Genomic DNA, 115343 nt, shown 5'->3' on the forward strand with positions numbered 1-115343 from the left:
CGCAGCAATGGACATGCCGCCAAAACAACCGACGCTGCCCGCCACCACGCCGATCACTGGCTGGTACTGGCGCAGGTCGACAATCGCCGCATGAATTTCGGCAATCGCCGCCAGGCCAAGGTTGGCTTCCTGCAAGCGCACACCGCCGGTTTCCAGCAACAAAATGGCGGCAGTCGGGATTCCATTGCGGTTGTCTTCAGCAGCCAGTTCCAGTGCACCGGCCATTTTCGCGCCGCCCACTTCGCCCATGCTGCCGCCTTGGAACGCACCTTCGATGGCGGCTATAACCACGGGTAAACCACCGACCGTACCTTTGGCGACAATCACCCCGTCGTCCGCCTGGGCGACGATGCCTTGCTTAATCAGCCAAGGCGACATGATGCGGTCAAACGGGTCGATCAACTCACGAAAACTGCCTTCGTCGAGCAGCGCTTTTGCCCGTTGCCGAGCACCCAATTCGACGAAGCTGTGTTGCTGAAGCAAACGGGCGGTATCAGTCATGGCCAATCTCCTCGAAGCCTTGCTCCAGACGCAAACGGACCACGCCTGGTGTGGCGCCGAAATCGTGAATATCGATGGCCAGCGCAGGCGGTGTCTGGCCGTCGAACATGCGCTCGAACAAATGCTGCCAGCGGGCAGACGCGCCATTCACCGACGTCACCACGTTGATCGACAACTTGCCGGGTACACCCGGTTCGAGCAGCACTTCCAGATCACCGGAACCGACACAACCCACCAGCGCACGGCCTAGCGGCGGCTGCCCGGCGGGGAATTCAAAAGACAGGGTTTCCATGGTCAGACACTCCTCGATTCAGAGCCGAGCACAGGCTCAAGGCTATCGATGAACAGGCATGCGGCGAGCAAATCGGCAGCGCCACCGGGTGACGCATTGAGCTGCAACAACTGCTGATCCAGCGCGTGCAATTGGCGACGACCGGCCAGGCTCGCACTGCCGCCCGCATCCAGCACCCGCTGCGCGCCTTGCTGCATGGCGTGCAAACCTTCAAGGCCGGAGCGATACAGCACACAGGTGTCCGCCAACGTGGTCATGATCGCCAGCAAGGCATCGAGTCGCGCGTTCTGCTCGCCGCTGCCGGACGCCCGACTGTGTTGCAGTTGCGGCAGGCCTTTTTGCATGACGGCGGGGAAGCCCAGTTGCGCCTGTTCTTTGGCACCCATGGCGCCATAACGCTGGGCCACCTGTGCGCCGTGGCTAAGTTGCGGGACCACGTTGCGGTCTTCAATCAAGGCCAGCTTTGCGGCGCGCAAGGTCAACTGCGCTGCGCTGCAGTTATTGGGTTCAAGCGCGGCAGCGGTGACCAACAGGCCCAACGCCCAGATCGCACCGCGGTGGGTGTTCACGCCGTTCGTGGTGCGCAGCATCGCGGCTTCGCCTTCACGACCAATGCGGCCCAAGGCCTCGCGCAAAGGCTGGCCGATTTCTGCGAACTGCTGGGCCGCTTCAGCCATGCCTTTGAACATTGGCCATAGCGACAACGCCGAGGCGTGCATCAGGCCCAGATGCAGATCGCTGTGCGCGCCACTGCCGCGCCGATCCACCAGTGCTGGTTTAGGTGACAGGTCCGCTTCATCAATCAGCGCGTCGACGGCAAGGTCAGCCAACTGTTCGGCGAACAACGGGCTGTCAGATTTGGCTTTGTGTGCAAGTGCGCTCATCACCAACTCCTGAATTTTGCAGGTGGGTTGTACAAGCCGCCTGACCACTGAACCAGATCACCAATGCTCTTGGCGGCGAGCAATTCGCGGCTGGCATCGGTGCGGCGGATACCCAGATCTTCCGGCAGCGCAATCAAGCCTTCACGACGCATGCGCGCGGTGTCTTTGGGGTTATGGCGCATGCCGATGACAGTCACGCCTGCCACCGCTGCGATCATCGCCTGACGCTCTTCCAGGCTGCGTGCCTTGTACAGATAGGCAATGCCTTCTTCGGTGAGCAAATGGGTGACGTCATCGCCGTAGATCATGATCGGCGCGAGGGGCATGCCGCTTTTCTTCGCCACTTCGACCGCATCAAGGGTTTCCACGAAAGTGGGTTTACCACCTTCCTGGAAAGTCTCGACCATTTGCACCACAAGCTTTTTGCCGCGCTCAAGATAAGCATCCGGGCCGTCGCCGCTCTGTTGGCGCATGTCCAGCCAGGCGGGGGTTGGATGGCGACGCCCATGAGGGTCGTGGCCCATGTTCGGCGCGCCACCAAAACCGGCGAGGCGACCACGGGTGACGGTTGAGGAGTGACCATCACCATCCACTTGCAAGGTCGCGCCGATGAACAGATCCACCGCGTACTGTCCGGCCAGTTGGCAGACCATGCGGTTGGAACGCATCGAGCCATCGCGCCCGGTAAAGAACACGTCTGGCCGGGCAGCAATGTAGTTTTCCATACCCAGCTCAGTGCCGAAGCAGTGCACGCTCTCCACCCAGCCGCTTTCGATGGCGGGGATCAACGTCGGGTGCGGATTGAGCGTCCAGTTGCGGCAGATCTTGCCCTTCAGACCGAGTGATTCACCGTAGGTCGGCAGGATCAATTCGATGGCGGCGGTGTTGAAGCCGATGCCGTGGTTGAGCGACTGCACATTGTGTTTTTCGTAGATGCCACGAATCGCCATCATCGCCATCAACACGTGTACTGGCTTGATGTGGCGCGGGTCGCGGGTGAACAACGGTTCGATGTAAAACGGCTTGTCGGCGACCACAACAAAGTCGACCCACGACGCAGGGATATCAACGCGAGGCAGATCGCTGACGTCGTCCACCAATTGGTTGACCTGGACGATGACAATGCCGTCGCTGAACGCGGCCGGTTCGATCAAGGCGGGAGTGTCTTCAGTGCTTGGGCCGGTGTAGATGTTGCCCGCCCGGTCGGCCATGAAACCGGCAGAGAGCACGACATTGGGAATCAGATCGACCACGAGCCGCGAGTACAGCTCGATGTAGGTATGAATCGCGCCGATTTCCAGCAGGCCGTCTTCCAGCAACTGGCTGATGCGCAGGCTTTGCGTACCGGCAAAGGAGAAATCGAGCTTGCGGGCGATGCCGCGTTCGAACAGATCAAGGTGCTCCGAGCGCCCAACGCTGGGCATGATCATGTGCAGGTCGTGCAGCTTGGCCGGGTCGACTTTGGCCAGGGCGCGGGAAAGAAAGTCCGCCTGCTTCTGGTTGTTGCCCTCAAGCACCACGCGATCACCGGACACCATCAAGGCTTCCAGCGCTGCGACGATGTTGTCGGTCGGCAACACCACACCATCGGCAAGATGCCGCACCTGCTCGAGCCGCCGCTGTTTCTCGGTGCGACGACGCGACCAGCGCGCGTCGGGGGTCGTTATTGTTGTCATGTCCACTCCACGATTTCGCTGTCGTGGGCCACCTTAGGAGCTAAGGGTGCGGGGCATCAATCAAGTAGAGAGTGGGATCGTTACGGTTGGAGTAATGATCAGTTGATGGCGGCTAATGCTGGCCCAAAAGCTGTAGTGCAAGGCTCAGATCATTGTGGGAGCTGGGCTTGCCCGCGATGCAGGCACCGCGGTGTTTCAGGCAGATCGCATCATCGTTCATCGCGAGCAAGCTCAGCTCCCACAGAAGAAAGTAGCTTCGCAGCAACTATCGAAGCGACCGCTCAACCATCGCGTTGGCCATTTCAACCAGATGCACAACAGAAAACGCCAGATCGCGCTTTGAACCGGTCAGGCTATCGCCGCATTCGTACGCAGTGGCCATGGCGCAGCGCAGCAACTCCGAGGCGTGAGTCAGGGCTTGCTCCTGGGTCAGGGCGTGATTGGCGAGGAAGGGTATTTGAGGTGGTGTTTCGGGCATTTGATTTAATTCCTACATGACTTAAGGAGCCGCTGTCTTCGCTACCAAACGAAGGGTGGCGGCCGTACGCAAGTTGGTAGAACCGGTCGCAGGCACCCGGCGCGTCCGAAGACGCCATGCGCACGGCCACCATAAACACGGACCGTAAGAAAGCGCCTCGCTGAAGGTGGCGCCTTGCGCCTACATAACCTAGGTCTACCAAACCTGATCGCTGATTTTGCAGCGACGGCAGGAGGTTAGAGACCCAAATCACAGGGCGCAATAGGCCGGGATTTTCTCGGAAATTTCACTCAAGTGAAAGGGAGGCTTCTTGCTATCGAACGGCCATAGAACGAGTCAACATCTGCGCAGGCAATAAATATCTAACTCAAAAAGTAGGCATCCCTTGATAAATTTCAAAGCCCAAATTTCCTGCGAAAACTTCAAAGCAATGACACATCTGAATAGCGAAACCTCTCTGCACTCACAGCAGCGGTATACTCCCAAGCGTTGCGCGCAAACCTATAATTGCCAATTCGGGGAGTACGTCATGGCATCATCCACGTTGTCATTCTTTATTGATGACTCATTGGCAACAAAACTCGACGAGCTCGTGTCGGCTTCAAATCGAGAACGCCAATACCATCTGCAACGGGCGTTAGAACAGTATTTGGCGACAGCATTCGAAGAGTTGCAGGCGATAGACGAAGGCATTGCAGACGCTGAAGCGGGACGTCTCACCGATCTTGAAATAGTAAAAGCTGAGTGGTTAGCACGTGCGAACAATAGCGCTGACTGAGAAAGCTCGAAGCGACCTGCTTTCTATCCACGAATACTACGTTGCAAACGCAGGTCCAAAGGTAGCAACTGGCATTATTCTCCACCTCCTCGAAAAGCTGGACCCACTGACGATTTTCAGCAGCATGGGGCGCCCGGCTCTACGTCCAGGGGTTCGTGAGCTGGTTTTTGCTCGCTACCCATTTTTAGCGCTGTACCGAATAAACGATCAAGAAATTCAAGTCATTAGAATTCGACATCAACGAAATGCTTAGTTGGTCCAGGTTTTTTTCGGAAATTTCACTCAAGTGAAAGGGCGATGTCTGGCTGTGGAGCGGGGAAGTTGTGGCTCAATATCTCGGTGGGTAATACATCCGTACTGATTCGCTCCGCCTAAATCAGTTACTTTTCATTGAAAACGCTCTTCGGATTTCATCATGACCTCGCCTGACAACCCGCGGAATGAAAACTCCAGCGTTGAGACGACTTACTTGCTGAGTAACGAATCAAACGCCAAGCGCCTGCGCCGCTCTGTCGCTCAACACAAAGCCAGGACAGTTCTGACCGACGATATGTCCTTGAACCTCAGCGAGCTCGAAGTAAACCGACGCATTCAGCACCTGCCGATCTGACAGTACGCTCTCACGCAGCAAGCACAGGCCATTGTAGGAGTGACCGGGGTGGCGCTCCACCTTGCTCGCGATTCGGTTTCTCTGTCGACGACAATTATCGCCTGAATTAACGCTATCGCGAGCAAGCTCACTCCTACAGGTCCAAGGTTAGCTGCGGGACAACAACCGCTCAATCCAAGACCAACTGATACCGCGTACTCCGCCCTCCCCCTGGCAGTTTCAGCACGCAGCCTTTCTCCAGAAGATCAGCAAGGTGCCGGGTGGCAGTGGCCTTACTGACCTTCGCAACAGCCTGATATTGCGCGGCGCTGATGCCGCCTTCGAAACCCGGTTTGTCGGCCAGTAAACTTCCGTCCAGCAAACGGTTGAGGACTTTGATTTGCTCTGGCGATAAACCATCAGCCCGGTGTTGCTGCCAGAAGCGTGCCTTGGCCAGAACGCGGTCGATGCGTTTGATCGCTTGCTCAAGGGTATGCAGCAGGGTTTGCAGAAACCACTCAAGCCACGGCGTGATATCCAGACCTTCTTTCTGGCTGCGCTCCAGGACTTCATAGTAGCCTCGTCGATCCGCAAGAATGCTCGCGGACATGGCGTAAAAGCGGATCGCCTGGTTCTCAGCCTGCGCCAAGGCAAGGTCGGTGATTGCTCGCGTCAGACGGCCGTTGCCGTCATCGAAGGGATGCAGCGTCACGAACCAGAAGTGCGCAATGCCCGCACGCAGCAATGGGTCAAGGCTGACATCTTCCCGGCTGGCGGCGAACCAATCGAGAAACGCATCGAGTTGTCCCTCCAGACCTTCGCGCGCCGGGGCTTCGAAATGCACAGTTGGCCGGTCCACACGCCCCGACACCACCTGCATCGGCTCTTCGCCCCGCAAAGCACCTACCCGGATGTCGTGGGACAGCAGCGATTCTTGAGCCGGAAACAGCAGCGTGTGCCAATGGAGTACCCGCTCAAGCGTGAGCGTCGCAGTGTGTTGCTGGGTGGCATCGAGCATTAGCTCGGCCAGGCCTTCACTGCGCGGGCTGACCCGCTGATCAGCCTCAAGTCCAAGACGCTTGGCCAGTGATGAGCGCACTGAACCGACATTCAGTTGCTCACCCTCAATGGCTGAAGAAGTGATGATGTTTTGCAGCAGCGCATCCAGTTCTGTCTGTGCGCTCGCATCGGCACCCGCCGCACCCAACATGCCCAGCAAACGGCCCTGCGCCTGGGAGCAGCAGCGCAGTAGTGAGGCGAGCCGCTCCGCCTGCCAGCGAAAATGCGGCCAGTCAGCGTGCTGCCAGATCCAGTTCAGGTGTTCGTTCATGATGACGACCGTTATGCACATGAGCCGAATAATAAACCTATTCGGCTCATTCCGTGAGCCGAATATAAAATCTAATCGGCTCACATACCCGGCGGGATACGATTCTTTTTAGGAGCGCACGAGCACCGCGAGGCCGCGATGGCGGTGTGTCAGGCAGAACGCTATCGCTGCCTCGCGGTGCTCGTGAGCTCCTACAGGGAGGTTTGTGTGAGGCCCGCATCCACCAACCACTGCTCTAGCCCCACCAGATCGGGGATCTTCGCGATGGTCTCGCCGATTTGCACGGCCGCGAGCTCAAGCGCATCCAGAGGTACGTCAACATAGCTGAGCTGGTTGTCGACCTTGCAGGAACGGGGGATGCCTTGGGTCAGCAGAGCAATGAATTTCAGCTCGTCGCGGCCACCCAGGGCGTTGAGTACGACGATGCGTGCGCGGCCACCGACAAGGGTTCGGCCGCCGCACGCGGCTTCGAAACTGAGCAAGGGCAAAGTGCGCTGCCGCCAACTGATCGGCCCCAGGTACCATGCAGGCGCATCACTGTCGGCGCTGCAATCCTGATAGTCGATGAGCTCCGCCACGGCGACGTTGGGCAGCAGCAAATTGCGGTCGCTCAGTGGCAGAATCAGTCCGGTCAGTTGTGTCGCACTGGCAGCGTTAGGCATTGACCTGACTCCAATAGGCGATGCTTTCGAGCAGCACTGATTCCTGATACGGCTTGCTCAGGTACTCATTGACGCCCAGCCCCATGGCACGGTCGCGGTGCTTCTGGCCGGAGCGGGAGGTGATCATGATGATGGGCAATTCCTTGAGCTGCTCGTCGGCGCGAACATGGCCGAGGACTTCGAAACCGTCCATGCGTGGCATTTCGATGTCCAGCAACATGACGTCCGGGACGCGCTCCTTGAGCAGCAGCATGGCGTCGACACCGTCTTTGGCTGTCAGTACGTTCATGCCATGACGCTCCAGCAGGCGGCTGGTGACTTTGCGTACCGTGACCGAATCGTCCACCACCAGCACCAGCAGCGGTCGGCCCTGCTCAGCGTCGCTCCACACCGGCACACTGCGCCCCGCCGCTTGCTCGGCCAGCAGACGGCCATGCAACCGACGAATGTGCGCCAGCAAATCGAGAATCAGCACAACGCGGCCATCGCCCAGAATGGTCGCACCGGAAATACCCTGCACCCTGGAAAACTGCGGGCCAAGGCTTTTAACGACGATTTCCCGCGAGCCCGCCAACGCATCGACCTGCACCGCAACCCACTGGTCCTGAACATGCACCAGCAACACCGGTAGCGGCTGGGTTTGCCCGATGAACGATGGCGGCTGACTGTAATTGAGCAGCTCGCCCAGATAGCGCAACTCGTAAACCCGCTCGCCATATTGATAACGCGGCGGCGTCGACTGGTAGCACCTTTCCAGCTCGCCGGGCATGACCCGCACAATGCCTTCGACAGTATTGAGCGGTACGGCGTATTGCTCTTCGCCCCATTGCACCATCAGTGCACGGTTGACCGACACCGAGAACGGCAGGCGAATCCGGAACAGCGCCCCCTGCCCCTGCACGGATTCGATCACCATGGTGCCGCCCAGTTGCTTGACCTCGGCATGCACCACGTCCATCCCGACGCCGCGCCCGGAAATCTGCGTGACGGTTTCCGCGGTAGAGAACCCAGGCTCCAGAATGAACTGCAACGTCTCGTGATAACCCGGCTGCGCATAAGCCGGAATCATGCCGCGCTTGATGGCCTTCTTCCGCACCGCATCCAGGTCCACACCTGCGCCGTCGTCGCTCATCTCGAAAACGATATCGCCGCCTTCGTGCTTGAGATCCAGAAGGATGGTGCCGAACTCGGGCTTGCCCTGAGCCAGGCGCTCTTCGGTGCTTTCAAGGCCATGATCGATGGCGTTGCGCAGCATATGCTCCAGCGGCGCGACCATGCGCTCAAGCACCGTACGGTCCATCTCGCCTTCAGCGTTACCCACCTCGAAATGGACTTTTTTGTGCAGCTCGGCGGACACCTGACGCACGATGCGTTTGAGGCGCGGCACCATGCGCTCGAAAGGCACCATGCGCGTGCGCATCAGGCCTTCCTGCAGTTCGGTATTGACCCGCGCCTGTTGTAGCAACAGGGTCTGCGCGTCGCTGGCCCGGGCGTCGAGGGTTTCCTTGAGGTCCATCAAGTCGGACGCGGACTCGAACAAAGCGCGCGACAATTGTTGCAGCTGGGAATGGCGATCCATTTCCAGCGGGTCGAAATCTTCGTAACCCAGCCGCTCGGCCTGCACCTGCTCACGGCTGAGGATGCTGCCTTGGGTTTCCATGTCCAGACGCCGCAACTGATCGCGCATCCGCTCAATGGTCGTGGCCATTTCTGCGAGGGTGCCTTCGGCGTCAAGGACTTGCTGTTCGATACGGCCGCGAAAGATCGATGTCTCGCCCGCCAGATTGACCAGCGTTTCCAGCTCTTGCGCCGGAACCTTGACCATCTCGCTGGCTGCGCGCTCACCCTCGGGATCAGGAGCCGGAGCTGGTTCGGGCATGAGTATGGGGGCCAACGGTTCGAGCATCGCAGGCGCGAGGGTGGGACCATTCGAGCTATCGCCAGAGGCCTGCTTGCGAATGCTCTCGATCAGCAGCGCCGCACCGGGCAACGGCTTGTCGGTGCGCACCGCGTCGAGCATATCGCCGAGCAAATCGTGGCCGCTTTGCAGCAGGCTGATGGTGATCGGATCGGGCTTCACTGTCCCGGCCGACAAACCCTCATATAGCGTTTCCAGCTCGTGAGCCAGATCGCCGATGGGGGTGATTTCTGCCATGCGCGCGCCACCTTTCAAGGTGTGCAGATCGCGCAGCAGGTTTTCCACTTCGAGCAAATTAGCGGGGTCGGCCTGCCACCTTGCCAGCGCAGCGCCGGAGCTGTCGATGAGGTCGAAGCCTTCTTCGAGGAAGATTTCCAGCAACTCGGTGTCGCGCTCAGGCGAAGTATTGGCTTCAACTTTGGGCTGTGCCGGAATGGGCTCGCCCATTGACGTCGGCGTGGCGCCCATACGCAAGGCCTGAATGGCATCGATCAACGCCGTCGGGTCACTCAGCACCCGGTGCTTCTGCAACTCTTCAAGCATCAATGCCAGATGGTCATGGCTTTGGACCAGCAAGTCAGCCAGGGCCGGAGAATGGCTGTAGCGGCGGTCGATAAGGCCTTCGTAAACGCTTTCCAGTTCATGCCCCAGATCGCCAATGGGACCGATTTCAGCCATGCGCGCGCCACCCTTCAAGGTGTGCAGGTCACGCTGCAAGGCTGATAGCGGCAACGGGTTTTCCGGGTCATCGAACCAGCGCTGCAGGGCTTGCCCGGCGCTGTCGAGGATATCCACCGCTTCCTCGAGAAATATCTCGACGATCTCGTCATCGAGGTTCAACGGGTCGCCGAGAATCGGCGCATGACTGGCCAACGTTTCGGTGGCCGCGTTCAGCTCGGTGATGCTCAGCGTCTGGCTGCCGTCACTTTTGATCAGGCCCGTGGCTGAAGGGTCCAGCGCCTGATCATGCAAGTCCCGCAACGCCTGAATGCGGGCCGGACAGGCTTCAACTTCTTGCCCGGCCGCCAGTTGATCAAGCATGCAGATCAGTGCTTCATGGGCCTGCTCGGCCTCATCAAAAAAGCGTTCGCTGACCGCCAGGCTGCTTTCTTCCACCGCCCCATACAGGTCCAGCAAGGCCTCGCAAAGTTCGTCCACTTGCGGCAAGTCGGCGAGGTGCGCGCCATGTCCCAAGGTGGTCAGCTCATCCAGCAGCGCAGAGAGTTCCTGCCGTTCTCCGGGGTGTTCCCGCCAGCGCTGCAAGAGGTTTTCCGCGTCCAGCAGGATGTCCATGCCTTCGGCCAGAAAGCTCTCGATCAGTTGCGGATTGCGCTTGACCCGCAGACCGTTGTTCGACGCACTCAACACCGCTGCCAGTCGCTCTTGCAGCAAGGTCTGGGCGGCGTCGATCAGCGCCGCCGCACCGGGAATCGGCCCCAACGGATCGCTCGACAGCTGCGCCAGGCCCATCAGAAGCAGCGGTTCGGCCTGATGCAGCAACTCAAGTTCGGCCTGCCCCAACGCCAGCATGTGCGCTTTGTACTCACGCACCAGTTGATCCAGCGGACTGGTCAGTTCCGCAATCGGCAACACACCGGCCATGGAGGCGCTGCCTTTTAGGGTGTGCAGCGCCCGCAGCAGGTCGTCGCTGATGGCAGGCTCTGGATCATTGGCGCAGCTCTTCAGAAAACGCTTGAGACTGTCCAGATGACTCAGGGCTTCCTGGCGGAAGATTTCCAGCAGTTGCGGGTCGAGCTCGTCAGTTTCGTTTTCGCTATCGGCGGCGACGTCGAAGGTCAGCAGTCCTTGTCCTCTGGCCAGGGCATGCGCCTGGGCAGCGAGGCGGTCCACATCGTTGCGCTGACGCTGGGCACCCTGAGCAAAATCCTTGAGAACGGCTGGCAGCAGTTCCAGCACTTCATTGAGCAGCTGCTGAACGTGCTCGTCGGGTTTGACGCTGTTTTCCAGTATGCGGTTGAGCAGGTTTTCCACTGCCCACGCCAGTTCGCCAAGGATCAATGCACGAACCATCCGCCCACTGCCCTTGAGGGTGTGGAAAGCGCGGCGCACTTCGGTCAGCGCGGTGGTGTTGCTGCGCGCATCATTGAGGGAGCCAATCCATTGCGGCAGGTATTCGCGCAGGGCGGCGAGGACTTCTTCGGCTTCCTCAAGAAAGACTTCCAGTAACTCGTCGTCCACCGCTTCTTCATCGGCAGGCGGCGGCAACAGGCTATCGGGGGTATGAAGCGCCGGCGGGTTCACGCCAGACATTGGACTGGCCAGCACATCGGCGATGGTTTGCGTCGGGCTGACCAAGGCGTTGCGCGCTTCCAGCTCAAGAATCTCGTCCTGGCTGATGACCTCGTCCAGCACGGGTACGTCGAGGGTATCCGACGCGGGCGTGTAGCCCAGTCGCGCCAGGCTTTCCTGCGCCATGTCGAGCACCTGTTCGCCCGGCGCCTCATGGTCTTCGCCCATGCGCTCCAGATAATACTCGATGCCGGTAATGGTATCAGCGAGGCTGTCGAGCTGGGTCCAGGCCGGGCGGGTTTCGTCGATCAAGAGGTGTTCAAGAATGTAGTCGTTACAGGCCGCCAGCAGACTGGCTGCACGGGCCAGCGGAATCATCGCCAGTGCGCCGCGCACTTGCACCAGCAACGCAGACAGTGGCTTCAGACGCTCGCGATCCCATTCACCATCGATGTAATCAATGATCACATCCTTGGCTTGCTGCAACACGACCCGGGCTTCACGGATGACTAACTGATGAATCTGCGTCAGGTCAGTGGTGGGCAGGCGACTCTCTTCGCGATTGGCGGCTTGCTCGACCGGGCCGACCATTCCGGCCAGCGTTGCCTCGACATAGAGCAACGCCCCGGCCACATCCATCAATGCGGCGTCACTCGGCTCGCGCTGGCCCTGCGCCAAACCCTGCACCACGGCCAACTGATCAATGATGACTTTACGCGGCTGACCGAAGCCCAGCACAGCCAGTGTGTCGGCGATCTGCCGCAGCGGCGGTAACAGGCTGTTGAGTTCGCTGACCGACTTGCGATCACCGCGTACAAACACATCCAGCCGCTCTTTGACCCGCACCAGCTCTTCGCACAAGGCGCTGATCACCGAGCGCATCGCGTCGCGATCAGGTCCGAGGCTCGTCCGTTGCTGGCTGGGTGGCGTGGTGTCGGGCAGCGCTTCGTCCAGGCCGTACTGGTCCTTCAGATCGACCATTCGTGGCGCCTGGCTGTCGGACTTGGCGATGTAGAACAACAGGCTTTTGAGCAACTCATCCGGCGCAGGCTGGTTGATCCCCGCAACGCCCTGCTCCAGCAGGCGTTTGAGTTCTTTGTCGGCATCCTTGAACAGGCTGCGCAATGCCGGGCTGTTTGTGAAATTGCCATTGAGCATGGTTTCCACCAATGCCGACGCAATCTGCCAGAGCGGCCCCAACGGCGCGTTGTCGCAAAGCTGTTCGAGACGCGCGAAGACTTTGCCCATGTAGCCGAGCTGAGTCTTTACGTCCTGCTCACGCAACAGGCCGACCAGCGCAGTCTGCAGGGTCTGGCGTAATTTGCGCAGCAGCGCGGGTAACTCGGGGTTGTCGCGCTGTTCAAGAGTTTGCGCATCCAGCGGTGCAACACTGACCAGTTGCGGCGCGAACAGGCTGGTCTCCGACAACAGGCTTTCACCCCGGGCACTGCGCAAGTCATTGAGCAGCGGCAAGACCACCAGCGGCAGATCGCGCCGGGCAGAATGAATACGGTCCAGATACGCAGGCAGTTGCGTCATGGCCTGAGTCAGCAACTGCTCGGCCTCGGCACGCTCCGCCACGCGATCCTGCTGCAAGGCGAGCGCCAGTTGTTCGACTTCCTCGGCCAGCAACGCTGCACCGTAGAATTCGATCATTTGCAGGCTGCCGTGCACCTGGTGCACGCAATCCAGGCACTCGTCCATCGCCTCCGTATGGCCGGGGTCGACGATGAATACTTCGAGGGCCTGGCGAGCCTGCTTGAGGGTTTCAGCGATTTCGCCTTTTACCCATTCCAGCGCCACATAGTCGTGCCGATCAGCCATGACGACTCCAATACCCAGCTTGATTGCTTATACCGAAGTTGAACCCAAACCTGTAGACGCTCACCGAGGGATAAACGGCCCCTGTGGGAGCGAGGCTTGCCCGCGATAAACGATAACGCGGTATGTCGTCTAACTGCGTCTCATGCATCGCGGGCAAGCACCGCTCCCACAGAGATCGCATTCCAACCTGAATGTTTGTGTCGACCGGACCTTCTCTGCAGGAGAGCAGAGCTGTACGTTTTCTGAACATCACCCACGGTCCTTTGACGACGGCAAGGTGAAGCCCGAAACCGAGCGACGCATCGCGCTGGCCATCTTCGCCAGGTTACCCATGCTGCGCGCCGTGGCGGCGGTACCTGAGGTGGTCTGCGAGGTGGTTTGCTGAATGACCGTCATGGTCTGGGATATCTGCAGACCCAGTTCTGACTGCTGCTGGGCCGCGTTGGTGATGCTCTGGATCAGCGCGGCAAGGATTTTTGAAACGCCCTCGATCTCTTCCAGCGCCACTCCAGCGTCCTGCGCGAGGCGCGCCCCCCGCACCACTTCGGTGGTGGTCTGTTCCATAGAGATCACCGCCTCGTTGGTGTCGTTCTGAATCGCCCGCACCAGCGTTTCAATCTGCTTGGTCGCTGAGGACGAACGTTCAGCCAGACGCTGCACTTCGTCAGCCACCACCGCAAAACCGCGCCCGGCGTCACCGGCCATCGACGCCTGAATCGCAGCGTTCAAGGCGAGGATGTTGGTCTGGTCAGCAATGTCGTCAATCAGGCTGACAATATCGCCGATTTCCTGAGAAGACTCACCAAGACGCTTGATTCGCTTGGACGTGTCCTGAATCTGCTCGCGAATGTTGTCCATGCCGTTGATGGTGTTGTGCACCACCTCATTGCCTTTGTTGGCAATGGCAACGGAGCGTTCGGCCACCGACCAGGACTCATGGGCGTTGGCCGAGACCAGATCGATAGACCCGGTCATGCGGTTGATCGCGTTGGACGCCGCAGCGATCTGCAACGCCTGATGCTCGGACGCCGCAGCCAGTTGCGTGGCGGTGCCCTGGGTGTCCTTCACCGCACCGAACACTTGCTCGGCAGTGAGGTTGATGGTCGCCACCAGCTCGCGCAACTGGTCGATGGAATAGTTGATGGAGTCAGCAATTGCCCCGGTGAAATCCTCCGTCACCGACGCGGCCACGGTCAGATCGCCGTCTGCCAGGTTTTCGATTTCATCGAGCAGACGCATGATCGCGTTCTGGTTGCGCTCGCTTTTTTCGGCGGTCTCGCGAAGCTGACGATTGGTCTCACGCACCATGACCAGGCCGATGAGGATGATCGACATCAAGGCCAACAGCCCTAGCACGTAACCGCCAATGGTGTTCGATGAGCGCGCACTGGCCAGATGCTCCAGCCGGTTGGCGAGCACAGAGGTTTCGTCTAGCAGGGTTTGTGACGTGTTGAAGATGTTGCCTGCAGACTCGCGCACCTCGAACAGCTCAGGCGATGTTTCGAGAATCTCATCCACCGAACCGGAAACGAACTGGAACAACTCGGCGATCTCGGCCAAACGCGCTCGGGCGGCCGGGTCGTCGACCTGCGCGATGCGCAAGCTCACGTTGCCGTCGAGCATGCCGCTGAGCACTTGGCCGAACTGACTGGCGTCACGACCGAAAGCGTCGGCGGCCTGAACCGCGGTGTCATCCCCCGCCAGCACCTTGTTGACCGAACCAAGAATCCGCTCAGCCAACAAAGACTGACGCTGGGCAACTGCGACCTGGCTGGCTGGCGCGCGGTTTTGCAGCAGGATATCGACGACTTTTTCGTACTCGACCTGCAATTGCGGGATGGTTTCGGCCAGGGTCGCAGCCACTTGATGCAACGACAGCACGGTCTGCTCGTTGGCCAGAATCACGTCGGAGTTTCTACGCAGGGCTTCCCAGTCGGCCTGCACCGTCTGCAACTCGTCGCGGACGTCCTGTGGCGCGGGTGGCAAACCGGTGTTTTTGTCGCCCTTGCGCAGATAGCCCCAACGCATGTCAAAGTCGTTGCGGGCATCGGCAAGCAATTTGAAGGCTTGCGGTTTACCCGCGGCGGCCTCGGAGGCGTTCTTGGCAATGCGCTGAGACAACACGCGCAGCTCGCCTGCGTGACCGATGTATTGCTTGTCGTAATTCGACTGCGTGTTGAGGTAAGCGAAATTGACGAACAGCAACACGATGAAAATGATCAGCGCGACGAACAGCACGACGATTTGCGAACGGCTGCGTAGGCCTTCCAATGATCTGCCTGTCTTACTCATGTCCCACCTGGACCGAATGCGATGTTTATCGCGCAAGCAAAAAAGGCCAGCGTTGCTGGCCTGCCGAATACGTTAAAGCGCTACGTCCATGAAGCCCGGTGACTGCGCCAGCGCCCATGGACTGAACACCAGCCAGGCCTGATCGCGCACAAACCGCCCTCGAATGAACGGCGTAATGTCATCATCCATGTCAGCCGCCTGCCGGGGCATCAGGCTGATCTGACTGAAATGCTGCAGGCCGAGGACCTCATCAACCAGCAAACCGGCGAATACATCCTGGTGCTCAACGACCAGCACCCGCCGCTCTTTACGCAGGGGCGACAGTTCATGGCCGAAAAAGCTGCACAGATCCATGATGGGTAACAGCTTGCCACGCAGATTGGCCACGCCGCGCACCCAGGGTTTTACTCCGGGCAGCGCTGCGTAGCGTGGCTCATGAAGTATTTCGCTGACTTCCCCCATGGGCGCCACATAGCAACGCTCGCCCATGCGAAAGCCGATACCGCTCCAGTCCTGCTGGCGGGTTTCCTGAAACGGCAGGCCCGCCGCCAGTGTTCGACAACGTTGATCGATGTCGAACAGCAGCTGAAAAGCGGTTTGAGACTCAGCCATGACGAACCGGCGTCAGCCGGCGAGTACCGCATTCAGGGTTTTCATCAGGGTCTCTTCGTCCACCGGCTTGGTCAGGTAATCACGCGCGCCCTGACGTTTGCCCCAGACCTTGTCGGTTTCCTGATCCTTGGTGGTGATGATGATCACCGGGATCATGCTGGTGTCCGCGTCCTTGGTCAGTTGGCGGGTGGCCTGAAAACCATTGAGGCCGGGCATGACGATGTCCATCAGCACGGCGTCAGGCTTTTCCTGACGCGCCAGGGCAACGCCGTCGGCACCGTTTTCGGCCTTGAGAACTTCATGACCGTGCTTTTCCAGCATGCCGGTCAATTTGTACATTTCAGTCGGCGAGTCATCGACGATCAGAATTCGAGCCATGGTGTTCCCCATAAGGATGAATGCCCGCTGCCCTTGTGGGCAGCAGGCGTCACGAAACTTGTTGTTCCACTGCAACGAACCCGGGCACATGCGCCTTGATCGCGCTGAGCAGTTCTTCCTTGCTAAACGGTTTGGTCAAAAACTGATCAGAGCCGACGATTCGTCCCTTGGCCTTGTCGAACAGGCCATCCTTGGACGAGAGCATGATCACCGGCGTCGATTTGAACGCCCGGTTGTTTTTGATCAGCGCGCAGGTCTGATAGCCATCCAGACGCGGCATCATGATGTCGACAAAGATGATGCGCGGATGATTGTCGGCGATCTTGGCCAGCGCATCGAACCCGTCAATCGCGGTAATGACCTCACAGCCGACATTTCTCAGCAGCGTTTCGGCGGTGCGACGAATCGTCTTCGAATCATCGATGACCATGACTTTCAGTGCTGATGAATGCTGTTCCATATCTGCTCTTCCATCGCCGCGGCGTAATTATGCGTGTTCAGCCCGGCACGGGAGCCTGATCGTACTGCCAGCTCCTGATTTACAGGGGCTGAAGGCCAAATGCCAAATTCAGGCGCCGAGCCTTTTTAGCACACTCTCCAGACTCAATCCATAAAGCCGGCCGCCACGTGCTTGCCTCTTGACCCGGAGCAAGCGGAGCGCCACCCTGACGCCTATTTCAAGGCCGACGCGGCCGTTATCGATCAGAGGATATTTGCCCATGAGCGTTCGCCTAGGGATTGTCATGGACCCGATTGAGCGCATCTCCTATAAAAAGGACAGCTCACTGGCCATGCTGCTTGCCGCTCAGGAACGCGGCTGGTCGCTGTTCTACATGGAGCAGCAGGACCTGTATCAGAACGCAGGCCAGGCCCGCGCTCGCATGAAACCGCTGAAAGTTTTTGCCGACCCGGCCAAATGGTTCGAGTTTGGTACCGAAGTGGACAGCGGTCTGGATGATCTGGACGTGATCCTGATGCGTAAGGATCCACCGTTCGACATGGAATTCGTCTACGCCACTTATCTGCTGGAGCAGGCCGAGCGTGCTGGCGTACTGATCGTGAACAAGCCGCAGAGCCTGCGCGACTGCAACGAAAAGCTGTTCGCCACACAGTTCCCGCACCTGACGCCGCCGACTCTGGTCAGCCGTCGTGCAGACATCCTGCGCGAGTTTGCCGCTGAGCACGGCGATGTGATCCTCAAGCCGTTGGACGGCATGGGCGGCGCGTCGATCTTCCGCCATCGCGTGGGCGATCCGAACCTGTCGGTGATCCTCGAAACCCTGACTGCACATGGCACCCAGCAAATCATGGCGCAGGGCTATCTGCCTGCTATCAAGGACGGCGACAAGCGCATCTTGATGGTCGACGGCGAACCTGTCCCGTATTGCCTGGCCCGTATCCCGGCGGCCGGTGAGACCCGCGGCAACCTGGCAGCAGGTGGTCGTGGCGAAGCGCGTCCGCTGACGGATAAGGATCGCTACATCGCTGAACAGATCGGCCCTACCCTGCGTGAAAAAGGCCTGATCTTCGTCGGCCTGGACGTGATCGGCGAGCATCTGACCGAAATCAACGTCACCAGCCCGACCTGCATTCGTGAAATCGACAATGCATTCGGTACTAATATTGGTGGGATGTTGATGGATGTGATCGAGAAGAAGCTGCAGGCCCGGTAAGCCATAACTCGATCCCTGTGGGAGCTGGGCTTGCCCGCGATAAGGACGACACAGATATCAGGTCTATCGCGTCCAGCCTTATCGCGGGCAAGCCCAGCTCCCACAGGGTTATATGTGTTCCCACAGAAGTCCGCATTTCAATCTGGGCTATCATGCGCAGCCAACGATTTTGAAATACCCCAAGAGACGCTAACCCGCTGATGACTGCTGTCGATCTCCCATACGAACTTACCCAATCAGGCGTGCGCCCGGCGGATCGTCTGGGCTTTACCCTGTTGATTGCGGCGTTAATACACGTGGCGATCATCCTTGGCGTGGGTTTCACCTACGTCAAACCGGAACAGATCAGCCAGACGCTGGAGATCACCCTCGCCACGTTCAAAAGTGACACCAAACCCAAACAAGCCGACTTTCTGGCTCAAGACAATCAGGAAGGCAGCGGCACCCTGGACAAGGCGGAAATCCCCAAGACCACCGAGCTTGCGCCGTTCCAGGACACCAAGATCAATAAAGTGACCCCGCCTCCGGCCGCAAAACCTGTGCAAAAACAGGAGTCGGCGAAAACCGTGGTCGCCACCAAGGCTAAAACGCCTGAAAAGACTGTGGCCAAGCGTGAAGAGGTCAAACCGGACCCAACGCCAAAGGCCGCCCCGGAATTCGACAGTTCGCAACTGAGCAGTGAAATCGCCAGCCTCGAAGCCGAGCTCTCCAACGAACAACAGCTGTACGCCAAGCGACCAAAGATCCACCGCCTCAATGCCGCGTCGACCATGCGCGACAAAGGCGCCTGGTACAAAGACGACTGGCGAAAGAAAGTCGAACGCGTCGGCAACCTGAATTACCCGGAAGAAGCACGCCGCAAGCAGATCTACGGCAATTTGCGCCTGATGGTCTCGATCAATCGCGACGGCTCGCTGTACGAAATACTGGTGCTGGAGTCCTCAGGACAACCCTTGCTGGATCAGGCTGCACAGCGAATCGTGCGTCTGGCGGCGCCATTTGCGCCGTTCACCGGCGATCTGGCTGACATCGACCGGCTTGAAATCATCCGGACATGGAAATTTGCCCGGGGTGACAAGCTTTCCAGTAACTGATGGCTCCTTCACAAACCTGCGGACCTGTCAGAACTGCCAGTTGTCAGGCCCGCCGCGCGACGCCACACTAGGGCTCATGAAAAACGTATCTGCGAGTTATCTCAAGCATCAATTCCTGATCGCCATGCCGCACATGGTGGACCCGAACTTTGCGCAGACGCTGACTTACATCGTCGAGCACAACGCCAACGGAGCCATGGGGCTGGTCATCAACCGACCGCAAAGCCTCACGCTGGCGGATGTCCTTGAACAATTGCGCCCCGAGCTCCCCGCTCCCGTGCGTTGCCAGGAAATAGCGATACACACCGGCGGTCCGGTTCAGACCGACCGCGGTTTCGTGCTGCACCCCCGCGGGCAGGTCTTTCAGGCCACCGTCGAGCTCGGCGACCTGGCGCTCTCTACGTCTCAGGATGTGCTGTTTTCCATCGCCGACGGCTACGGCCCTGATCAAAATGTGATCACTTTGGGTTACGCCGGATGGGATGCAGGCCAACTGGAAGCTGAAATGGCTGCCAATGCCTGGCTAACCTGCCCGTTCGATCCTGCCATTCTCTTTGACGTCGACAGTGACCAGCGTCGGGATGCCGCCGCCGCGCGCCTGGGCGTAAACCTGAACCTGCTCACCAGCCAGGCAGGCCACGCCTGATGCCCGCACTGCGCTTACTACTGGGTTTCGATTACGGCACCAAACAGATCGGCGTTGCGGTGGGCCAGGTGATTACCGGTCAAGCCCGCGACCTGTGCACCCTAAAGGCCCAGCAAGGCGTGCCGGACTGGAGCCAGATCGAAGCACTGATCCGCGAATGGAAACCCGACGCCATCGTCGTCGGCCTGCCGCTGAACATGGACGGTACGCCCAGCGACATGAGCGTCAAGGCCGAGAAGTTTTCCCGTCGGATCAACGGTCGCTTCAATCTGCCGGTTTATACCCATGACGAACGCCTGACGACCTTCGAGGCCAAGGGCGAGCGCATGAGTCGTGGCGGTCAGCGCGGTAGCAGTTACAAAGACAACCCGGTCGATGCGATCGCCGCCATGCTCCTGTTGCAGGGCTGGATGGATGCAAACGCTGAGCTGTTCAGTGCCTGACACATTTAGCCTGTATGGGGCTTAGCGGTAACAATCTGAATTTTCGTTTCCGCCTGAGCCAGGCCTTGCCCCGGCTCGGGTACTTTCAGGAGCAACTTCATGAACCTGCCGAACCCCGCCGAACTGATTCGTCAGATGGCCACTGACCTGAACGCGCACCTCAACAAGCGCGGTGTCAGCGAACCTCGTTTCATCGGCATTCGCACTGGCGGCGTATGGGTCGCGCAGGAATTACTCAAGACTCTGGGTCGCGACGAACCGATGGGCACACTGGACGTTTCCTTCTACCGCGACGATTTCAGCCAAAACGGCCTGCACCCACAAGTGCGCCCTTCCGAGCTTCCGTTCGAAATCGAAGGCCAGCACCTGGTGCTGATCGATGACGTGCTGATGAGTGGCCGCACGATTCGCGCCGCGCTCAACGAGTTGTTCGACTACGGTCGCCCGGCCAGCGTGACGCTGGTGTGCCTGCTGGACCTGGACGCTGGCGAGTTGCCGATCAGCCCGGACGTGGTTGGCGCGACGTTGACGCTGGCCGCCAACGAGCGGGTCAAGCTAAGCGGTCCTGCGCCGCTGGCCCTCGAAATTCAAGACCTGTCCACCGCCCTTTAACCGCCCTTGAAAGAGTCCTTTGCGATGACGCCCCTCGACGCCAAGCGCCCGCTGCAGCTCAACCATCAAGGTCAGCTGCGCCATTTCCTGTCCCTCGACGGCTTGCCTCGCGAGCTGCTCACTGAAATTCTCGACACCGCTGACTCCTTTCTGGAAGTCGGCGCCCGGGCGGTGAAAAAAGTCCCGCTGCTGCGCGGCAAGACGGTGTGCAATGTGTTCTTCGAGAACTCCACGCGCACGCGCACTACCTTTGAACTGGCGGCACAGCGGTTGTCGGCGGACGTGATTACCCTCAACGTGTCCACGTCCTCGACCAGCAAGGGCGAGACACTGTTCGACACTCTGCGCAACCTTGAAGCCATGGCTGCCGACATGTTCGTCGTGCGGCATGGCGACTCGGGCGCGGCGCACTTCATTGCCGAGCATGTCTGCCCGGACGTGGCGATCATCAACGGCGGCGACGGTCGTCACGCGCACCCGACCCAGGGCATGCTCGACATGCTGACGATTCGTCGGCACAAAGGCGGCTTCGAAAACCTGTCCGTAGCCATCGTCGGCGACATCCTGCACTCGCGGGTGGCGCGCTCGAACATGATCGCCCTCAAAGCACTGGGCTGCCCGGACATCCGCGTGATCGGGCCGAAAACATTGCTGCCGGTCGGCGTCGAGCAATACGGCGTGAAGGTTTACACCGACCTGAACGAGGGTCTGAAAGATGTCGACGTGGTTATCATGCTGCGCCTGCAACGCGAACGCATGCAGGGCGGCCTGTTGCCGAGCGAGGGCGAGTTCTATCGCCTGTTCGGCCTGACCACCGCACGCTTGGCCGGTGCCAAACCGGACTGCATCGTCATGCACCCCGGCCCGATCAACCGCGGCGTGGAAATTGAGTCGGCAGTGGCCGACGGCGCGCATTCGGTGATCCTCAATCAAGTGACCTACGGCATCGCGGTGCGCATGGCTGTGCTGTCCATGGCCATGAGCGGACAGACCGCGCAACGACAATTCGAACAGGAGAACGCCCAGTGAAGCTCAGCATCCTTGGCGCTCGCGTCATCGACCCCAACAGCGGTCTGGACCAAATCACCGACCTGCACCTGGAAGCCTGCAAGATTCTCGCAATCGGCGATGCGCCAGCGGGTTTCGAACCTTTGCAAACCATCGACGCCACTGGCCTGATCGCCGCTCCCGGCCTTGTTGACTTGAACGTCGCCCTGCGCGAACCGGGTTACAGCCGCAAAGGCACGATTGCCAGCGAGACCCGAGCCGCTGCAGCCGGTGGCGTGACCAGCCTGTGCTGCCCGCCGCGCACCAAACCGATTCTGGATACCTCGGCCGTCGCCGAGCTGATCCTGGACCGCGCTCGCGAAGCCGGGCACAGCAAGGTGTTCCCGATTGGCGCCCTCAGCAAGGGCCTGGAAGGCGAACAACTGGCTGAACTGGTCGCGTTGCGCGATGTGGGCTGCGTCGCCTTCGGCAACGGCCTGGAGAGCTTTCGCAACACTCGCACCCTGTGCCGTGCGCTGGAGTACGCGGCAACGTTCGATCTGACAGTGATTTTCAACTCTCAGGACCGTGACCTGGCCGACGGCGGCCTGGCTCACGAAGGCCCGACTGCCAGCTTCCTGGGTCTGGCAGGCATTCCTGAGACCGCTGAAACCGTGGCGTTGGCCCGCGACCTGTTACTGGTCGAGCAAAGCGGCGTGCGCGCGCACTTCAGCCAACTAACCAGTGCTCGCGGCGCAGCGCTGATCGCGCAGGCGCAGGCACGCGGCTTGAAGGTCACGGCTGACGTGGCGCTGTATCAGTTGATTCTGACCGACGAAGCGCTGATCGATTTCTCCAGCCTGTATCACGTACAACCGCCACTGCGTACCCGCGCGGATCGTAACGGCCTGCGTGAAGCGGTCAAATCGGGGGTTATCAGCGCAATCTCCAGCCATCACCAGCCGCACGAACGCGACGCCAAGCTGGCACCGTTCGGCGCGACCGAACCGGGCATCAGCAGCGTCGAATTGCTGCTGCCATTGGCGATGACGCTGGTTGAGGATGGCTTGCTGGACGTGCCAACCCTGATCGCCCGTTTGAGCAGCGGCCCGGCTGCGGCATTGCGCCTGCCAGCAGGGCAACTGAGCGCCGGGTCGCCCGCCGATATAGTGCTGTTCGACCCAGCGGCCTCGACCGTTGCTGGAGAGAAGTGGCTATCCAAAGGTGAAAACTGCCCATTCCTCGGCCACTGCCTGCCGGGTGCTGTGCGTTACACCCTGGTGGATGGCCGGATTACGCACACGGGATAAAAGAAGGTACCCCTGTGGGAGCGAATTCATTCGCGAATACGGTTGTGCAAACGACAGATCTCTATCGACTGTACCGACCCATTCGCGAATGAATTCGCTCCCACAAGGATGATGCCCGGCACAACAGCTGAGTAACACCTCAATCCTGTAGGGGGCAGCGCCATCGCTAATCACCCGCGCTGTGCATTCTTGATCGAAATCTGATCATTCAACGTCCACAGGTCATACAGCACGCCCACCAGAAACAGCCCGCCGGTGAACAGGTAGATGAACCCGGTGATCCACTTGCCCTGATACATGCGGTGCACGCCGAGCACATTGAGAAACGCCAGCAGCAACCAGGCCACGTTGTAGTCAATGGAACCTGAGGTGAAACGCAGGTCGGCTTCGCGGTCCATGCCGGGAATCAGGAGCAAGTCGATCAGCCAACCGATGCCCAGCAAGCCCAAAGTGAAAAACCAGATCGTGCCCGTTACTGGCTTGCCGTAATAAAAGCGATGAGCGCCGGTGAACCCTACAATCCAGAGCAGGTAACCCACCAATTTGCTATGGGTGTCCTGACGCTGCGCATCATGTTGATAGGTGTTCATTTGGACCTCTTTTGCGCTGATAGAAAAAAATATGTGTAAAGTGTGTGACTTTTTTACGGCTGTCCGACGTATGGCAGGAACCTCTGGCGCTTATAACAAACCCTTGTAACACAAGGGATTCACCCGTGTTTTGAGAGAGTTTGTCGCGAAATCTGAAACGATCGTTCCGTAATCGTTCTGTCATGAGGGGTCTGAAAGTCGCAAAAAGCTGTTATAAAGTTGCGCGCTAACCCACAAGAGCCCTGCCGAATGCGTCCTTTTTTCAAGTCATGGCTAACCATCTGCCTACTTATGCCACTGGCCGCCCACGCCACCAATCGTGAGCAACAACTACCCGCGAGCTTCACCGGCTACACCGCGAAAACTCATTCTTCGTCAGCCGTCGCGGGCAATCAAACCACCGAGCCTGCGCCTGTCATCTCTCCACGTGGCCACAGCTCCCGGACTACCATTTACCGTAGCCCGAGCAAGAATTCCAAAGCCGTCGCCAACGTACAAACGTTGTCGGGGCCGAACACCAAACAGAGCAATGCGGTCGTGAGCCGTGCTTTGCAAGCGGTCGGTACACCTTATCGTTGGGGCGGCAACACCCCAGGTAAAGGCCTCGACTGCAGTGGTTTGGTGAAATATGCATTCAACGACGTGGCTGAGGTCGATCTACCTCGCACGTCCAACGCCATGGCTGAAGGCCACGGCGTAAAGGTTGATCGCAAAGATTTGAAGCCCGGCGACTTGCTGTTCTTCAACATCAAAAGCCGGAAGGTCAACCATGTTGCGATTTACCTGGGCAACGACCGCTTCGTCCACGCCCCACGGCGCGGCAAGAAAGTCAGCGTTGATACCTTGAAAAAACCGTATTGGAACAGCCATTACATGGTTGCCAAGCGCGTGCTGCCGAAGCAGAGCGCTCCGTTGCGAGTTGTTCAAAGGTAAGAACATCCGGATCCTGTGGGAGCGAATTTATTCGCGAAGGCGTCAGATCAGCCAACATCTCTGTTGCCTGACACACCGCTTTCGCGAATGAATTCGCTCCCACAGGGGTGAGCCTCCACAGACATGGCGCTGCTCAGAAATTATCCGGCACCTTGGCCTTTTCCTTCGCCGCGTCGCGGGTGATGAGCCCCTTCGCGACCAGGTCCTTGAGGCACATGTCCAGCGTCTGCATGCCCAGCGAACCACCGGTCTGAATGGCTGAATACATCTGCGCAACCTTGTCTTCACGGATCAGGTTACGAATCGCAGGTGTGCCCATCATGATTTCGTGAGCGGCCACTCGACCGCCCCCGACCTTCTTCAACAGCGCCTGAGACACCACCGCGTGCAGCGACTCGGACAGCATCGAGCGGATCATGGATTTTTCCTGAGCCGGGAACACATCGACAATCCGGTCAATAGTCTTGGCCGCTGACGTGGTATGCAGCGTGCCGAACACCAGGTGTCCGGTTTCCGCAGCGGTCAGCGCCAGGCGAATGGTTTCCAGGTCACGCATTTCCCCGACCAGGATCACATCAGGGTCTTCCCGTAGCGCCGAACGCAGGGCCTCCGAAAAGCCTAGCGTGTCACGGTGCACTTCACGCTGGTTGACCAGACACTTCTTGGACTCGTGAACGAATTCGATCGGGTCTTCGATGGTCAGGATGTGGTGATGGCGATTGACGTTCAGGTAATCGATCATCGCCGCAAGAGTCGTGGACTTGCCCGAACCGGTCGGCCCGGTGATCAGCACCAGCCCGCGAGACACGTCGGTAATCTTGCGAAACACTTCTCCCATCCCCAGCTCTTCGAGGGTCAGGATCTTCGCTGGAATCGTCCGGAATACCGCACCGGCGCCACGGTTCTGGTTGAACACGTTGACCCGGAAGCGCGCCACGCCCGGCACCTCGAAAGAAAAATCCGTCTCCAGATACTCTTCAAAGTCCTGACGCTGCTTGTCATTCATGATGTCGTAGATCAGCGCCTGCACGTCCCTGGCATCCAGTGCTGGCAGGTTGATACGGCGTACATCACCGTCCACACGAATCATCGGCGGCAGGCCAGCCGAGAGGTGCAAGTCCGATGCGCCTTGCTTGGCACTGAAAGCCAGCAGCTCGGTAATATCCATACAGCTCCTCAATCACATAGAATGCCGCAGACTTTAGCCCTGCTGGCGCAAATCAATGTCCATGATAGCAGCGAACATTTCAACGCTCCGCGAGCGAATTAGCGCCGCCGCACAAGCCGCGCAGCGTGACCCGGCGTCCATCGGCCTGCTCGCAGTGAGTAAAACCAAACCGGCCGAGGCCCTGCGCGAAGCGTACGCGGCAGGTTTGCGGGACTTTGGCGAAAACTATTTGCAGGAAGCGCTGAGCAAACAGCTCGAATTGGCCGACCTGCCCTTGTGCTGGCACTTCATCGGCCCCATTCAATCGAACAAGACTCGCGCTATCGCCGAGAACTTCGCTTGGGTACATTCGGTGGATCGCCTGAAAATCGCACAACGCCTGTCCGAGCAACGTCCTGAAGACCTGCCGCCGCTGAACATCTGCATTCAGGTCAACGTCAGTGGCGAAGCCAGCAAATCCGGCTGTACGCCCGCCGACCTGCCTGCGCTGGCCGAAGCCATCAGCGCCTTGCCTCGCTTGGAACTGCGTGGCTTGATGGCCATCCCGGAGCCCACCGACGACATCGCTGAGCAAAACGCTGCATTTGCCGCTGTCAGCACGCTGCAGGCGCAATTGAACCTGCCGCTGGACACCCTTTCCATGGGCATGAGCCACGACCTGGAGGCCGCCATCGCGCAAGGCGCCACCTGGGTGCGGATTGGTACTGCCCTTTTTGGCGCCCGTGACTACGGCCAGCCATGACCTCTGACTCAAGGAATCCGACATGAGCAAGACACGCATCGCCTTTATCGGCGCTGGCAACATGGCCGCCAGCCTGATCGGAGGGCTGCGCGCCCAGGGCGTGGAAGCCGACTCGATTCGCGCCAGCGACCCCGGCGCTGAAACACGCGGCAAGATCGCCGCCGAGCACGGCATCACGGTATTCGCTGACAATGCCGAAGCCGCAGATGGCGCAGACGTGGTATTGATCGCCGTCAAACCGCAAGCCATGAAAGCCGTTTGCGAAGCCCTGCGTCCAAGCCTGAAGCCCAACCAACTGATCGTATCCATCGCCGCCGGTATCACTTGCGCCAGCATGCAAAACTGGCTGGGCGAGCAACCCATCGTGCGCTGCATGCCCAACACTCCGGCGCTGCTGCGTCAGGGCGTCAGCGGCCTGTACGCCACCGAGCAAGTCAACGACGCACAACGTGCCCAGGCCGAGCAATTGCTGTCGGCTGTCGGCATCGCGCTGTGGCTGGAAGAAGAAAAACAACTGGACGCCGTGACCGCCGTTTCCGGCAGCGGCCCGGCGTATTTCTTCCTGTTGATCGAAGCCATGACCGCAGCAGGCGTGAAACTCGGCCTGCCACAGGACGTGGCCGCGCAACTGACGATGCAAACCGCGCTGGGCGCCGCGCTGATGGCGACTGGCAGCGATGTGGATGCTGCCGAGCTGCGCCGCCGCGTGACCTCGCCATCGGGAACCACGGAAGCCGCAATCAAATCATTCCAGGCCGGAGGCTTCGAAGCGTTGGTAGACACCGCGCTGACCGCCGCCGCACATCGTTCGGCAGAAATGGCCGAACAGCTGGGCAAGTAATCTTTTTAGGCCATTGAGGAGCAGACCGATGATCGGACTGAACACCGCTGCAATCTACGTGCTGCAAACCATCGGCAGTATGTATCTGTTGATCATCCTGTTGCGCTTCGTGCTGCAACTGGTACGCGCTGACTTCTACAACCCGCTGAGCCAGTTCGCGGTCAAAGCCACCCAGCCACTGCTCAAGCCGCTGCGCCGGATCATTCCGAGCCTGTTCGGTCTGGACATGTCTTCGCTGATTCTGGCGATCATTGTGCAAATGATCCTGATGGCACTGACATTGCTCTTGGCCTACGGCACGACAGGCGATCCGCTGCACCTGCTGCTCTGGGCAATCATCGGCGTGACCGGGCTGTTCCTGAACATCTTCTTCTATGCACTGATCATCAGCGTGATCCTGTCGTGGGTCGCCCCTGCCAGCCACAACCCTGGCGCGCAACTGGTCAATCAAATCACCGAACCACTGCTGGCCCCGCTGCGCCGGATCCTGCCAAACCTGGGTGGCCTGGATATCTCGCCGATCCTGGCGTTCATGATCCTCAAGCTGCTGGACATGCTGGTCATCAACAACCTGGCTACCATGACCCAAATGCCGAGCGTACTGCGCCTGCTGATGTAATCAACTGGCCCTATGTGGGAGCCGGGCTTGCCCGCGATGAGATCAACTCGGTGTCTGAGACCTGATTGATTTCATCGCGGACAAGCAATGATCACAGGTTGATTGTGGCCTCAAGCTCACGACCTACTGGTGGGACCGAATTTATTCGGGAATCGGTATTTCATGCGACACACAGGCTGCGAATGTAACGGCCCCTTCGCGAATGAATTCGCTCCCACAGGATTCCCTCTTATAGGCCAATAGAGAAAATAACAAAGGCCCAGCACTAGCTCTTCGTCAAAACTCCTCACTCCTGACATTCGAAAACTGCGAATTCCGATTCTGCAGCTTGCGCAGCGTCAGCTTGTAAACACTCGACTTGATCCGATCCCCCACCAGCGTCTCCTCCAGCCGAATCCGGCTCGACGCATAAGCACACCCGGTATCAAGCATCTTGTACTTGAGCTGGTAATAGCCCACGTCCATACGCCCAAACGTAAAGCGACTGCGCGCCGGAATGTACGCGTGCCGGAAATCACGCTTACCCGTCGCATCCGTAATCTTCGCGTACACCGCCTGCTCGCCCGCAGTGTTATCCACCGTGATCTCCGACCAGCCACCGTCGCGCGTCATCGGCATCCCTGCGATGTAACCTGCCGCAGACGGCCAAGGCGCGCCCATAGGGTCAACCAGCGGCGGCACACAGTCCGGCTGTCCCGGCTCAACAATCTTCACTGGCGCGCTAACAGGCACCGCTGCCGCAACCCTGGCCGCTTCAGCAACCGCCTCAGCCTTGGCCTGCGCCTCAGCCAGAATCGCCATATCGTCCACCACCGGCGGTGACGGCGGAATAAATGCCTTGCCCGCGTCACGGTCATACCCCATCCAGGCACCCGCACTGCAAGCAACCACGAACACCGCCACCCAACGCCAACGACTGCCGCGCCGGGTTGGTTTTGCTGGTTTGGCTGATTTGCCTTGAGATTTTACTGAGGGACGAGCCTGAGCTCTTGCAGCGCTTTGCGGCGCAGCTTGCGGCCCGGCCTGACGACGCTGAGTGGCCGCCTGACGGGCCACCTGCGCATCACGAACCAGACTGGCGTCATACGCAGCACGCTTCTCGGGATCAGCCAACACATCATGAGCAGCGTTGACCACCGCCATCAAACCAGACGCATTGGCTGCATGATTACGATCAGGATGCAGCTGCTGCGCCAGCTTGCGGAAGGCGTGCTTGATATCCTCTTGCGAGGCATCCCGAGCGACATTGAGCTCGTCGTAATACGTACGTGTTTTCGGCATTGAGCTTGCTATCCATTGCGACGCGACATATTAGCAATCTTTGCATCCCTGCAACCGCCTCACCGCCCAAGCTGAAGCCCAGCGCACAAACCAAAACAAAACCCCGCCCCACCTGACGAACCGCCCTCCAGCTTCACGCCAGAACGCCGATAAAGGCTGACTCCCTCAACGCTGACGCGCCATGGCAGCGTAGAGCCAACCGCTCAAGAAATTTTTAAACGAAATCAGTGAGCTAAGGTTTACAGCCAAAAAAAACTCTATATACTCAGCGCCCATCACGCCGGTATAGCTCAGTTGGTAGAGCAACTGACTTGTAATCAGTAGGTCCCGGGTTCGACTCCTGGTGCCGGCACCATACGCTACATCGAAAGAGGCTCACCGAAAGGTGGGCCTTTTTTGTGCGCGTGTGTTTTCTGTAGGAGCTGCCGAAGGCTGCGAAGGCGTCATCCAATACAACGAAAAATGCCCCGCTACCCTCACCGTAAGAGCAGAGCTTGCTCGCGATAGCTACCCCAAGTCGCCCGCCCAATCACGTGAGCCCGACGGACGAACTGGCAACAACAGTCAGTGCAGGGGTTGTCCTGATAACGGGGGATCTCACCCAACAGGTGAGCCAATTCATGCCAGGAATTGCAACGATTGGCACACCGATGCGGTTGAGTGGTACGCCACCTGGAAACTCCATACAATCCCCCGTCATCTCTTCAAAGCGCCAGAACCACAGGATTTTCCGGAAGGAATACGTCATTCCACGGAACATAAGGAGTAGCACCTTGAGCACAGCAGATCACCCCCAAAGCACCTCCAAGTACAGCGCCAAGTGGCAGGAACGCTTCAATTTCTTTGAGACATACGGTGCACCGAACGATCCACGGTTCAATGCCGGTCTCAAATCACTTCCTGGCATCAGAAAGAAAATGCGGATCAACATCAATATAATTGCGTGTTTCTTTGGTCCGATTTATTTCTTTGTGCTGGGACTGTGGAAAAAGGGCCTTGCACTCCTTGGAATCATGCTCGCGACCAACGCGTTGATTCTTCTGGTGTGTACTCTTCTGGAAACCGATGTGCCTTATGCGCTCGGCGGAGGGCTGGCTGCGCCCTACGCCCTGATGTATGGCCTGACCGTAAACTACGCGTACTACCTCAAGGAAGTGAAAGGCGAGCAAGGCTGGAACCCGTTCAAAGGCATACGTCTCGTCTAACGTTCAGGTGTGCCAGTAACTCTGGCGAGCGTGCAGGCTTGCCGCTCCTCGATCAAAAGGAATAGGGGTCAGACTACATTTTCAATTAAGTACCGAAAACCGTGGTCTGACCCCATTTTTCCGCAAAACAGTTGTGTAACTTATAACTCCATTATGAGCATCGGAGATCAGGTTTCCTAGCCATGAACGAATCCCTCGATTACAAAATAATGGATAGCATTGTCGTCTGCATCCACGATACCGCAGGCTTTGGGAGAAAGGCATTTGAAAGCTTCAGCTTGGCGACCGATGTCGCGAGGGATCTGGGCGTAGATGGCGACGATGCAAGTGATCTGATGGTCGAGTTCTTCGAAAGGTTCTCTATCGACCTTAACAATTACGATCCTTATCGGTACTTTTTGGAAGAAGGCTGCAACTTTTTTTCCTTCCGGCGCGCCAAAGACAGACGCGGAAACATACCGCTAAGAGTGGGGATGTTGTATTTAGCTTTAAAAGCGGGACGCTGGGATGCACAAGCATTTGAACAAGCCAAATTCAGCGATGGTCCACTATATGAGCGTACAGAAGATATTCCGATTGATGGCTACAAAATAAAAAGCCGTTGATCCTACCTATGCGATCCACGGAGGAATAGGGGTCAGACCCCATTTTCCGTAATGCCCTGCGGGGCCGGCCTGGACGCTGGTTAAACGTTCGCCCCAGCGGGTAGGATGTCAGCATCGCAAACCATACGTTATGGCAAGGACTGCATGATCAAACGATTTCTGCTGTTGGTAGCGACCGTTTCGCTATCTGGTTGCTGGAGCCTGATGTACCACATCGACGGTGAACGTTGCGTTTATGGGGGAACGCGGCAAGGGTGGGCTTGGGGCACGCACTCCGGCCCGTCGACTTGGCCGCTACTGGTCGACGTGCCGTTCTCACTAGTGCTCGACACGGTACTGTTGCCTTATGACCTCACCTCATTCCTGCCCGAAAACCTGGGCGGGGACGACAGCGAATGCCCGATTAGCGAGGGGCTCAACGTGTTGGGTTGAACGGGGAATATGGATCAGACCAGATTTTCAATTAAGTATCGAAAATCGTGCTCTTACTCCGTTTTCCACAATCTTCTGTGAGCGTTGGCGGCGAAGACATGAAGGACGGCCGGAGAGGCCTCCGACACAGTGCTCAAGTGCCTGACAGATAAGTCGATAAAGATTCGGCGTACTGCGCGTTGGCGCAACTGCCTACCATATCAATACTCATGGAGAGACTATGCTTCGCAACGCTGTTGTAATCACAACGTTATCGGCCTGCATGCTATTCGCCGGTTGCGTAGCGCCACCGTCTGCTTCACAGAGTGCGCCTGTGCAGCTTGAGCCCTTGGGGCAGATCATTCCCCAAAATACTGAGCGCACTGCGATGATCGAGCGAATTATCGCCAATGACCCAACTGTTATTTCATCTCACAAACCGGTACTCAATCCAACACAAAGTAACGATAGTCGTATTGCCATGTTGCGTAAGGAACTCGGATTCACGTTACCTGACAGCTATTGGAAACTTTACAAGCAAAACCTGGAAGCCCTTCAATTCGACCTTAACCATCAGCATTATGCCGCTCGCGAGCAGTACATCAAGACTTACAGCGACGAGCTGAATCGGGTAGACAGCAGCACGCTTCAGGTGATGTCGACCGCACCCAAAACATTGGATGAAAAGACCAGACAACAATGGAGTACGCGTATGAACGATCGACTTATACAGTACGTAATGACCAGTGAGGAGTCATTCAAGGTTGCAAAGCAGGCCCATATTGACCGCATGGCCGCTATGGATCGGCAATACGATGTCTGCTCGCGCAAAGCCGATTGTTGGGACGCTCCAGCTGGCAAATAGAAGCGGAATAGCCATCTTTGGTTAACTACGGAGGAATAGGGGTCACGAGGGATAGGGTAAGACTACATTTTCAATTAAGTAACGAAAATCGTGGTCTGACCCCATTTTCGCCCCCAGTGATTGACCAGTTCGTTCATTGCACATAACCTGCCCGCAACACACTCGCCACACGTCCTACTCAACGAGTAGGGTCCTGCCTATAGGCAGGCGTGCAAAAGGCGAGTTTTTTCGTCTGGAGTTTTACCGTGATCAAGATGGCTCCTGTAAAAATCCTTCTTTTGAAGAGGCCGCTTTAACTCCCCCTGTCGCCTACTGCCCGTAAAATCTCCAAAACTACTCAACAATCAGAAACAACCTTCAGCCCCAAAACCCGTGCTCTGTAGGACCTTTCTGAAAATTCAGGATATGCTCTGCATCCGCTTGTAGATGCCTGATGTGGCGACTACCTTCCTGCCTGTCGTTGATTTCAACGATCGGGTTTAGTCGCCCAATGAATAACCAAGCGAAGCATCTGTCATAACCATTGCCGAAGCCTTGAGCGACGGCGTGGAATCTTATGGCGGCTGTGCAAGGGGCACCTTCGGGTGCGCCGGGCTGCCTGGTTCCCGGTCGACTAACCCGCGCACAGCCGCCACCCTTTGTTTAGTCGCAAAGAGTGATGGCTCAACAATACCGGGAGAGTCACCATGATCAGATCCACGCCACATCCCCCCGCTACACCCATCAAGCAAAACCTTGTCAGCAATACCAACCTGGGCAACCTCAGCCTGTTCACTGTAAAGCCCGATATCAAAATCGAAGACGCGCTGGTTCTTGCATCGGAATACCTGAGCTGCGCCGCCGCTACGGCTTATGAAACGGCAGATAACAGCATGCTGGAGTTTCCCCCGCTGGCGAGGTCGGTTGTGCATCAGATCGAGGCGGCCAGAGCGTTGGTTGAGGCTTCGGTGGCGGGGTTGGAGGAGAAGCACCGAACGAAGTAACACAAATGATCTGTGCAGTTAGTCACTTCGCGGGCAAGCCTCGCTCCAACAGGGGCGAGGCCTTGAGCGTTTTCAGCGTCAGCACAGCGTGTCAGCTCAATTGCTTCGCGAACAAGTTCGCTCCTAGCGGGGCGGTGTTCTCCGTTGGGCTTTAGTGTTTGCTTAGCCCATGCCCCATCAATCATCTCCCGCATCACCGCCCCCGAGAAACTCGCGAAACGCCCAGAGCGTGCGACTCAAGTGCGAGCAGTATCCAGCCCGGAAGGAAACCTGCAAAAAACTGGTGCCGATGAAAACCTGATCCAGCCCATCAAGGCGCCCCAAACATCATGGTCCAGTACACCCCCGCTTTGCTGTTCGGGTTAGTCCCGTAAGCCGCCCCCATCTGGGTGAACATCGGGTTCATGAGGTTGGCACAATGGCCCGGGCTGGCTAGCCAGCCTTGCATGGCTTTTTCGGGCGAGCCTTGGCCGCTGGCGATGTTTTCGCCGACTTGTCGCCCGTTGTAACCCGCCGCTCGGGCGCGGTCTTTGGCAATGTCGCCGTTGGGGTCTTGATGGGAGAAATAGCCGCCGCTGGCCATCGCCTGGCTGTGCCGTAGCGCGGCGTTTTCCAGCGTGGTATTCCATGTCAGGGGCCGCGCAGCGGCGTAGGGTTGGCTGCCACACATGCGCGGCTTGGCCCGTGCCGCGTTGACCTGAGCCAATAGCGTTCTGCCCGCCGATTGCTGATCACCCAGATGACCGTCGAGCAACGGCTTGGCCAGTACCAATCGCCAGTCCCGGCCTGACTGAGTGATACCAATGTCGGCGTATTGGTTGTCCAGCAATGCGCCACAGTAACGGCTCTGCAGCATGGCGAAGGCACCCCTCGCATCCTGCGCACCGACCAGGCGAATGCTGCGCACCGCTACTGCTCGATAGCCGGAAGCTTTCAAGGTGTTGCGCATGTCGCCAGCAAACCCGATGGGCAAAGCCAGATCCCGCCTCAACTCCAGTGGCGATAACCCACGCACCGCACGCCCCTCGCAGCGGGAGGGCTGAGCGCGGTAGTCGTTGATGGCCGATACCAATTGTTGCGCCCCGCTGGCATGAGCCTGGCTAGCGAGCAGTGGGAGCAAGACGATGAAGCAGAGCGAGGTGAAGCAAGAAGTCAGGCGCATGGGACGGGGCTGCTCTGGTGATCGAAATCGGGCGCTGATCTGACTGGGGAATCGGGAACTAGTTGCACGATGCAAAACGGTAAATGTTTGACTGTCGGCACAGCCCTGAGTCAGCGCGCTTTTCTATTTAGATGACGGCTCACTCGCTGACGTCCCGTATCGTGAAACTAACCACATATAAAGCGCGTGATACCCAGTGAATAACAGACCTGATGCGCATCCAAAGCATACAAAAACGAGCATTCCTGAACCGAGTTGATCCACCAGGTAACTCACATACTGCCCGGTCGGAAGGGGCAGCAAACCGGGAGCCCCCAAGAGCAGCCAGATTAAAAACCCACTGACTGTCCCGCCCACGATGTAACGCAGGCGATGAGTGAGAAAGCGATCGGTCAGCCACAGAGCGGGCCAGCCGATGAGCATCGCAATACCGGCACCCACCAGAAAGCTGAAGATCAAAGACGGCACTATTTCAGAGGGAGAGGCAAAGGCCCAGGTGGCAACGACGGCCAACGATACGCCTCCACATAATGGAATGCCGAACACGTAAGCCTTGCTCATTTGCGGCACCGGGCTGCGCGCCGCGTATCTCACTAGATATCTATCAAAAGCGGTATAGAGCAGGCCGAGCACCACGCCAATCGTTATGGCAGCTATCCATAATCGTGGCTTGAATCCGCTGTAAAGAACGTAGGTGAACAAGATCTGCAACACGCTACTAAGCACGTGGCGAGCTTTGAAACCGGGAAAGCACCGATCACCTATCAGCAGGAACGGAATACCCAACAGCATTGAGCCGATGAACCCGAGTAGCAGGCCAACGTTGACTAGATCCAGGCCACTGATAAAAGGCATGAAAAACCCGAAACCCAACGCGCCGCCTATAGGCACGGCCAGGATTCTGAATGCGCTGAGTATATTCATCAGGGACGACCGTCTGGGTTGTTGTCATTCTCGGTAATCAGGTATTGCTCCAGCGCAATGTTCTTCTGTATCAAAAGCTCGTTCAAAAACTCCGGATCTACCGCGTGCAGGAGGGTGACCACGTCACGAATCTTCCAGTAATAGTCATCCGGGTGACCAATGATGCTTGCCAGATGAGCCCTCAATACAGGCAGGTACTCCGTCATTCCGCGCTCGCTAACCAGCCAGAACATACCGGCGATTTGAAAAGGCTTAGTGTTGGACAATGCGATGATTTTTGAGATCAGGGGATAAATATCCTTCCTCGCCTGCTCACCCTTTCCCTCGTCAGACTGGATCGCCCAGTATCGGGTTAATGCAGCGAGGTTATGTTTTTGGGTGTTATCAAAACCATGAAGCTGGTGATCAATGTATCCACCCTTGAGGTCATCGATAAACACCGCAAGATGCTGCAGGGCATGTTGAAAGCCCCAATTGACGAGCAGTTTCGCGGCCTCGTATCGGACGCTTTCATCCGCGCTATTCAATAGCGCATTGACCTTCTCAATGCGTTCTTTAGGTATGTCCTCGGGATCAAGATCCGCGGCATCCACGGCGTAATCAGCACTGGCTGGCACAGCATGCAAGGTCTGATATATCTCGCTGCTCGTGTCTACGTGTCCGCCTGGGGATGTTGCCTTGAATGGCGCGTTACTAACCGGTATCTGGTTCACGACGATGGTAGAGGCGGCCATGTCGCCGATGCGCTTTTGCGAATCAAAGAATATGAAAATCCAGTCCAGGAACAGCAGAAGCAACTTCAACAGGTTGCGCACAAACGCTTGAAGATAGCCGCATGGGACGAGGTTCTGCTCGTCCATCACGACAATTTTCATCACCTTTTTTCCGAGGCTTTGACCGTTCCATATGGCGTCGGCGAAAAGAAGATAGGCGTATGCCAGCGGCGCCAGAAGGGCGCCGAGCGCAGACGAGATAAGGAGAAGCGGAACGGCGCATATCGCAACGATCAAACTGGCGACGATCAAGTCGATCGTCTGCGCGGCCAGACGACGCCAAGGGCTGGCCAATGCATACGTGGTTGCGCCATGGGTAAACTGGCGAGGTTCCAACATCGGTTTACCCCTTGCCTGCGGCGTAGAGATGGTAGCGATCTGTTTTTTGGCTAATCACCCGTGTGTGACAACCCGTTAATGTGTCAGCCTGAAAACTACCGTGGGTACTTCACGGTCAACTTGGCCGGACAAATTGGTCACTCGTTGGGACGGGGATCCGCTGCTCCGGCTGAGTGATGTCATACACATGCTGCTCGCAACCATCTACCCGAACGACAAACTCAACCAGATAAACCTTCTGCTTTTCAGGTGTAAAAACCGAACGAAGAGGGCCACACATTCTTCGGACATTGTTGTCACTGACATCGTATCCGCCGCTGATTTCCATAGCGCGATCAGGATCAGCCTGTAGCTCTAATTGGGGAAAGTGCTTCAGCGCCGCACTGTGCGTGACCTCGTTCATCTTTGCTATCCAGCCGAACACCTTGCCGCGACCGGTGTAAGCAGCGGTGCCAAGAGACTCCGGACGCTGATCGGGGTCGCCATCACGTCGCACAGAAAACTGCACCGGATAAATATACCCGGTGGGTTTCATGATGACTTTGGCGTGATCGGCATCAACAACGACGCTTTTCTGCTTCAGAAGAATGCCGTCTTTAAACAGGCTGGGCGCGGAGCTTCGGCCACTGGATTGGCAAGCGGCCAATGCCAAAATCGTAAACAGCAGCGTGAGTATTTTCATGATATTGCCTCCTTGCACTTCTATTTTATCGACTCCACTTCAGAGCCCGGACATTAATCAGAGAACCCGCCGACCGCGCTAGACGCTCGTCCAATCGTCGGTCACGGTTCAGCCGCACACCGTCTCTGCACTCAGGCTCCAGAGAACTAATCGAATAACAGAAATGATGAAGGGAGCCGCGAGAAACAAGACGTACCCTGTCTTTGAGTGCCCGGATAGAAATGAGACTCGCGGTTATTAAAATAAGCCCCATCCGCCTTTATCTAAATGATCAGGGCTGGTTTTTTGAGCAGCCCCGCCATCAGGTTCCGGCACTGTCAGCCCAGTAAAAAATCTTGAGTTTCCACCGCTTCAACAAGACCATTAGCGACGAGAACCCCAACACCCAGCTCTGGATCGAACGTAGCGTCAAATACAAAACCAATCTGGCGTGCGCCGTCTTCGAAGGCAAACATAACTTTTACGTTTATCAACGTAACCAAGTCCCGCAACCCGTCAATCGAGTCGATTATTGGAGCCTTTACATCGACTTCCTCACTATCAAAACATTCACGATAGCTTTCGACGTTTGCAGTATAAAAATCGAAAACGGCTTGCTCTACCTGCTGACAAATAGCTTTTTTGCTTGATTCGAATTCCCGGTACGCAGCCCGTTGATCTTCCGAAATCGGATCATCATCAAAGGTCTGGACGATGAGCTCGACCTCAAGCACCTCGCCAAACAGTGCTACCTCACACTGCCCTGTCCAGATTTCATCGAACTGCAGCTCACCAAAATCGGGATCCGAAATCTTGCTCATCTTTTTGTCGCCTCCAACAAATTCCGCTCTGCAATGCCACCCAGATGGCCATACTTTACGCCAAAGCCCATCGGCCCCACGCTCCCGGTATGAATAAAGGAGGGGACTAATTGCAGTGTCCGCATGTCCTCAACTTCATGCCAAGTATATTTCTGTTCCTTCATAAAGCGCACGACATCTGACGTTTTAACGTCAAGCTTCTCCGCCAACATCTTATTCGCCTCGCGGAAATTCAGATTTCGATTTGTTGAAATCAGGCCAGGGAGGCGTACTTCCTGTACGGCAATCGGTGAGAAGTCCGGGTAAGCATTCTTGTAGGCAATGCCATCAGGTAATATTTTCGCAAGCTCCGGATTGTCGAATACAAAGTTAGACTCGCCTCTGGCACCGGTCCACGAGCCACCGTTGACAGGAGTTACCTTTATCCGGTCCTCATACCGACTGAGTTGAGGAACAAAAGGCCCCATCTCTTCATAGGGCAGCTTCGGAGCAAATACCTCTGCCGCATCGCCTACCGCTTGCACGGTAGCTTTCTCGCCGAAGCCACGAACAACCGATACGCCAGCAGTTACACCGCCAGCCACGCCTGCCGCAGAACCTATTCCATACGCGACCCGCTCAGCAGTGGACAACGGTTGACCCGTGATCGGGTGCAGACCGCTGAGGGCCATATATGCCTGACACCCCGTCGCGGAAGGACCGATCCCACCACAACCACTGTCGAAGAAATCAGCGGCTATTTTTTCCAGGCTGGCCTTGGACGATGCCTCGCTAGCCGCCTGCCGCTCCCGACCAATAACGGCCTGAGCCGCCGTTGCGGGAACGAGCTCCCACTCTGCGTTCTGGCCTGTAGTGATGACTTTATCCGTCACCACACACATGTTATTTCCGGAAATAGCGCACGGTATTATTTCACCCGGAACGGTGGTGAATACCCGGTCGCGCCCCATATCCTCGGCGAGATAAATAGTTTCCTCTTTGAGGACGCTCTTTGCTTTCTCTTCAAGCGCGATGATTTGCTTGTTCTTGCTGTCACATGAGTCGCTTTTCGCGCCGCCCGCGCACTTTTCTGCGTACTCTTTTCTCAAGCTCCGGAGCGTCACATCCTCAATAGCACTGAGGTGATTGTTCTCTACGGCATTCTTAGCTGCCAATGCCCCGGCAATAGCGCTGACATCGCTGTCGGACGTAAGCACGCCAGCCAAACCACCCGCCAGGGTAGACAACGCGGAAACGGTCTGGCGCTCGGATTCGGTCAGTTGATCGCTACGCTTGTCCGGGTAGAGTTGTCGAGCAACCAACTCCCCCAAACCTGCGCCGGTGCCACCGGCAAGCGCCGAATTACCCTGAGCCTGGGCAACCACGGCCCCCAACACCACGTGCGCGAACAGGTTGGCGTTGTCATCTCCAGCCGTAATTTCCTTGATGCTGTGAGCGAGGTAGGGGGCTGCACCGCCAGCCAGTGCGCCGGCGAAGTTGCCACTCAATACGCCTTGAACGACACCACTGGCTGCTTGTGCTGCCCGCTGGAAGCTACTGCCAGTCCCATAATTGCGCTGAACCTGATCACTGATTTCTATATCGGATGGATCGGTATTACCCGCAGCGGCGAGCTGTTGGCGTGCCTGCTTTGCTTCTTCGCTGTTAGGATCTTTGGCTGCCTTGGTTCGGGCGGCCGCTATCGTGCTTGAAAGGTCCTTGACCAGCGTAACGGAGCTGCGCACCAACTCCATACGCTCTTCGATTGCCTCGCGATCGGGCTTGTCGAGCGCACCATTGGCATGAGCAGTATCACGATTCAGACCAACCAGATCACCGCCACCCTGGGCGCTTCGGACTTCAATTTCACCAGCGCTGACCGCGCTGCGAGTGACGCTTTTATCGGCGTCGTCGAGCTTCAGTCCAAACACCATGCCCGGAGATAGACTATTACCTGCAGTCGATACGCTCGCGCTGACCGCATGGCTTTCGATTTCGCTGATGTTTTTGATGTCACTGGTGATGAGACGATCGGTACTGAGGCGGTTTTTGCTGGCCGCTGCGTCGCTGGCAATGACCGCGCCTTGCAGCACCGTATTCTTGCCCACCTGAATGTCATAGCCGCCTTGGCCTGCATAAAGTCCCGACTGCTCGGCGACCGCACGGTAATCGCTGTTAAGGCCACTCAGTGCGACGTTGGCGGATGCGGTGACCGGCGTACCTACGCAGAATGGTGGTACACAGATACTTGCACCCACACCACCGCTGCTTTGCTTGTTGCGCTGCGTTTCGGAGTCTTGCAGGGAGGCAATTTCCAGATTGCCGCCAATGTTGGCCTTGATCCTGTCGGCACGAACCTGAGCACCGATAAGGCGAGTGTCGTTGCCGCTTTCAAGCATCAGCGAACCGGTGTCCAGAGTGCTGTTGACCTGCGTTACAGAGCCACCAGTCCCCTTCCCTTTAGCGTTCTGGGCACCAAGGTCGAGGGTGAAACCGTTTTGCGCGCCAATATTGAAGCTCGCGCCAATGCTGGTTTTGTTGTTGCTGCTGTCGTTTGCCCAATCGGCACGGTTCTGCGCACTGAGCAACAGGATGTTGCCCTTGGCCTTGAGATCGGTGTTGGCCGCCTTGATAGTGCTGCCGACAACCGTGATGTTTCCTTCGGTGCCAGCAACCGAACCATTAGCCGCAACGGCCAGATTACCGCCGACGTTGACGGTGCTCTGCCTGGCGGTCTCGCTGCTGTATTCGCTGGTGCTTTTACTACGTGTGTTGGCTAGCTCGGTGCCAATCTTGATAACCGAACCGTTACTCAGGGTATCGTCCCTTACTTCCTGCGAATCCGACATGAGATCGGATGCCGTACTGCCCAATTGGTAAGCAGCCAACATACCTTGGGCAACCTTGACCGCCTTCAGACGTGGGTCGTCGCTTTCCTGTGCAGCCTTGACCGAGTCGCGCATGGTTCTGACTGCATCAACAGCCATGCCACCAATGACGCGACCCACCGCGAGGCTGCGAGACTTGTCTTCACTGCTCTGGCTGGCTGTTTGTGTTCCTGACGTAATGGTCACGTCAGAACCACTCAACGTCATATCCTTGATGCTGACCAGATCACTGGCGTTAACCCTGAGATCGCGCCCTGCAATCAACGCCACGTTGCCATTGCTGGAACCAATGGTGCTTCCACTGAGGGTGGTTTCTGCCGCCTTGCCATTGTGTTTCTGGCTGCTGATAGAAAGGTGTTGGTTGCCTGTGATGTCATCGATACCGAGCTTGTTGCCGGTGACGATCCCGGTTAGGTCGCGGTTCTTCTCCTTGTGCATGTCAGTGCGCGAGAAGGTGTTTTGCGCTGCATCCACTTTCAGGTCGCGAGCGGCTTCGACCAATAAGTCGTCGGTGCTGACCAGAGATGAACCCGTAATCGTCGCATCGCGTCCAGCAGATACGCTTACAGTTTCCCCCGCAACCATACTGCCCGCTGCGCTGGTCGTCGCCTCGTCAACCTTGGTCTGGACCTTGCTGGACTTCAAGCCGCCCCAGCTGCTTTTACTTTCTTTGCGCTCATGCCGCTCAGTGGCGGAATCAGTGACAGCTAGAATCTGTACATCCTGATCGGCGACCAGTTGTGTAGCGCCTTTTTCAGAGGTGACGGCACTGCCGGCCAAAAGCAGGTTTTGGCCCGCAACGACAGTGCTGTCGCCATTGGCACTGACCAGGCTGCCGACATTGGTAGTGCTACTGGTTTCATCCAGACGGAATTTCTTCCCGGACGAGGTTTTCTTGGTCTTGCTGTAGAAGCTGTAGTCCTGATCTTCAGCTGCCTGCATGGCGAGGTTGTTACCGGCGACCAGATAGGCTTCATTCCCCGCATTGACCTGACTGGCAGTCAGCGCCATGTCCTGCCCGGCAGTAAGCGTCGCATTGCCTCCAGCCTTGAGCACACTCGACACCTGGCTGACATGATCTTCCTGAGCGGTGACCTTTTTGCTCTTGCTATACGAGTGCTGTTCATCAGCCGCAGAGGCGATGTTGAGGTTTTCGGTTGCACCCAGGGTCAAGTCGCGCTGGGCGCTGATCTGGCTGGCGACGGCGCTGATGTTGCGGGCGGCGACGACCTGGAAGTCGCGACCGGCTTCTACAACAGAGCCATACTGAGCGATATTCTGATGATTTGAACGTGTGCCGATTGCACCGCTGTTTTCCTGTTGGGCGGAGACGATGTTGACGTCACGTCCGGCCTGAATGGTGGTGTCGCCGCCACTCTTGATCACGCTGCCGACGTTATTGACGTCGCGTGTGGCTTGGATCGTGAGGGTGTCGGCGGCTTCGATGCGCGCGGCGCTGTTAACGAACTGAGTGCGCTCGGAGCGGTAGCCGCTGTCGCTTTGGTGAGTGGTGACACTGCGCTCGTTGAGCAGGTCGCCATTAACGGCGACGAGGTCGACGTTGCGCCCGGCGATCACGCCGCCTGCGGTATTGGTCAGGTTGTTGTTGGCGCGCATCTGCAGCAGGTTGCCCGCTTCGACCAGGCCTGAGTTGGTCAGGTTGCCGCCAGAGCTGACACCGAGGTTGTTGGTGGCGCGCAGGGTGCCGCTGTTGTTGAGGTTCTGGCCGCTGATCAGGGAAACGTCGTTGCCGGTGATCAATGCACCGTTGGGCGCGAGACGGTTGTTGGCCTGGGCCATGTACAGGACAGGCACCAGTACTTTTTGACCCGCGACCTCATGCTGTTCCATCCACACGATGTCATGGGTCAGCGCTGCGACTTGCTCGCCAGTCAGGCTCACGCCTACCGACAGGTTGAGGGCGTCCTTGCTGGCGATGGCGTTATCCATCAAATACTTGAACAGGCCGGCATCGCTGGTCTGGCCGTCAATGAAACGCTGGCCGGTGCGGGCGATGACGGCTTGCTGGATCAGCTTTTGCTCGTAGTAACCATCACCCAGACGTTTCTGGGCTTCGTCCGGGTTGTAGCCCAGCTTGTCGAGCATGTAATCCGAGCTCATGAAGCGGCCCAGATTGGTGAACGCCGGGTCGCTTTCGATCAGGTACTTTTGCGGGTTGGCGGCGAATTGGCTGGTGGGTAGCTGGAAGCCGGGCAGGTCTATCGGATTGACCGGTTGTTGTGTTTGATCCGGCGGCAGTTGCGGGTTGAGCGCGACCACGGTGGAGTAACCCGGCTCACGGGTATCCGTTTTCGCACCGCTGCCGACGTAGGTGTAGCCACCGCGTACAACGGAGTTGTCGATGCCGTTTTTGGCCTGAACGTTGACTGAGCCGCCCGCCTGAATGATGGCCGAGTAGCTTTGGTCAGGTGCTGCCAGTTGTGTAGTCTTCGCCAGCTCGGCCTTTTCGCCTTCGGTGCGACCAATGAAGGTGGCCAGTGCACCTTCAAGACCGCCCAAGGCGTTTTTGTCGTAGCCGGGGCTGTCGATTGAGTATTGCTGGGTAAACGTACTGGCCAGTTGGCGCATGAAACCAGGGCTACGGGTTCGCTCCTCTACAAAAACACGGTCGGTCTGAGTGTCGTGGGTTTCGATCGCGGTGTTGGTGACCTGATCAAAAATGGCAGTGAGGTCACCACCAGCAGCAATGCTACTGCTGCTGTTATTCAAACTGCCGCCAGTGAGCAGCATGCTGCCGCCGGAGGTGATGCTTGACGCAGCGCTGGCCTCAGTAACGGCCAGATGATCACGCTGGCTGATCAGGAAAGGGCGATGCTGCTTGCCGCCGTCACAGTCACCAGCGTTTACACCCTCGATGCATGCCGTTGGCGTGATGGAAGCGCTGTATATCCCGGACTCTACCGTCAGAATGGTCCGGATATTTTCGATGGTGCTGGCCGCCAGACTCAGCGTGCCGTCAGCCTGCATGTTCGAGGAGCTGTTGCTGATCAGGCTGGCCAATCCGCCCAGACCGTCACGATCAACGCTCAGGTTGCCCATGGCGTAGATGTCTGATGCAACGTTGTTCAGCGCATCAACCTGCAGGCTGATATTGCCACCACTGAAAATCAGCGCATGGTCGTTGAGCAAGCTGCCAGTGCTGACCGCCAGCACCTGACCGGCTGCCAGTGTGCCGAGGTTGCTGACGCGCGGTGCATTCACGCCCACGCCGGTTGCCGAGGTGATGCGACCGCGGTTGGTCAACTGATCACTGAGAGTCAGATCAACATCGCCGTCACTGGCGATGACGCCGTTGGTGTTCCAGCTGAGGCCTTTGCCGACGAAGCTGTTGGTGCCCAGAAGCTGACCCGTAGCGGTCTGCTCAAAGTTGTCGACGTCGAGATTCAGCCGATTGGCCTGAATCACGCTGCTGTTGGTCCAGGCGGCCTTTTTGAAGGTGAGATCACCTTGGGTGACGATGCTGCCGCCTGCGTTATCAAGGTTCAAACCATCGAGATCAAGCGCGCCGCTGCCAACGTGCAAAACGCTGCCGCCCAGGTTCTGGAACGTACTAGCGGCAAGGCTCAGGTCAGAGTTGGCCGTTTCCAGCTTACCGTTGCTGTTATCCAGCATTCCGCCAATGGCGAAGCGGGTTTTGCCACCACGGCCCAGAGAACGGATCTCGCCCTGGGTGTTGTCCAGGCTGCTGGCGCTGAGATCCAGGGTAGTGCCACTTTCGATGACGCCAAGGCGGTTGCTGATAGCGCCAGCACTTGCGGTCAGTGCGCCCGAGCTGCTGATGTATCCGCCTTGAGTGTTGACCAGACTATCCGCCGTCAGCTCAATGCTGCCGTCGCTGAGTATCTGGCCTTTGTTCTGGTTGCTCAACGTCGCAGCCGTCGCGGTCAACGCCTTACCGGCGGCCATCGTACCGCCGTCGTTGGTCAGGCTTTCGGTAGCAGTGGTCGAGAGCTTTTTGCTGGCAACCACGTTACCGGTGTTGTTGAAAGTTTTACCTTTAAGGGTGACGTTGCCGCTATCGGCTGGCGCGCTGGCAGCAGCAACCGCCTGAATCGCACCACTGTTGTCCAGGGATTGCGCGGCAGTGGCTGTCAGGTTACGGCTGGCGATGACATTGCCGGTGTTGTTGATCGTATTGCCGTTCAGGCTGACATCCCCATTGGCGTTGCGGGAGTTGTCGGCGTTGATACCGGCCTGAATCGTGCCGCTGTTGTTCAACTGCCCATCGCTGCTCAGGGTGACTCTGTCCCGTGCGGCGAGCACTTTCTGGTTTTTGAGGGCGCCGCGGGTTTTGACGTCAACCGATGTTCCGGCGTAAACCGATTCCTGTGCATCAAGGCTCTCAGCATTGATCTTGACGGCGCCGCTGGTTGCGACTTTGGCCATGGTCAGATGCCCGTTGGCATCGATCTGCATATCCCCGCCGCTGGCCGCCATATCGCCAGCGAGTTTCACACCCACGCCCTGTTCGGTACCAACCAGCTTGATGGTGTTGGCGTACATGCCACCCAACGCCGAGGAGTCGATGGCCAGTTCTGGCTTGTCTGCAGGATTGGCTGCGCGGGCCTTGGCCTCCAGCGTGTCAGCGTTGACGTCGTTGGCACCGGTTACAATATTCAGGCGCTTGGCGTAGATGTTGGCGTTGACCTTTGCCGAACGGGTGATGATGTCGAACTGATCGACATTACTGGCGTTGAGCCCGTCGCCCTCGATATTGATACTGCCGCCGTCGACTTCGAAATGATCGAGCTTGCCACTGCCGTCAATCACCGGCTTACCAGTGCTCAGCGTCACGCGAGGCGTGTTGATGAAGCCACAGCCGTTACAGGTCACGCCGTAAGGGTTGGCAACGATGACCCGCGCCGACTTGCCCGCTACCTCGGTGTATCCGTTGAGTTGACTGGCGCTGCCGCCGTTGACTTCGTTGAGAATGGTCCCGGCTGCTTTACCGCCCAACTGGCCGTTGCCATTGATGTAGCCACCCAATTGGGTCTTCTCCACGCTATTAGTGGAGTTATTGAGGATCACGCCGTTCTTGCCGACGTTGTAGTCGGTGAACTGGTTGTGAGACAGCCCCGAGCCGTTTGGCTTGGCGATGTTGATCACGGTAACGCCGTTACCCGCCTGCCCCACGGTGGTCTTAGTGCCGCCGCTCACCACGATGCCGCCAGCCTGCGCCCAGATCGGCTGCCAGAACACGACGTTGATCATCAGCACCGCCAACGCACGTTTGGACACGCCGAGGAAGCGCTTGCGCGTCTTCAACTCAGCGGAAGGTTGGCGGGCCAGAAATGCAAATTGATGAACGTCCATTTTCGAAGTCTCGCGGCAACAAATTTGATTAATTAGAGAAACAGGTCGACCTGGAAATAGATCGGTGCTTCACGCTCGGTGAGCACACTCGGGCGCTCCAGCGAATGGGCAAACGTCACGCTGGCGTTGACGTGCTCGCCTCTGGCGAACAGCTGCAGGGAATTACTCGATACGCGTCCGTTGAAACCACTGCTGTATCGGTCATTACTGATCACGCCCTGGTCATAACCGACGCTGGTGCCGTACTGACTAAAAGCGGGACGCAGCCAGTCCAGCGTCACCGGCCGCGTCCAGCGCAGCTCGTTACGCCAGTAGCCGCCACTGGAGCCGGACAGGAATTGATCCTTGTAGCCGCGCACGGAAGAGCTGCCACCGACGCTGATGCGTTGCGAGCTGAACAACACATCTTCGCTACGCTGCCCCGTGGCAAGGCTGCTGAAACTGAAGGACTCGCCCAGCCAGTTGAAAGGCAGCAGATAACTCGCGGTGGCGGTGTATTTGCGATAGCGCGGGGTGGCGGTGAGATTGCCGAATTCGTCGCGCTGCTGAGCATCCTTTTGCGCATCCAGTGCGCCGATGCCTTGCTGCATGCCCAGATCAAGGTTGACGAAGGAGTTACCGATGCGCCGACCATGGTTGATACCGAACTGCGCTTCAGTAATCCGGTTGCTGCTGCCCTCGAGGCGGCTGTCCTCGATGTAGTTGTTGGTGCGCACGTGCGCCAGCCCGGCACTGACCGAAGTTTTGCTGACGGCGTCGCGATGGATCAGACGCTCGGCGAGAAATTGATGGTTCTGGCTGTCACCGTTCTGCTTGAAGCTGAAACCAACACCTTGTCCCTGCGAGCGATATTCGCTCTGGCTATAGCTGTAACTGAAGTTCCACCAGCCATACGGAACGTTGTAATAGAGCATGGCGCTTTTGGAGGTGGACTTGTGATCACTGACCACATCGTGTCCGCCACGCAGAATCAACTGGTCGGCGATGCCCAGCGGGCTGTCCCACTCAAGCCCGGCATTGACCTGCTGTTCGCCGGTGCTTTTCTGCCCATCGTTATTGCGCGACAGGCTTGCGCGCCAAGGCTTCTGTGGCACGTTGCGCACCAGCACCTCACTGCCACCCACCTCGTTCCCTGGCGCCAATTCCATCTGGGCCTGTTTGGACGGCAATCGATTGAGCTGGTCCACCAACTGCTCGATTTCACGCAGGCTCAGGACCTCGCCGGTGGCCCCCGGAAATGCCATCGCCAGTTCGCGCTCGGATACCGTGCTGCCTGGAGCGCCTTTCAAGCTTTCAAGTTTGCCTTCCACGACCAATACAGTCAGGTGCCCTTTGGACAGATCCTGCTGTGGAAGATAAGCGCGACTGGTGACCAGCCCTTGATCGAGGTAGTAGTTGGTAATGGCCTTGAGCAGCTCATTCAAATCAGCAACGGCCAGGCAGCGATCCATGTACGGCTTGAGCAGCCGTTCCCGATCCACTCCACTCAGGCGCTCGGCACCCTGAAGCTCAATGGTTTTGATCGGGAAGCAACGCGCATCCTCGGGCGATGCCGGTTTAGGCTGCTCAGCGCTGGAGCCTGGCAGTTCCTTGAGTTCCTTGAGTCGGCGTTGCTGCTCTTCAATCAGCCGATTCTGTCGATCACGAATCAGGTCCTGATCACCCGGGGTCGGCACAGTCGCGCCATAGACAGGCGAACCGATAGCTAACAATAAGGCGCACGAATGCAGCCACGTCCGTGGGGAGGCAAACATAAACATTCCATCGATATGTCTCGGGCGTTTGAAGTGCCTGAGCAGGAAGAAGAAACAGCAACCGCGAGGTGGAAGCCTGGATACCGGCCAGATGCCAGCAATTAGCAGCAAAGTGCCATCAAATGCTGGCAAATTTAACAAGATGTATCAATGCTGAAACAGACCCCTCATTCGAAGAAAGTTCCTCCAAGGGGAAAATTTTGTGATGGGGGTCACTAAAAATGCAGAAGAGCGCGCGTCAGAACTCACTAAGCCCGTACGTCGCGCAATGAGGATGATTGACACCCGAAAGCACTATGGAGGTTTGTATCAACAGCGCCCAGGAGCCATCGGCAGGACATTTGATAAGCGAGAGACGCTATCTATACTCCCTGCATCGTTGGGGGGTAGCACGCAGCCACCGCGCAAGGCCTCAAGTATTTGGTGATTTTCGGAGCCAGACTTAGGCCGTCGCCAATGCAATCCGTAACCCGCTATGTTTAAAAGCTTTAACCTCGAAGACATAACTCCCGACAGGTCTAGACCCATTCGTTGAAAATGGATTTCACCCGTGCCCGAAGTAACTTCATATGGATGCTGAAGATGGCCAGACATATCACTCAGACTGAACAGACTTTCCCAGCCGAACAACGCTTGATTTCAGCGACCGATACCAAAGGTAAAATCACCTACTGCAACGAAGAGTTCGCGGATATCGCGGGCTATTCGCAAGCCGAACTGATCGGTAGTCCGCACAATCTGGTGCGCCATCCGGACATGCCTGCGGCGGTCTTCGGACTGATGTGGAGTTATCTGAAGGCAGGTAAAAGCTGGATGGGCATCGTCAAGAACCGTTGCAAAAACGGCGACTATTACTGGGTCAGTGCCTACGTCACGCCGATCCTCGAAGACGGCCGTTTGATCGGGTACGAGTCAGTACGTGTCAAGCCCACGCGAGAACAGGTCATCCGCGCCGAAACACTTTACGCCCGGTTACGCGGCGGCAAAAAAGCCGTCGCAGGTTCTCGCCATGTAATGGCATTTCTAAGCGTTACGGCTGTGCCAGCCATTGCTGCCGCTCTGGGTGTGGCGGTCAACATGTTGCTCCCAGATACCCTGGCTCATGTTGCCAACGCGTTGCTGTTTCTGGCACTTGGCGGCTGGGCGTACTTCCGCTTCGAGCGGCAGCTGGCGCGCATTATCCGTAGCGCGCCGGGTGCTTTCACTGATCCGGTAAGCGCGCTCGCCTATAGCGACGCATACGGCAAGAGCGCGCAAGTCGAGATGATCCTGATCAGCGAGGACGCTCGACTGCGCACTGCGCTGACCCGCTTGAGCGACCTGGCGGCCCAGGTCTCGGAAGCCGCCGGGCACTCATCACAATTGTCCACGCAGAGTGAGCATGCCTTGCTGGAGCAACGCGCGGAAACTGACTTGACCGCCGCGGCCATGACGCAGATGGCGGCGTCCATCAATGAAGTCGCTAAACATGTACAGCAAACCGCGACCGAAGCGACCACCGCCAACGAACTGGCCGAACAGGGCAACAAAGTGGCCGGTAGCTCCCGCGAAGCCATCCAGCGCCTGGCCGGTACGGTCACCAGTATCAGCAACGCCGTGGACAATCTGGCCAATGAAACCCAGCAGATCATGTCGGCCGCCAGTGTGATTCAGGCCATCGCCGATCAGACCAACCTCCTCGCACTCAACGCAGCGATCGAAGCAGCAAGAGCCGGGGAGCAAGGACGCGGCTTTGCCGTGGTGGCGGATGAGGTGCGCGCACTGGCGGGCAAAACGCGGGAGTCGACTCAACAGATTCAGGCAGTCATCGAGTCGTTGAAGAAAGGCGCAGATGAAGCGGTCAGCATCGCCCAGGTGGGCATCAGAGAAGCCGACAATGGCGTTTCTCAGGTCATCGAAGCGCAAGATGCCTTGCAGGGCATTCGCGAGGCCATCGCGCGCATCAGCAGCATGGGCCATCAAATGGCGACTGCGTCTGAAGAACAGGCCCATGTAGCAGAGGATATTTCCCGACAGATCAATAACGTCGCAGCAACGTTCGAAACTTCCGCCAGCAACGCCAATGCGGCCGTGGCAAGGGGGACTGAACTGGAAAATACTTCTCGCGGGTTACGTGCGCTGGTTGAGCGGTTTAACCGTTAGTTTGAGAGGTTGGCAGCAGGCAGCGCGGCAAACAACAATCCGTAGGACCGGCTTTAGCCGGGAGGGGGCAAGTACACTTTCTGAATATTGCTCTTCAGAAATAATGCCCTCCCGGCTAAAGCCAGTCCTACGGATTCTGCGTTTACTGCGTGACAGAGTGGTGTTATAGACATCCGCGCGGCATCTGTAATTAAGGCAATAAAATCACCTTCTCCCCCGCGCCCTGATAAACCTCTTCGTATCGCGCCGGCCCTTCGCCCAATGGCGACTCGACCAAACCTGTCGGCAGCGGCAAGCTGCCTTCGTCGAAGAATCGACCGAACTGGTCGAGCATCTTCGCGCAGGCCTGGCAGTCGTAAAGCAGCGAGTTGATCCCCACCACCGAGCCGCCTTTACGGTACAGCGCCAATGAAGGCAGCTGTACATGGCCGTCCACAGGTGCCGCGATGATTGCGATACGGCCGAAGGTTGCCAGAGCAGGCACCGCAGCTGGAAGCCAGAAGCCCGTGGTGTCGAAAATCACATCGGCACCGCTCTGGAAAACCCCGTTGACCTGCGCCGCCAGCTCTTCAGGCTTGCCTAGCACAATGCCGTCGAAGCCTTGCTCTTGCAGCGTGGCAATGTGTTCCGGACGACGAACTGCCCCGAGTACACGAGCGCCGAGAATCCTGCCCAGAGCCAAAGCCGCACTGCCCACTGCACCATTGGCCCCGATGACCAGCAAGCGTGTGTCGGCATTGACAAGGCTGCGTTGCAAAGCATCCCACGCAGTGGTGTAAGGCACGCCCAGGCTGGCGGCCTGACTGAAGTTCAGCGCCTTTGGTTTGAGCGCAACGCCCTTGGCGGGCAAGGTCAAAAACTGAGCGTGAGAGCCGTCGCGGAAGAAGCCTGGCTCTTTACCGGTGCCCCAAACCTCCCGCCCCAACAGGTCGGCAGGACCTTCAATAACCACGCCCGAAAAGTCCCGGCCAGGTACTCGTGGCAAGGTGGTGTAGGGAAAACGCCCGAGGACGTTCTTCACATCGCTGGGGTTCAGGCCTGCGGCTTTGACCTCGATCAGCACTTCATTCTGAGCGGGCACAGGCGTGGGCAGGTCGACATATTGCAGAGCGGCGAGATCGCCGGTTCGGGAGAACTGCAGGGCTTTCATGGAAGCCTCCATTGGGTACGAAATGAATGATCAGGAAAGCCAGGTGGCCACCAGTTGCCTGCCCATCGGCCACAGCTTTTCGCCCAGCAACATGCCGGTCAGGCCAACGAGTGCGACAGCGGGCGGTGCTGGCGAGCGGAAATCAAGCGCGCCGTAAAGCAGGCCTACGGCGATGCCAATGACGATGGAGATGAGGTAGCTCATGGTGAACCCCGTGCAGAGTTTGCTAATGCACGCAGTTTAGGGACGGGAGAAAAAAGCTATCGGCCAAGGACTTCTGAATATCGGTCAGGGTGACTTGGTGTCGTTGGCACAACGCCTTCCCTACAAACGTAGATCCGTAGGACCGGCTTTAGCCGGGAGGGGGCCAGTACATCCACTGTGTATTCATCTATGGAAATAATGCCCTCCCGGCTAAAGCCGGTCCTACGAATATTCCCTTGCCAGGAACGCTATGCGGAATACTGCGAAGGCGCCACACCCAACTCGCGCTTGAACATGTCGCTGAAACTGCTGGGCGAATAGCCCAAGGATCGCGCGATGGTGCTGACCGGTACGCCCTGAATGATTTCAGCCACCGCGGTCGCCAGTTGCACCTGACGACGCCACTCAGCGAAGCCCATCCCTAATGAGCCCTGAAACAGACGCGCCAGGGTTCGTACGCTGGCTCCGGCATTTTCAGCATGTTGTTCGAACGGTATATCCAGTGACGGCTCGCTCATGACCGCCTGACAGAGACTCAGCAAGCGCCGGTCAGAGTTGTCCGGCATGGGGATTTTCAGAATCGAACGTTTTGCGCGTTGCAACTCCAGAAGCGCCAGGCTTACCAGCGCGTCGTAATAGTCCGACTCTTGATCATCGGCCTGAGCGACCAACCCCAGAATCAGCTCGCGTAACAGACGGCCAACTTCAAAGACCTGCACGGTTTTTTCCAGCGTGTCGGCAATGGCCGGGCGCAGGTAGATGTTGCGCATCTCCAGATCGGTAACGACGCGAATGCCATGTATCACGCCCGGCGGTAGCCACACTGCACGTTGTGGCGGCACGACTAACGCTTCCAGTGGCGTTTCCACCCACATCACTCCAGAGGTGGCGTACAGCACCTGACCCCATACATGCTCATGAGGCTCGATAAAACGCCCACGCGGATAGGTACGCGCCAGAGGTTGCACAGGCACGGCGGTATCTGAAAGGTCGGGAGGTGCGGCGAGGGCCATGGAAGTGACCGAGTCAGGCTGAGGTGAAACACATAGTAGCCGGACCTGAAGCCCAATAACTTGTGGGAGCGAATTCATTCGCGAAAGCTGTATCACTGCAGACGCAATTTGCGCTGAATGTACTGGCCTCTTCGCGAATGAATTCGCTCCCACCGGTCATGCGTTTACAGCGAGATTGCGCGGCATCAGAAAACGTTGATCGGGTAGTCAACGAAGATGCGGGTTTCGTTGCCGTTGAAGTTGTATTGGCTGGCGTTGTCCGAAACACGCAGGAACGAGTTGCGCAGACGCAGGGACAAGTCTTTAGCCGGGCCGCTCTGTACCACGTAGGTCAACTGGCTGAAGATTTCGCGTTCTGTGCCATTGCCACGGCCGCTGCCGTCGTCAATGTTGGTACCGCGCACATAGGCCGCTTTGTAGCTCAGACCTGGAGCAACCAGACCGGACAGGTCAATGCCGTAGGCTGCTTGCCACGAGCGCTCGTCTTTACCGTTGAAGTCAGACCAGTACGAGTTGGCCAGATAGATGGTGTTACCGCCATCACCGTAGCCTTCGTCATTTTGGTAGCCGCTGTAGTTGTAGCCGGTCTCGCCGGTGCTGCGCTGGTGAGCCAGGGTGAAAGAGTGAATGCCCACAGCCCAGGTCGCCGCGAGGCTCCAGATCTTGTTGTCACGGTCGCCCGCCAGAGTGGACGCCGAGAAATCCTTGTCCATCTTGGTTTTGTAGCCGTTGAAGTCGAACGTCAACGACTGGTCAGGTGCCAACGCAAACACGTAGTTCAGGTTCACGTACTGCTTCTTGAATACGTCCTCGTTGTCGGAGGCGTAGAACGCGGCAGTGAACTCATCGGTGAACTTGTAGCTGGCGCCGTAAACGTTGATGCTTTTCAGGCCACCACTGTCACGCCCTTCGGCAGACTTGCGGGCTTCCTGAGTGAAGCGACCCACGTTGACTTCCAGACCCTCGATCTCTTTGGAAGTGATCAATGTACCCGTGAAGCTTTCTGGCAACAGACGACCGTTGTCATAGCTCAGCACTGGGAGCGCTGGCATTTGATCGCCGTACTTGATAACGGTATTAGAGATACGCGCCTTGACTGCGGCACCCGCACGAGCGAGGTCATCAGCAGCTGCGCCGCTGTCGCCTTGCTTGAAGAAGTCGATACCGGGAGCGCCACTGCGGCCTTTGCCGCCGTCCAGACGAATGCCGTAGAGCGCGAATGCATCAACGCCCACGCCAACGGTGCCTTGGGTGAAACCGGAGGCGAATGCGCCGGTGAAAGCCTGGCCCCACTCTGCACGATCAGAGTTTGGCTCACGCTTTTTGTAATCGCGATTGATGTAAGCGTTGCGCAGTGCAAGATTCAGGTGGCTGTCTTCAACGAAGCCTTTGGAGTCTGCCTGGCTGTCAGCCATGACCTGGCCAGCACTGATCAGACCCAGTGCAACCAAACTAATCCGTTTGTTAAGCATTTCCAGTTGTCCTTTTTTCTGCTGATTTGATCGCGCACTGTGGCGACAACCCAAGGGGTGTCTGCGGCTTCCGAATGTCATATTCGTGAAGCCCGCACGAAATCATCGCAGTGGACTACTGATGCACGTACATGGCGCAATGGCCACAGGCGGAGGACGCAAATCGTATCCGCCGGTCATAAAACTGTCAATTTGCGAAACTTTCTATGCTTATAACTGTCCCGCAGGATCGCTTTTGGAGGGGCTTTCATCCTTGAGTACGCTCAAAAGCGCTTCAAGCTCGGCTTCATTGAAGAGCCCCGCGGGGTAACGCTGCAGAAGCATCTGCCTCACATCTGGGCGTTGAGGTTTGCGCATACTGGTCGTCCTTAACCAGTCAGCCATCATCTGGCGCGCTTCGCTACTAGCAGACAAATTACGAGCGCGATGCTCTAGACCTGCGTTCATAGGACAACCTCTTAAGTCGTGAGGGGCTCAATGTACTGACCCTTTGTGACAGAAAGGCTAAGTGGAGAACGTTTCAAAACCGGCCGTCGCCCCATCCAGAAGGCAAGACGTCAGAAACGTAACCCCACAAAAAAGCCCATCACCTGGATGGGCTTGATCACAGCAAGAACGAAGCCAACTATGTAACGCGAATGTAACCGCGCTTCATAATTCAGGCCCGCTGAGGCGCTGGCTGTTGCTGGGTCAGGCAGTGGATATTGCCGCCACCCAACAGTAATTCACGCCCCGGAACCATGACCACTTCGTGCTCCGGAAACAGCTGTTGCAGTATTTCCAGGGCTTTTCCGTCCATCGGATCGTCAAAGCTGGGGGCGATAATCCCGCCATTCACAATCAAGAAGTTCACATAAGAACCCGCCAGGCGCACCGATGGGTTGCGTTCCTGGCTGCCATGCACCTGATCGACACCCGCGCATTCTTCTTCGGTGGCGAACAAAGGACCCGGGATTGGCATCTTGTGAACGATGAATGCCCTGCCTTTGGCATCCCGGGTGTTTTCCAAAATACTCAACGCCGCGTGACAACGTGGGTAGTTGGGGTCTTTGGGATCATCGGTCCAGGCCAGCAATACTTCGCCCGGTCGTACGTAGCAGCAGAAGTTATCGACATGTCCGTCGGTTTCGTCGTTGAACAGACCGTCGGGAAGCCAGATCACCTTATCCACGGCCAGGTTGGCGCTGAGGATCGCTTCGATCTCTTCGCGAGAGAGATGCGGGTTACGATTGCGATTGAGCAGGCATTCTTCGGTGGTGATCAGCGTGCCTTCGCCATCGACGTGGATCGAACCGCCCTCCAGAACGAATCCTGGGGTCACATAGCGCGGGCATCTCTCGATTTCCAGCACCTTGCTCGCCAGCTGCGAATCCAGATTCCACGGAGCGTACAGACCACCGTCGAAACCGCCCCAGGCATTGAAGTCCCAGTCCACGCCGCGCACTTCGCCCTGATTGTTGATCACGAAGGTCGGGCCGGTATCACGCACCCAGGCGTCGTCGTTACTGATTTCCACGACACGGATGTTCGGCACATCCAGGCGTGCACGCGCGTTGTCGTACTGGGCAGCCGAAACCGCAACGGTTACTGGCTCGAAGCGCGCAATGGCCTTGGCAACAGCAACGTGGGCAGTCTGAACCGGCTTGCCACCCAGACGCCAGTTATCCGGACGCTCAGGCCAGACCATCCAGGTCTGAGTCTGAGGAGCCCATTCAGCGGGCATATGGAAACCGTCGGCGCGTGGCGTGCTGTTGAGAGTGGTCATGGGTGATCAGGACTCCAGTGAGGCGTCGAAAGATTGAATCGAGCATTCGATGTTTGCGCGACTTTATAGACGATAAAAATCGGTACAGGTAGCAAATAAATAATACCAAAGAGTAACAATGACAAATTTAGTCGATAAAAATCTGATTACAGCCTATCGCAATTGCTGAATTGAAATGAGATTACGGTGGGAGCGAATTCATTCGCGAGGGCGGCGGCCCTGAAAAATATCCGAGTCTGACACACCGCTTTCGCGAATGAATTCGCACACAGGTTTAGACGTGCTGCAGTTCGTACAACACCTTCGACACACTATCCACAAAAAAATCCACGCTCTGCCGGGTTGTGCACATCGGTGGTTTGATTTTCAGGATGTTCAGATAGTCGCCGGTTGGCTGCATGAAAATGCCCAGATCCCGCAGCCGGTCGCACAGGTACGTTGTTTCTTCGGTCGCCGGCTCCAGGCTCTGGCGATCACGCACCAATTCAACGCCCAGATAAAACCCCATGCCATGAACGGCACCGACCAGTGGATGGATATCGATCAAGGATTGCAGCCGGGCCTTGAAATGCCCGCCCACGGTTTCAGCGTTATCCCAGAGCTTTTCTTCCTCCATGACGTCCAGCACTGCCATGCCGATCCGGCAACTGACAGGACTACCGCCCGCCGACGAGAAGAAATACCCCTCAGCTTCCAACGCTTCGGCAATTTCGCGACGGGTAATCACGGCCCCCAGGGGATGACCGTTACCCATGCCTTTGGCCATCGTAATGATGTCCGGTACCACGCCCTGCTCTTCGAAGCCCCAGAAAAAATGCCCCAGCCGGCCATAACCAACCTGCACTTCATCAGCGATGCACACACCGCCCTGCTCCCTGACCTGCTGGTAAACCTGTTGCAAGTAACCCGGCGGTAGAGAAATCCCGCCCGCATTGCCGTATACAGGCTCACAGATAAAGCCCGCGACCTGGCGTTGTTGGGCCGCCAGTTGCTGCAGGACATGCTCGACACTGCGCACATACTGTGGCGCGCTGTCTGTACCCCGGAACTCGCCCCGATAAGTATTCGGCGCCGTCACGGGATGTACCCAGTCCGGACGGGTGCTGAGGGCCTGAGGGTTGTCGGCAATCGACGTCGAGATTGCATCGGTTGCTACCGACCAGCCGTGATAAGCCTCCAGCACGCTGAGCATGTCGCGCCCGCCGCTATAAGCCCAGGCAAGACGGATTGCCAGATCGTTGGCCTCGGTGCCACTGTTGACCAGAAACACACGATTCATGCCTTCCGGCGCCAGCTTGAGCAGACGTTCGGAGAACTCGGCAACCGCCGCGTAATGAAACCGCGAGTTGGTGTTGAGCAGCGACCACTGCCGCCCTGCCTCAATGGCCATGCGCGGATGACCGTGCCCCAGCACGGCAACGTTGTTGAGCATGTCAAGATAAGAGCGACCCTGCATGTCGATCAGGTGGTTGCGCCAGCCCCGCTCGATCTGCGGCGGAGCCTGGTAATAATGCTTTTGCGAGCGGGCGAAACTGGCATCGCGACGCGCCAGCAGTTCAGCAGAATCCGGCAGTGAGGGTGCGTCACAACCAAACCCCAACAGCGCAGCGGGTGAAGGACACAACACCTGCCATGCATCTGCCCAGGAAGGTGTGGAGAACAATGGCGGACTCAGGTCCATAGCGGAACACAGCTGCAGCAACAGTGAGCCGCTACCGTGGCCGATCACCTCACCGGCCAGAACGCTGGCCCCCGGCGTCAATTCCAGCGCTGCACCCCAGATTTTCAGGCTTATTTGATCGCCCACCAACAACAAAGCCGCGTCGGCGGTCAGCCTGAGCGTACCGTCGAACGGCGCATGAAGCGCCGCGGCTGTCGTCAGGTGCAGCTCGACATGCAACGCGAACGTTTTTGGCTCTTTGGCGCTGTCGATCACCGTGCGCGACAACCGATACTCTCCAAACAGGCTTGCCGACTGCCCTGTGGCCTGCGCCGCTTGTTTGAGTAACAGTTCGTCGATGCCGTTCTGCGTCCAGTTACCTGCGGCAAAGTGTTCGCTGAGTACACCCAGATCCACCAACCGAAACTCTCGCCCGCTCAGACTCGGCAACAATGGCTGATAATCCACGGCAGGCGTCAATGGGCCCCGAACATTGACGGCCGCAAGAATCGCCACCTCCATCAAGGCCAGCGGCACTGACGTCGCCACATCAAAAATTGCCCATTCGCTGTCGATGTTCGCCTGGATGTAGGCATTATCCGGCTCGACTTCGGCCTGCTGCGCGCTGCTGAGCACCAATACTGCCGAGCGGGCGACAATCAACGGCCATAACGCCTGAAGCTCTTCATGTTGCAGCGGATTGATCGCGTGATAGGCGCGAATGGCCGGCAGTATGTACAGCGGATCGCCGTTGGAGTGATGCAGCAACGCAGCACACGTTACGGATAAATCTGCCACCCGCCAGGTACTGACCAGATCGCCGAAATCGATCAGGCCCTGCAATTGCCAATGCACGTGAGCATTTCGCGTCCAGACCACGTTGTATTCGGTGATATCCAGGTGCACCGGTTGCACTGGCAGTTTTGAGATAAGCGGGATAAGCCGTCGCTGCGCTTGTTCGGTTGCTTGCTCAAGACAAGTACGTTCCTCTTCGTTACCAATGACTGGCAGCAGATGCCTGATCACGGCCTGAGCGTAGCGCGGATCCCACTGCAGCACACGCTCCAGCCCAGGATGTTCAAGGCTGGCAAGGGAGCGATCGACGTGTGCGCACAGCTCGCCCAGGCCTGTCACGACATCAAGTGGTAGATGCTTCAGATGGCTTAACGCTTGGCCGTCGATGAAATCCAGCAGCCGGACGTGAACGGCCTGGCCATCAATCTCCAGCGACAGCAGTTGCTCGCCCGAATCAGTCAGCCTTACCCCTGGAACCCTGACCTGAGCGTTATCCGCCAGGTGCCACAACGCTGCGTGTTGTGCGTCCAGCTCCTGCGCAGAATAATCCCCATGACATATCTTCAGCACAAACCGCCGCTCGCCGGTATCCAGCAAAAAGTTACGATCCTGTTGGCTGCCCAGTTCTTTCAGCGTGCCGCTTAGTCCGTAATGGTGTTCCAGCAACAGCAGTGCCTGCTCGGGGCTGACGTCCGGGCAAGGCAGACTGGAACGACGAATCAACGTGGCGAGCGGCATTCAGGAACCTCGGTCTTGTTATACACAGCGAATGAATTTCACAAGTTCAACTATAGGTGTGCCTGAGTCTGACCAGCAAATCATGGCTGCTCGGCGACTGTAAGTGGCGGTTTACCGGCGCGCTTCACAAACATGATCAATTCTTTTCATGACCGAAGTACATGTTCCTGGTTAATCCTGCTTGCACGTCTCGAGTTACAACAACAAGCTATGCTCCATCAGCAGCGTCAAGACCTGGAAGGCACAAGGCGAATTTATGCGAATACTCGTTACTGGCGGCGCAGGCTTTATCGGCTCGGCGCTCATCCGCCATCTCATACAGAACACCACTCACGAAGTGCTGAATTTTGACAAGCTGACTTACGCGGGCAATCTGGAATCGCTGACCAACATCGCCACCGACACCCGCTATGAGTTTGTCCAGGCGGACATCTGCGATCAGGCCAAAGTCAGCGAGGTACTGGCTCGTTTCGAGCCACATGCGGTCATGCACTTGGCAGCGGAGTCCCACGTGGACCGCTCCATCGATGGCCCGTCTGAATTTATCCAGACCAACATCGTCGGCACTTACAGCCTGCTCGAAGCCGTGCGCGGTTACTGGCTGAAGTTGCCTGAAGCCGAGCGTGGAGCATTCCGTTTTCACCACATTTCCACCGATGAGGTGTATGGCGACCTTCATGGTGTCGATGATCTGTTCACTGAAACCACGCCGTACGCACCCAGCTCCCCCTACTCAGCCAGCAAAGCTGCATCCGATCATCTGGTTCGGGCCTGGCAGCGGACCTACGGACTGCCGGTGGTCGTGACCAACTGCTCCAACAATTACGGACCGTTTCACTTCCCGGAGAAACTGATCCCGCTGGTTATTCTCAACGCCCTGGCGGGTAAGCCATTGCCGGTCTATGGCAACGGTCTGCAGGTTCGCGACTGGCTGTTTGTCGAAGACCACGCCCGCGCTTTGTACAAAGTAGTCACCGAAGGTGCTGTGGGCGAGACCTACAACATCGGTGGCCATAACGAGCAGAAGAATATCGACGTGGTCAAAGGCATCTGCGCGCTGCTGGAAGAGCTGGCACCTTCACGCCCTGCGGGCATCGCCCACTACGCGGACCTGATCACCTACGTGGCTGATCGTCCGGGTCACGACCAGCGCTATGCCATTGATGCCAGCAAGATCGAACGCGACCTGGGCTGGGTTCCTGAAGAAACGTTCGAATCAGGCTTGCGCAAAACCGTGCAGTGGTACCTGAACAATCTGGAGTGGTGCCGCCGGGTACAGGACGGCAGCTATCAAGGCCAACGACTGGGCTTCACCGCCCCCAAGGATCTCATCGCATGACCAAAGGAATCGTACTGGCCGGTGGCTCCGGCACACGCTTGCACCCCATCACTCTGGGGGTTTCCAAGCAACTGCTGCCTATCTACGACAAACCGATGATTTACTACCCGATCTCAGTGTTGATGCTGGCGGGCATTCAGGAAATCCTGATCATCTCAACGCCTCAGGACTTACCTCAATACCGCGGCCTGCTGGGCGACGGCAGCCAGTTCGGTGTGCGCTTCCAATATGCCGAGCAACCCAAGCCTGATGGGCTGGCGCAGGCGTTTATTATTGGGGAGGAGTTTATTGCCGATGATTCAGTCTGCCTGATTCTAGGCGATAACATTTTCCATGGTCAGCACTTCAGCGACCAATTGAAAGCGGCCACTTCCAAGACATCCGGCGCGACTGTATTCGGCTATTGGGTCAAGGATCCAGAGCGTTTTGGGGTCATTGATTTCGATGAGAGCGGTCGTGCGCTGTCCATTGAAGAGAAACCCAAAGTGCCCAAGTCCAGCTATGCGGTGACAGGTTTGTATTTTTACGACAACGAGGTCATCCGTATTGCCAAAGACGTCAAACCTTCACCCCGTGGTGAGCTGGAAATCACTGACGTCAACAACGCTTACCTACAGCGCGGAGATCTGCGTGTAGAGCGTTTCGGCCGCGGCTTCGCATGGCTGGATACCGGTACACATGACAGCTTGCTGGACGCGTCGCAGTACGTTCAAACCATCGAGCATCGCCAAGGCCTGAAAGTCGCTTGCCTTGAAGAAATCGCCTATCAGAACGAATGGATTGATCGCGAGCAGTTACTGGAGCGCGCTCAATACTTTGGTAAAACCGGGTACGGCCAGTACCTGTTCAAACTGGCGGGGGAAAGCCGTTGAATGTAATTGCCAGTGAGATCCCCGAAGTACTCATTCTTGAGCCACGCGTATTTGGTGACGAACGAGGCTTCTTCTACGAAAGCTTCAATGCCAAAGCATTCGCTGACGCCACTGGGCTGCGTGACCTGAGCTTCGTGCAGGACAATCACTCCCGCTCGGCCAAAGGCGTACTGCGCGGCCTGCATTACCAGATCGAAAATGCCCAGGGCAAACTGGTACGCGTGACGGTGGGTGAAGTCCTGGACATTGCGGTAGACATTCGCAAAAGCTCACCTACATTCGGTCGCTGGGTCGGCGTCAGACTGTCTGCCGAAAACGCCCGGCAACTCTGGATCCCGGCGGGCTTTGCACATGGTTTTGTAGTGCTCAGCGACTACGCCGAATTTCTCTACAAGACGACTGACTACTACACACCGGCCGCAGAGCGCTGCATCCGCTGGGATGACCCGGATCTGGCTATCGACTGGCAGCTGGACGGTACGCCGCAACTGTCGGCCAAAGATCAAAACGGCAGAGCATTAAAAGAGGCTGACCTGTTTCCATGAGCAAGCCACTGAGAATCGTCATTATCGGCCAGAACGGCCAGGTGTCCCAAGCGTTGCAGAAGACCTTGGCGGGCCTGGGTGAACTGATCGTCCTCGGCCGCGACAAACTGGACCTGAGCGATCAGATGGCTGACTTCGATCAGATCCAGGATTTAAAGCCAGACATGATCATCAACGCTGCAGCCTATACCGCGGTGGATCAGGCCGAAACAGACCAGAAAACAGCGCTTGCAGTTAATGCGATCGCAGCCGGCATGCTTGCCGATCAGGCGAAAGAACTGGGCATCCCGCTGATTCACTACTCAACGGACTACGTGTTCGACGGCAGCAAAGCCACGCCCTGGACCGAGCAGGATAAGCCCGCACCTTTAGGCGTTTATGGCGCCAGCAAGTGGGCAGGTGAACAAGCTATCGAATACGTCGGCGGGCAGCATTTGATACTGCGCACCAGTTGGGTTTACTCCAACACGGGGCGTAATTTCCTGCTGACGATGCAACGCCTGCTACAGGAGCGCGATTCGCTCAACGTCGTGGCCGATCAAGTAGGTGCGCCCACGTGGGCCGGAACCATTGCGCAGAGTACGCGCCAGCTGATCGAACATTGGCGCGATGGAAAACCGGGCGCCTGGGGCACTTATCACCTGACCGCGAGCGGCGAAACTTCATGGTTTGGTTTTACTCAGGCCATTGCCGAGCAGTTAAGCGTGCAAGGCAAAAAGTGCGCAACACTGGAAGCGATTCCGTCCAGCGCCTATCCGACACCCGCAGCCCGCCCACTCAACTCGCGGCTCGACTGCAGCCTTCTCCAACGTGAATGGGGCGTGAAACAACCAGACTGGCACAGCGCGTTACTGGAGTGCCTGGCTGAGCAGGGTTAGTATTTGCATTGCCGGGACCGGCCCCATCGCGAGCAAGCTCACTCCTACAGAGGGAACACCGTACCTGTAGGAGTGAGCTTGCTCGCGATAGCGTCACTAAGGTGTCCCCAAAAGCCGACCCTTAGCGCAGTCCAACAATGACCAACAACACCACACTCCCGCCCCGCCCGCGCTGGCGAAGCCTTGCGCTGCTGGCCCTGTGTCTGGCGCCACTGCTATGGCCGCTGGAGCATCTGGCCGAGCGTTATTACCGTAACGAACTGGTCAGCCAGAACCGGCAGACGCTGGACCTCTACGTCGCCAACCTGTTGGGTACGCTGCACCGTTACGAAACCCTGCCGCAGATTCTCAGTCAGTTGCCGGACCTGCCCGCCGCACTGAAAGCTCCGCAAGGTAGCGCCCCGCAGGAGGCTGCCAACCATTTGCTGCAAACCATCGTGCGCCAGACTGGCGCTGAAGTCATGTACCTGATGAACGCAGACGGTACGACAATTGCCGCGTCCAACTGGGACAAGCGCGACAGCTTTGTCGGCCGCAACTTCGCGTTCCGCCCGTATTTCAGCGAGGCTATGGCAGGTAACCTGGGGCGCTTCTTCGGTCTGGGCACCACCTCGGCAAAACGTGGCTACTTCTTCGCCTCTGCGGTGCGTGAAAGCGGCAAAGTGATCGGTGTACTGGTGGTCAAGATTGATCTGGACCATACCGAAAACCTGTGGGGTAAAACCCCTGAGCAACTGCTGCTCACCGACCACAATGGGGTCGTCGTTCTGACCTCAAGGCCTGAATGGCGCTTCCGCTCGACCCGTGCTCTGAGCGAAGAAGAAAAACAAGCCATCGTGGCGATCCAGCCCTACCCGACCCGCGATCCACGTCCGCTGCTGCTCGATGACAACGCCTGGCTGACTCAAAGCCAGGAGATCGAAGAGACCGGCTGGAACGTAAATATTTTGGCCCCTCGTGCGTTGATCGATCGCCCGGTACGCACCGTCGTTGCCGTCGGCGGCGCAGCGTTGTTGGTGGTCATGCTGCTGCTTGGCATCCTGATCCAGCGGCGTCGGCATTATCTGGATCGTATTGCTTTCGAAGCCAAGGCCCGGCGCGAGCTGGAAGTCCGGGTGGTAGAGCGCACCAGCGACCTGGAAGGCCTGAACAGCCGTCTCAGACAGGAAGTTCTTGAGCGCGAGCAGGCCCAACAGGAGCTGGTCCGCGCCCAGGATGAATTAGTACAGGCCGGGAAACTGTCTGCATTGGGCACCATGTCCGCCAGCATCAGCCACGAACTCAACCAGCCTTTGGCAGCGATCCGCAGTTACGCGGAGAACGCAGAGGTTCTGCTGGATCATTCACGTACTGATGACGCGCGAGGCAATCTCAAGCAGATCGGTGAACTGACGGGCCGCATGGCGTCGATCATCGCGCACTTGCGCGCCTTCGCCCGTCGCGACCGCCACGCGCCGGAAAGCGTCGCCTTGCAACCTGCGCTGGACGATACGCTATCGCTGCTGGCGAAGCGGCGGCGCGCCATGGAAGTCGAACTGATTCGCGACCTGCCCGACGCCACGCTGTGGGTACAGGCCGGCGAAACGAGGCTGCGTCAGGTACTCGGCAACCTGCTGGCCAATGCGTTGGACGCGCTGACTGAAAAAGGGCCGCCGCGCAAAATATGGATCAGTGCCGAGCAGACGCCGGATGGCGTCAATCTGTTCATTCGGGACAACGGCCCAGGTTTTACCCAGGAAGCACTGGCTCGTGCCCGAGAGCCATTCTTTACCACCAAGACCCGGACTCAGGGGCTTGGGCTTGGCTTGGCGATCTGCGATACCCTGATGCGCGCGCTGGGCGGTGAACTGCTGTTCGATAATCACCCGACCGGAGGCGCACTGCTGACGCTGCGTCTGAGAGACGGCGCATCCGGAGTCAACCTTCAACCGCCAGAGGATTTATCTGCATGACCGCCATCGACAGCAAGATTCAGGTAGTGCTGATCGACGACGACCCGCACCTGCGCCAGGCCTTGAGCCAGACACTGGATCTCGCCGGACTGAAAGTCCTGACGCTGCCGGAAGCCAATGGCCTCGCGGCTCGCATCGAACGTGACTGGCCCGGCGTAGTGGTCAGCGACATTCGCATGCCGGGCATGGATGGCCTTGAGCTGTTGAGCGACCTGCATGGCAGAGACCCGGAATTGCCAGTCCTGCTGATTACCGGCCACGGCGATGTACCATTGGCCGTGCAGGCGATGCGCGCCGGTGCTTACGATTTTCTGGAAAAACCGTTTGCCAGCGATGCGCTGCTCGACAGCGTGCGCCGGGCATTGGCGCTGCGACGTCTGGTGCTGGATAACCGAAGCCTGCGCCTGGCGTTGAGCGACCGGCAGCAATTAAGCGCACGGCTGGTCGGTCAGTCGGCGCCCATGCTGCGCCTGCGTCAGCAGATCGGTGCCTTGGCCGCAACCAAAGCCGACGTGCTGATCCTTGGGGAAACCGGCGCGGGCAAGGAAGTCGTGGCGCGGGCGCTGCATGATCTGTCCAATCGCCGCACCGGTCCATTTGTCGCGATCAACGCGGGGGCGCTTGCAGAGTCGGTGGTCGAAAGCGAGCTGTTCGGGCACGAGCCTGGTGCATTTACTGGCGCGCAGAAACGCCGCATCGGCAAGTTCGAATTCGCCAATGGCGGCACGCTGTTCCTGGATGAAATCGAAAGCATGAGCATGGACGTGCAGGTCAAACTGCTGCGCCTGTTGCAAGAGCGAATGGTCGAGCGGCTGGGCGGCAATCAGCAAATCCCGCTGGATATTCGGGTGATAGCGGCCACCAAAGAGGATTTGCGTCAGGCGGCGGATCAAGGTCGCTTCCGTGCTGACTTGTATTACCGGCTCAACGTCGCGCCGCTGCGCATACCGCCGTTACGTGAGCGCGGCGAAGATGCGCTGATGCTGTTCCAGCACTATGCCGATGCAGCAAGCATGCGCCACGGACTCCCCAAACATGAACTGCAACCTGCGCAACGCGCACTGCTGCTGCGCCACACCTGGCCGGGCAACGTTCGTGAGTTGCAAAACGCCGCCGAGCGTTTTGCTCTGGGCCTGGAGCTTGCTCTGGAAGGTAACGAAGTGCCGGTGGTGCCGACGATCACGGGGGGCCTCAGCGAGCAGGTCGAAAGCTTCGAACGTGCCTTGATCGCAGCAGAGTTGACCCGGCCGCACAGCTCCGTGCGCAGCCTCGCGGAAGCCCTCGGCCTGCCGCGTAAAACCCTGCACGACAAACTGCGCAAACACGGACTGAGCTTCGGCGGCGGCGCGGATGAGCAGGAATGAAGCCCGAGGGTAACGAGATGTCACAAGAGGCCGCTGCACTGGAGCAGGTGTTGCATCACGACATCCCGCTCACCCTGGCGATGGGCGTAAAAGTCTTGAGTTGGCAGGATCACCAACTGCGGCTTCATTTACCGCTCGCCCCCAACATCAATCACAAAAGCACTTTATTCGGCGGAAGCCTGTACTGCGGCGCCGTGCTGGCCGGTTGGGGCTGGTTGCACCTGCGCCTTAAAGAGGCTGGTATCGACGGCGGACACATCGTGATCCAGGACGGCCAGATCAGCTATCCCTTGCCGGTTCGTGGTGATGCGGTAGCCATTTGCGATGCGCCTTCGGAACGGGATTGGGAGCGTTTTCTGACTACCTACCAACGCCGTCATCGAGCGAGGCTCACCCTCAAGACAAGAGTCTGTAATCAGAACAGTGAAGAACAGGCAGTATCGTTTACAGGACAATACGTGGTGCACACTTAAGGCATATGCCTTACAACATTTCACGCTTACAGCAATCGCTAACCCGTCTAGGGCTCTGCGACTTCGTAACTAATCTTCGGTAGACAGGGATTCAATCGAAGGGACACGGAAATGGGCGTCAGACGATTTTTATCAGGATGCGTGGCCGCTCTGTACCTGGCGTCTGCCGGTCAGGTCCGGGCTGTCGAAACTGCTGAATCAGAAGTCAAAGCGCCTATCACCGTCCCTGCCTGTACCAGTTATTTCCAGAGAGGCATCTGGCGCTTCGATATCAATATTCAGCGCTATTCACTCAGCCTCATACCCGAGCAATGCACGAGAGACCTGAAAGGTCGCGAAACCTCAACCGGCTTGATCGTGGACGCCGTCATTCGGGACTACTCCGGTAGCCCCAACTGGGGAAACACTCACGGGATGCGGCACCAGTTGATATGTCACCTGGACATACTCAATACCAAAACTGAATGGAACATTGAGCCTGGCAGGCAAGATGTCGGATACGAAGAAACCGTGCGTAACGGCTGCAACCCACCTCTTACGAAGTAGCAAGCGCTAACAAGTCGGAACGCCAGGCGGCTCCCGCAGGCAGCGCCAAAAAGAATGGGTTGAGCAACGATTCACGCGGTGGATAGCTGAAAGGCTCGCCGGACAGTTCAAGCACTTCCCCGCCAGCACCTTCCAGCACACCTTGCGCGGCAGCGGTGTCCCACTGCGACGTCGGTGCCAGCCGTGGATAGCAATCGGCAGCGCCTTCAGCCAACAGGCAGAACTTCAACGAGCTGCCGATGTTGGTCAAATGCAGATGTCCGACCGCGGCAGACAAACCGGCCAGCAGACGCTCTTGCTCAGGGCTGGTATGACGGCGACTGGCAACTACGGTGAAGTCATGTCCGGCGCCCGGTTCCTGACGAACAGTGATCGGCGTCACGTGGTCATCGTCATCGCTGCGCCACGCGCCTAATCCGGCCCCTCCAAAGTAGCAGCGATTATTGGTTGGCATCGAAACCACACCAAACACGACACGACCATTCTCTATGAGGGCGACGTTTACGGTGAACTCTTCGCTGCCGGAGATAAACTCCTTGGTGCCGTCCAGCGGATCGACCAGCCACCAACGCTCCCACTTCGCGCGTTCGCTCAGCGGGATATCGGCATCTTCTTCGGACAGCACATGAATATCCGGTGCCAGCGCCAGCAAGCCTTCAGCGAGTAGCTGATGGGCAGCGATATCGGCCGCAGTGACAGGTGAGTCATCGGCCTTGGAGGTCACGGTCACATTGGCGCGCCAGTGCGGCAGGATTACCTCGCCAGCAAGGCGGACAAGCTTGATAACCGGTTCCAGAAGCGGGTGCGGCAGGCCGTTGAAAACATCGGTCATGGCAAAAACAATCCACGCTGAGTTAACAGGTCACGCGCCAGATAGAGCGCAGCGAGCGCCCGGCCTTCGCTGAACTGTGGGTTTTCTATCAAACTCGACAGCTCGCGCAAATTCACTTTATCCACACGCATCGGCTCAGGCTCATCACCTTCCAGACGCTCCTCATAGAGATCGGAAGCCAGCACCACCTGAATTTTCTGGCTCATGTAGCCGGGGGACAGGGAAAGCTCGGTCAGGTGCTCCAGTTGACGCGCGCCGTAGCCTGCTTCTTCTTTGAGTTCACGGTTGGCTGCAGCCAGCACGTCTTCGCCTGGCTCGATAAGCCCCTTGGGCAAGGACAGCTCGTATTCATCGGTGCCACCGCAATATTCTTCGATCAAAACCACATGATCAGCATCCAGCATTGCCACAATCATCACTGCGCCGTAACCATTACCGCGCCCGACCAATCGCTCATAGGTGCGCTCAACGCCGTTGGCGAAGCGCAATTGTAGCTCCTCAACACGGAACAAACGGCTACTGGCGACGATTTCGCGGGCAAGTACGGTGGGTTTCTGGCGCATGTCGGGCTCCTTTGCGTGGACGGGTTACTATACCGTGGCTTTTCCGATTGTCTGTCTCGGATATGCTGACTTCACCCATCAATACCTTGCGAGACCCGAATGCCTTTAATGCCCTGGCGCGACATCGATACCGTTCTGCTCGATATGGACGGCACCCTGCTCGATCTTTATTACGACGAGCACTTCTGGTTGCAACATTTGCCGCAGCGCTATGCCGAACTGCACGGAGTCAGTCTGGCGATGGCGTTGCTGGAGATGAAGCCGCTGTTCGAAAAGAATGCGGGCACGCTCAACTGGTATTGCCTGGACTACTGGAGCGCCGAGCTAAAGTTGTCAGTACGCGACCTCAAGGTGGAAACCGCCGACCTGATTGCCTTGCGCCCAGATGCCGAAACATTCCTCGCTGCGATCAAGCAGGCAGGCAAGCGCGTGATCATGATCACCAATGCGCACCGGGATTCGTTGTCCTTGAAAATGGAGCGGATTGAGCTGGCACCGTACTTTGAACGCCTGATCAGTTCCCACGACTACGGTTTCCCCAAGGAAAGTCCGCACTTCTGGGACGCGCTTCAAGCTGACATTGCCTTCGATCCGGCGCGCAGCCTGTTTATCGACGACACCCTGCCGATCCTGCGTAGCGCCCGTGATTTCGGTATCGGCCATCTTTTGGCGGTCAGCGAACCTAACAGCCAGAAAGGGCCGAAAGACACCGAAGAGTTTGCGGCGGTGAAGGATTATCGGGAGTTGATTGAGGGGCTTTAGTCACTGTTCGCGGGCAAGCCTCGCTCCAACAGAATCGGTAAATCCCGTTGGAGCGAGGCTTGCCCGCGAAGGAGGTTAAACACAAAACCTCAACTATTCAGGTATTCGCAACACCTGCCCCGGATAAATCTTGTCCACATCCTTGAGCATGGGTTTGTTGGCCTCGAAGATTTTCTGGTATTTGTTCGGGTCTTTGTAAACCCGCAGGGAAATGGCACTTAATGTATCGCCCTTCTCCACAGTCACGAACTTCGCGGCAGTCACAAGCGCCGCACCGGCTGCAATAGTCATCTGGTCGTCTACCGTTTCCACACCTTCGATATTGCCCAGCGTCAGCAGGATTTTTTCCTTCTCTTCCTGACTGGCAACCTCACCGGTGACCGTCACCTTGCCGCCATCCACGGTGGCCTGGACATTAGGGTTGCCTAACCCGACTGCTGAAATGTGTTTCTTCAGCGCCTCACCCGAGGCATTCGCATCACCAGGCGTAATTGCGTCGAGGATCTTTTCCCCGGCCTCTTTTAGAAAACTGAACAAGCTCATGTGCCGTTCTCCTTGATTGTTATTGTCGTGCCCAACAGACAAGGTTAGTCGTAACAGATACTCAGGAACGGCCGTCCGACCGGCAGCCGACCGCCCATCCGACACATCAACAGGCTAGAATCATTCGCTTGCAGTACCAATGGAGCGAATATGGACATCAAACAACTCAAATTCCTGATCGCCCTCGATGAGACGAGGCACTTTGGCCAGGCTGCCGCACGTTGCAATATTACCCAGCCGACCCTGTCGATGCGCCTGCGGAACCTGGAAGAAGAGCTTGAGCTGCCACTGGTGGTTCGCGGACAGCGCTTCGAAGGCTTTACCGCCCCGGGCGAACGCGTGCTGGCGTGGGCACGTACAGTATTGGCGGCTTATGACGGCTTGCAGGCCGAGGCGGCTGCGTGTCGCGGCCACCTGGTCGGCACGCTGCGGATGGGCGTGGTGCCATTGTCGAGCTTCGACCCCCTGCCGTTATTACGGTTGCTGCATGAAAGCCATCCCAATCTGCGCTTCGAACTGTCAGCACTCAGCTCCGAACAGATCCTGGAACAATTAGCGAGCAATCGCATTGATCTGGGCGTTTCCTACATGGAACACCTGGACGGCGAACGTTTCGACTCCCTGACCCTGGCCGAAACCCGCATGGGCCTGCTTTACGATCATCGCCACTTCAGTTTTGGCGAGCAGCCGTTGACCTGGGCGGATCTGATTGAGCTGCCACTGGGCTTGTTGACCAGCGGCATGCACTTCCGCCAATCCATCGATCACAACTTTCACAGTCGCGGCCTGCAGTTCATTCCGATGCTGCAGACTGATGCCGTTCATCAGTTGCTTCAGGCCGTCCATGGCGGTTTCTGCTGCGCGATCATGCCGCTGGAAGGCGAGCTGGTGAACCTGACTGAGGATCTGCGTCTGCAACCCATCGATGACGCCCGCACCATGGCCCGTCTGGGCATGATCATGCGGCGCAGCGCACCTCGCTCGGTACTGGCTGAAGCGTGTTTTGCGCTCTACCAGAAACTCATGGAAAAACATTGATCGACGTCATCTATCAGTGCATTGGAACTAGCGATTAGACGATATCCGACAAGACGCCTAGTCTTGTGCGATATCACTCTGCCGGTACGTTCCCATGCACGCCAAGCGAACGGTCAGTACGGCGCCCGCAGAACTATCGCCCGCGCCCGCCGCAAGCCAGTCATACAGCTACTCGAACCTCGACCGCGATGTGTCGGCGCCTGCCGATCTCGCTGAAGAAGTAGCACTCGCCATCGCCTTTAACGGCATCAGCCAGGCAGTCATGCTGGTCACCCCGACCGACCTTGAAGACTTTGTGGTGGGCTTCAGCCTGGGCAGCGGCATCATCGCTTCGCCCGATGAAATCTACGATATCAAGCTCAGCGGCTGCGGTTCTGCGCAGCAGGCCGAAGTAGAAATCGCCAGCCGTGCCTTTTGGGACCTCAAACAGCAGCGTCGGCAAATGGCGGGGACCAGCGGCTGTGGCCTGTGCGGAGTGGAAGCTGTTGAACAGGCGCTGCCGGAACTGAATGTGTTGCCGGGTGCACCTCTACCGCCTATCGAATGGCTTGAGGGCTTGCGTCAGCGTATTGGTGAGTTCCAGCCGCTGGGTCGCCATTGCGGTGCGGTACACGCCGCCGTTTTCATGAATAACCAAGGGCAATTGCTGCTGGGCCGGGAAGATATCGGTCGACACAACGCCCTCGATAAGTTGATTGGCGCTTTGGTGCGCCAGCAAATTCCAATAATCGGCGGCCTCGCCATCGTCACCAGCCGTTGCAGCCTGGAGTTGATCCAGAAAGTGCTGCGCGCCGGTATCCAGACGTTGGTCAGCTTGTCCTCGCCTACCGGCCTGGCCTTGCAGTGGGCACGTCGTCATAACCTGAACCTAATTCACCTGCCGCAACACAGTGCGCCGCGGGTTTATAGTCCCGTGATGGAGAATCAAGCATGAGCCTGCATAAAGAAGCCGACCAAAAACCAGTCCCGCGCTACAAGCCCTACAAAGGTGCCGCCGGTGGCTGGGGCGCACTGATCAGTGTGACTCATGCATGGCTGACCAGCGACAACGCACTGAAAAACCTGCGCATGATGCTCAAGACCAACCAGAACGGCGGCTTTGACTGCCCAGGTTGCGCGTGGGGTGATTCGCCAGAAAGCGGCATGGTGAAGTTCTGCGAAAACGGCGCCAAAGCAGTGAACTGGGAAGCGACCAAACGTCGTGTCGACCCGTCCTTCTTTGCCCGCTACAGCGTCAGCGCCTTGCGCGAGCAAAGCGACTACTGGCTCGAATATCAGGGCCGCCTGACCGAGCCTATGGTTTATGACGCCGAAACCGATCGCTACAAGCCGATCAGCTGGGACGACTCTTTTGCCCTGATCGCCAAGCACCTCAAAGCCTTGCCGAACCCAAACATGGCCGAGTTCTACACCTCGGGCCGGGCCAGCAACGAAGCCGCTTACCTGTATCAGCTGTTCGTTCGTGCCTACGGCACCAACAACTTCCCTGACTGCTCGAACATGTGCCACGAAGCCAGCGGCGTTGCATTGTCGCAAAGCGTTGGCGTCGGCAAAGGCACGGTGACCTTCGACGACTTTGAACATGCCGATGCGATTTTCGTCTGGGGCCAGAACCCTGGCACCAACCACCCACGCATGCTTGAACCTCTGCGTGAAGCCGTTCAACGCGGTGCTCAGGTGGTGTGCGTCAACCCGCTCAAAGAGCGTGGCCTGGAGCGCTTCCAGCATCCGCAACACCCGATCGAAATGCTCACCAACGGTGATCGTCCAACCAACACCGCCTATTTCCGTCCCGCACTGGGTGGTGACATGGCGCTGTTGCGCGGCATGGCCAAGTTCCTGCTTCAATGGGAACGCGATGCGCAGGCGGCCAATGAGCCGTCAGTGTTCGACCACGCCTTCCTTAACGAACACACCCATGGTGTGCTCGACTACCTGGCGACTATCGACGACACCCCATGGGACAAGATCGTCGAGCAGTCTGGCCTGACGCTGGCGGATATCGAAAAGTCCGCGCGAATGTACCTCAAGGGCAAGAACGTCATCATGTGCTGGGCGATGGGCATCACCCAGCACCGCCACTCGGTGGCGACCATTCAGGAAATCGCCAACCTTATGCTGCTGCGCGGCAACATTGGCCGCCCAGGCGCTGGCCTGTGCCCGGTGCGTGGCCACAGTAACGTGCAGGGCGACCGCACCATGGGCATCAACGAGCGTCCACCGGCGTTTTTCCTTGATGCGCTGGAACGTCGTTTCCAGTTCAAAGTCCCGCGTGAAAACGGCCACAACGTGGTTGAAGCGATCCACGCCATGGCCGAAGGCCGCGCCAAAGTCTTCATCGCACTGGGCGGCAACTTCGCCCAGGCGACGCCGGACAGCGCCCGCACCGTTGCTGCTCTCAGCAACTGCGACCTGACCGTACAGATCAGTACCAAACTCAACCGCAGCCACTTGAGCCACGGTAAGGAAGCGTTGATCCTGCCGTGCTTTGGCCGTACCGACATCGACATACAGGCCAACGGTCCGCAAGCCGTTACCGTTGAAGACTCATTCAGCATGGTTCACGCCTCCAACGGCCAGCTGCAACCGTCGTCCCGTCAAATGCGTTCGGAACCTGCAATCCTTGCGGGCATTGCCAACGCGACACTGGGCAAGCAGCCGGTGGACTGGCTGTGGCTGGTGGAAGATTACAACCGCATCCGCGAGCTGATTGCCGACACCATTCCAGGCTTCAAAGACTTCAATCAGCGTCTGGAGCATCCAGGTGGCTTCTACCTGGGCAACGCCGCAGGCGCTCGTCGCTGGAACACCGCAACCGAACGCGCCAACTTCAAGCCCAACATGCTGCCGCTTGATCTGGTGCACGCCAGCGTGCGCTCCACAGGTCAGGAGCCTGATCTGATCATGCAGTCCATGCGCTCCCACGATCAGTACAACACCACTATTTATGGCCTGGACGACCGTTATCGCGGCGTGAAGGGTCAGCGTGATGTTGTGTTCGTCAACGAAGCCGACATCATTCGCCTTGGCTACCAGCCAGGGCAGAAGGTTGATCTGATTTCGATCTGGGGTGATGGTCGCGAGCGCCGTGTGAAGAACTTCACCTTGCTGGCTTTCGACATTCCCGCAGGTCAAGCTGCCGCGTACTACCCAGAGGTCAACCCGTTGGTACCACTGGAAAGCGTTGGGGATGGCAGCAGCACGCCAACCTCGAAGTTCGTGGCGATCAAGCTGGAGCGTTCGGCTGAGTCGGCACGGATTGTTTGATCAGGGTTTAGCCTGATCCCATTGGGGAAATACATAACCCTGTGGGAGCGGATTTATCCGCGAAGAGGCCGGCACAGGCGATACACCTGTGTCGCTCTGAAAGCCGCTTTCGCGAATGAATTCGCTCCCACAGGGCCGACGTACCCCGTAGGAACGGCTTTAGCCGGGAGGACGTCGGGACATTCGCGACATATTCTTCGTCAAAACTATTGCTCTCCCGGCTAAAGCCGGTCCTGCAGAAGTTATTTCGCAGTCACAAAAAAAAGGCCCGTTTCGCGAGAAACGGGCCTTGATCAAGTAAGCTCAGACTGTCAAAAACCACTTAAGTTCCTGAGCAAAAACAGTAACTTAGGTATTTGTGTGGCAGTCGTGTTACTCGTCGGATTTGCGTTGCCACAATCTCGGCAGAACCTCAGCATCGGCGCCGTCATCCCTTTGAGGTTCATTGCATGAAGTATTCCTCGATTCTGTTGTTGTCACTCACTCTGGCCAGTGGTCTCGCCTCAGCAGGCGGTACGGTTGAGTCGGGTGTGGGCGGTGCATTGGGTGGGGTACTCGGTTCCGTTGTCGGCCAACAACTGGGCGGCAACACAGGTGCAGCGATTGGCGCAGGCCTGGGTGGCGCAGGTGGCGCGGCCGTGGGTGCCGACCGTCGCAGCCGTACAGAAGCAGCCATTGGCGGCGGTCTGGGCGCTGCGGGCGGTAACGTGATCGGTCGTAGCGTGGGCGGCAGCACTGGCAGCCTGGTCGGCGCAGCCGCAGGTGGCGGTGCTGGTGGTGCACTGGGTAACTACATGGGCAACGAAAGCCGCGCCGATGATCGTGATAACCGTCGCTATCGTGGTGACCGTGGTCCACGTGGACACGCTCATGGCCACCGTAAAAACAAACACCACTACCGTCATCGTTAAGTGACGTGTTTGACCTGACAAACACACTGGCCGCCCATGAAGCGGCCAGTGTTGTTTTCAGACCACTAAAGCCTGCAACGCCTCGCGCAGCGTCTCAGGTATGGATACCGGCAGATTGGACCCCCGATCTACAAACACGTGAACAAAGCGCCCCGCCGCACAAGCCTCATCTTCCCCAGCCTTGAACACCGCCAACTCGTACTGCACAGAGCTGTTGCCCAGCTTCGCAACCCGCAAGCCGACCTCGATCAGCTGGGGATAGGCAATCGACGCAAAGTAATCGCACGACGAACTCACCACAAAGCCCACCACCGAACCGTCATGAATATCCAGCCCACCGCGCTCTATCAGGTAGGTGTTCACAGCACTGTCGAAAAAGCTGTAGTAGGTCACGTTGTTCACATGGCCGTAGATATCGTTGTCGTGCCAACGCGTGGTGATGGGCTGGAAGTGACGGTAGTCGGCGCGTTGCGGGGTTGTGTTGGTCATAGGCATTTTCCGAAAGGGTCGAGTTTTTTGTGGGAGCGAGGCTTGCCCGCGATAAACGATAACTCGGTCCATGTCTCTAAATTAGGTTGACCTTATCGCGGGCAAGCCTCGCTCCCACAAAGGAATTGCATTCCAATTCAATCAGTCGTGCGCTCTTTAAGATTAACCCGCACCCAATCCCTCACCGCCGCATAAGGGTAATCCTCCAGCTGACCAAAGCCCGGTATCCCTCGCGCTTTGAGTTTGGTGAACAACGGCACGCTGATGCCACACAGGAATCGAGTCACGCAATCAGCACTCGGAAGATGGTCTCTGTACTCCTGATGCTTGAGGATGAACGCACCGCACAGCTGTTCGAAGCTCTGCGCTTCCAGCGGTGCCAACGCAGGAGGCTCCGGCAACCGCGCGACATGCCCGGTACAGACTGAGCAGTGCCCGCAGCGGCGTGGCGCCTTGTGATCACCGAAGTAATCCGCCAGCCGACTGCTTAAGCATTGCTCACTGGCGAACAGTTCAAGCATCGCGTGGATCCGCTTGACTTCCGAGGTCTCATGCTCGCTGAAGTACTCATGCAGCTCGACGCTAAGTGCCTCAGCATCAAAATCGGTAACCAGCAGGCTGTAGACCTCAGTCATCTGCTTGCTTTCCAGCTCGATCCAGCCTTTCTCCTGAAAATAGTCCAGCGCTGTTACCACCCGTCCACGCTCGGCCTGATACTGCTGATACATCGCATCGAAATCCACCGTCGCCCAGGTTCGCGCCCGTGTGGACGTCGCAACCAAAGCCTCGACAAACTGCCGACGCTCCCCTTCGAAACGCTCCACCAGCGCCTCCGGCTCGATCAGGAACTTGAAGCGGTATTCCGCGAAATAGGCATAGCGCGGCGCGATAATGCCGCGCAACTCCAGTTGCACCAACAAGGTTTTCAGCGGCAGTTGGCGAATATTGGCCTGCTCCGCCAATGGTCCAAGCAGAAATTCCCACTGCCCTTGCGGACCGGCATCCAGTAAATCTTCAAGGACATAACGAATGCCGAACAACTCCGGCGTATCGCCGTAAACGAAGTTTTCCAGCACATTGAGGCTGTCGCGATTGGCTAAAACAAGGCAATCAGACGGGGCGCCGTCACGCCCGGCGCGGCCGATTTCCTGGCTGTAGTTCTCAATGGATTTGGGCAGATCGAAATGCACCACGTTGCGGATATCGCTCTTGTCGATGCCCATGCCGAACGCAATGGTTGCCACAATGCAATTGAGCTGGCCGTCCATGAACTGCTGCTGGATAGACTCGCGCTGATCGTGGGGCAACCCTGCGTGATAAGCACTGGCCGCAATGCCGTTCTGCGCCAGGTGCGCAGCGGTGTACTCGGCGGTTTTCTGCAGCGTGACGTAGACGATAGTCGGCTGATCGGGCTTGGCGCCCAGCCACTCCACCAGTCGGCGCCGTTTGTCCCACCCGGTCACGGGTTCGACCCACAGATTCAGGTTGGAGCGATAGAACCCTGTGATGACCACATCCTGCGGCTCGATGGCGAACTTGGCCTGCATGTCGTCAATGACCTGCGGCGTGGCGGTAGCAGTGAGGAGCAGCGCCTGAGGGATATTAAATTCGCGCTGGTAGTCCGGCAGCTTGAGATAGTCGGGCCGAAAGTTATGGCCCCATTCAGAGATACAGTGAGCCTCGTCGACCACTAATAACGAGATCGGCACCTGCGAGATAAAGTGGCGAAAGCGCTCATTCTTCAATCGCTCAACGGAAATCATCAGGATCTTCAGCTCACCTGAGCGCGCCCGGGCCATGACCTGTGAAACGTCATCACGACTCTGTGCTGAATCAATGCTGGCTGCCGAAATACCGTGGCGCTGCAGAAATGCCAATTGATCCTGTATCAGCGCCAGCAACGGCGAAACCACCAGTGTCAGATGCGGAAGCATCAGCGCAGGCAGTTGATAACACAACGACTTGCCCGACCCTGTCGGGAAAATAGCCGCCGCAGAGCGCCCCGCTAACACGGCACTGATAGCGGCTTCCTGCCCCGGACGAAACTCTGAATACCCGAAAACCTGTTCAAGACGCTTGTACATAAGCTGCCACTCCATTGACCTCGACCAAGGTGCGAGACCTTAGCGCGGTCAGCTTGGTCAGAAAACAACCAAAGCATTACAAAAATGAATAAGGATACAGACAAGCACTACTAGCAAAAGGCTATTTACAAGGTTTAACCTTCGCCATCACACGCAGCTTTGCCAAAGGCGAAGGAAACAGGGAATGGAATCCAGCAAACAGCCAAACGACGATGGATCTACCCACATCCAGCGCCTGACACCTGGCAAGGTTGACGTTGTATTGGGCGCTCATCCGCGCAAACGCAGGCATGAACGTCGGCCCAAAGGCACAGGCTATTCAAAATGGCTGATAGTGCTGGCGCTTGCGGTGTTTGCCGGATACCTGCTGTTTCCCCGTACGAAACCTCAAGCTCAGCCTTTGATTGAAAAACCTCTACCCACCGCAGAACAACCGCCGCAGGCCTTGATACCGTCTGCGCCACAGCCTGTTGCAGCCCAGGCTCCGGAACCTTACATCGGACCCAATGTGGTCCGACGGGAATTGCCAGCGCCAGGCGTCCAGCCTCTGGACGAGTGCATGAAGAACGGCAACGTGATCGACGAAACGGTCCTCAACTGCCGTTTTGGCCAGGTTCCAAAGGCGGCTGAGCGAGAACCGGCCAAAGGCATGGTGTCATCAAGGTACCTGGCGGACTACAAATCCGACATCGCCCGCTCCAACACCGAACGTCCGACCAAACCCTTCAGCGTTGCCAGCGTCAGCTTCAGGGCTGTGGACAGTCGCAGCCGCTATCACGCCGATTTTCGAGTGTTCAACAACCACATTGAAAACAGCAGTGTGTGCATGAACTTCAGCAAAGGCAGCGTCGAAAATCGCGAGTGCCGCCGCGCCGCTGTGGTGTTCTTCAAGGAGTCCTGCCTGGAGTGGACCAAACGCGCTGCCAGAGACCGGGATGAACAAAGCAAGCAGACTCAGGAACGCTATTGCGAAGCCAACAGGACGTTTGAGGCGGGGTAGAGCGAAACTGGAAAGCGATCCCTGTAGAAGCTGCCGAAGGCTGCGATAGCGGTGTCGGGGCACAAGGTGATCTGCTGAAAAATACCATTTCAAATAAAACTTTTTGATTAGACCCTCCGTGTTATCAACCGTTATTCAGTTAAACCGGGCAGCCAACAACATCGAGTAACAACACCCTCGGCTCGAATTAAAATACTCATCTAGTCTCCTCCTTACTCATCAAAAAACACGGAGGTTTCTCATGAGTGTATTTACGATTTTCTTTTGCGGCACAGGTTCTACCAAATATGACACGTTGAACAACAACTACTGGAATGGTGAGTTAATCGCAACGTTGGCCAGTAATATGAACAATAGAGAGTTCGCCGACTGGGTCGTGATTGATGGGCCAGGCAGTGGCAATCTACAAGCAGACGAATTGTTTACTGAATCCAAAGGTTACGGCTGGACCGGCACTGCATTTGGTAAGGGTTGGTACGAAAACGTGCAGCATGCGATCAACCTCATCAAAGGTAAGGCCGACTGGAAGCGCACCAAACTGACCGAGGTCGAATACAACCGGCTGAAAGCCGCCGGGCTGCCGATCCAGGATTGGCAAGAGCCAACGTCCTGGCTGTGGCGTCACTATGAATACGGCGACCGCAAGGTTACACCGCAAGATCTGCAGGAAAAGATCATCAAGATCTTTCGCAAAGGCGGGCTGATACCGACTCAAGTCAACCTGGTCGGCTGGAGCCGTGGCGGTGTGAGCTGCCACATGCTGGCGAATGCTATGGCGGGTGATCCGGCTCTACGTCATATTCCGGTCAATATTTTCGCGGTTGACCCGGTTCCGGGCCCTTTGAACTTCCAGCTTGAGAAAGTTGCTCTCGGGAAAAACGTTAAAGAGTACGTTGGCTTTTTCGCTCGGGACGAACGATCCAAAGGCTTCTCGTGCGTTATTCCCAAGACCGACCCCTCGACCAAGGTAAGCATTTTCCCCATGGCTGGGCGTCACGCGACGCTGGTGGGTAATGCATCCCTCAAAGGCTCCGATGGTCCCGGTTCGCTAACAGAAGCGGGCCAGCTGGTCAGGCATTTCGCAGAGGTCTGCCTGACACGCTGGGGTGCTCCGCTGAACAAAAAACTGGGACTGTCGCCTGCAAAGGTCAGTGCTCTGCATCAAAGTATTGTCATGCACGAAGCGACATTTATCGCGATGCGCAAGTTCACCTACACCGGTCTGACCGAGCAAACCAAAGATGAACGTAGTGTCAGCCATGGCGATAAGGGCGCACATTTTTCGTCATTAACGGGCACAGCATTCACGCCACAACCGGGCTTGGCAGCATCGCTGGTTAAAGGCAATGAGGCTTATAAAGATATTCACTAATAAGCTTAGTTAGCTGGCTTGATTTTGAAACCGCCCTTCGGGGCGGTTTTTTTGAACTCACCTTACCGTTTATTAGTACTGTCAGTGAGCCTCGACATTCAAGTAAACGCTTACTCCAGGCAGCAGTTACGACTGCGTCCATGAGCCCACACTTGAGCAGACAACACCAGATCCCCGTGGGAGCGAATTCATTCGCGAAAGCGGTGTGTCAGACACAAGTATTTTTCAGGACGAACCCCCTTCGCGAATGAATTCGCTCCTACCGGGATATCCCGTTGCAGTCCGGACCATTGTGAGTTGGCTGATCAAAGCAAACCCGCTCCGCTTTCAAGCCCGCAGGGCTTTGACCGCTTGATTCATCCAGCCTCTACCTCGCCTCTACCCCTTCCAAAGGGCGCTCCACTAACGCCTGAGCCATCTCGACCAGATGCATGACCGAGAATGCCAGATCACGTTTTCGCCCGGAAAGTTGATCGCTGGATTCATAAGCCGTGGCGGCTGCGCAACGCAGAAGGTCGCTGGCACGTGAAAGGTTTTCTTCGAGGTTGATGGATAAATCAGAAGTGTTTTTAAGCATGGTGAAGGTCCAAATCTGAGCAACTGGAGCCATCACTCGCCATTTCCACACGGCAAGAGGTGGCAGCTATGTACGGGGTGGAAAACCGGTCACCAAGCACACCCGGGTCAGACCGAAGTCTGCCCGCACACAGCTACCATAGAGCACTCTTCGTTTGTCGAGTTACTTGATGATACTTGTGCCTGGTCAATGCGGGTTTCCACACCCGACCGCTGATTTTGCAGCGACGGGAGGCAGGCTAGACCCATGATTTGGCAGGCACAAGCGGTTTGGATTCTCTCGGAAACTTCACTCAAGAGATAGAGAGCGATCCTTCGCAATCGTCACATTTCTTGTGGCGGACCGCCTAAAGCAAAGACCCAACGGCATCCCAGACGCCACCATGTCACCAACCACACCGAATCCCCGTGGGAGCGAATTCATTCGCGAAAGCGGTGTGTCCAGACACAGGTATTTTTCAGGACTACCCCTTCGCGAATGAATTCGCTCCTACCGGGAGGTCCCGTTTCAGTCCACGCCATTGAGCAGGTTAATGAAAGTGAACTTGCCCACTTTCAAACCCACAAAAAAACCGCCCCGAAGGGCGGTTTTTGTTCAGCCAGTCCGTATTACAACTGTGGACCCGCTGCCTTGATCGCGTCGCTCACTTCGAACTTCTTGAAGTTCTCAACGAACAGGCCAGCCAAGGCTTTGGCGGCTTCGTCGTAGGCAGCTTTGTCAGCCCAGGTATTACGTGGGTTGAGCAGGCCGGTTTCAACGCCCGGTACGGCCAATGGCACGTCGAGGTTGATGGTGTCGAGGTGCTCGGTGGCAGCACCGATCAACGCGCCGCTCTGGATCGCTGCAATCACGCCACGGGTGGTCGGAATGTTGAAGCGCTTGCCAACGCCGTAGCCACCGCCAGTCCAGCCGGTATTAACCAGGTAGACCTTGGAACCGAAACCGCGGATACGCTTGATCAGCAGCTCCGCGTACTCGCCAGCCGGACGCGGGAAGAACGGAGCGCCGAAGCAGGTGGAGAACGTCGACTTGATGCCGCTGCCCGAACCCATTTCAGTGGAACCCACCAGTGCGGTGTAACCCGACAGGAAGTGATAGGCCGCTTGTTCTTCGCTGAGGATCGACACTGGCGGCAGTACACCGGTCAGGTCGCAGGTCAGGAAGATCACAGCGTTTGGTTCGCCACCGAGGTTTTTCTCGGAGCGCTTTTCAACGTGCTCAAGCGGGTAAGCCGCGCGGCTGTTCTGGGTCAGGCTACCGTCGGCGTAATCAGCCTTCTTGGTATCGTCCAGTACAACGTTTTCCAGCACTGCGCCATGCTTGATGGCTTTCCAGATAACAGGCTCGTTCTTCTCGGAGAGGTCGATGCACTTGGCATAGCAACCGCCTTCGATATTGAACACCACGCCTTCACCCCAGCCGTGCTCGTCGTCACCGATCAGGTAGCGGCTTTCGTCAGCAGACAGTGTGGTTTTGCCGGTACCGGACAGGCCGAAGAACAGCGTGACGTCACCCTCTTCGCCGATGTTGGCCGCGCAGTGCATTGGCAGCACGTCAGAGGCCGGCAGCAGGAAGTTCTGCACCGAGAACATGGCTTTTTTCATCTCACCGGCGTAACGCATGCCAGCGATCAATACTTTCTTTTGCGCGAAGTTGATGATCACGCAACCGTCTGAGTTGGTGCCGTCACGCTCTGGAACACATTCGAAGTTGGCAACGTTCAGGACTTGCCACTCTTGACGACCCGCCGGGTTGTACTGAGCCGGGTTGATGAAGAGGCAGCGACCGAACATGTTCTGCCAGGCAGTCTGAGTGGTCATTTTCACAGCAAGGTAGTGGTCTTCAGCAGCGCCTACATGCACGTGAGAAACGAAATGCTCTTGTGCATTGTTGAACGCTTGAACGCGCTCCCACAAAGCGTCGAATTTGTCAGCCGGGAACTTGCGGTTGATCGGGCCCCAAGCGATTGCATCCTGAGTGCTTGGCTCTTCAACGATGAAACGATCGACCGGCGAACGGCCAGTGCGATGGCCTGTTCTCACAACCAGAGCGCCAGTGTCGGAAAGTTCGCCTTCGCCGCGGGCAAGCGCTTGCTTGACCAGGTCGTCGATGCTCAGATCGGTGTACACAGCGTTGTTGGTTTGAGTCATGAGGGTCCCCGTCGGCCAGTGGCCGAGTGCTCCAAACGGTTTTGTAGTAAAAAAACAACCACTACTACAGCGGAAAAGTGGGCCGGATTATGCCAGAAAAGCCCAAGAATGGTAGGCCTCCCGTCAGAACCGCCTCACCGCTGCCCACAGCATGTAGTAAGGCGTAATCCGTGCTTGATTAGTGGCGCGTATCAGATGGCGAGTCGACCCCACCCCCAGCGAAGAGCTGAGCGATATCAGTGGCATCGAAAAGATAGCGCTGATTGCAGAACTGGCAGTCGATTTCGACACTGCCACCATGCTCGATAACCAGTTGCTGCGCATCTTCCAGTCCAAGACTGACCAGCGCATTGGCCGAACGTTCCCGGGAGCAACTGCAACGGAAGCAGAGCGGCTGCACCTCAAACATCCTTACCGGATCCTGATGGAACAGCCTGTGCAGTACCGTTTCATTGTCCAGGCTCAGTAATTCCTCGGCTGTCAGGGTGCTGGCGAGCGTGGTGACATGCTCCCAGGTGGCGTCGCGCTCTTCCGGATCGGTCTGATGCGCCACTGGCAATTGTTGCAGCAGCAAGCCTCGTGCGCGGTGCCCGTCAGCCTTGAGCCAGAAACGCGTGCCCAGTTGCTCGGACATCACGAAGTAGCTCGACAGACTCTCAGAAAGGTCAACGCCATCCAGAGCGACGATGCCCTGGTAGCGCTTGCCCTTTTTCGGGTCGATGGTCATGGCCAGAGAGCCGTCCGGCATCAGGTCCTGCAGACCGGCGCCGGGTGTCACCAGTGCCTCGTCATACCGAGCAATGCCGCGCAGCTCGCGCTCGCTGGAGCACTCAACCATCAGCAGGGGAACCGCACCGCTGGAGCGTGCCTGAAGAATCAGCAAACCTTCGAATTTCAAGGTGCCCACCAACAACGCCGCAGCGGCCAGAAGCTCGCCAAGCAGTTGCGCGACGGGCTCCGGATAGGGATGTTTGGCCAGGACCTCGGCATAGCTGCGCTCAAGCGCGACCAGTTCACCGCGAACATCGCTTTCGTCAAAAATGAAGCGCTGGGAGTACTCGATATCAGTCATGGGGGAAGGTATCTGAATTGATGACAAATTGATGACAAGCGTCTATAAAGCGCCGTTTCGTGCGTCTGTAACGCGCCTTGCCATGAGAATAAGGGCCATTTTATGGGCTATCCCACACTCTTCCAAGCGAAGTGGAACATCAGCCGATTCGTGCTGTGCAATTTGATCGCCCTAGGGCTACTGGGGATCTGGATATGGCCAACCGGCCATGCCCTGTTCAACCAGTTTGATGAAGGGCTGTTTCACTTACTCAATCAGCCTCTTGAGCAGAACGTAGTGTGGCGGTCCATATGGACAGTTGCCAGTATGCGTCCTTTCGATGCCGTGGTCGGCTTGATCCTGCTATGCCTGCTGATCAAAGGTGACTGGGTCTTCAAAACCGTTCAGGTGCGTGCAGCGCTGTTTGGATTCGTTTCGATCCTGCTCTTGCTGTTGGTCATTCGCACACTCTTTTCCAAATGGCTGGATCATTCGAGCCTGCAACACGACAGCCCTTCAATGGTGCTGGAGGGCGCCATTCGCTTGAGCGAAATGTACCCTCATCTGGAGAAGGCCTGGGAACTCAAAGACCGTTCCAGCCAAAGCTTCCCGGGCGATCATGCATCGGTGCTGTTGATCTGGGCGATGTTCATGACGGTGTTCAGCCGCACACTGGTTCAGCGTGTTGTGATCTGGGGACTGGCGCTGCTGTTCATGATGCCTCGCCTGGTGGCCGGGGCTCACTGGGGACAGGACGACTATATTGGCGGTGTACTGATCGCTCTGCTCGCGTTGGGCTGGGGTTATTACACGCCGTTCGCAGCGGTGATGAGCAATTTCTGGCTGAAGGTTACAGCGCCGATTTTCACGCTGTTCGAGAAGTTACCGGTGGTGAGCCGTATGAGTGTGGTGCGCGAGTATTGAAAAACCCCTGATCCAGTGAGACCGAATTTATTCGGGAAGGCGGCATGTCAGGCGCAGCATATGTTGGCCCCTTCGCGAATGAATTCGCTCCCACAGGGTTTGGCCTGGTTTCACCTCAATCGCGCACCGCTCCACGAAAATCGAACAGTTGCCGACGCTGCTTCTTGGTCGGTTTGCCGTCTGTAGTGACTCCAAGATTGCCGGCTTTGCGTAGCGCGGCTTGGTTTTCGCGCTTGGTGATACTTTCCGGGGTTTCGCTGTACAGGGTCTGCGCCTCGGGGGCACCGCGGCGCACGACAGACAACGCCTCAACCACTACCGTGCGCTCATCAAAACCAGTACGGATCTGAAACTGATCACCGATATGCGGTTCCTTGCCGGGCTTGCAACGCTCGCCCCTGCAGTGCACCTTACCGCTTTCAATTGCCGCCTTTGCCAAAGCACGCGTTTTGTAAAAGCGCGCAGCCCAGAGCCACTTGTCCAGACGGACGTTATCTTCTTCGTCTGACTTTTGAGCCATATGAATTCCTCAATCAGGTAGTAGTCTGACTTTACTACGTCAGGAGCACTGTGCAGGGAGCGATTGCGACGATTAACCTGCCTTGTCGTCCCCCAGCAACTTTTATCAATGGAATGCGATATGACTGAATTTCCAACGTCATTGACTTCAAGCCCTGTCGGATGCGACGGCTGCCGGAACAGCCCCGATCTGGATTTTTCATTTGCATTCGCCTACCAGCCGATTGTGGATTTGCGCAGCCAGTCAGTCTTTGCTCACGAAGCACTCGTTAGAGGCATCAACGGCGAAGGAGCGCTCTCGATATTGAGTCAGGTTACGGACAAAAACCGCTATCGCTTTGATCAGCTGTGCCGCACCCACGCCATTGCAGGCGCAGCAGCGTTGGGAATGGAAGAACGGCTTTCGATCAACTTCCTGCCCAATGCGGTTTATCGACCCGAGCTGTGTATCCGCAGCACGCTTGAAGCAGCACGCCAGCACAATTTCCCGCTGGATCGGCTGATCTTCGAGACGATCGAAAGTGAGCACGTCGATAACAATCGCCATTTGACCAACATTCTGCGTGAATACCGCCAATTCGGTTTCATGACGGCCATCGACGATTTCGGCGCCGGATACTCGGGGCTGACCCTGCTCGCCGACTTTCAGCCGGACCTGATAAAACTCGACATGCAATTAATCAGAGATATTCACCGCGACCGCGCGCGTCAGGCTATCGTTCGCGGGGTTGTCACAATGTGTACGGAGTTAGGGGTTACAGTCATTGCCGAAGGCATCGAGTGTGCCGAAGAGCGGGACTTCCTCGCAGACTGCGGGATTTACCTGATGCAAGGTTACTGGTTCGCCAGGCCTGCATTCAAAGCATTGGCCCAGATCGATTCAGGGGTCTGGCAGAAAGCATAAGAAGTACGGAAATTCATTGAAAACATTTGATCATCTGACAGTCATCGGCCTGCGTGAGTGGGTGGCGCTGCCCGACCTTGGGGTAGCGGGCCTGCGGGCGAAAATCGATACCGGCGCGAGCACCTCAAGCCTGCACGCCACCGAAATCGAGCCGTTCGAACGCGACGGCCAGAAATGGGTTCGCTTCAACGCCCATCTGGGCACTGTGGTCCAGTTGCGCCATCGCCGTTGCGAAGCGCTGCTGGTCGCCATGAAAACCATAAAAAGCTCTAACGGTCATGCGCAGGTCCGCTATGTCATTCGCACCACCCTGGCTTTGGGTGATCGCGTCTGGCCTGTGGAATTCACGCTGGCCTGCCGCAAAGCAATGCGCTATCGCTTGCTGCTCGGCTCCAACGCCTTGATCGATGGCCAACTGGTCGTCAATCCAGGCATTACTTACGTTCAGGACAAACCGGTTTTTCCGGTCTCGACTACCTCTGCCACAGGTGCTGCATGAAGATCGCTGTGCTTTCGCGTAACCCGCGTCTGTATTCAACCCGTCGTCTGGTCGAAGCTGGTATTGAACGTGGCCATGAGATGGTGGTGATCGACACCCTGCGTGCCTACATGAATATCGCCAGCCACAAGCCGCAGATTCACTATCGCGGCAAACCGCTGGAAGGCTTCGATGCGGTGATCCCGCGGATCGGTGCTTCAGTGACTTTTTATGGCTGCGCTGTGTTGCGTCAGTTTGAAATGATGGGCGTTTTCCCGCTCAACGAATCGGTAGCCATCGCCCGTTCGCGGGACAAACTGCGTTCTCTGCAACTGCTCTCGCGTCGCGGGATCGGTTTGCCGGTGACAGGCTTTGCTCACTCTCCGGACGATATCCCTGACCTGATCCAGATGGTCAACGGCGCCCCGCTGGTGATCAAGGTGCTGGAAGGCACCCAGGGTATTGGCGTGGTGTTGTGCGAAACGGCAACGGCCGCCGAGTCGGTGATTGAGGCGTTTATGGGCCTCAAGCAGGACATCATGGTTCAGGAGTACATCAAGGAAGCGGGGGGCGCGGATATCCGTTGCTTCGTGGTCGGTGACAAGGTCATTGCGTCGATGAAACGTCAGGCCAAGCCCGGCGAGTTCCGCTCCAACCTGCACCGTGGCGGCAGCGCCAGCCTGATCAAGATCACACCAGAAGAACGCATGACCGCCATTCGCGCCGCCAAGGTCATGGGTTTGAGCGTCGCCGGTGTCGACATCCTGCGCTCCAATCATGGCCCGCTGGTGATGGAGGTCAACTCGTCGCCGGGGCTGGAGGGTATTGAAGTGACTACCAGCAAGGACGTGGCCGGGATGATCATCGAGTATCTGGAGAAAAACAGCGGCCCGCATATGACGCGGACCAAAGGGAAGGGTTGACTGCAGCGGCAAGCTGCAAGCAAGCCTCGCAGGCCTGCTGCAGCTTTAGGCTTTTAACTTACAGTTTGAAGCTTGAAGCTTGAAGCTTGAAGCTGCGCTTAAACCGCCCCTCTCGGCAACATCAGCCCCAACGGTAAGCGCACTCGCGCTTCCAGCCCACCGCCCGAACGATTGCGCAATTCGACGTTGCCGCCGTGCATTGCCGCGATGCGTTTGACGATGGCTAATCCCAATCCGGTCCCCTTGCCACTTCGAGCACGATCACCGCGAATGAACGGGTTGAAAATCACCTCAAGCTCCGACGGGTCAATCCCGGTCCCACGGTCCAGAACGCTCAGCACCACATAAGGCGCACTGGTGTCGCCGGACACATAAGCCGCAACCTCAATGCCATTGCCTGCGTGGTGCATGGCGTTGCCAATCAGGTTGGTGAGCAATCGCTTCATTGAAACGCGTCGCAATGGGAACGGCGGAATCGGCTCAAGGCACAGACGAATCTGCTCTTCAGGGTTCTCGGGATTGTTGAACGGCGCCACGACGTCACGCACCAGCTCGCTGAGGTCGACCTCTTCAATCTCTTCATCACGCCCGTCGCGAATGAACGCCATGAACTGATCAAGGATGGCATCCATATCTTCAATGTCGCGGACCATCCCTTCAGTCAGTTCGTTTTCGTCCTTCATCAACTCCAGCGACAGACGCAAACGGGTCAATGGGGTTCGCAGGTCATGGGACACGCCCGCCAGCATCAGTTCCCGCTCCTGCCCGGCCTGTTCGACGTCCTCGGCCATCTGGTTGAAGGCGCGGTAAACCTCGGTCATTTCACTAGGCGTGTCGCTGACCGGCAGCCGCACGCTGCGCCCCTGCCCTAACTGCCTCGCGGCAAACACCAAGCGTTTAAGAGGCTGGTTGAGTTGCCGGACGAAGATCCACGCCGAGGCTGTGGATAACAAACCAATCGCAAGGAACCAACCCAGCACACTCCAGATTTTCTGGCCACGCAATGGGTGCGGATACAGCGGTACTTTCAACCAGCCATCGCCCAGGCTTGGTGCCCGGACCCACAACGCAGGCGGCGCATGCACACGCAGACGCACTTCGGTGTCGGCGCCCAGCTCTGCTTGCATCTGCCGCTGATAGATTTCGCTGTAAGGCCAATGCTGCTCACCTTCCGGCACCCCGCCGCCCACTACGCGGATCAGGCCTGCCGCATCGGCAATCGCTTCCCGGTCATTCTCATTGGCCGCCCAATAGGCACGCAGGGTCAGCGCGACACCGTGGCTGTATTGCCGGTCGACCAGCACGTCCTCGTTCATCAACAGATAAACCAGGGTCAGCGCCTTTGAAAACAGCACGACGATGAGCACCAGCCAAAGGGTGCGGGAGAAGAAGCTTTGCGGGAACCAGAGCGGGGTTTTCATAGTTGCAGCTATACACTTTGCAGGAGCGAGCCAGGCTCGCAGGTTTGCGAAACGCGAACGACAGCCCGACGCCAGATCAACGAAAACCAAAACGTCGATAGCCCTGTTCGGGGCTATCGACGTGACTGGCAATCACCACAGCGGGCTGTGCTCCTAAAAGCGCTCGATTATCGTGTACCCGCACCGTCCGGAACGAATACATAACCAACACCCCAGACCGTTTGAATGTAGCGCGGTTTGGAAGGATCTGGCTCGATCAGACGACGCAGACGGGAAATCTGTACGTCGATCGAGCGCTCCAGCGCATCCCATTCACGGCCACGGGCCAGATTCATCAGCTTGTCGCGGGTCAGCGGTTCGCGAGCATGCATCACCAGCGCCTTGAGCACCGCAAACTCGCCAGTGGTGAGCATGTGTACCTCATCGCCACGCTTGAGTTCGCGAGTCGCCAGGGACAACTCGTAATCACCAAAGGTGACAGACTCGTCTTCGCTGCCCGGTGCGCCCGGTACAGGGGCGGCCTGACGACGCAATACAGCTTTGACACGCGCCATCAGTTCGTCAGGGTTGAAAGGCTTGGCCAGATAATCGTCAGCGCCCAGTTCGAGGCCTTTGATACGGCTCAGCTCATCGCCCTTGGCGGTCAGCATAATGATCGGTACTTGATTGTTTGCGGCACGCAGACGACGGCAGGCTGACAGCCCGTCTTCGCCCGGCAGCATCAGGTCAAGCACGACAAGATTGAAAACTTCGCGGGCCAGCAAGCGATCCATTTGCTCAACGTTGGCCACAGCACGGGCACGATAACCCTTGCTGGTGAAAAAACGCTCTAACAGGCTGCTCAAACCCGGATCGTCATCAACAATAAGGATTTTTTCGCCTTCGGCAGTTTGTGCAGTGCTGCTCATTCAGATGCTCCTTTGATCTCGGCCCGCATTATGGCGTAGCTGCTGTGATACGCACCGTGTGCATTGTTAGCAGATTTTACCGGGGCTGCCACTCACGCCTTGCTTTCCCCGAGCAAAAACAGTGCTTTTGTCGGCTCATCCCCTAAACGGACTCCGCTGGGTATAATGCGCCGCCCTCAAAGTCAGGCAGCGCCTGAACATGGCAGCTCGACAGTATTCTTGCGAAAGTCGGCCAGCGCAGCTCGCGGCCACTTTGTAATCAGGTATTTTGCTCACAACTCCAGGTGGTCTCATGGACAGCATCAACAGCCGCATCGCCGAAGAACTTGGCGTACGCCCACAACAGGTCGCAGCGGCCGTCGCCCTACTGGATGAAGGCTCTACCGTGCCTTTCATTTCCCGTTACCGCAAAGAAGTGACCGGCAGCCTCGATGACACGCAACTGCGTCATCTTGAAGAGCGCCTGCGCTACCTGCGCGAACTCGACGAGCGCCGCATCAGCATCCTTGCCAGCATCGAAGAGCAAGGCAAGCTGACCCCGGAGCTGGCCCGCGATATCAAACTCGCCGATACCAAGACCCGCCTCGAAGACTTGTATCTGCCTTACAAGCAAAAGCGCCGCACCAAGGGCCAGATCGCACTGGAAGCAGGCCTTGGCGAATTGGCCGACGGCCTGTTCAACGACCCGACGTTGAGCCCGGAAGCCGAAGCCGCACGCTTTGTGGACGCAGAAAAAGGCGTTGCCGACGTGAAAGCGGCGTTGGAAGGCGCGAAGTACATCCTCATGGAGCGTTTCGCCGAAGACGCCAGCCTGCTGGACAAACTGCGCAGCTTCCTCAAGCAGGAAGCCGTGATCAGTGCTCGTGTAGTGCCCGGCAAGGAAGAAGAAGGCGCCAAGTTCCGTGATTACTTCGAACACGACGAACCGCTGAAAAGCATGCCGTCGCACCGCGCACTGGCTATTTTCCGTGGCCGCAACGAAGGCTTCCTCAGTTCGGCGCTGAAAGTCGGTGAAGAACTGCCCGGCACCATGCACCCGTGCGAGCTGATGATCGGCGAGCGTTTTGGCCTGCAAAACCAGAACCGTCCGGCTGACAAGTGGTTGGCCGAAGTGGTGCGCTGGACCTGGAAGGTCAAGCTCTACAGTCATCTGGAAACCGACTTGCTGGGTGAGCTGCGCGATGGCGCGGAAACCGAAGCGATCAATGTTTTCGCCCATAACCTGCACGACCTGCTGCTCGCCGCACCAGCTGGCCCACGCGCCACACTGGGGCTGGACCCGGGCCTGCGCACCGGTTGCAAGGTCGCAGTGGTCGACTCCACCGGCAAGCTGCTGGATTACGCCACGGTTTACCCGCACGTTCCGAAAAACCAGTGGGACCAGACCATCGCTGTGCTGGCTGCACTCTGCGCCAAGCACGCGGTAGACCTGATCGCCATCGGCAACGGCACCGCCAGCCGCGAAACCGACAAGCTGGCCGCCGAACTGATCAAAAAATACCCAGGCCTGAAAATGACCAAGGTCATGGTCTCCGAAGCAGGCGCATCGGTTTATTCCGCGTCCGAGCTGGCTGCGAAGGAGTTCCCGGATCTGGACGTATCGATCCGTGGCGCGGTGTCTATCGCCCGCCGCCTGCAAGATCCGCTGGCCGAACTGGTGAAAATTGATCCGAAATCCATCGGTGTCGGTCAGTACCAGCACGACGTGTCACAGCTCAAGCTCGCGCGTGGCCTGGACGCTGTCGTCGAGGACTGCGTAAACGCCGTCGGCGTGGACGTGAACACCGCTTCGGTAGCCCTGTTGGCACGGATTTCCGGCCTCAACACGACACTGGCGCAGAACATCGTGGCGCACCGCGATGAAAACGGCGCATTCAAATCCCGCGCGGCGCTGAAAAAAGTCCCGCGTCTGGGCGAAAAAACCTTCGAACAGGCTGCTGGCTTCCTTCGCGTCATGAATGGCGATAACCCGCTGGACTCATCGGCCGTTCACCCGGAAGCCTATCCGCTGGTGAAGCGCATCGCGTCCGAAACAGACCGGGACATCCGTTCGCTGATCGGCGACGCCAGCTTCCTCAAGCGTCTGGACCCGAAAAAGTACACCGACGAAACCTTCGGTTTGCCAACTGTCACCGACATTCTGCAAGAACTTGAGAAGCCTGGCCGCGACCCGCGTCCGGAGTTCAAGACCGCCGAGTTTCAGGACGGCGTGGAAGATCTGAAGGATCTGCAGCCAGGCATGATCCTCGAAGGTGTTGTGACCAACGTCACCAACTTCGGTGCTTTCGTCGACATAGGCGTGCATCAGGACGGTCTGGTGCATATCTCGGCGCTGTCCGAGAAATTCATCAAAGACCCGCGTGAAGCGGTCAAGGCCGGCGATGTCGTCAAGGTCAAGGTCATGGAAGTCGACATCCCGCGCAAACGCGTGGGTCTGTCGATGCGCATGAGCGACACCCCAGGCGAGAAAGTCGATGGCGCTCGTGGTTCGCGCCCTGGCTCGGCACCGCGCCAGCAGCAAAGCAGCGCACCGCGCAAGGAAACCGCGACAGCAGCCCCGGCCAACAACGCCATGGCTTCTTTGTTCGCCAACGCCAAACAGCTGAAGAAGCGCTAATGGACATTCCGGCGGGCTACACCGAAAGCCCTTACTTCCGGGCGATAGGCTGTCAGCTGCGCCGCCTGGACGTGGGCGTCGCCGAAGTGGCCTTGCCGCTGGACGATCATCTGCGTAATCGAGGCAATGTGATGCACGGCGGGGCGATTTTCAGCCTCGTCGACATCGCCATGGGGCTGGCCTGTTCCAGCTCCCACGGGTTCGATCAGCGCAGCGTGACCATCGAATGCAAAATCAACTACATGCGTGGGGTATCGGAGGGCGAAGTGCTGTGCATCGCCAAGGTGCTGCACGCGGGCCGTCGCACGCTGGTGGTTGAAGCTGAAGTGCTGCAAGGCGAGAAACTTGTCGCCAAAGCACAAGGCACGTTCGCTGTCGTCTAGTACAGACAGGCCAAATTAAGGTAATTTCGGCGCTATTGAATAAGTGTCGGAATTTTCCATGCGCGCTGTGGCCAGAATGAGCTATCGGTAATGGCGTCGCAGAACCAAACCAGGCGACATCGCCAGTTAATCCTCACCCTTGTACACCGTCACATCCACCCCCATATTGGGGCGACTGACGCGTGAAGGAATCCAACTTGAGCGAACTTCTCAACCGCCGCCTGGCTTTGCTTAGCGAGCGCACTAACCTCTCCCTGCTGGAGCAGTGCCTGCACGGTATTGAGCGCGAATGCCTGCGCGTAACCGGCGATGCACAGCTGGCGCAGACACCGCACCCGCAAGCCCTTGGCGCAGCGCTGACTCACGGTCAGATCACCACGGACTATTCCGAATCGCTGTTGGAGTTCATTACTCCGGCACTGGCCAACCCGGTTGAAACCCTGGCCAGCCTGGATCAGATCCACCGCTTTGCTTACAACAAGCTGGGTAACGAGCTCCTCTGGAGCCCGTCGATGCCGTGTCCGCTGCCGGATGAAAAAGACATTCCGATTGCCTATTACGGCACCTCGAATATCGGCAAGCTCAAGTACGTCTATCGCAAAGGCCTGGCGCTGCGTTACGGCAAGACCATGCAATGCATTGCCGGCATCCACTACAACTTCTCGCTGCCGGAAAGCGTCTGGCCTCTGCTCAAGCAAACCGAGGATTTCGAGGGCGATGCCCGCGACTATCAATCCCATGCTTACATCGGCCTGATCCGTAACTTCCGTCGCTACAGCTGGCTGCTGATGTACCTGTTTGGGGCCTCTCCGGCGCTGGATGCAGGCTTTCTGCGTGGCCGCGCCCACAAGCTTGAACAGTTCGACGCCGACACGCTGTATCTGCCTTACGCGACCAGCCTGCGCATGAGCGACCTTGGCTATCAAAGCAACGCTCAGGCCGACCTGACGCCTTGCTACAACGACCTGATCAGCTACACCGACAGCCTGCGCAAAGCGGTCGCTACGCCTTACGCACCTTATGTCGAAGTGGGCACGCATAACGCTGAAGGCGAATGGGTCCAGCTCAACACCAACGTGTTGCAGATTGAAAACGAGTACTACTCCAACATTCGGCCTAAACGCGTCACTTATTCGGGTGAGCGCCCGATTCAGGCGCTGGTCGCCCGGGGCGTGCAATATGTTGAAGTTCGCTGCCTGGACATCAACCCGTTCCTGCCAACCGGCATCGATCTGCAGCAAGCCCGTTTCGTCGACGCTTTCGTGCTGTACTGCGCCCTGCAGGAAAGCCCGCAACTGGCCAATAACGAATGCCGTAACGCTGCATCGAATTTCCTGACCGTCGTCAAGGAAGGACGCCGCCCAGGCCTGGAACTCAATCGCAACGACGACACCATCGACCTGAAGGCATGGGCCTCCGAGCTATTGGAGAAGATCAAACCCATCGCGCAATTGCTGGATCAGGCCCAAGGCACTGACGAACACGTTGAATCCATCGCGGCGCAACAAGCCAAGGTCGATGACGCGTCACTGACCCCATCGGCGAAAGTGCTGGCGAGCATGAAGCAGCACAATGAAGGCTTTACGGCGTTCTCGCTGCGCCAGAGCCGTGCGCACGCTGAATACTTCCGCAGCAAGCCGCTGAGCGCTGAAGAACAGGCGCACTTCGAAGCACTGGCCAGCACTTCGATTGCCGAACAGGCAGAGCTGGAGCAAACCGAAGAACCGGTGGATTTCGACACCTTCGTCGGCGCGTATCAGGCGAGTATTTTGCGGATTAGTAACTGATTGATGTGAGTTGAAATCCAATCCCGGTGGGAGCGGATTCATCCGCGAAGGCGGTCTTTCAGGCGAGAGATTTGTACCCGCCTTACTGACCCCTTCGCGAATGAATTCGCTCCCACAGGGTTGATCTGCACTCAATTAGACTTACAACGCCTTCTCGAAAATCTTCGAATTACGCTGGAAGTTATAGAGTGACGCACGGGCAGCAGGCAGGCGATCTACGCTGCTTGGCTCGAAACCGCGCTCGCGGAACCAGTGCGCCGTGCGCGTGGTGAGTACGAACAGTGTCTTCAAGCCCTGTTCACGAGCTCGGGTTTCGATGCGCTCCAGCAACTCATCACCGCGGCCGCCATGGCGGTATTCAGGGTTAACCGCCAAGCAGGCCAGCTCACCTGCTTGGGAGTCAGCAATCGGATACAACGCCGCACAGGCGATGATCAAGCCTTCGCGCTCGACCACGCTGAACTGCTCAATCTCGCGCTCCAGCACTTCACGGGAACGACGCACCAGAATGCCCTGCTCTTCCAGGGGCGTAATCAGATCCATCAAACCGCCGACGTCTTCAATCGCCGCTTCGCGGACCAGTTCGAATTGCTCCTGCGCAACCAACGTACCGCCACCGTCGCGGGTGAACAGCTCGGTGAGCAGCGCTCCATCCTCGACATAGCTGACGATATGGCTACGACCTACGCCACCGCGACAGGCTTCGGCAGCAGCATCCAGCAATTCAGCCTGATAGTTATAGTTGCTGCCAAGACGCAGGATATGCGCCGGGACTTGCTGCGGACGCAGTTCACGTACCAGCCGACCCTGCTCGTCCATCAAGCCGCGCTCTTCACCGAACAGCAGCAACTTGTCGGCGCCCAGATCGATAGCGGCGCGGGTAGCAACGTCTTCGCAGGCGATGTTAAAAATCTCGCCGGTTGGCGAATAACCGATTGGCGACAGCAGCACGATATGGCGCTCGTCCAGCAGGCGGTTGATACCTTTGCGGTCGATCCGACGCACTTCGCCGGTGTGCTGGTAATCCACGCCTTCCCAGACGCCAATGGGCCGTGCGGTGACCAGATTGCCGCTGGTCACGCGCAAGCGCGAGCCCTGCATCGGCGAGGCGGCCATGTCCATGGACAGACGCGCTTCGATGTCGAGGCGCAAGTGGCCAACCGCATCGATGACACAGTCCAGCGTTGCGGCATCCGTCACGCGCAGGTTGCGATGATATTGCGGCGTAAGCCCCCGAGCGGCCAGGCGGCTTTCGATTTGCGGACGTGAGCCGTGAACCAGCACCAGACGCACGCCGAGACTGTGCAGCAGCACCAAGTCGTGGACGATGTTGCCGAAGTTGGGGTGTTCAACGCCGTCACCGGGCAACATCACGACGAAGGTGCGTTCACGGTGGGCATTGATATAAGGAGAAGCGTGGCGAAGCCAATTGACGTATTCGTGCATAACCTGAAGAGCCTGCTGATAAAAGGACGAAAGACAGAAACACTCACAACCGTGTGGTGGTTATCGTCGGAACAAGCATGGCTGCACGCGCACTCTCCTTAATTCTCGCTCTGGCATGACCCGACTCATTGCGGGTTCAGGCAATAATGTTCAATCAACTGGCTTAACAGATGCACTGTAGGCTGCAAACGTGACATTTCAAGATACTCGCCCGGTTGATGCGCACAGGCAATATCCCCAGGGCCCAACACCAGCGTTTCGCATCCCAAACGCTGAAAATAAGCAGCTTCGGTACCGAATGCTACTGCTTCGGCGCGATGCCCGGTGAGACGTTCGGCAACCCGCACCAGTTCTGTATCGGCGGCCTGCTCGAATGGCGGTGCCTCGGGAAACAAAGGCGCGTAGTCGATTTTGACCTGATGCAATTCGGCCAGTGGCTCCAGCTTCTGGCGGATCGCGGCGCGCAGCACGCTGGGGTCCATGCCTGGCAGCGGGCGCAGGTCGAACTCCAGTGAACACTGACCGCAAATCCGGTTCGGGTTGTCCCCGCCGTGGATGCAGCCGAAATTCAGGGTGGGCGTCGGCACGCTGAACTGCGGATTGCGATACTCAAGCTGCCATTGCTTGCGCAGACCTTTGAGCTCGCTGATCGCATCATGCATTGCTTCCAGCGCGCTGTGCCCCAGGCTTGGGTCAGAAGAATGGCCACTGCGCCCGAGAATATCAATGCGCTCCATCATCACGCCTTTATGCAGACGGATCGGCTTGAGGCCCGTTGGCTCGCCGATCACGGCCGCACGACCCAGCGGCCGCCCCGCTTCAGCCAACGCACGAGCGCCTGCCATGGAGCTTTCTTCATCACAGGTAGCGAGGATCAACAGCGGTTGCTTGAACGGTTTATCCAGCAGCGGCTGCACAGCTTCGATGATCAGCGCGAAGAAGCCCTTCATGTCACAACTGCCCAGCCCAACCCAGCGATTATCAACTTCGGTCAGCTTCAGCGGATCAGTTTTCCACAGGGCCTCATCGAATGGCACCGTATCGCTGTGCCCGGCCAACACCAGCCCGCCAGGACCACTGCCAAAACTGGCCAGCAAGTTGAACTTGCCCGGCGAAACCTGCTGGATGTCGCACGCAAAACCCAGATCGCCCAGCCAACCGGCCAGCAAATCAATCACCGCACGGTTGGACTGATCCAGTGACGGCTGGGTGCAGCTCACCGAAGGTGCGGCAATCAACGCGGCGAATTGATCTTTCATGGACGGCAAGGGCATGTGCGATTCCTTTAACGGGAGAGCGTGCCGACCATCATAGGGCTATCGGGCGTTGGGAATAAACCGTTAAGGGCGGTTTGAAAGGGGTAAAAGACGAATCCTCACAATGATGAAGGGCAATTCAACAACGACACGTCGCGTTTTCACTCGGAGCCGTTTCACCCCCATGGGATAAAATCTGCGCTCTGAAGGTTGGCGAGCGTAATGTCTTATTTTTCATCTACGCCGACAGGCGCTGAACGCTACGAACTCTCGCACCTTGAGCCCTTTACTTTTGTGGTCGATAGCAAACTGGCGAAGCGCGACCTGCGGGTTCACGTAACGTTTTCTACTCACTGCTTCAGCAAGGCTTATGATCCCGCGTTGCACGCCAACGGTGAACCCATCATCGATTCGCAGACACAGCGACCGAGATCCTTTTGCCCCATCAGATACGAATTATCCCGCCATTTACGTCCATTGATTGAAAGTCTTGGGCATCCAAAAGCCAAGGTTTGGGAAACTGCAGCAGAGCGCAATTGGTGCTATTCGATTACGGTCGACTCCCCATCCGGCCCTTACTACGTATTTTTTGAAATCCGCCGAGCTAGCCGTGAACGACGTCAGTGGCAGGATTTGAACCTGATAGTAGAAAGCGCTTACCACGGTGATAAGCGAAACGAGGGACCAAAGCTAAAAGGGCCAATCGCCTTTGTCCTGCTGTGCGGCAAGACATATCTGCACCAGCCGACTTCAACACGGCGGTAAAACGAAAAAAGGCGCCAGTTAAGGGCGCCTTTTTCGTATGCGGTAAAGCAGATCCGGACACCACTCTCGACCCGCCTTGCGCGAGTACGGCTTTCGCCGCTGGGAAGCGCTCAATCTCATCCGGTCAGTCGCTTCGAAGACCCAACTCTACTTAAATGCGCCCGCCGAAGCAATATGGACGCGACAAGAGAGCTTAGCGGGCAGCTTAAAGGCCATGTCCTGTACACTGCTCACCCTAAGTAGCCACGCAACAACCGGCTGCACCCCGTTTATCAGTACAAGCGTCTGGATTCCCGGCCATGCAGAAAGAAACAGAAATCAAACTCCGCGTCAGCCGCGAAACCCTCGCTGCACTGCGCGATCACCCGTTGCTGAAGAAGCGTAACAAGAGCGGCTGGGAGAGCGTGGAGCTGTCCAATCAGTATTTCGATACACCAGAGCGCGATTTGGCCAACGCCAAGGTTGCGCTGCGTGTACGTCGTGATGGCGATCAGATCATTCAGACCATGAAGACTCGCGGCCAAAGCGTTGCCGGTTTTTCCGAGCGTAACGAATTCAACTGGGACCTGCCCAAGGCCAAGCTGGATCTGAAAAAGCTCGACGGTGAATGCTGGCCTGAGCAGTTGGCCGATCTGGACAAGAAAACCATCAAGCCGCTATTCACTACCGATTTCGTCCGTGAGCGTGCAGAAATCGCCTGGGGCCGCGGTAAAACCAAGGTGGTGATCGAAGCAGCACTCGATCTTGGTCACGTAGTGGCAGGCAAGCAGAAGGAAGAAATCTGCGAGCTGGAGCTGGAATTGCGCGAAGGCGATCCGTCTGCACTGCTGGAGCTTGCCGCTGAGCTGGCCGTGACCCTGCCACTGATGCCGTGCGACATCAGCAAAGCCGAGCGCGGCTATCGTCTGCTGGACGCCAACAGCTACTCGCTGACGCTGCCTGCTCCGCAGTTCCAAGCCGAAATGCCGCTGGATGACGCTTACGCTGCACTAGCCTTGCATTTGCTGGGCAGCAGCCAGCGTCTGGCCGAGCAGTACCGTTTCAACGGCCACTGGCGCTTGCTTCAGGACTGGGTTGCCTTGCTCACGGAGTTGCGCGCGCTGACGGGCAGCCTCGGCCAGGCAGCACCACGCAGCACCAGCAGCGAACTGCGTTCCTCGCTGGATGCCTTGCTGGAAGACTGGCGTCCGCTGGTTCAAGCGGGCCAGGAAGATGAGGATGTACGTGGCGCAGCTCACGAGCAGTTCCTTGAAGAGCTGCAAGACCCGCGCTGGGGCCTGTTCTCGCTGACCACGTCGCGTTGGTTGCTGGCACGTAGCTGGACGGTTGAACGCAATAACCGTGGCAATCGCCAGGGCGCTGCACAACTGGACAGTTGGTTGCCGCGTTTGCTGGCCGATGAAGCCACGGCATTGCAACTGGGTCGCTATCAGCAGCAACCGGAAGATCTGGCCGAACAACTGCCGCGTATCGAACGCATTCAGGCCTGGCTGCACCACGCCCGTGGCGCACTGGATCTGCCGGAGCTGGATCGTCTGTATGGTGAGCTGAACAAGCTGGTGCACCTCGCTGAACAGCCGATCAGCGATGAAGTGCTGGATGCTCGTGTGCAACAGACCATCGTCGTGTTCCAGAGCCGTGCGTGGAAGACGTTGTTGCGTCTTTAAGCAAGCGCCCCTTAGGACTGGCTTTAGCCGGTCCTACGGGGAAGCGCGGTCTCTGTGGGAGCGAATTCATTCGCGAAGAGGCCCATACATCCAATACATATCTATCGCCTGCCCAACCGTCTTCGCGAATAAATTCGCTCCCACAGGGAATGTGGCGCAGTCGTCTTAAGCCCCCTGCTCCACCGACCCGATAAAATTCGCCAGCTCTGGCGTTCTCGGGTTAGCGAACAGAATCTTCGGATCGCCCACTTCGTGCACCTTGCCCTGGTGCATGAACACCAGTTTGTCGCCCACTTCCCGGGCGAAACGCATTTCGTGGGTCACCATGATCAGCGTCATGCCGTCCTTCGCCAGTTGGCGCACCACGCTCAGCACTTCGTTGACCAATTCCGGGTCCAGCGCCGAGGTGATTTCATCGCAGAGCAAGACCTTCGGCGACATCGCCAGCGCACGAGCAATCGCCACGCGCTGCTGCTGACCACCTGACAGACGATCAGGGAAAGCGTCGAACTTCTCACCCAGCCCGACACGTTCCAGCATCTCTTTGGCAATCTTTCTGGCTTCAGCTTTCGAAACCTTCTTCACTACCTGAGGCGCCAGCATCACATTCTCGCCAACACTCAAATGCGGGAACAGGTTGAACTGCTGGAAGACCATGCCGACTTTCTGCCGCAACGAGCGCAGGTCTGCGCGGGCTGCGTCCAGGTACTCGCCATCGACTTCGATAACGCCGTCGTTGATCGACTCCAACCCGTTCAACGTACGCAGCAGCGTACTTTTACCCGAGCCACTACGGCCGATGATCGCCACGACCTGACCTTCTTCAACCGTCAGATCGATGCCTTTGAGGACGTGGTGGTCGCCGTAGTATTTATGCAGCGCGGAAATTCTAAGCAGAGGCATGCAGTCTCCTTTCCAGGTAACGGGCACTGAGGGACAGGGGATAGCAGAGCATGAAGTAGCCCAGAGCGACGAAGCCATACACCATGAAGGGCTGGAACGTAGCGTTGGCGAGCATGCCGCCGGTTTTGGTCAATTCGGTAAAACCAATGATTGAAGTCACCGCAGTGCCTTTGACGACTTGCACCGAGAACCCGACCGTAGGCGCGACGGCAATACGCAGCGCCTGAGGGAGAATCACGTAACGCAGTTGCTCCAGCGGGGTCATCGCGAGACTGGCAGACGCCTCCCATTGGCCATTGGCGATCGACTCGACACAACCGCGCCAGATCTCAGCCAGGTACGCGCTGGTAAACAGTGTCAAAGCCAGCGCAGCAGCGGCCCAAGGCGAAATATCCAAGCCCATTAAAGCCACACCGAAAAAAACCAGGAATAACTGCATCAGCAGCGGCGTACCCTGGAACAGCTCGATGTAGACCTTGGCAATAACTCTTGGCGCATTAAGTTTGGCAATGCGCATGCACATGACCAGTAGCCCAATCGCACCGCCACCAATGAATGCCACCAGCGAAAGGGCCAGCGTCCACTGCAAACCGGTGAGCAGGTTGCGCACAATATCCCAAAGGGTGAAATCCATCAGCCTTTCCTCGAAATGTAGCGACGACCGATCCAGGCCAGAAGCTGGCGAACCATCAGCGCCATAAAGAGGTAAATCAGCGTCGTGACGATGTACGTCTCGAAGGCGCGGAAATTACGTGACTGAATGAAGTTGGCGAAGAAGCTCAACTCCTCGGTGGCAATCTGCGAACAGACTGCCGAACCGAGCATCACGATAATGATCTGGCTGCTCAGTGCCGGCCAGACCTTCCCCAGCGCTGGAATCAATACGACGTAGCGGAACGCCTCGAAGCGAGTCATCGCCAACGCGGCGGCGGCTTCAAGCTGACCTTTGGGAATCGCCTGGATGCCTGCGCGGATAATCTCCGTCGAGTAAGCACCCAGATTGATCACCATCGCCAGAATCGCGGCCTGCCATTCGGAAATCTGCAGGCCCAGAGACGGCAGCCCGAAGAAGATAAAGAACAATTGCACCAGGAATGGCGTGTTGCGTATCAGCTCAACGTAGACCCCGAAAATCGCAGAGAACGGCTGAATCTTCCAGGCCCGCACGATGGCGCCGATGATACCCAGACCCACCCCGAGCACAGTGCCAATGGCAGTCAACTCCAGGGTGAACAGCGCCCCGCGCAGTAGCAGATCGGCGTTCTGCATGACCGGTACAAAGTCAAAGTTGTAAGCCATTGGCAGCCTCCGAAATCAGTGAGCAGCTATCAGAGGTCAGCGGGCAGAGGCTGCTTGAGCCAGGTCTGGGAGTTCTTCTCCAGTGCGCCGTCTTTTTTGGCGGCATCAATGATTTCGTTGACCTTCGCCAGCAACGTCGCCTCACCTTTGTTCACGCCGACGTAGACCGGCGAATCCTTGAGTTTCACTTTCAGCTCAGGGATGCGCTTCGGGTTCTTCTCGCTGATCGCAACCATCACCACGTTGCCGCTGGCGATGAGGTCAGTCTGACCAGCCAGATAGGCCGCAATCGTGGAGTTGTTGTCTTCGAAGCGCTTAATGGTCGCTTCTTTCGGTGCAACAGCAGTCAGCTCGATGTCTTCGATAGCGCCACGGGTCACGCTGATGGTTTTTCCTTTCAGATCGTCCAGGCCTTTGATCGACGCTTCAGGTGGACCGAATACGGCCAGGTAGAAAGGCGCGTAGGCCTTGGAGAAGTCGATGACTTTTTCGCGGTCAGGGTTCTTGCCAAGACTGGAGATCACCAGATCCACTTTGCCAGTGGTCAGGTACGGGATACGGTTGGTGCTGTTGACCGGTGTCAGTTCCAGCTTGACCTTGAGCTGGTCAGCGATCAGCTTCGCGGTGTCGATGTCCAGACCACGCGGTTTCATGTCCGGGCCCACCGAGCCAAACGGCGGGAAGTCTTGCGGGACGGCAACTTTCAACGTGCCGCGTTTCACGACGTCGTCCAGACCATCGGCGTGGGCTGGTGCCTGGCTGAGCATGAGGCTGGCAAACAGGGCAGTAAGCAGAGCGCTGTAACGCTTGGTCATAGGAAGACTCCGTGAAGGACGAAAGGTGTTTGTCCGATCCTCAGTGCACAGCCCATGCCATCCGTTGATTCGGAGCCATAAACCAAGGCGTCGCGGCTTTTTTCGGCCTGACTGGTCTGACCAGTAAGACCTTGTCACGCCCCGCTTTGGAGCGCCGATAAGCCCGACCGCCCTAGGCTTGGGCGTCGCTTGCCGGAATGCACGGATGGTTATAAAAGGGACTTTTCGCGGACTGACTGGCCTGAACAGTGATGCCCCATAGCCCACTTGCCGTACCCGAATCAGCCCTGAGAGCGATCCGCAAATTGATCGTCGAGCAAGGCTATATGCCGGGTGACAGCCTGCCCTCGCAGCGTGATCTCGCCGCGTTGCTGGGCGTCAGTCGTGCATCCTTGCGCGAAGCGTTGTCGTCGCTCAGCGCACTTGGCGTGATCAGCGTGCAGCCAGGCAAAGGCGTCTTTGTTCAGGCTATTTCTGAACCAGAAAAGCGCACAGGTGGTTTTTCCTGGCCTTTCGATAAACACGTTTCACCGGCCGATACGTTTCAGTTGCGTTATGCGCTGGAAGGCTTTGCTGCAGGGCTGGCCGCGGTGACCCTAACCGCCGATGAGCGTGACGTCCTGGAAGACAACGTCGAAGCCATGCGACTGGAACTGCGCGCCGGGGATTTCGAAGCCGCCTCGCGACTGGATTTCGAGTTTCATCGACACATACTGATCGCCAGCGGCAACCAGGCCATGCTCGGCATTATCACGGCGGGAGCCGATATCTTCCTTGAGAGCCAGAAGATGCCTTTCATCCGCCCCTCAAGAGCCATGGAGACCTGGCAGGAGCACCGCAAGATCCTCCGCGCCCTCGTCCGCCACTCCTCAGGCCCCGCGCAAAAGGCCATGCACGAGCACATTCGTAATGCGGCGCTACGAACCGGGATCGTGTTTGTTTCGCCAGCGAGCTAGGGCGTCAATCCGCAGCCAACACACGTATCTGTAGGAGCTGCCGAAGGCTGCGAAGCGTTCATTCTGATACATCGCCATCGCAGCCTTCGGCAGCTCCTACAAATTGCATTGAGGCTGAAGTTTCACGTTGATTGAAGATCGGCCTCACTAAAAACCTCCCCCCTATAACCAGATTCATGGACGTCTATAGCCAGACTCAATCAAAGCCGACTTCCTGAACGGGGCAAGGCCCGCTATGATGGGCCACGATTTTTAGCCTACTAACTCGGAGAACTCCATGAGTAGCGACCTTATCAAGCATGTCAGCGACGCCAGCTTTGAAGCCGACGTCCTCAAGGCTGACGGTGCTGTACTAGTTGATTACTGGGCTGAGTGGTGTGGCCCGTGCAAAATGATTGCCCCGGTTCTGGACGAAATCGCCGAAACCTACAAAGGCAAGCTGACTATCGCCAAGCTGAACATTGACGAAAATCAGGAAACCCCGGCCAAGCATGGCGTGCGTGGTATCCCGACGCTGATGCTGTTCAAGAATGGCAACGTCGAAGCCACCAAAGTAGGTGCGCTGTCGAAGTCTCAGTTGGCAGCGTTCCTCGACGCTAACATCTGATGTATCAAAGCCCTGCAAATTGCGGGGCTTTTTTTCTGGCGTCATACTAGACGTCTCGAAAATCAAGTGGTACATTCGGCCCCGCAACGGCTTCTCCGTTGCCCCCTGCTAGCCGTCGCCGACGCTCTCCTTTCGATTTAGTACGCGATCCTGTCGCCTTCTCTGCGGCGCGGCCTCATTAAGCCCAAAAAGCTTAATTTTTCCCCTCCCTACATGATTACGTCATTCCCCTATGAATCTGACTGAACTCAAGCAAAAGCCGATTACCGATCTGCTCGAAATGGCCGAACAGATGGGCATAGAAAATATGGCCCGTTCGCGCAAGCAGGATGTGATTTTCTCCCTGCTGAAAAAGCACGCCAAAAGCGGCGAGGAAATTTCCGGTGATGGCGTGCTGGAGATCCTCCAGGACGGCTTCGGTTTCCTGCGCTCTGCAGACGCTTCCTATCTCGCCGGCCCGGACGATATCTATGTCTCGCCGAGCCAGATCCGCCGCTTCAACCTGCGTACTGGCGACACCATCGTTGGCAAGATCCGTCCACCGAAAGAAGGCGAACGTTACTTCGCACTGCTCAAGGTCGACACGATCAACTACGACCGTCCGGAAAACGCGAAGAACAAAATCCTCTTCGAAAACCTGACGCCGTTGTTCCCTAACGTGCGCATGAAGATGGAAGCCGGTAACGGTTCCACCGAAGACCTCACTGGCCGTGTGATCGACTTGTGCGCACCGATCGGTAAAGGCCAGCGCGGCCTGATCGTTGCTCCGCCAAAAGCGGGCAAGACCATCATGCTGCAGAACATCGCGTCGAACATCACGCGTAACAACCCGGAAGTGCATCTGATCGTTCTGCTGATCGATGAACGTCCGGAAGAAGTAACCGAAATGCAGCGCACCGTGCGCGGCGAAGTGGTTGCCTCGACGTTCGACGAACCACCAACCCGTCACGTACAGGTTGCTGAAATGGTGATCGAGAAGGCCAAGCGCCTTGTCGAACACAAAAAAGACGTGGTGATCCTGCTCGACTCCATCACCCGTCTGGCTCGTGCCTACAACACCGTGATTCCTAGCTCCGGCAAGGTACTGACCGGTGGTGTCGATGCCCACGCTCTGGAGAAACCGAAACGTTTCTTCGGCGCAGCACGGAACATCGAAGAAGGCGGCTCGCTGACCATCATCGCCACCGCGCTGGTTGAAACCGGCTCGAAGATGGACGAAGTGATCTACGAAGAATTCAAAGGCACCGGCAACATGGAGCTGCCTCTGGATCGCAAGATCGCTGAGAAGCGTGTGTTCCCGGCCATCAACATCAACCGCTCCGGCACCCGCCGCGAAGAGTTGCTGACGGCCGATGACGAGCTGCAACGTATGTGGATCCTGCGCAAACTGCTGCACCCGATGGACGAAGTCGCTGCTATCGAGTTCCTGATCGACAAGCTGAAGCAGACCAAGACCAACGACGAGTTCTTCCTGTCGATGAAACGCAAGTAACAGGCAGAACGCAGCACAAAAAATGGCGCCCTCACCGGCGCCATTTTTTATTCTGAAATAGCGCGAAATCCCTGTGGGAGCGAGGCTTGCCCGCGATGAGAGTGCCGCGGTTTTTACCTGGAATCGAGTCCAGCCTCATCGCGGGCAAGCCTCGCTCCCACAGGAATGCATTACCAGAATTGGTATTAGCGACCCAATCCCGATACTTCAAAGCTGCCACGAACTCTAAGAGCAGGTACGATACGAACCTATTTTATCGGTGGCCGGGTTAATGAAATTCAAGGATCTACGGGATTTCGTGCAGCAGCTTGAGCAGCGCGGAGAGTTGAAACGCATTCAGATGCCGATTTCCCCAGTGTTGGAAATGACCGAAATCTGCGATCGGACCTTGCGCGCCAAGGGCCCGGCTCTGCTGTTCGAAAAGCCGGTGGGCTTTGACATCCCGGTGCTGGGCAACCTGTTCGGCACGCCAGAACGCGTCGCCATGGGCATGGGCGCTGAAGAAGTCAGCGAACTGCGGGAGATCGGCAAACTGCTGGCATTCCTCAAAGAGCCCGAGCCTCCCAAGGGTTTGAAAGACGCTTGGTCCAAGCTGCCGATCTTCAAAAAAGTCATCTCCATGGCCCCCAAGGTTGTCAAAGACGCCCCTTGCCAGGAGATCGTCATTGAAGGCGACGATGTGGATCTGGGCATGCTACCCGTTCAGACCTGCTGGCCTGGCGACGTTGGCCCGCTGATCACCTGGGGCCTGACCGTGACTCGCGGTCCGAATAAAGAACGGCAGAATCTGGGCATTTATCGCCAACAGGTCATCGGCCGCAACAAAGTCATCATGCGCTGGTTGAGCCATCGTGGCGGCGCGCTGGACTTCAAGGAATGGTGTCTCAAGCATCCTGGCGAGCCATTCCCGGTGTCCGTTGCGCTGGGTGCAGATCCGGCGACGATTCTCGGCGCTGTGACGCCGGTGCCGGACAGCCTCTCCGAATATGCCTTCGCAGGCTTGCTGCGGGGCAATCGCACAGAGCTGATCAAGTGCCGTGGCAATAACCTGCAAGTGCCCGCCAGCGCGGAAATCGTTCTGGAAGGCGTGATTCATCCCGGCGAAATGGCCGATGAAGGCCCGTACGGCGACCACACCGGCTATTACAACGAAGTCGATAGCTTCCCAGTGTTCACCGTCGAGCGCATCACTCATCGTATCAAGCCGATTTATCACAGCACTTACACCGGCCGTCCACCTGATGAGCCGGCGATTCTTGGCGTTGCATTGAACGAAGTGTTCGTGCCGATCCTCCAAAAGCAGTTCCCGGAAATCACCGACTTCTATTTGCCGCCCGAAGGCTGCTCGTACCGTATGGCGGTGGTGACCATGAAGAAGCAGTACCCTGGCCACGCAAAGCGCGTAATGCTCGGCGTGTGGTCGTTTTTGCGACAGTTCATGTACACCAAGTTCGTTATCGTCACCGACGACGATATCAATGCTCGGGACTGGAACGACGTGATCTGGGCCATTACCACGCGCATGGACCCCAAGCGCGACACGGTAATGATCGAAAACACGCCGATTGATTATCTGGATTTCGCCTCACCGGTTTCCGGACTGGGTTCGAAAATGGGGCTGGATGCAACGCATAAATGGCCAGGCGAAACTACACGTGAGTGGGGTCGGGTGATCGTCAAGGACGAAGCCACGACTCGCCGGGTCGACGAAATCTGGAATCAGTTGGGAATAGATTGATGCGCGTGACTTTGCAGCCTTCGGGTGCAGTGCTGGAAACCTTGCCCGGTGAGCGGATTCTCGATGCCGCGCAACGTTTGGGTTACGAATGCCCGCAAAGCTGTCGCAACGGCAACTGCCATGTGTGCTCGGCGCTGCTGGTCCAGGGCCGCGTGAGACAGGCCGACGACGAGCTGACCCACGGCGAGATCTATACCTGCCTCGCAGAACCGCTGGAAGACTGCGAAGTGCTGTGGGACGGCGTGCTCGCTCTCGGTGAGCTGCCCGTTCGCACATTCGCCTGCCAGTTAAGCGAGTGTGTTGAAGTCGGTGGCGATGTCTGGCGGGTAGGCTTGCGCGCCCCGGCTGGCAAGCCACCGCGTTATCACGCCGGTCAGTACTTGATGATCCACAAGGACAGCGGCGAGAAATCGGCGTTCTCTCTGGCGTCCGCTCCCCACAGCGGTCGCGATCTGGAAATGCATGTACTGGTCCGCGAAGCCAGCGCGCAAAGCCTGATCGAACAACTGCAACGCGATCAGATGGCTCGCGTCGAACTGCCATTTGGTGACACGCACCTGGCCGATCTGCCTGATGGCCCGCTGGTATTGATCGCCGCCGGTACCGGCATGGCGCAGATGCACAGCCTAATCGAACACTGCCGCGCCAAAGGCTTCGCTCACCCGGTGCACCTGTACTGGGGCGCGCGTCGTCCGGATGACTTCTACGAGATCAAGCATTGGGAAGAGTGGAAGAAGCTGCCTAATCTGTTTCTGCACAAAGTGGTCAGCGACCTGTGTGGTTGGGAAGGACGCTGCGGCATGCTCCATGAAGCCGTCTGCGAAGACATTGACGATCTCTCGGCAGTACACGTCTACGCCAGCGGCTCACCGGCCATGATCTACGCGACCCTCGACGCCCTCGTCAGCGCCGGAATGGACGCACACCAAATGCGCGCTGACGTATTCGCCTACGCGCCACGGCCCTGATCAGGGCGCCGTCAAAAACGAAAACCGACGTTAAGCATCGCAGCGGAAGCCCCCAACAGGACGGCTTCCGCGACAACAGACTCCAGGTTGATTCCCACTCCAGGAATAATTACAGGCGCTACGCCGTATCGATTCAGCGGAATCTTGTCTCGGTATTCGCCCCGATAGCCATGCAACAGCCCACCCGTGATTTTCAGGTACACCGCGGGAAACCGGCTGCTGTTAAAGCGTTTACCCACATAGCCGTAAACGGAACGCTGCGCGAATGAGTTGCGAAAAGTGGCGCCGCCATAGACCAGCCCTGATGGCTCGTTGTGCTCAAGGCCGATAAGGTTTTGGCGGTTGTTATGCTCCGGCGAGGGCGAGAAATGCCTCGTGTACACACTGGTCTGCACGACCCAAAAACCTTCCCTGTCCGACTCTGCCTGTACATCAGCCTTTGCTTGCAGGGCCCCAGCGCCCAGCGCTAAAAGCCACATCACCTTTATAACCGCATCTACTTTCATGGCCGGATGTACTGCTTATGACTTTGAGGCTGGGCGTTATACGACTCGAGTGGTTGACTCTGTAAGCGGAATGATCCCAATGTCATGTAGGAATCATCCTTAAATTAAACGTGACCAATACACGTCGTTCATCGGGAAGATTCCGCAAATCCGTTAGGGGTTAACTTGCATGGATTGCTAATTGCATTGTTTTTTTAATTAAATAGATGCAACTGTTTCAGCCGTGAAACGTGATCGCCCGTCGGCCTGGTCATCAAGCCGGGGCTCACGTCATCGATTTATCCAAGCTCGCGTTGCAGCGCGTCACTCACTCAGATCCGCTACAACTGGCAGCGTACAGGCCAGGGGAGCCCGAATGGAGAATCAAATCAACAGCTTGTCAGCGGCCGTTCACGACGGTCTGGGGCTGACGTATCCACCCATCATCGATCTGGGTCCGCAACTGACCCGCGAGCAATTGATGCTCTCGATGAAAAAAACCATGCAGCGCCATGAAGGTGGACCCGTGTGGCTGTTCGCATACGGGTCATTAATCTGGCGGCCCGAGTGCACAGCTGTGGAGCGCCAACGCGGGCGTATTCATGGTTACCATCGCGGTTTGTACCTGTGGTCGCACGAGCATCGGGGAACACCGGAAATGCCCGGCCTGGTGTTTGGCCTGGATCGCGGCGGCTCATGCAGCGGCTTTGCTTACCGCTTGCCGGAAGACAATCTTGAAGAATCGCTGCTTGCCCTGTGGCAGCGAGAAATGCCCTTCCCTTCCTATCGCCCACATTGGCTCAGTTGCCGCCTTGCTGACGGCCGACGGGTTCAAGCGCTCGGATTTGTGCTAGAGCGACATCTACCCAGTTACGCAGGCAATTTGCCGGACAGCGTACTCAGTCAGGTGCTGGCCAGCGCTAGCGGCCGCTACGGCACCACGCGCGACTACGTCGAACAAACCGCCAATGCGCTGCGCATTCACGCCATGCCGGATCTGAATCTGGAGGCCCGGTTGAAGCGGTGCTGGGTTGAGGAGCAGAGGGTGTGACAAACACCGAACCTGCCGTGGGGAATGTGGGAGCCGGGCTTGCCCGCGATAAGGTTGGACGCGGTTCACTTTAGATCGCGTCGCCTCTATCGCGGGCAAGCCCTGCTCCCACAGGTTCCACTACATTCAGTGGATCCTACGGGCGATATCCAGCCGTCGCCTTAGCGACTCGTACTCGCCACCTGCTTATGCCACAACGTCGGTAGCAAGAAGACGATAGACAGCACGCAAGCACCGATCAGCAAGACAAACCCGCCATCCCAACCGAAGTGGTCAACGGTGTAGCCCATTGCTGCACTAGCGGCGACCGAGCCACCCAGGTAGCCGAACAGACCCGTAAAGCCTGCCGCTGTACCCGCTGCTTTTTTCGGTACCAGCTCCAGTGCCTGCAAGCCGATCAGCATGACCGGGCCATAGATAAGGAAGCCGATGGAGACCAGCGCGATCATATCGACGGTCGGATTACCTGGCGGATTCAGCCAGTAAACCAGTGTCGCAACGGTCACCAGAACCATGAACACCACGCCTGTCAGGCCACGGTTGCCTTTGAAGATCTTGTCCGACATCCAGCCGCACAGCAGCGTGCCCGGAATACCCGCCCACTCATAAAGGAAGTAAGCCCAGGAAGTCTTGTCGACCGTAAAGTGCTTGGCTTCTTTCAGGTAGGTCGGCGCCCAGTCCAGCACGCCATAGCGCAGCAGATAAACGAACACGTTAGCCAAGGCGATGTACCACAGCATTTTGTTGCGCAGCACGTACTTGACGAAGATTTCCTTGGCCGAAAATTCTTCTTCGTGGCTGGCATCGTAGCCTTCCGGATAGTCGTTCTTGTAATGCTCGATGGGTGGCAAACCAACCGATTGCGGAGTGTCACGCATGGTCGCGAATGCAAACACTGCAACCAGCAACGCCACCGCGGCAGGCACATAGAATGCTGCGTGCCAGTCATTGGTCCAACCCAGGCCCAACAGGAACAGCGGACCAATCAGACCACCCCCCACGTTGTGCGCCACGTTCCACACCGACACCACACCGCCGCGCTCTTTCTGCGACCACCAGTGCACCATGGTCCGTCCGCTTGGCGGCCAGCCCATGCCCTGCGCCCAGCCGTTGATGAACAACAGAATGAACATGATCGTCACGCTGGACGTCGCCCAGGGCGCGAAGCCGAATATGAACATCACGCCCGCCGACACCAGCAAACCGAAAGGCAGGAAATATCGTGGGTTGGAACGGTCGGAAACGATGCCCATCAGGAACTTGGACAAGCCGTAGGCAATTGCAATCGCCGACATGGCCACGCCCAGCTGTCCACGGGTATAGCCCTCATCTATCAGATAAGGCATCGCTAACGAGAAGTTTTTACGAAGCAGGTAGTAACCGGCGTAGCCGATAAAGATACCCGCGAAAATCTGCCAGCGCAGACGTCGGTAGGTACTGTCGACCTTTTCTTCAGGCAGGGGCGCCTGATGTGCGGCGGGACGGAAGAAAGCAAACATCGAGAAACTCCACTTTTTATTTTTCTGCGCGAAAGCGAATATTACATTTTCATTACAGAAAAAAGCACTGCTTCTCGTCCGAGAATTTGTAGGAGATGCGGAGTAGGTCGTGTTGTTTTATGAACATGCCATCAATGTGTAACTGAATACGAATTTTTAGGATCACTCCTACAGCCGTATCGGAAGTCGCGGGGTTCTGCTCCTACGCAGCAGGCACCTACCATCGCAGCCTGCAGGGCCACCCCGCGCCCGTGACCGCTAGAGGTACGTAGTGAAGTTATTCGTGTTTATTTTGATTGGCTGGTTTTCCACAGGTGCCCTGGCAAGCGACGCCCTGCTTATACCCATGTCCAGACCGAACCCTGAATATCCTCAGGAACTGGTGAAATCGCGTTACACCGGTAAGGTGCTGATCAACCTGACCGTCAGCGCTTTCGGCACGGTGCAGGGTATAAGAGTCATCGAGAGTAGCCACCCCAAACTGTCCGAGGCAGCCCTGCGCGCCATCGTCAAATGGCGTTATCAGCCATGGGAGGTAGCTGATGGCAAACCGGGGAACGTCAGCATCATCGTTCCGATACTGTTCGGCGCTCGCGGCATTGAGCCGTTTACGAAGGAAATAACCGTCGGCCTGGAAAATACGCTCTGCGCTTACCTCAACTACGAGGCCAAGACCAGCAAGCTCGATTACCCAAAAGATCCGTTGAACAAGATTGATGTGTTCTGGCACACACGGCAGCACCTCGCCGGAAGCTACGTGGCTTATCGCGTACCGGAACCGGAGAAGCGCGCGGCTTTGTTTGCAGAACTTGAAAGCGCCATTCCAGGAGCCATCAAAGACTGCAGACGAAATCCGGATGCTAGATATGCGGATTATTTACCTCAGCAGATTCGGACGCTGTTGTGATCGTCAGTCCAAAGGATTTCAACATGCGCATTTTCCTGATTCTCGTGAGCCTCTCATTGTCGCTCACCACACAGGCAGCCACTTCCTACCCAAAACCCCTATATCTGCCTCATGCCGAATACCCCGAGGAAATGCTCAGGAACAAAGAGGGTGGGAAGGTCAAGGTTCGACTATTCATCAACGCCAACGGCACAGTGTTATTCAAAGACATCGTCAAGGCTTCAGACCCGCGGCTCGCCGAAGCAGTGAAGCAAGTGGCACCAACCTGGCGCTTCACTGCCTGGACACCGCCTGTAGATAAACCTGACGGTGAAAGTATTCTTTTGAGTTACGACTTCGGTGCTCAGACACCCAATATCTCGAGCCTCAGCGCTAACGTCGAACTGAAGAAACTGCGTTGCAGTCAGCTAAATAACGAGTTGATCTGGACTCGACACAGCCTCCCCGTCGAGGAAGCAAAAACATTTCGTGACACCCGAAATTACCTGGTCAACGGAGCCGTGATCAGCGCGTTCGTAGCGGAAGAGGAAAGGCAGACATTAATCAACGATTTCGACATGGCAAAACCCGCGATTATTGAAGGGTGCAGGGAAAATCCCCGAGCGTTTTATGCTGACCTGTTGCCGATACAGTTGAGGGAGGTGTTGTAGCTCAAGAACATCCGCCAACCGATCACGGCGGCGGATGCTCTATGCAGACTTCAGTGCATCAACTCACACTGCATACTTACCGAACCCCAACAACCACCTTCCCAACCGCCCGCCTCTCCCCCAACGAATCAATCGCCAACCCCGCCTCCTCCAGCGGAAAAACCTTCGATACTAACGGCTTCAACTTGCCCTGCGCATACCAGCCAAACAATTGCTGAAAGTTCGCGACGTTATCTTCCGGCTGACGTTGCGCAAATGATCCCCAGAACACGCCGATCACGGCAGCACCTTTCAACAGTGCGAGGTTGACCGGCAGTTCGGGAATGCGGCCGCTGGCGAAGCCTACGACCAGCAGGCGGCCGTTCCAGGCGATGGAGCGGATGGCCTGATCGAAGAGGTCACCGCCGACCGGGTCGTAGATGACGTCGACGCCGTTGCCGCTGGTGAGGCGTTTGATTTCTTCTTTGAGGTTCGCTTCGCCGTAGTTGATCAGCTCGTCTGCGCCAGCCTGTTTGGCAACGGCGAGCTTTTCCGCAGAGCTGGCCGCGGCGATAACGTGGGCGCCCATGGCTTTGCCGATTTCAACAGCGGCCAGACCGACGCCCCCCGAAGCCCCGAGCACTAGCAAGGTTTCGCCGGCTTGCAGGTTGGCGCGTTGTTTAAGCGCGTGCATGGAGGTGCCGTAGGTCATGCTGAAAGCGGCGGCGGTATTGAAGTCCATGGCGGGCGGCATGGGTAATACGTTGTATGCGGGTACGGCGACTTGCTCGGCAAAGCTGCCCCAGCCGGTGAGAGCCATCACTCGGTCGCCGACTTTGAGATGGCTGACTTTTTCGCCAACCGCAGCGACAACACCTGCCGCTTCTCCACCTGGGGAAAAGGGAAATGGCGGTTTGAATTGGTACTTGCCTTCGATGATCAACGTATCGGGAAAGTTGACCCCGGCGGCGTGCACATCCAGCAGGATTTCGTTCTTCTTGATTTGCGGGCTGGCGATGTCTTCAAGGACGAGGGTTTCGGCGGGGCCGAACGCTTTGCACAGCAAGGCTTTCATCAGACTATTCCTTTTGGATTTGTGGCCGATACGTTCAGGTATGTAGATTTTCGGGTCAATGAGCATGATCCGCCCTGATACTCATGCATAAGCTCAAGTAAGCTAGGCGGCAAACCGGATAAAGGAGTGGACTGTGAAAGCGTGGATCTTGATGTTGTTGGCCTTGTCGTTGCCAACCATGGCGCTGGCTGAAGAAGCAGCCAAAGAAGGTGAGGCGCCCAAGGTTGCCTATGTATCCCTGACACCACCTTTCGTGGGCAATTACGCACTGGATGGCGGCCCGAAGCTACGCGTCTTCAAGGCCGATATCGCTCTGCGAGTGACCGGTCCGGAAGCACAGGCTGCGGTAAAGCGTAATGATCCACTGATTCGCAACCAGTTGGTGGCGCTGTTCACTCAGCAGACCGTCGACACCATGACCAGTGCCGAAGCCAAAGAGAAGCTGCGTCAGGAAGCGCTCAAGCAGGTTCAGCAAGTCATGAATGACGAAGAAGGCAAGCCGATTGTTGAAGATTTGTTGTTCAACAACTTCATCGTTCAGTAACGGTTAACGCAATGCCAGGATCGCCGCCCACTGTTCGGCGGTCACTGGCATGACGGACAGGCGAGTGCCCTTCTGCACCAGTGGTAACTCCTCCAGCGCGCTTTGCTGCTTCAAATAACCCAGGCTGAGCACTTTCGGGAAGGCTTCAACGAAAGCCACATCGACTGCGCTCCACTGATTTTTGTCAGCAGTGGCCTTGGCATCGAAATAGTGACTCTTCGGATCCAGCGCAGTCGGATCCGGATACGCTGCCTGGGTGATGCGCGCAATCCCGGCAATACCGGGCTCCGGGCAACTGGAGTGGTAAAAGAAGAATTCGTCGCCAACCGCCATGTCACGTAGGAAATTACGCGCCTGATAGTTGCGAACACCGTCCCAGCGCGCGGTGCCAAGCTTTTTAAGGTCAGTGATAGAGAGCTCATCGGGCTCTGATTTCATCAGCCAGTAGGCCATATTTGTTGCTCCTGAAATGTGCCGCGGACAAGTTGTCAGACAGTTTTATGACAAACCGACAGTCGGCTGGCGTCAACGTTTGCGTGTGAGCACGTGTTGTCGCAAAATGCCGGGATTTTAAGCTCCACGCTGCTGCACGGCCTATACAAAAAACCGATGCTGACATCGTATTGATTTGCCTAAGGAGGGCAGTCAATGAAACGCAAGCCGGATTTACTTTGGATTTTGGTTATTTTGTTCGGCTTGGGTGTCGTCACTACGGGTTATGCG

The 115343-nt window shown here is 57.4% G+C and carries 102 protein-coding genes, 1 tRNA gene and 2 pseudogenes (2 of these 105 only partly in view); 55 read left to right on the top strand and 50 right to left on the bottom strand.

Going from position 1 to position 115343, the window contains the following annotated elements; translation table 11 throughout:
* The 5 genes from K3169_RS27955 to K3169_RS27975 all read right to left on the bottom strand — a co-directional run.
* On the bottom strand, nt 1-501 hold the 5' portion of the coding sequence (locus tag K3169_RS27955; RefSeq protein ID WP_263269148.1) for a biotin-independent malonate decarboxylase subunit beta. Its footprint begins 366 nt before the window's first position; the window shows 501 of its 867 coding nt (coding positions 1-501); the start codon lies at nt 499-501; its stop codon lies beyond the left edge, outside the window.
* Complete coding sequence (locus K3169_RS27960) at nt 494-793, bottom strand: malonate decarboxylase subunit delta (RefSeq protein ID WP_087265683.1); 300 nt, start codon at nt 791-793, stop codon at nt 494-496. The genes K3169_RS27955 and K3169_RS27960 overlap by 8 nt, the downstream gene beginning before the upstream one ends.
* A 2-nt stretch (nt 794-795) precedes the next feature.
* Nucleotides 796-1677 (bottom strand): triphosphoribosyl-dephospho-CoA synthase, encoded by an 882-nt coding sequence (locus tag K3169_RS27965; protein WP_263269151.1) that lies wholly within the window; start codon nt 1675-1677, stop codon nt 796-798.
* Nucleotides 1677-3353, bottom strand: coding sequence for a malonate decarboxylase subunit alpha (mdcA, locus tag K3169_RS27970; RefSeq protein ID WP_027901332.1), 1677 nt, complete (start codon nt 3351-3353; stop codon nt 1677-1679). The genes K3169_RS27965 and mdcA overlap by 1 nt, the downstream gene beginning before the upstream one ends.
* A gap of 265 nt (nt 3354-3618) precedes the next feature.
* Nucleotides 3619-3831 (bottom strand): DUF6124 family protein, encoded by a 213-nt coding sequence (locus K3169_RS27975; RefSeq protein WP_231675335.1) that lies wholly within the window; start codon nt 3829-3831, stop codon nt 3619-3621.
* 529 nt (nt 3832-4360) lie between these two features.
* Here K3169_RS27975 and K3169_RS27980 point away from each other — a divergent pair.
* From K3169_RS27980 to K3169_RS27990, 3 genes are all read left to right on the top strand, one after another.
* The gene (locus K3169_RS27980; protein ID WP_231675336.1) at nt 4361-4609 is read left to right on the top strand and encodes a CopG family ribbon-helix-helix protein; all 249 of its coding nucleotides are present in this window, start codon (nt 4361-4363) and stop codon (nt 4607-4609) included.
* Nucleotides 4587-4862: a type II toxin-antitoxin system RelE/ParE family toxin gene (locus tag K3169_RS27985; RefSeq protein ID WP_231675337.1), complete on the top strand. Its 276-nt coding sequence runs from the start codon at nt 4587-4589 to the stop codon at nt 4860-4862. Before K3169_RS27980 ends, K3169_RS27985 begins: the two co-directional genes overlap by 23 nt.
* 162 nt (nt 4863-5024) lie before the next feature.
* Entirely contained in the window at nt 5025-5219 is a 195-nt protein-coding gene (locus K3169_RS27990; protein WP_231675338.1) for a hypothetical protein, read from the top strand.
* 169 nt (nt 5220-5388) lie between these two features.
* Here the strand turns inward: K3169_RS27990 and K3169_RS27995 are convergent, their stop codons facing one another.
* The 8 genes and pseudogenes from K3169_RS27995 to pilG all read right to left on the bottom strand — a co-directional run bounded on the left by K3169_RS27995 (nt 5389) and on the right by pilG (nt 16924).
* Complete coding sequence (locus K3169_RS27995) at nt 5389-6528, bottom strand: Fic family protein (RefSeq protein ID WP_263269153.1); 1140 nt, start codon at nt 6526-6528, stop codon at nt 5389-5391.
* Between the two features lie 191 nt (nt 6529-6719).
* Complete coding sequence (locus K3169_RS28000; protein WP_231675340.1) at nt 6720-7190, bottom strand: chemotaxis protein CheW; 471 nt, start codon at nt 7188-7190, stop codon at nt 6720-6722.
* A pseudogene (locus tag K3169_RS29930) lies at nt 7183-9054 on the bottom strand (response regulator); the annotation flags it as partial. The pseudogene K3169_RS29930 and the gene K3169_RS28000, both read right to left, overlap by 8 nt.
* A gap of 81 nt (nt 9055-9135) precedes the next feature.
* A pseudogene (locus tag K3169_RS28005) lies at nt 9136-13182 on the bottom strand (Hpt domain-containing protein); the annotation flags it as partial.
* Between the two features lie 249 nt (nt 13183-13431).
* A complete protein-coding gene (locus K3169_RS28010) occupies nt 13432-15474 on the bottom strand; it encodes a methyl-accepting chemotaxis protein (protein WP_027898391.1) in 2043 nt (680 codons plus the stop codon).
* Between the two features lie 72 nt (nt 15475-15546).
* Nucleotides 15547-16086, bottom strand: coding sequence for a chemotaxis protein CheW (locus K3169_RS28015; protein ID WP_231675342.1), 540 nt, complete (start codon nt 16084-16086; stop codon nt 15547-15549).
* Between the two features lie 12 nt (nt 16087-16098).
* The gene (gene pilH, locus K3169_RS28020; RefSeq protein ID WP_027898389.1) at nt 16099-16464 is read right to left on the bottom strand and encodes a twitching motility response regulator PilH; all 366 of its coding nucleotides are present in this window, start codon (nt 16462-16464) and stop codon (nt 16099-16101) included.
* A 49-nt stretch (nt 16465-16513) separates the two neighbouring features.
* Entirely contained in the window at nt 16514-16924 is a 411-nt protein-coding gene (pilG, locus tag K3169_RS28025; protein ID WP_027898388.1) for a twitching motility response regulator PilG, read from the bottom strand.
* A 259-nt stretch (nt 16925-17183) separates the two neighbouring features.
* Between pilG and gshB the strand changes: the two genes are divergently transcribed.
* From gshB to K3169_RS28060, 7 genes are all read left to right on the top strand, one after another.
* Nucleotides 17184-18137: a glutathione synthase gene (gene gshB / locus K3169_RS28030; RefSeq protein ID WP_122395407.1), complete on the top strand. Its 954-nt coding sequence runs from the start codon at nt 17184-17186 to the stop codon at nt 18135-18137.
* 200 nt (nt 18138-18337) lie between these two features.
* Nucleotides 18338-19231, top strand: a complete 894-nt coding sequence (locus K3169_RS28035) for an energy transducer TonB (RefSeq protein WP_027898386.1) — start codon at nt 18338-18340, stop codon at nt 19229-19231.
* Nucleotides 19232-19307: 76 nt separating this feature from the next.
* Entirely contained in the window at nt 19308-19877 is a 570-nt protein-coding gene (locus K3169_RS28040; RefSeq protein ID WP_027898385.1) for a YqgE/AlgH family protein, read from the top strand.
* A complete protein-coding gene (gene ruvX, locus K3169_RS28045; RefSeq protein ID WP_027898384.1) occupies nt 19877-20320 on the top strand; it encodes a Holliday junction resolvase RuvX in 444 nt (147 codons plus the stop codon). The genes K3169_RS28040 and ruvX overlap by 1 nt, the downstream gene beginning before the upstream one ends.
* 99 nt (nt 20321-20419) lie before the next feature.
* Nucleotides 20420-20932, top strand: coding sequence for a bifunctional pyr operon transcriptional regulator/uracil phosphoribosyltransferase PyrR (gene pyrR / locus K3169_RS28050; protein ID WP_027898383.1), 513 nt, complete (start codon nt 20420-20422; stop codon nt 20930-20932).
* A 24-nt stretch (nt 20933-20956) separates the two neighbouring features.
* Nucleotides 20957-21961: an aspartate carbamoyltransferase catalytic subunit gene (locus K3169_RS28055; protein ID WP_263269155.1), complete on the top strand. Its 1005-nt coding sequence runs from the start codon at nt 20957-20959 to the stop codon at nt 21959-21961.
* Entirely contained in the window at nt 21958-23229 is a 1272-nt protein-coding gene (locus K3169_RS28060; protein WP_263269157.1) for a dihydroorotase, read from the top strand. Before K3169_RS28055 ends, K3169_RS28060 begins: the two co-directional genes overlap by 4 nt.
* Before the next feature lie 170 nt (nt 23230-23399).
* Here K3169_RS28060 and K3169_RS28065 read toward each other — a convergent pair whose 3' ends face one another.
* Nucleotides 23400-23819, bottom strand: a complete 420-nt coding sequence (locus K3169_RS28065) for an NINE protein (protein ID WP_027901801.1) — start codon at nt 23817-23819, stop codon at nt 23400-23402.
* A gap of 249 nt (nt 23820-24068) precedes the next feature.
* Between K3169_RS28065 and K3169_RS28070 the strand changes: the two genes are divergently transcribed.
* Entirely contained in the window at nt 24069-24752 is a 684-nt protein-coding gene (locus K3169_RS28070) for a C40 family peptidase (RefSeq protein WP_027901800.1), read from the top strand.
* Nucleotides 24753-24885: 133 nt separating this feature from the next.
* On the opposite strand, the gene K3169_RS28075 is transcribed toward K3169_RS28070, so the two are convergent.
* Complete coding sequence (locus tag K3169_RS28075; RefSeq protein WP_027901799.1) at nt 24886-25920, bottom strand: type IV pilus twitching motility protein PilT; 1035 nt, start codon at nt 25918-25920, stop codon at nt 24886-24888.
* A gap of 55 nt (nt 25921-25975) precedes the next feature.
* Between K3169_RS28075 and K3169_RS28080 the strand changes: the two genes are divergently transcribed.
* The 3 genes from K3169_RS28080 to K3169_RS28090 are packed head-to-tail and all read left to right on the top strand — an operon-like array spanning nt 25976 to nt 28122.
* A complete protein-coding gene (locus K3169_RS28080; RefSeq protein WP_231675346.1) occupies nt 25976-26662 on the top strand; it encodes a YggS family pyridoxal phosphate-dependent enzyme in 687 nt (228 codons plus the stop codon).
* A gap of 22 nt (nt 26663-26684) precedes the next feature.
* Nucleotides 26685-27503, top strand: a complete 819-nt coding sequence (proC, locus tag K3169_RS28085; RefSeq protein WP_263269161.1) for a pyrroline-5-carboxylate reductase — start codon at nt 26685-26687, stop codon at nt 27501-27503.
* A 28-nt stretch (nt 27504-27531) separates the two neighbouring features.
* Nucleotides 27532-28122 carry a YggT family protein gene (locus tag K3169_RS28090; protein ID WP_095092818.1) on the top strand — a complete coding sequence of 197 codons (591 nt, stop codon included), beginning with the start codon at nt 27532-27534 and terminating at the stop codon, nt 28120-28122.
* Nucleotides 28123-28398: 276 nt separating this feature from the next.
* On the opposite strand, the gene K3169_RS28095 is transcribed toward K3169_RS28090, so the two are convergent.
* Nucleotides 28399-29403: a J domain-containing protein gene (locus tag K3169_RS28095; RefSeq protein ID WP_263269164.1), complete on the bottom strand. Its 1005-nt coding sequence runs from the start codon at nt 29401-29403 to the stop codon at nt 28399-28401.
* A 279-nt stretch (nt 29404-29682) separates the two neighbouring features.
* Here K3169_RS28095 and K3169_RS28100 point away from each other — a divergent pair.
* The 6 genes from K3169_RS28100 (at nt 29683) to K3169_RS28125 (ending at nt 33472) form a co-directional block, all read left to right on the top strand.
* A tRNA-Thr gene (locus tag K3169_RS28100) sits at nt 29683-29758 on the top strand.
* 418 nt (nt 29759-30176) lie between these two features.
* Nucleotides 30177-30608 (top strand): DUF2628 domain-containing protein, encoded by a 432-nt coding sequence (locus K3169_RS28105; protein ID WP_231675349.1) that lies wholly within the window; start codon nt 30177-30179, stop codon nt 30606-30608.
* 182 nt (nt 30609-30790) lie between these two features.
* Nucleotides 30791-31213 carry a DUF1493 family protein gene (locus tag K3169_RS28110; protein WP_263269167.1) on the top strand — a complete coding sequence of 141 codons (423 nt, stop codon included), beginning with the start codon at nt 30791-30793 and terminating at the stop codon, nt 31211-31213.
* 144 nt (nt 31214-31357) lie between these two features.
* On the top strand, nt 31358-31645 hold the full coding sequence (locus K3169_RS28115) for a YceK/YidQ family lipoprotein (RefSeq protein WP_027901789.1): 288 nt from the start codon (nt 31358-31360) through the stop codon (nt 31643-31645).
* Nucleotides 31646-31865: 220 nt separating this feature from the next.
* Nucleotides 31866-32489, top strand: coding sequence for a hypothetical protein (locus tag K3169_RS28120; RefSeq protein WP_231675351.1), 624 nt, complete (start codon nt 31866-31868; stop codon nt 32487-32489).
* A 686-nt stretch (nt 32490-33175) separates the two neighbouring features.
* A complete protein-coding gene (locus tag K3169_RS28125; RefSeq protein ID WP_263269170.1) occupies nt 33176-33472 on the top strand; it encodes a DUF6124 family protein in 297 nt (98 codons plus the stop codon).
* A gap of 310 nt (nt 33473-33782) precedes the next feature.
* Here the strand turns inward: K3169_RS28125 and K3169_RS28130 are convergent, their stop codons facing one another.
* The 7 genes from K3169_RS28130 to K3169_RS28160 form a co-directional block, all read right to left on the bottom strand.
* Nucleotides 33783-34634 (bottom strand): CAP domain-containing protein, encoded by an 852-nt coding sequence (locus K3169_RS28130; RefSeq protein ID WP_231675353.1) that lies wholly within the window; start codon nt 34632-34634, stop codon nt 33783-33785.
* Between the two features lie 123 nt (nt 34635-34757).
* Nucleotides 34758-35558, bottom strand: coding sequence for a DUF687 domain-containing protein (locus tag K3169_RS28135; protein WP_231675354.1), 801 nt, complete (start codon nt 35556-35558; stop codon nt 34758-34760).
* Nucleotides 35558-36670, bottom strand: coding sequence for an RDD family protein (locus tag K3169_RS28140; protein WP_263269172.1), 1113 nt, complete (start codon nt 36668-36670; stop codon nt 35558-35560). Before K3169_RS28140 ends, K3169_RS28135 begins: the two co-directional genes overlap by 1 nt.
* A 115-nt stretch (nt 36671-36785) precedes the next feature.
* On the bottom strand, nt 36786-37352 hold the full coding sequence (locus K3169_RS28145; protein ID WP_231675356.1) for a hypothetical protein: 567 nt from the start codon (nt 37350-37352) through the stop codon (nt 36786-36788).
* A 317-nt stretch (nt 37353-37669) separates the two neighbouring features.
* Entirely contained in the window at nt 37670-38152 is a 483-nt protein-coding gene (locus tag K3169_RS28150) for a DUF6985 domain-containing protein (protein ID WP_231675357.1), read from the bottom strand.
* A complete protein-coding gene (locus K3169_RS28155; RefSeq protein ID WP_263269174.1) occupies nt 38149-46353 on the bottom strand; it encodes a hemagglutinin repeat-containing protein in 8205 nt (2734 codons plus the stop codon). The genes K3169_RS28150 and K3169_RS28155 overlap by 4 nt, the downstream gene beginning before the upstream one ends.
* A 32-nt stretch (nt 46354-46385) precedes the next feature.
* Nucleotides 46386-48107, bottom strand: a complete 1722-nt coding sequence (locus tag K3169_RS28160; protein ID WP_263269176.1) for a ShlB/FhaC/HecB family hemolysin secretion/activation protein — start codon at nt 48105-48107, stop codon at nt 46386-46388.
* Nucleotides 48108-48689: 582 nt separating this feature from the next.
* On the opposite strand from K3169_RS28160, the gene K3169_RS28165 reads away from it, so the two are divergent.
* Complete coding sequence (locus tag K3169_RS28165) at nt 48690-50249, top strand: methyl-accepting chemotaxis protein (RefSeq protein WP_411567020.1); 1560 nt, start codon at nt 48690-48692, stop codon at nt 50247-50249.
* A 190-nt stretch (nt 50250-50439) separates the two neighbouring features.
* Here the strand turns inward: K3169_RS28165 and K3169_RS28170 are convergent, their stop codons facing one another.
* The 6 genes from K3169_RS28170 to K3169_RS28200 form a co-directional block, all read right to left on the bottom strand.
* On the bottom strand, nt 50440-51399 hold the full coding sequence (locus tag K3169_RS28170) for a zinc-binding alcohol dehydrogenase family protein (protein WP_263269177.1): 960 nt from the start codon (nt 51397-51399) through the stop codon (nt 50440-50442).
* 30 nt (nt 51400-51429) lie between these two features.
* Nucleotides 51430-51603, bottom strand: a complete 174-nt coding sequence (locus tag K3169_RS28175; protein WP_080238309.1) for a DUF1427 family protein — start codon at nt 51601-51603, stop codon at nt 51430-51432.
* Between the two features lie 248 nt (nt 51604-51851).
* Nucleotides 51852-52616 carry an AraC family transcriptional regulator gene (locus tag K3169_RS28180; RefSeq protein ID WP_263269178.1) on the bottom strand — a complete coding sequence of 255 codons (765 nt, stop codon included), beginning with the start codon at nt 52614-52616 and terminating at the stop codon, nt 51852-51854.
* A gap of 185 nt (nt 52617-52801) precedes the next feature.
* Entirely contained in the window at nt 52802-54088 is a 1287-nt protein-coding gene (locus K3169_RS28185) for an OprD family porin (protein ID WP_231675362.1), read from the bottom strand.
* Nucleotides 54089-54746: 658 nt separating this feature from the next.
* Nucleotides 54747-55853, bottom strand: coding sequence for an agmatine deiminase (gene aguA, locus K3169_RS28195; RefSeq protein WP_263269179.1), 1107 nt, complete (start codon nt 55851-55853; stop codon nt 54747-54749).
* Nucleotides 55854-56127: 274 nt separating this feature from the next.
* Nucleotides 56128-59046 carry an aminotransferase gene (locus K3169_RS28200; protein ID WP_263269180.1) on the bottom strand — a complete coding sequence of 973 codons (2919 nt, stop codon included), beginning with the start codon at nt 59044-59046 and terminating at the stop codon, nt 56128-56130.
* 256 nt (nt 59047-59302) lie between these two features.
* Between K3169_RS28200 and rfbB the strand changes: the two genes are divergently transcribed.
* From rfbB to K3169_RS29935, 8 genes are all read left to right on the top strand, one after another.
* Nucleotides 59303-60385 (top strand): dTDP-glucose 4,6-dehydratase, encoded by a 1083-nt coding sequence (rfbB, locus tag K3169_RS28205; RefSeq protein ID WP_263269181.1) that lies wholly within the window; start codon nt 59303-59305, stop codon nt 60383-60385.
* On the top strand, nt 60382-61257 hold the full coding sequence (gene rfbA / locus K3169_RS28210) for a glucose-1-phosphate thymidylyltransferase RfbA (RefSeq protein WP_122806919.1): 876 nt from the start codon (nt 60382-60384) through the stop codon (nt 61255-61257). Before rfbB ends, rfbA begins: the two co-directional genes overlap by 4 nt.
* Nucleotides 61254-61802 carry a dTDP-4-dehydrorhamnose 3,5-epimerase gene (gene rfbC, locus K3169_RS28215; protein ID WP_231675366.1) on the top strand — a complete coding sequence of 183 codons (549 nt, stop codon included), beginning with the start codon at nt 61254-61256 and terminating at the stop codon, nt 61800-61802. The genes rfbA and rfbC overlap by 4 nt, the downstream gene beginning before the upstream one ends.
* On the top strand, nt 61799-62680 hold the full coding sequence (gene rfbD, locus K3169_RS28220) for a dTDP-4-dehydrorhamnose reductase (RefSeq protein ID WP_263269184.1): 882 nt from the start codon (nt 61799-61801) through the stop codon (nt 62678-62680). Before rfbC ends, rfbD begins: the two co-directional genes overlap by 4 nt.
* A gap of 137 nt (nt 62681-62817) precedes the next feature.
* On the top strand, nt 62818-64632 hold the full coding sequence (locus K3169_RS28225) for an ATP-binding protein (RefSeq protein ID WP_263269186.1): 1815 nt from the start codon (nt 62818-62820) through the stop codon (nt 64630-64632).
* Nucleotides 64629-65996 (top strand): sigma-54-dependent transcriptional regulator, encoded by a 1368-nt coding sequence (locus K3169_RS28230; RefSeq protein ID WP_099268401.1) that lies wholly within the window; start codon nt 64629-64631, stop codon nt 65994-65996. The genes K3169_RS28225 and K3169_RS28230 overlap by 4 nt, the downstream gene beginning before the upstream one ends.
* Entirely contained in the window at nt 65993-66469 is a 477-nt protein-coding gene (locus K3169_RS28235) for a thioesterase domain-containing protein (protein ID WP_411567021.1), read from the top strand. Before K3169_RS28230 ends, K3169_RS28235 begins: the two co-directional genes overlap by 4 nt.
* 111 nt (nt 66470-66580) lie before the next feature.
* Entirely contained in the window at nt 66581-67015 is a 435-nt protein-coding gene (locus K3169_RS29935) for a DUF2599 domain-containing protein (RefSeq protein WP_406643774.1), read from the top strand.
* Here K3169_RS29935 and cysQ read toward each other — a convergent pair.
* Together cysQ and nudE are read right to left on the bottom strand one after the other, a co-directional pair.
* A complete protein-coding gene (gene cysQ, locus K3169_RS28240; protein WP_122706507.1) occupies nt 67005-67847 on the bottom strand; it encodes a 3'(2'),5'-bisphosphate nucleotidase CysQ in 843 nt (280 codons plus the stop codon). The two genes, K3169_RS29935 and cysQ, sit on opposite strands and share 11 nt — an antisense overlap.
* Nucleotides 67844-68410 carry an ADP compounds hydrolase NudE gene (gene nudE, locus K3169_RS28245; protein WP_099268398.1) on the bottom strand — a complete coding sequence of 189 codons (567 nt, stop codon included), beginning with the start codon at nt 68408-68410 and terminating at the stop codon, nt 67844-67846. Before nudE ends, cysQ begins: the two co-directional genes overlap by 4 nt.
* A gap of 99 nt (nt 68411-68509) precedes the next feature.
* Between nudE and yrfG the strand changes: the two genes are divergently transcribed.
* Nucleotides 68510-69172 carry a GMP/IMP nucleotidase gene (gene yrfG, locus K3169_RS28250; protein ID WP_122706509.1) on the top strand — a complete coding sequence of 221 codons (663 nt, stop codon included), beginning with the start codon at nt 68510-68512 and terminating at the stop codon, nt 69170-69172.
* Between the two features lie 93 nt (nt 69173-69265).
* Here yrfG and lysM read toward each other — a convergent pair whose 3' ends face one another.
* Nucleotides 69266-69715, bottom strand: a complete 450-nt coding sequence (gene lysM, locus K3169_RS28255; protein WP_231675369.1) for a peptidoglycan-binding protein LysM — start codon at nt 69713-69715, stop codon at nt 69266-69268.
* A 150-nt stretch (nt 69716-69865) separates the two neighbouring features.
* Here lysM and K3169_RS28260 point away from each other — a divergent pair, with 150 nt between their 5' ends.
* The 4 genes from K3169_RS28260 (at nt 69866) to K3169_RS28275 (ending at nt 74931) form a co-directional block, all read left to right on the top strand.
* Entirely contained in the window at nt 69866-70753 is an 888-nt protein-coding gene (locus K3169_RS28260) for a LysR family transcriptional regulator (protein WP_027899930.1), read from the top strand.
* A 94-nt stretch (nt 70754-70847) separates the two neighbouring features.
* Nucleotides 70848-71687, top strand: a complete 840-nt coding sequence (gene fdhD / locus K3169_RS28265) for a formate dehydrogenase accessory sulfurtransferase FdhD (protein ID WP_231675370.1) — start codon at nt 70848-70850, stop codon at nt 71685-71687.
* Nucleotides 71684-74020 (top strand): FdhF/YdeP family oxidoreductase, encoded by a 2337-nt coding sequence (locus tag K3169_RS28270; protein ID WP_231675371.1) that lies wholly within the window; start codon nt 71684-71686, stop codon nt 74018-74020. The genes fdhD and K3169_RS28270 overlap by 4 nt, the downstream gene beginning before the upstream one ends.
* A 449-nt stretch (nt 74021-74469) precedes the next feature.
* Nucleotides 74470-74931 carry a YMGG-like glycine zipper-containing protein gene (locus K3169_RS28275; RefSeq protein ID WP_027899927.1) on the top strand — a complete coding sequence of 154 codons (462 nt, stop codon included), beginning with the start codon at nt 74470-74472 and terminating at the stop codon, nt 74929-74931.
* 57 nt (nt 74932-74988) lie between these two features.
* Here the strand turns inward: K3169_RS28275 and K3169_RS28280 are convergent, their stop codons facing one another.
* Together K3169_RS28280 and K3169_RS28285 are read right to left on the bottom strand one after the other, a co-directional pair.
* Nucleotides 74989-75420 carry an acyl-CoA thioesterase gene (locus tag K3169_RS28280; protein WP_027899926.1) on the bottom strand — a complete coding sequence of 144 codons (432 nt, stop codon included), beginning with the start codon at nt 75418-75420 and terminating at the stop codon, nt 74989-74991.
* A 137-nt stretch (nt 75421-75557) separates the two neighbouring features.
* Nucleotides 75558-77504, bottom strand: coding sequence for an ATP-dependent DNA helicase RecQ (locus K3169_RS28285; RefSeq protein ID WP_263269190.1), 1947 nt, complete (start codon nt 77502-77504; stop codon nt 75558-75560).
* Between the two features lie 184 nt (nt 77505-77688).
* On the opposite strand from K3169_RS28285, the gene K3169_RS28290 reads away from it, so the two are divergent.
* Nucleotides 77689-78504 carry a hypothetical protein gene (locus K3169_RS28290; protein WP_231675373.1) on the top strand — a complete coding sequence of 272 codons (816 nt, stop codon included), beginning with the start codon at nt 77689-77691 and terminating at the stop codon, nt 78502-78504.
* 241 nt (nt 78505-78745) lie between these two features.
* Nucleotides 78746-79876, top strand: a complete 1131-nt coding sequence (locus tag K3169_RS28295; protein ID WP_231675374.1) for a hypothetical protein — start codon at nt 78746-78748, stop codon at nt 79874-79876.
* Nucleotides 79877-80243: 367 nt separating this feature from the next.
* Here K3169_RS28295 and K3169_RS28300 read toward each other — a convergent pair whose 3' ends face one another.
* From K3169_RS28300 to hslO, 3 genes are all read right to left on the bottom strand, one after another.
* Nucleotides 80244-80453, bottom strand: coding sequence for a DUF6124 family protein (locus tag K3169_RS28300; protein WP_411567022.1), 210 nt, complete (start codon nt 80451-80453; stop codon nt 80244-80246).
* Between the two features lie 608 nt (nt 80454-81061).
* Nucleotides 81062-82603: a phosphoenolpyruvate carboxykinase gene (locus tag K3169_RS28305; RefSeq protein WP_099268390.1), complete on the bottom strand. Its 1542-nt coding sequence runs from the start codon at nt 82601-82603 to the stop codon at nt 81062-81064.
* A gap of 178 nt (nt 82604-82781) precedes the next feature.
* Nucleotides 82782-83675, bottom strand: coding sequence for an Hsp33 family molecular chaperone HslO (hslO, locus tag K3169_RS28310; RefSeq protein ID WP_027899921.1), 894 nt, complete (start codon nt 83673-83675; stop codon nt 82782-82784).
* 102 nt (nt 83676-83777) lie between these two features.
* On the opposite strand from hslO, the gene K3169_RS28315 reads away from it, so the two are divergent.
* Nucleotides 83778-84578: a phosphatase PAP2 family protein gene (locus K3169_RS28315; protein ID WP_263269202.1), complete on the top strand. Its 801-nt coding sequence runs from the start codon at nt 83778-83780 to the stop codon at nt 84576-84578.
* Between the two features lie 115 nt (nt 84579-84693).
* On the opposite strand, the gene K3169_RS28320 is transcribed toward K3169_RS28315, so the two are convergent.
* Nucleotides 84694-85098: an RNA-binding S4 domain-containing protein gene (locus K3169_RS28320; protein WP_099268388.1), complete on the bottom strand. Its 405-nt coding sequence runs from the start codon at nt 85096-85098 to the stop codon at nt 84694-84696.
* Between the two features lie 120 nt (nt 85099-85218).
* Between K3169_RS28320 and K3169_RS28325 the strand changes: the two genes are divergently transcribed.
* From K3169_RS28325 to rimK, 3 genes are read left to right on the top strand one after another with little or no spacing between them, the layout of a single operon-like run.
* Nucleotides 85219-86001, top strand: coding sequence for an EAL domain-containing protein (locus K3169_RS28325; RefSeq protein WP_255877433.1), 783 nt, complete (start codon nt 85219-85221; stop codon nt 85999-86001).
* 49 nt (nt 86002-86050) lie between these two features.
* Nucleotides 86051-86500: an ATP-dependent zinc protease gene (locus K3169_RS28330; RefSeq protein WP_176470003.1), complete on the top strand. Its 450-nt coding sequence runs from the start codon at nt 86051-86053 to the stop codon at nt 86498-86500.
* On the top strand, nt 86497-87402 hold the full coding sequence (rimK, locus tag K3169_RS28335) for a 30S ribosomal protein S6--L-glutamate ligase (RefSeq protein WP_020293260.1): 906 nt from the start codon (nt 86497-86499) through the stop codon (nt 87400-87402). Before K3169_RS28330 ends, rimK begins: the two co-directional genes overlap by 4 nt.
* 98 nt (nt 87403-87500) lie before the next feature.
* On the opposite strand, the gene K3169_RS28340 is transcribed toward rimK, so the two are convergent.
* Both K3169_RS28340 and ompR read right to left on the bottom strand, forming a co-directional pair.
* A complete protein-coding gene (locus tag K3169_RS28340; RefSeq protein ID WP_099268386.1) occupies nt 87501-88823 on the bottom strand; it encodes an ATP-binding protein in 1323 nt (440 codons plus the stop codon).
* 167 nt (nt 88824-88990) lie between these two features.
* Nucleotides 88991-89731, bottom strand: a complete 741-nt coding sequence (ompR, locus tag K3169_RS28345; RefSeq protein WP_027902703.1) for a two-component system response regulator OmpR — start codon at nt 89729-89731, stop codon at nt 88991-88993.
* Between the two features lie 292 nt (nt 89732-90023).
* Here ompR and K3169_RS28350 point away from each other — a divergent pair, with 292 nt between their 5' ends.
* From K3169_RS28350 to gshA, 3 genes are all read left to right on the top strand, one after another.
* Nucleotides 90024-92348 carry a Tex family protein gene (locus tag K3169_RS28350; protein ID WP_099268385.1) on the top strand — a complete coding sequence of 775 codons (2325 nt, stop codon included), beginning with the start codon at nt 90024-90026 and terminating at the stop codon, nt 92346-92348.
* A complete protein-coding gene (locus K3169_RS28355; RefSeq protein WP_122806173.1) occupies nt 92348-92731 on the top strand; it encodes a PaaI family thioesterase in 384 nt (127 codons plus the stop codon). Before K3169_RS28350 ends, K3169_RS28355 begins: the two co-directional genes overlap by 1 nt.
* A gap of 197 nt (nt 92732-92928) precedes the next feature.
* The gene (gene gshA, locus K3169_RS28360) at nt 92929-94518 is read left to right on the top strand and encodes a glutamate--cysteine ligase (protein ID WP_263269204.1); all 1590 of its coding nucleotides are present in this window, start codon (nt 92929-92931) and stop codon (nt 94516-94518) included.
* Between the two features lie 141 nt (nt 94519-94659).
* Here the strand turns inward: gshA and argA are convergent, their stop codons facing one another.
* Complete coding sequence (argA, locus tag K3169_RS28365; protein WP_231675381.1) at nt 94660-95964, bottom strand: amino-acid N-acetyltransferase; 1305 nt, start codon at nt 95962-95964, stop codon at nt 94660-94662.
* A 125-nt stretch (nt 95965-96089) separates the two neighbouring features.
* Complete coding sequence (gene argE, locus K3169_RS28370; RefSeq protein WP_231675382.1) at nt 96090-97238, bottom strand: acetylornithine deacetylase; 1149 nt, start codon at nt 97236-97238, stop codon at nt 96090-96092.
* Between the two features lie 204 nt (nt 97239-97442).
* Between argE and K3169_RS28375 the strand changes: the two genes are divergently transcribed.
* Both K3169_RS28375 and K3169_RS28380 read left to right on the top strand, forming a co-directional pair.
* Nucleotides 97443-97985 (top strand): hypothetical protein, encoded by a 543-nt coding sequence (locus K3169_RS28375; RefSeq protein ID WP_099268380.1) that lies wholly within the window; start codon nt 97443-97445, stop codon nt 97983-97985.
* A gap of 299 nt (nt 97986-98284) precedes the next feature.
* Nucleotides 98285-99652, top strand: coding sequence for an inorganic triphosphatase (locus K3169_RS28380; protein WP_263269205.1), 1368 nt, complete (start codon nt 98285-98287; stop codon nt 99650-99652).
* A gap of 165 nt (nt 99653-99817) precedes the next feature.
* On the opposite strand, the gene K3169_RS28385 is transcribed toward K3169_RS28380, so the two are convergent.
* From K3169_RS28385 to K3169_RS28400, 4 genes are read right to left on the bottom strand one after another with little or no spacing between them, the layout of a single operon-like run.
* The gene (locus K3169_RS28385; protein ID WP_027902696.1) at nt 99818-100555 is read right to left on the bottom strand and encodes an amino acid ABC transporter ATP-binding protein; all 738 of its coding nucleotides are present in this window, start codon (nt 100553-100555) and stop codon (nt 99818-99820) included.
* Nucleotides 100542-101192, bottom strand: coding sequence for an amino acid ABC transporter permease (locus K3169_RS28390; protein ID WP_263272367.1), 651 nt, complete (start codon nt 101190-101192; stop codon nt 100542-100544). Before K3169_RS28390 ends, K3169_RS28385 begins: the two co-directional genes overlap by 14 nt.
* The gene (locus K3169_RS28395; protein WP_095102035.1) at nt 101189-101854 is read right to left on the bottom strand and encodes an amino acid ABC transporter permease; all 666 of its coding nucleotides are present in this window, start codon (nt 101852-101854) and stop codon (nt 101189-101191) included. The genes K3169_RS28390 and K3169_RS28395 overlap by 4 nt, the downstream gene beginning before the upstream one ends.
* A gap of 29 nt (nt 101855-101883) precedes the next feature.
* Nucleotides 101884-102669 carry a transporter substrate-binding domain-containing protein gene (locus tag K3169_RS28400; protein ID WP_099268378.1) on the bottom strand — a complete coding sequence of 262 codons (786 nt, stop codon included), beginning with the start codon at nt 102667-102669 and terminating at the stop codon, nt 101884-101886.
* A gap of 251 nt (nt 102670-102920) precedes the next feature.
* Between K3169_RS28400 and K3169_RS28405 the strand changes: the two genes are divergently transcribed.
* The 5 genes from K3169_RS28405 (at nt 102921) to K3169_RS28425 (ending at nt 108430) form a co-directional block, all read left to right on the top strand.
* Nucleotides 102921-103625 (top strand): FadR/GntR family transcriptional regulator, encoded by a 705-nt coding sequence (locus K3169_RS28405; RefSeq protein ID WP_027902692.1) that lies wholly within the window; start codon nt 102921-102923, stop codon nt 103623-103625.
* A 277-nt stretch (nt 103626-103902) separates the two neighbouring features.
* Complete coding sequence (trxA, locus tag K3169_RS28410) at nt 103903-104232, top strand: thioredoxin TrxA (RefSeq protein ID WP_005792406.1); 330 nt, start codon at nt 103903-103905, stop codon at nt 104230-104232.
* Nucleotides 104233-104464: 232 nt separating this feature from the next.
* Nucleotides 104465-105724 carry a transcription termination factor Rho gene (gene rho, locus K3169_RS28415; RefSeq protein ID WP_024689162.1) on the top strand — a complete coding sequence of 420 codons (1260 nt, stop codon included), beginning with the start codon at nt 104465-104467 and terminating at the stop codon, nt 105722-105724.
* A gap of 271 nt (nt 105725-105995) precedes the next feature.
* On the top strand, nt 105996-107462 hold the full coding sequence (ubiD, locus tag K3169_RS28420; RefSeq protein ID WP_027898623.1) for a 4-hydroxy-3-polyprenylbenzoate decarboxylase: 1467 nt from the start codon (nt 105996-105998) through the stop codon (nt 107460-107462).
* Nucleotides 107462-108430, top strand: coding sequence for a CDP-6-deoxy-delta-3,4-glucoseen reductase (locus K3169_RS28425; RefSeq protein ID WP_263269208.1), 969 nt, complete (start codon nt 107462-107464; stop codon nt 108428-108430). Before ubiD ends, K3169_RS28425 begins: the two co-directional genes overlap by 1 nt.
* Nucleotides 108431-108441: 11 nt before the next feature.
* Here K3169_RS28425 and K3169_RS28430 read toward each other — a convergent pair whose 3' ends face one another.
* A complete protein-coding gene (locus K3169_RS28430) occupies nt 108442-108936 on the bottom strand; it encodes a sn-glycerol-3-phosphate transporter (protein ID WP_411567023.1) in 495 nt (164 codons plus the stop codon).
* Nucleotides 108937-109291: 355 nt separating this feature from the next.
* Between K3169_RS28430 and K3169_RS28435 the strand changes: the two genes are divergently transcribed.
* Nucleotides 109292-109966, top strand: a complete 675-nt coding sequence (locus tag K3169_RS28435; protein WP_263269210.1) for a gamma-glutamylcyclotransferase — start codon at nt 109292-109294, stop codon at nt 109964-109966.
* A 161-nt stretch (nt 109967-110127) separates the two neighbouring features.
* Here the strand turns inward: K3169_RS28435 and glpT are convergent, their stop codons facing one another.
* The gene (gene glpT, locus K3169_RS28440) at nt 110128-111465 is read right to left on the bottom strand and encodes a glycerol-3-phosphate transporter (RefSeq protein ID WP_027898179.1); all 1338 of its coding nucleotides are present in this window, start codon (nt 111463-111465) and stop codon (nt 110128-110130) included.
* Between the two features lie 292 nt (nt 111466-111757).
* Between glpT and K3169_RS28445 the strand changes: the two genes are divergently transcribed.
* On the top strand, nt 111758-112372 hold the full coding sequence (locus K3169_RS28445) for an energy transducer TonB (RefSeq protein ID WP_263269213.1): 615 nt from the start codon (nt 111758-111760) through the stop codon (nt 112370-112372).
* 23 nt (nt 112373-112395) lie between these two features.
* Nucleotides 112396-113022: an energy transducer TonB gene (locus K3169_RS28450; RefSeq protein ID WP_263269215.1), complete on the top strand. Its 627-nt coding sequence runs from the start codon at nt 112396-112398 to the stop codon at nt 113020-113022.
* Between the two features lie 76 nt (nt 113023-113098).
* On the opposite strand, the gene K3169_RS28455 is transcribed toward K3169_RS28450, so the two are convergent.
* Complete coding sequence (locus K3169_RS28455; RefSeq protein WP_263269216.1) at nt 113099-114076, bottom strand: NADPH:quinone oxidoreductase family protein; 978 nt, start codon at nt 114074-114076, stop codon at nt 113099-113101.
* 133 nt (nt 114077-114209) lie between these two features.
* Here K3169_RS28455 and K3169_RS28460 point away from each other — a divergent pair, with 133 nt between their 5' ends.
* The gene (locus K3169_RS28460) at nt 114210-114620 is read left to right on the top strand and encodes a flagellar basal body-associated protein FliL (protein ID WP_255882100.1); all 411 of its coding nucleotides are present in this window, start codon (nt 114210-114212) and stop codon (nt 114618-114620) included.
* A gap of 3 nt (nt 114621-114623) precedes the next feature.
* Here the strand turns inward: K3169_RS28460 and K3169_RS28465 are convergent, their stop codons facing one another.
* A complete protein-coding gene (locus K3169_RS28465) occupies nt 114624-115073 on the bottom strand; it encodes an EVE domain-containing protein (RefSeq protein ID WP_027898173.1) in 450 nt (149 codons plus the stop codon).
* A 195-nt stretch (nt 115074-115268) separates the two neighbouring features.
* Between K3169_RS28465 and K3169_RS28470 the strand changes: the two genes are divergently transcribed.
* Nucleotides 115269-115343, top strand: the 5' portion of a protein-coding gene (locus K3169_RS28470) for a hypothetical protein (protein WP_049826714.1). Its footprint extends 78 nt past the window's final position; the window shows 75 of its 153 coding nt (coding positions 1-75); the start codon lies at nt 115269-115271; its stop codon lies beyond the right edge, outside the window.

The organism is Pseudomonas phytophila, assembly GCF_025643095.1.
Classification (GTDB): domain Bacteria; phylum Pseudomonadota; class Gammaproteobacteria; order Pseudomonadales; family Pseudomonadaceae; genus Aquipseudomonas; species Aquipseudomonas quasicaspiana.

Excerpts from the sequence above, each read along its gene's own strand:
- K3169_RS27980 (WP_231675336.1), top strand. The coding sequence starts at position 4,361 with ATGGCATCATCCACGTTGTCATTCTTTATTGATGACTCATTGGCAACA.
- K3169_RS28170 (WP_263269177.1), bottom strand. The coding sequence starts at position 51,399 with ATGAAAGCCCTGCAGTTCTCCCGAACCGGCGATCTCGCCGCTCTGCAA.
- K3169_RS28130 (WP_231675353.1), bottom strand. The coding sequence starts at position 34,634 with ATGCGCCTGACTTCTTGCTTCACCTCGCTCTGCTTCATCGTCTTGCTC.
- K3169_RS28070 (WP_027901800.1), top strand. The coding sequence starts at position 24,069 with ATGCGTCCTTTTTTCAAGTCATGGCTAACCATCTGCCTACTTATGCCA.
- K3169_RS28275 (WP_027899927.1), top strand. The coding sequence starts at position 74,470 with ATGAAGTATTCCTCGATTCTGTTGTTGTCACTCACTCTGGCCAGTGGT.
- K3169_RS27975 (WP_231675335.1), bottom strand. The coding sequence starts at position 3,831 with ATGCCCGAAACACCACCTCAAATACCCTTCCTCGCCAATCACGCCCTG.
- K3169_RS28040 (WP_027898385.1), top strand. The coding sequence starts at position 19,308 with ATGAAAAACGTATCTGCGAGTTATCTCAAGCATCAATTCCTGATCGCC.
- K3169_RS27960 (WP_087265683.1), bottom strand. The coding sequence starts at position 793 with ATGGAAACCCTGTCTTTTGAATTCCCCGCCGGGCAGCCGCCGCTAGGC.
- rimK (WP_020293260.1), top strand. The coding sequence starts at position 86,497 with ATGAAGATCGCTGTGCTTTCGCGTAACCCGCGTCTGTATTCAACCCGT.
- ruvX (WP_027898384.1), top strand. The coding sequence starts at position 19,877 with ATGCCCGCACTGCGCTTACTACTGGGTTTCGATTACGGCACCAAACAG.
- K3169_RS28350 (WP_099268385.1), top strand. The coding sequence starts at position 90,024 with ATGGACAGCATCAACAGCCGCATCGCCGAAGAACTTGGCGTACGCCCA.
- K3169_RS28080 (WP_231675346.1), top strand. The coding sequence starts at position 25,976 with ATGTCCATGATAGCAGCGAACATTTCAACGCTCCGCGAGCGAATTAGC.
- K3169_RS28140 (WP_263269172.1), bottom strand. The coding sequence starts at position 36,670 with ATGTTGGAACCTCGCCAGTTTACCCATGGCGCAACCACGTATGCATTG.
- ubiD (WP_027898623.1), top strand. The coding sequence starts at position 105,996 with ATGAAATTCAAGGATCTACGGGATTTCGTGCAGCAGCTTGAGCAGCGC.
- K3169_RS28015 (WP_231675342.1), bottom strand. The coding sequence starts at position 16,086 with ATGGCTGAGTCTCAAACCGCTTTTCAGCTGCTGTTCGACATCGATCAA.
- K3169_RS28180 (WP_263269178.1), bottom strand. The coding sequence starts at position 52,616 with ATGGCCCTCGCCGCACCTCCCGACCTTTCAGATACCGCCGTGCCTGTG.
- proC (WP_263269161.1), top strand. The coding sequence starts at position 26,685 with ATGAGCAAGACACGCATCGCCTTTATCGGCGCTGGCAACATGGCCGCC.
- pilG (WP_027898388.1), bottom strand. The coding sequence starts at position 16,924 with ATGGAACAGCATTCATCAGCACTGAAAGTCATGGTCATCGATGATTCG.
- cysQ (WP_122706507.1), bottom strand. The coding sequence starts at position 67,847 with ATGACCGATGTTTTCAACGGCCTGCCGCACCCGCTTCTGGAACCGGTT.
- gshB (WP_122395407.1), top strand. The coding sequence starts at position 17,184 with ATGAGCGTTCGCCTAGGGATTGTCATGGACCCGATTGAGCGCATCTCC.
- K3169_RS28320 (WP_099268388.1), bottom strand. The coding sequence starts at position 85,098 with ATGGCTCAAAAGTCAGACGAAGAAGATAACGTCCGTCTGGACAAGTGG.
- rho (WP_024689162.1), top strand. The coding sequence starts at position 104,465 with ATGAATCTGACTGAACTCAAGCAAAAGCCGATTACCGATCTGCTCGAA.
- K3169_RS28185 (WP_231675362.1), bottom strand. The coding sequence starts at position 54,088 with ATGCTTAACAAACGGATTAGTTTGGTTGCACTGGGTCTGATCAGTGCT.
- K3169_RS28230 (WP_099268401.1), top strand. The coding sequence starts at position 64,629 with ATGACCGCCATCGACAGCAAGATTCAGGTAGTGCTGATCGACGACGAC.
- yrfG (WP_122706509.1), top strand. The coding sequence starts at position 68,510 with ATGCCTTTAATGCCCTGGCGCGACATCGATACCGTTCTGCTCGATATG.
- K3169_RS28400 (WP_099268378.1), bottom strand. The coding sequence starts at position 102,669 with ATGACCAAGCGTTACAGCGCTCTGCTTACTGCCCTGTTTGCCAGCCTC.
- K3169_RS28325 (WP_255877433.1), top strand. The coding sequence starts at position 85,219 with ATGACTGAATTTCCAACGTCATTGACTTCAAGCCCTGTCGGATGCGAC.
- rfbD (WP_263269184.1), top strand. The coding sequence starts at position 61,799 with ATGAGCAAGCCACTGAGAATCGTCATTATCGGCCAGAACGGCCAGGTG.
- K3169_RS28385 (WP_027902696.1), bottom strand. The coding sequence starts at position 100,555 with ATGCCTCTGCTTAGAATTTCCGCGCTGCATAAATACTACGGCGACCAC.
- K3169_RS27990 (WP_231675338.1), top strand. The coding sequence starts at position 5,025 with ATGACCTCGCCTGACAACCCGCGGAATGAAAACTCCAGCGTTGAGACG.
- K3169_RS28340 (WP_099268386.1), bottom strand. The coding sequence starts at position 88,823 with ATGAAAACCCCGCTCTGGTTCCCGCAAAGCTTCTTCTCCCGCACCCTT.
- fdhD (WP_231675370.1), top strand. The coding sequence starts at position 70,848 with ATGCACGCCAAGCGAACGGTCAGTACGGCGCCCGCAGAACTATCGCCC.
- K3169_RS28055 (WP_263269155.1), top strand. The coding sequence starts at position 20,957 with ATGACGCCCCTCGACGCCAAGCGCCCGCTGCAGCTCAACCATCAAGGT.
- K3169_RS28200 (WP_263269180.1), bottom strand. The coding sequence starts at position 59,046 with ATGCCGCTCGCCACGTTGATTCGTCGTTCCAGTCTGCCTTGCCCGGAC.
- K3169_RS28035 (WP_027898386.1), top strand. The coding sequence starts at position 18,338 with ATGACTGCTGTCGATCTCCCATACGAACTTACCCAATCAGGCGTGCGC.
- K3169_RS28090 (WP_095092818.1), top strand. The coding sequence starts at position 27,532 with ATGATCGGACTGAACACCGCTGCAATCTACGTGCTGCAAACCATCGGC.
- ompR (WP_027902703.1), bottom strand. The coding sequence starts at position 89,731 with ATGAGCAGCACTGCACAAACTGCCGAAGGCGAAAAAATCCTTATTGTT.
- K3169_RS28430 (WP_411567023.1), bottom strand. The coding sequence starts at position 108,936 with ATGAAAGTAGATGCGGTTATAAAGGTGATGTGGCTTTTAGCGCTGGGC.
- K3169_RS28095 (WP_263269164.1), bottom strand. The coding sequence starts at position 29,403 with ATGCCGAAAACACGTACGTATTACGACGAGCTCAATGTCGCTCGGGAT.
- K3169_RS28450 (WP_263269215.1), top strand. The coding sequence starts at position 112,396 with ATGCGCATTTTCCTGATTCTCGTGAGCCTCTCATTGTCGCTCACCACA.
- K3169_RS28150 (WP_231675357.1), bottom strand. The coding sequence starts at position 38,152 with ATGAGCAAGATTTCGGATCCCGATTTTGGTGAGCTGCAGTTCGATGAA.
- mdcA (WP_027901332.1), bottom strand. The coding sequence starts at position 3,353 with ATGACAACAATAACGACCCCCGACGCGCGCTGGTCGCGTCGTCGCACC.
- K3169_RS28425 (WP_263269208.1), top strand. The coding sequence starts at position 107,462 with ATGCGCGTGACTTTGCAGCCTTCGGGTGCAGTGCTGGAAACCTTGCCC.
- K3169_RS28225 (WP_263269186.1), top strand. The coding sequence starts at position 62,818 with ATGACCAACAACACCACACTCCCGCCCCGCCCGCGCTGGCGAAGCCTT.
- K3169_RS28115 (WP_027901789.1), top strand. The coding sequence starts at position 31,358 with ATGATCAAACGATTTCTGCTGTTGGTAGCGACCGTTTCGCTATCTGGT.
- K3169_RS28435 (WP_263269210.1), top strand. The coding sequence starts at position 109,292 with ATGGAGAATCAAATCAACAGCTTGTCAGCGGCCGTTCACGACGGTCTG.
- K3169_RS28285 (WP_263269190.1), bottom strand. The coding sequence starts at position 77,504 with ATGTACAAGCGTCTTGAACAGGTTTTCGGGTATTCAGAGTTTCGTCCG.
- K3169_RS28280 (WP_027899926.1), bottom strand. The coding sequence starts at position 75,420 with ATGACCAACACAACCCCGCAACGCGCCGACTACCGTCACTTCCAGCCC.
- K3169_RS28010 (WP_027898391.1), bottom strand. The coding sequence starts at position 15,474 with ATGAGTAAGACAGGCAGATCATTGGAAGGCCTACGCAGCCGTTCGCAA.
- K3169_RS28300 (WP_411567022.1), bottom strand. The coding sequence starts at position 80,453 with ATGCTTAAAAACACTTCTGATTTATCCATCAACCTCGAAGAAAACCTT.
- K3169_RS28125 (WP_263269170.1), top strand. The coding sequence starts at position 33,176 with ATGATCAGATCCACGCCACATCCCCCCGCTACACCCATCAAGCAAAAC.
- K3169_RS28175 (WP_080238309.1), bottom strand. The coding sequence starts at position 51,603 with ATGAGCTACCTCATCTCCATCGTCATTGGCATCGCCGTAGGCCTGCTT.
- pilH (WP_027898389.1), bottom strand. The coding sequence starts at position 16,464 with ATGGCTCGAATTCTGATCGTCGATGACTCGCCGACTGAAATGTACAAA.
- K3169_RS28235 (WP_411567021.1), top strand. The coding sequence starts at position 65,993 with ATGAAGCCCGAGGGTAACGAGATGTCACAAGAGGCCGCTGCACTGGAG.
- argA (WP_231675381.1), bottom strand. The coding sequence starts at position 95,964 with ATGCACGAATACGTCAATTGGCTTCGCCACGCTTCTCCTTATATCAAT.
- argE (WP_231675382.1), bottom strand. The coding sequence starts at position 97,238 with ATGCCCTTGCCGTCCATGAAAGATCAATTCGCCGCGTTGATTGCCGCA.
- K3169_RS28405 (WP_027902692.1), top strand. The coding sequence starts at position 102,921 with ATGCCCCATAGCCCACTTGCCGTACCCGAATCAGCCCTGAGAGCGATC.
- K3169_RS28075 (WP_027901799.1), bottom strand. The coding sequence starts at position 25,920 with ATGGATATTACCGAGCTGCTGGCTTTCAGTGCCAAGCAAGGCGCATCG.
- K3169_RS28135 (WP_231675354.1), bottom strand. The coding sequence starts at position 35,558 with ATGAATATACTCAGCGCATTCAGAATCCTGGCCGTGCCTATAGGCGGC.
- K3169_RS27995 (WP_263269153.1), bottom strand. The coding sequence starts at position 6,528 with ATGAACGAACACCTGAACTGGATCTGGCAGCACGCTGACTGGCCGCAT.
- K3169_RS29935 (WP_406643774.1), top strand. The coding sequence starts at position 66,581 with ATGGGCGTCAGACGATTTTTATCAGGATGCGTGGCCGCTCTGTACCTG.
- K3169_RS28315 (WP_263269202.1), top strand. The coding sequence starts at position 83,778 with ATGGGCTATCCCACACTCTTCCAAGCGAAGTGGAACATCAGCCGATTC.
- K3169_RS28110 (WP_263269167.1), top strand. The coding sequence starts at position 30,791 with ATGAACGAATCCCTCGATTACAAAATAATGGATAGCATTGTCGTCTGC.
- K3169_RS28305 (WP_099268390.1), bottom strand. The coding sequence starts at position 82,603 with ATGACTCAAACCAACAACGCTGTGTACACCGATCTGAGCATCGACGAC.
- hslO (WP_027899921.1), bottom strand. The coding sequence starts at position 83,675 with ATGACTGATATCGAGTACTCCCAGCGCTTCATTTTTGACGAAAGCGAT.
- K3169_RS28395 (WP_095102035.1), bottom strand. The coding sequence starts at position 101,854 with ATGGCTTACAACTTTGACTTTGTACCGGTCATGCAGAACGCCGATCTG.
- K3169_RS28465 (WP_027898173.1), bottom strand. The coding sequence starts at position 115,073 with ATGGCCTACTGGCTGATGAAATCAGAGCCCGATGAGCTCTCTATCACT.
- K3169_RS28295 (WP_231675374.1), top strand. The coding sequence starts at position 78,746 with ATGAGTGTATTTACGATTTTCTTTTGCGGCACAGGTTCTACCAAATAT.
- K3169_RS28455 (WP_263269216.1), bottom strand. The coding sequence starts at position 114,076 with ATGAAAGCCTTGCTGTGCAAAGCGTTCGGCCCCGCCGAAACCCTCGTC.
- K3169_RS28065 (WP_027901801.1), bottom strand. The coding sequence starts at position 23,819 with ATGAACACCTATCAACATGATGCGCAGCGTCAGGACACCCATAGCAAA.
- K3169_RS28120 (WP_231675351.1), top strand. The coding sequence starts at position 31,866 with ATGCTTCGCAACGCTGTTGTAATCACAACGTTATCGGCCTGCATGCTA.
- K3169_RS28355 (WP_122806173.1), top strand. The coding sequence starts at position 92,348 with ATGGACATTCCGGCGGGCTACACCGAAAGCCCTTACTTCCGGGCGATA.
- K3169_RS28000 (WP_231675340.1), bottom strand. The coding sequence starts at position 7,190 with ATGCCTAACGCTGCCAGTGCGACACAACTGACCGGACTGATTCTGCCA.
- pyrR (WP_027898383.1), top strand. The coding sequence starts at position 20,420 with ATGAACCTGCCGAACCCCGCCGAACTGATTCGTCAGATGGCCACTGAC.
- lysM (WP_231675369.1), bottom strand. The coding sequence starts at position 69,715 with ATGAGCTTGTTCAGTTTTCTAAAAGAGGCCGGGGAAAAGATCCTCGAC.
- K3169_RS28145 (WP_231675356.1), bottom strand. The coding sequence starts at position 37,352 with ATGAAAATACTCACGCTGCTGTTTACGATTTTGGCATTGGCCGCTTGC.
- rfbB (WP_263269181.1), top strand. The coding sequence starts at position 59,303 with ATGCGAATACTCGTTACTGGCGGCGCAGGCTTTATCGGCTCGGCGCTC.
- K3169_RS28260 (WP_027899930.1), top strand. The coding sequence starts at position 69,866 with ATGGACATCAAACAACTCAAATTCCTGATCGCCCTCGATGAGACGAGG.
- K3169_RS28375 (WP_099268380.1), top strand. The coding sequence starts at position 97,443 with ATGTCTTATTTTTCATCTACGCCGACAGGCGCTGAACGCTACGAACTC.
- aguA (WP_263269179.1), bottom strand. The coding sequence starts at position 55,853 with ATGACCACTCTCAACAGCACGCCACGCGCCGACGGTTTCCATATGCCC.
- K3169_RS28290 (WP_231675373.1), top strand. The coding sequence starts at position 77,689 with ATGGAATCCAGCAAACAGCCAAACGACGATGGATCTACCCACATCCAG.
- nudE (WP_099268398.1), bottom strand. The coding sequence starts at position 68,410 with ATGCGCCAGAAACCCACCGTACTTGCCCGCGAAATCGTCGCCAGTAGC.
- K3169_RS28165 (WP_411567020.1), top strand. The coding sequence starts at position 48,690 with ATGGCCAGACATATCACTCAGACTGAACAGACTTTCCCAGCCGAACAA.
- trxA (WP_005792406.1), top strand. The coding sequence starts at position 103,903 with ATGAGTAGCGACCTTATCAAGCATGTCAGCGACGCCAGCTTTGAAGCC.
- rfbA (WP_122806919.1), top strand. The coding sequence starts at position 60,382 with ATGACCAAAGGAATCGTACTGGCCGGTGGCTCCGGCACACGCTTGCAC.
- K3169_RS27965 (WP_263269151.1), bottom strand. The coding sequence starts at position 1,677 with ATGAGCGCACTTGCACACAAAGCCAAATCTGACAGCCCGTTGTTCGCC.
- K3169_RS28155 (WP_263269174.1), bottom strand. The coding sequence starts at position 46,353 with ATGGACGTTCATCAATTTGCATTTCTGGCCCGCCAACCTTCCGCTGAG.
- glpT (WP_027898179.1), bottom strand. The coding sequence starts at position 111,465 with ATGTTTGCTTTCTTCCGTCCCGCCGCACATCAGGCGCCCCTGCCTGAA.
- K3169_RS28160 (WP_263269176.1), bottom strand. The coding sequence starts at position 48,107 with ATGTTTGCCTCCCCACGGACGTGGCTGCATTCGTGCGCCTTATTGTTA.
- K3169_RS28270 (WP_231675371.1), top strand. The coding sequence starts at position 71,684 with ATGAGCCTGCATAAAGAAGCCGACCAAAAACCAGTCCCGCGCTACAAG.
- K3169_RS28380 (WP_263269205.1), top strand. The coding sequence starts at position 98,285 with ATGCAGAAAGAAACAGAAATCAAACTCCGCGTCAGCCGCGAAACCCTC.